Below are 115343 nucleotides of genomic sequence, written 5' to 3' on the forward strand. Positions count from 1 at the left end.
CTATGAATCAGCGATTACCTCGGATGGGAATCCTGAATGTCGATCCGCTCTAGGCGTCGGTCTCCATGACGATCCAGTCGAGATAATCCGGGTCGCCGCCGGTCACCGGCAGCACCAGCACGCCGGGCGTCTCATAGGGATGGCGGGCGCGCACCGCCTGCGCCACCGCCTCGGCGAGGTCGGTTCGGGTCTTGAACAGCATCACCACCTCCTCGGCCCGCTCGATCTCGCCATGCCAGCGATAGAAGGAGATAATGCCCGGCAGGATGTTCACCGCCGCCGCCAGCCCGTCGGCGACGATGGCCCGCCCGGCAGCCTCGGCCTCGACGAGACCGGGCCATGTCGTATAGACCATCACCGTGCCGATCAGCGGCTCCATCTGTCATCCCTGCGTATCGGGCTGTCCCGCATGAACGAAGCCGCCCGCCCAGCCCCTTCTTCCGCTGCGGATGCTCCCGAAGCGGCAGCATATGGCCGAATCGCCTTTGTCGCGAGCGATGCGGCGGATGCGGTGCGCGCGCGCAGCGAGCTCACCGCGATCTACGGCCATGTCGCGCCCGAGGATGCCGACATCGTGGTGGCCCTCGGCGGCGACGGCTTCATGCTGCAGACGCTGCACCGCTTCCGCGATACCGGCATCCCGATCTACGGCATGAATCGCGGCTCGGTCGGCTTCCTGATGAACAGCTTCAAGCAGGACGACCTGCCGGCGCGCATCGCCGCCGCCCAGCGGGTGGTCATCCACCCGCTGCTGATGGAGGCCACCGACGTCAATGGCCGCGTCCACCGCGCCCCGGCGATCAACGAGGTATCGCTGATCCGCCAGTCCTATCAGGCGTCCAAGCTGCGCATCTCCATCGACGGCACCATGCGCATGGAGGAACTGGTCTGCGACGGCGTGCTGGTCGCCACCCCGGCCGGCTCCACCGCCTACAACCTCTCCGCCCAGGGGCCGATCCTGCCGATCGGCACGCCGCTGCTGGCGCTCACCCCGATCTCCGCCTTCCGCCCGCGGCGCTGGCGCGGCGCGCTGGTGCCGGACCGCGCCCGCATCGACATCGCGGTGCTGGAATCCGACAAGCGCCCGGTCAACGCCACCGCCGATCATTATCAGGTGCTGAACGTGGTGGCGGTGCGCGCCCGGCTCGACCGCTCCTCGACGCTGACCATGCTGGTCGACCGCGATCATTCGATCGAGGAGCGCATCCTGCGCGAGCAGTTCGAGGTCTGAGGCCGCGCCTCACGCCGCCAGCGTCGTCCCGAGCTCGTCGACCGGTTCCTCGTCGCGCCAGCGTTCCAGCAGCGCCACCACCGGGTTGCGGGCGGCGGTCTCGCCGAGCCGCGCATATTGGTACAGCGCTTCCTCGACGATGCGCCGCTGCAGCCCGGCGGCGACGTCCTCGTCGTCGAGATAGGGCTCCTTCTGCAACAGGTGCAGCGCGCTGCGAAAAGCGGTGAAGGCGCCGTAGGGCAGGCCGAGGCGGTCATAGAGGATGCGGAACGCGTCGCCGGAGCGATCGGCGGCCAGCGCCGCCACCCGGTCGATGGGGAGGCCGGTCAGCAACGCCACCATTTCCAGGAACAGCCGCATGCGGCCGGAAAGCAGCGCCTTCAGCACCGCGGCCGGCGTCAGCTCTCCCCGCTGCTGCAATTGCCCGGCAAGCGCGCGCAGGTCCGGCGCGGCACGCCCGACCATGGCGACGACCGCCCGTTCGTGCGCCTCGCCCGTCGTCTCAAGCGCGGCTTGCTGCTCCGGCCCGGCTTCCTGCTCCGCCACCTCGCCCGCAGCATTGCGGCGGCCGCGCTCCACCACGAACACCGACAGCGCGTTGGCCACCGCGCGGATCAGCGCCTGATGCACGCCCGCCGGCAGGTCGCGCCGGGCCAGCAGCATCTCGCGCAACGCCGCCGCATGGCCGTGGCGGGCGACGATGCGGCCGAGCGCGAAGCCGGGCAGGTCGGCCGCCGGATTGCCGACCAGCGCCAGGCACGCCTCCTCGCCGGCGATCTCGGCAAGCGCGGCGGCGACCGGGGCGGTGACCGGAGTGCGCGCGGCGATGGCGGCGCGGCGGACCTCGCTGCCGGCCTCGGCCATCTCGATCAGCTCGCATGCGTTCAGCACCGGCGAGCCGGCGAGCATCCGGAGCCCCGGTTCGCCGTCGAGTTCAGCGAGCCGCAAGGCGAGGTCGTCGGGAAGCCGGGGGTGGCGGCAGAGCGCCTCGGCAAGCGCCAGCCGCGCCGGCGGATAGGGATCCTGCGCGAGCACCGGCAGCGCCGCCTCGAAGCCGAGCGCGTCCACGCCGTCGAGTTCGCCGCGGGCATAGGCGCCGGCCAGCATCCCGAGGCCGCGACCGCGCTCCTCGTCGGAGACCGACTTCGCCCAGAGGAGATATTGATGCACGATCATGCCCACCTCCATCCGCCTGCCGGAGGGGGATTGGAGCACACCGGCATTAAGAATTCGTTGACCATGAATGGCAGGCGCCGGTTAACCCTGTCCGGCGCAGCCGGGCTGTCGCGGAGTCCGCAGTCGCGGAGTCCGGTCGCTGGAGCCCCCAGTCGCCGGAACGCTCAGTCGCCGGAGCCCTCGGGCGCCGCGGCCTGCTCGCCCACCAGCACGTCCACCCGCGTGTCCGAGCCGGATTCGACGTTGAAGGTCTTGGTGAAGGTCTTGCCGTCATAGCGCACCAGCGCGGTGTATTCGCCCTCCGCCAGCACGAAGGCCGGCGTCGGCACCGACGAATCCTTGATCGAGTCGCCGCCCGGCGTCAGCACCGACCATTGCGTGCCCGAGAGCGGCGCCCCGCCGGCCTGCGCCACCAGCTGCAGGGTGATCTCGGCAGCGCGGTGATGCAGCGTGGCGTCGGTCACCTTGCCGGGCTGCACCGCAATGTCGGCCTGCAACACCGCATTGCCCTCGCCATAGGTGGAAACCACGTAATACTCGCCGGCCGGCAGCACCACGAGGCTGCCCGGCTCGGCGCCGCGATAGAACGGGCGGCTGGCGGCGCGCCCTTGCAGGAAGCTGCCCTCGAAGATGTCGTAGCTGACCTTGGAGGCCGGGATCGGCTTGTCGCCGACATCGCTCTGCAGCATCACCCCGCCGGCGGGAATGGTGATCTGCTCGCGGCGGGAATCCTCGCCGACCACGATGCGGCGGGCGACGCTGGCAAGGCCGTAGGAGACATGCACCACATAGCCGCCGGGCGAGAGGAAGAACACCGGCGCCGGCTCGGCCGCCTCGGCGACCAGCGGATAGGCGCCCGAGGCTTCCGGCCGGTCGTCGAACACCCGCCAGACCACTCCGCGCGGGATCTGCGGCAGGTTGGCGCCGAAGCGGGCGCTCATGCCGATCGCCGCCTTGCCGGCCGGCGGCTGCGGCAGGATGGTGTGCGGGTCGCCCGCCGTGCCGGCCGCCGCTGCCGGCGCGGGCCCCTTGGCGGGGGCGGCGGGCGCCGGCGTCTGCGGCGCCAGCCGCCGCGGCGCGCCGACGCCCGGCGCCTGGTTGCCGATGAACGGCATCGACTGCGCCAGCGAGCCGGAGGAAAACACCGAGGCATCGCCGCCGCCGCTGCCCGCCCCATCGCTGTCCGCCATCGCCGCGAAGGCGGAGGGCGAGGCCAGGCACAGCGCCGTCAGCAGCGCCGCCAGCAGCGCGCCCGGCCGCATGCCGGCGCGGCGCGAAAAGGTGGGGTAGCGGGCGAAGCGGGAGGGGGTCGCGAACATGGCCTCTTGGTGCCCGCGAACAAGGGCAAATTCAAGTCCCGCGCATCGCCGCCTGCCAATGGCGCTGCGGCGCGCGGCAAATTGAAAACGCTGACGCTGCGTCGCGCCCGCCCCGCCCCTTGGCCCGGCCTCCCGTCGCGTGCTAGGCGCAGGAGCGACAGGGGAACATCGCCATGACGACTACCTCCACGACGACCTCCACGACGGCCTCCATCACCGCTCCCGACGCATTGCGGCTGCTCAAGCTGCGCAAGAGCCCGAAAATCTTCGACATCGTCGCCCCCGGCCCGAAGCCGGCGGAGATCGACGAGATGCTCACCATCGCCTCGCGGGTGCCGGATCACGGCAAGCTGGCACCGTGGCGCTTCGTCGTCTTCGAGGGCGAGGGACGCGAGCGGGCGGGCGAGCTCATCGCCGCCGTGTTCCGGCAGGACGTTCCCGAGGCCGATGCCGACCGGGTGGCCATCGAGCACAGCCGGCTCTCGCGGGCGCCGCTGGTCATCGCCGTGGTGTCGAAGGCCACCCCGCATGTGAAGATCCCGGAATGGGAGCAATTGCTGTCCGGCGCCGCCGCCTGCACGCTGCTGGTGCTGGCGGCCAACGCGCTCGGCTATGTCGCGACCTGGCTCACCGAATGGTACGCCTATGATGCCCGCGTGCGCACCGCGCTCGGCCTGTCGGCGGAGGAGCGCATCGTCGGCTTCGTGCATATCGGCACGCTGGCCCGTCCGCAGGAGGACCGTCCCCGCCCGGCGCTCGCCGACATCGCCACCCGCTTCTGAGAGGCCGCGATGTTCTACGCACCGACCGGGCGCGACCACGCCCTGCTGCCGCACAATCCGCTGAAGGCCATCGTCGCCCCGCGCCCGATCGGCTGGATTTCCAGCCTGTCGCCGGCCGGTGTCGCCAATCTCGCCCCGTATTCCTTCTTCAACCTGGTGAGCGAGAGCCCGGACATCGTCATGTTCTCCTCCTCCGGGGTGAAGGACACGGTGCGCAACATCCTCGACACCGGCGAGTTCGTCTGCAACCTCGCCACCCACCCGCTGTTGGCGCAGGTGAACCTCACCTCGGCGGTGCTGCCGCGCGAGGAGAGCGAGTTCGATCTCGCCGGCCTCGCCCGCGCGCCCTCGCACCTCGTAAAGCCGCCGCGGGTCGCCGCCAGCCCCTGCGCGCTGGAATGCGTGCTGGTCGAGGCCCGCGAGCTGGTCGGCCGCTCCGGTGCCGCCACCGGCCACTGGCTGGTGTTCGGCGAGATCGTCGGCATCCACATCGACGAGGCCTTCGTCGAAGACGGCATCCTGCGCATCGAGAAGCTCAATTCCCTCGCCCGCTGCGGCTATTTCGACTACGCCGCCGTCGAGGAGGTCCACACGCTGCCGCGTCCGGGCGGCCAGTCGTTCACGAGCGCCTGAGCACGGGCGAAAGTCGATCACGTCCACCTGAAGTCGTGAATATTTATGGCAAACGATTCGTTAAGGTGAATGTCGCAACGTGTCGTCGCAACGTGTCTTGGACAGGCCGCTGCGATTCGGGATTTTACGGGGAACGAAGCGCCGGCCATCCAGGCGCTTCGTGCGGGAGACAAGCGGACCATGCCGTCCATAGATCGTCGCGTTCTACTTTCCGGCCTGTCCATGGCCGGGCTTTCCTTGGCGCTCGCCGGGTGCAAGAGCACCCAGACCGCGTCCGCCCCCGAGCCGGCGCTGCCGGCGATGTCCTTCGCCCCCACGCCCAGCTATGGCGCGGCGCAGGACCGCTTCCCGGTGGCCGCCTTCGATACGTCGAGCATCAACCCGGTCTATCTGCGCCGGCAGGTGCCCTATGACGGCAAGCAGGCGCCCGGCACCATCGTCATCGATCCCAAGAATCACTTCCTCTATCTGGTGCAGCCCGGCGGCACGGCGATCCGCTACGGCGTCGGCGTCGGCAAGGAAGGCTTCGGCTGGTCGGGCACCGCCACCATCAATTCCAAGCAGGAATGGCCGGACTGGTACCCGCCGGCGGAGATGATCGCCCGCCGCCCGGACATCAAGCCGCAGCTCACCAAGCTGCAGAGCGGCATCGGCGTGCCCGGCGGCCTCGCCAACCCGCTCGGCGCGCGGGCGATGTATCTGTGGCAGAACAACAAGGACACGCTCTACCGCATCCACGGCACGCTGGAGCCGAAGACCATCGGCACCAACGTCTCCTCCGGCTGCATCCGCATGATCAACCAGGACGCCATGGACCTCTACAACCGCGTGCCGGTCGGCACCAAGGTGGTGGTGCTGGGCTCCGGCGCGCAGGTCTGAGATCGACCCTCCCGCCGCCTGAAGCAAGGCGGCGGCTCCCTCTCCCCGACGGGGAGAGGGTCGGGGTGACGCGCACGACCCTCGCGGTCGCGCGCCCCGGCTAAGCTTTTCCCCCGGCTAAGCCTGCCGCTCCTGCGCTTGTCGTGCCTGCGCTTGCCGCGGCACCGCTCCTCCCCGTCCGCTCCGCGAGCCGCCTCTCCGCCGAAGCCGAGACCTGCCTCGCCTTCCGCCGCGCCCACAACCCGGCAACAGCCGGCTTCGGCCACGCAGAGGATGGGGCTTTTGCCGCCGCCCCGCCGGTGACCGCGTTTTCAGCGCTCCTCCCTCCGCATTACGCTTGCTGCCTGCCGGCCCCAATGCGACCTTGCCCTTTGCGAATCCGTCGCGACCGGGGAAAGACGCGCCATGGCCGGCCGGATCATCACCATCGCCCAGCAGAAGGGCGGCTCGGGCAAGACCACGCTCGCCGCCCACCTTGCGGTGGCGCTGGCGCTTGACGGCGTGCGCGTCGCCCTGCTCGACTGCGATCCGCAGGGCAGCCTCGGCGAATGGTTCGAGCGGCGCGAGAGCAGCCTTGGCGAAGCCGGCACCGGCCTCGATTTCCGCACCGCTTCCGGCTGGGGCGCCCGGCGCGAGGCCCGCAGCCTCGCCCGCGACTACGACTTCGTCGTCATCGACACCCCGCCGAAATCCGACATCGAATCCCGCCCGGCCATCGAGGCGGCCAGCCTGGTCGCCGTGCCGGTGCAGCCAACCCCGGTCGATCTGTGGGCGACGCAGGCGACGCTGGAAATGATCGCCAAGGAAGGCACGCCGTCCCTCCTCGTCATCAACCGCGTTCTGCCCCGCGTCGCGCTGACGCAGGAGATCGCCGAAGCCATCCAAGCGCTCGGCCATCCGGCGGCGGAGAGCCGGCTCGGCAACCGTGTCGCCTTCGCCGCCTCCATGGGCGCGGGCCGCACCATTCAGGAGACGGCGCCGGGCTCCAAGGGCGCGGCGGAGGTGCAGGCGCTCGCCGCCGAGATCCATCGGTTCATCGGCCCGTGACCTATCGTCATACCACGTCGCCCCGCCGGCTGCCGTGAAAATGCCCGCGGGCGGTTGACGCGCGCCGCTCCAGCCGGCAATCAGAACCATGTGTGCGCGCGGCAAGTCTCTGTTCACCCTATTCTTCTAGCTTGCCGGGAAATGGAGATGGGCCCCGTACGGGCCGCCCCGTGATCCCGCCCGGGTTCGCGGCCAGCTACGACGGGTTAAGAGGGTGGCGTTGCAGGGGAACCGGACCGCAGGACAGAAGAGGTTTCGGCTGGCGGTCATGCTGGTCGCTTTCGTTGCGCCGCAGGCCCTGCTCGCCGCATCGCCGGCACTCGCCCAATCGACGCAAACGCCGTCTTCGTCGCCCGCTTCCGGCACCGCCGCCCAGCCGGCGACCCAGCCGACCAACGAGGCGCCGCAATCCGGCCTGCTTGGGCCGATCCTCGATCTGTTCAACCCCTCGCGCGTCGCCGCCCGCGAGCCGCCGACCATCGACGCCACGCCCTATAATCTCAGCTTCGAGGTGAAATCGACCGACCGCGACGTGCGCAGCGCCGTCGAGGACGCCTCCAATCTGGAGCGGCTGAAGGCCCGCCCGCCGGCCGGCGCCGCCGGGCTGATCCGCCGCGCCCTGTCGGACGGGCCGGCGATCAACGCCGCGCTTTATTCCATCGGCTATTACGGCAGCAACATCCGCATCACCGTGGCCGGCAATTCCCCCGACGCGCCGAATATCTTCGACATCGTCGAGACGTCGCGCAAGCGCGGCCCGGTGCCGGTGGTGGTCACGGTCGATCCCGGCCCGCTGTTCCATTTCGGCCGCATCGCCATTCTCGACGCCAACACGCGGCGCCCGCTGCCCGACGCGCCGAGCCTCGCCAGCCTGGGGCTGCAGCCGGGCGAGCCGGCGCTCGCCACCACGGTGGTGCGCAGCGAGACGGTGCTGACCAATCACTGGCGCGATGCCGGCCATCCCTTCGCCCGCGTGGTCGACAAGGACGTGGTCGCCGACCACGCCGTGCGCCAGCTCGACGTCAGCTTCTATGTCGAGCCCGGCCCGCGCGCCACTTTCGGCCGCTTCAGCGTCAACGGCGCCGATTTCCTCACGCCGCGCTTCATCGAGGACCGCATCGACATCGCCCCCGGCACCCCCTATTCGCCGGATGTGCTGAACCGGCTGCGCCGGCGGCTGCTGGAATATGAATCCATCGCCAGCGTGCGGATCATCGAGGCCGACCATCTCGATCCCGACGGCTCGCTGCCGATCACCATCGAGGTATCGCCCCGCAAGCCGCATTATATCGGCTTCTCGGCGAGCTATTCCTCCACCGACGGCTCGGCGATCAACGGCTATTGGGGGGCGCGCAACCTGTTCGGCGGCGGCGAAACCCTGCGCCTCGACGCCCAGGTCTCCTGGTTCGGCCAGAAGTCCGACGCGGTGCCGGACGCCGATCCGTTCGGCTACAAGGTCGCAGCCACCTTCATGAAGCCGGGCATCATCACCGCCCGCGACGATCTCCTCGCCTCGGCGGCGGTGCTGCGCGAGGTCACTAACGCCTATGTGCGCGAGGCCGGCACCTTCCTCGCCGGCATCCGCCACCGCTTCAACGACGAGGCCTCGCTGCAGATCAGCATCGATCTCGAACAGTCGCGGGTGGAGGACACCACCGGCATCAACGATTATTTCATCGCCGGCGTGCCGTTCGAGTTCAACTACGACAACACCGACAACCGGCTCGACCCGTCCAAGGGCATCCGCTTCACCGGCATTGCCGAGCCCTTCGCCCAGCTCGGCGATGCCAATGGCGTGCCGACGCTGCTCAATGCCCGCTTCTCGACCTATTACGCGCTCGACGAGGCCAAGAAATACATCCTCGCCGGTCGCGTCGCCGCTGGCAGCATGCTCGGTGCCGATCTGTACGACATCCCGCCGCAGCGGCGTTTCTATGTCGGCGGCGGCGGCTCGCTGCGCGGCTATGACTACCAGTCCGCCTCGCCGCGCAACGAGGACGGCATCATCATCGGCGGCCGTTCCTATTTCGAGGCCTCCTTCGAGGCGCGCATCCGGGTCACCGACAGCATCGGCGTGGTGCCGTTCTTCGACATGGGTTCGGCCTTCGCCAGCGAAGCGCCGGATTTCGATGAGATGAAGTATTCGGCCGGCATCGGCCTTCGCTACTACACCGCGATCGGTCCGTTGCGGTTCGACGTCGCCTTCCCGCTCAATCCGGGGCCGGACGACGGCAGCTACGGCATCTATGTCAGCTTGGGGCAGGCCTTCTGATGGTGGCGCGGTTTCTCGGCTTTCTCATCTATGCCCTGATCGGGCTGGTGCTGCTGGTGCTGGTCGCCTTCGGGGCGATCCAGACCCCGCCGGGCAAGGCCGTGCTGGCCCGCCTCGCCTCCTCGCTCGCCTCCACCCCTGGCATCGCCGTCAGCATCGAGGGCATAAGCGGCTTCATCCCCTCCGACATCGGGGTGGAGCGCATCATCCTGTCCGACGAGGAAGGCCCGTTCGCCAGCATTTCCGGCGCCCGGCTCTCCTGGAGCCCGCTGGCGCTGTTCAACCGCTCCGTCGACGTCTCGGCGCTGGAAGCCGCCAAGGTGGAGGTGCTGCGCCGCCCGCTGCCGCCGGCGGAACAGCCCGTGCCGCCGCCCTCCTCCTCGTCCGGCATCCCGCTGCTGCCGGTGCGGCTCGAACGCCTCGCCATCGACGAGATCATCCTCGCCGCGCCGGTGCTCGGCCACGCCGCCACGCTCGGCCTCACCGCCTCGGCGGATCTCTCGGCGGCGACCCGCGCGGTGTCGCTGAAGTTCGAGATCGATCGCCGCGACGCCCCCGGCCGCATCGCCGGCACCGCCGCCTATGCGCCGGAGAGCGGGCAGCTCGACCTCGACCTCTCCGCCGACGAGCCCAGCGGCGGCCTCATCGCCCGCGCCGCCGGCATGGACGGCCTGCCGGAACTCACCGCCTCGCTCAAGGGCAGCGGCACGCTCGACCAGTGGGACGGCCACCTTGCGCTGCAGGCCGGCACTCTGGCGCACGCGTCCGGCGCCGCCGGCATCCGCGCCGTCACCGAGGGCCATCGCTTCACCGCCGCCATCGATGCCGATATCGCCCGGCTGCTTCCCGCCGACATCGCGCCGCTGTTCGAAGGCCGTACCGAGCTCGCCGCCGCCGCCACCCTCGATACCGCCAACCGCCTTGCCATCGAGAGTTCCAGCGTGCGGGCGGCCGGCTTCGGCGCCGCGATGAAGGGCAGCTTCGATCTCGACAGCCGCATCGCCGATCTCAGCTTCCAGGCCCGCGTGCCCGACAATGCCCGCTTCGCGGCGCTGGCGCCGGGGATGAGCTGGCAGTCCGGCACCCTCGAAGGCACGGTGAAGGGCAATATCGCCGCCCCGGCGGTCGACGCCCATGTGGTGGCAGCGGGTCTCGCCGGCGCCGGCTACGGCACCGGCACCCTGACCCTCGACGCCACCACCCGGCCCGACACGGAAGGCAACCTCGCGCTCACCGCCGAGGGCGAGGCGCAGGGCCTCACCGCCACCGAGCCGCAAGTGGCCGCCGCGCTCGGCCCCACCGCCCGCTTCCAGGCCACCGGCCTGGTCCCGGCCGGCGACACGGCACTTTCGCGCCTCACCGGCCTCACCATACACCTCACCGGCCTCACCGCCCGCTTCACCGGCCAGGCCGACCGGGCGGCGATCGACGGCAATTTCAATGTCGAGCGCCTCGACCTCGCCACCCTCACCCCGCTGATCGAGCGGCCGCTGTCGGGCGAGGCGCAGTTCGACATCGGCATCAAGGCGAGCGACAACCTGTCCCGCCTGTCGCTGACCATCAACGGCCGCTCGCAGAACGTCGTCACCGGCGTTCCCGCCGCCGACGGCTTCTTCGGCCGGGTGACGACCCTTACCGGGTCGCTGGAGCGTTCCGGCGAAACAGCTATTTCGATCAACAACTTGCGGATGAATGCCGAGGGCCTCGCCTTTGCGATGGACGGCCATCTCGACACCTCCGCCGCCGATCTGCGCGCGAGCCTGAACCTTGCCGACCTCTCCCGCCTCGACCCCCGCGTCACCGGCGCGGTGGAAGCGCGCGGCGCCTTTTCCGGCTCGCTGGACGAGCTGAAGGCCACCGCGCAGGTGTCGATCCCGTCCGGCACGGCGATGGGCAAGCCAATTCAAGGACTTACGCTGGATTTCACCGGCAACGACATCACCGGCAACCCGAACGCCACCTTCCGCCTGAACGGCACGGTCGCCGGGCAGCCGGCGACCGGCAGCGGCGCCTTCGCCAGCGCGCCCGATGATCGGTTCGAGATACAAAACCTTGATATCGCTATCGGATCAGCGCGAGCCACCGGCGGCGTCACCATCACCGACGCCAGCCTCGCCACCGGCCGCCTGACCCTCGCCGCCCCCAACCTCGCCGACATCTCGCCGCTGGTGCTCACCGAGCTGGCCGGCAGCCTCAACGCCGACATCACCCTCGATATAAGCGAGGGTCGTCAACGGGTTGCGGTGAAGGGCAATGCCGAGCGCGTCGCTGCCGCCGGCCAGTCCGTCGCCATGGCCCGCATCGACGCCACAGTGATCGACCCCATCGGCGTGCCCTCCCTCGACGGCAGCGTCGAGATCCGCGGCGCCAATGTTTCCGGTCAAGTGATTGAAAACGCTACGATACGCGGCAAGGGCGGCACGGACGGCACCGACCTCACCGTCGACGCGACGGTGCAGAACACCGCCCTGCGCGCCGCCGGCCGGCTGGCCCGGCAGGGCGATGGCGCCCGGCTGCGGCTCGATCGCCTCTCCGCCACCCGCGGCAGCACCACCATCGCCACCACCGCGCCGGCCAACATCGCCTATGCCGGTGGCACCGTGACCATTGATCGCCTCGCCCTGAATGCCGGCGGCGGCAGCGTCACCGTGGCCGGCAGCGCTGGCGAACGCCTTGATCTGACAGCGGATTTACGGGCGATCCCGCTCTCCCTCGACGAGCTTGCCGCCCCGGGGCTGAACCTTTCCGGCACGCTGGCCGGCAATGCCCGCATCACCGGCACGGCGGCGGCGCCGACCGGCAACTACCAGCTCACCGTCACCCGGCTGTCGACGCCGGACGTCGCCCGCAGCGGTGCCGGACCGTTCGACATCACCGCGCGCGGCGATCTCGGCAGCGGCCGCGCCACCATCCGCTCGGAGATAAGGGGCCGGTATCTTCAGGCACTTACCATCAACGGCTCGGTGCCGCTCGGCGCCGGCGCGCTCGATCTCGCCATTCGCGGCGGGGTCGATCTCGGCATCCTCAACCCGATGCTGGCGACCACCGGCGCCCAGGTGGTCGGCAACGCGGCGATCAACGCCACGGTCACCGGCACCGCGAGCGCGCCCAATGCCGGCGGCACCATCCGCATCACCGGCGGGCGCTATATCGACAGCCTCAACGGCATCAACCTCGACCGCATCGAGGCGGTGCTCACCGGCAACCAGCGCAGCGTCACCCTCACCTCCTTCTCCGCCCGCACCACCAATGGCGGCAGCCTCGCCGGCCGCGGCACCATCGGCCTCGACCCCGCCGCCGGCTTCCCGGGGCGGATCGAGATCGACATGGTCAACGCCCAGCTGGTGAACAGCGAGCTGATGCGACTCGTCACCGAGGGGCGGATCGCGGTGGAAGGCGCTTTCCTCAACAATCCGCGCGTCACCGGCCGCATGGTGGTGCGCGCCCTCGACGTCAACATTCCCGACCGGCTGCCGGGCGGCGTCCAGAGCCTCAATGTCCGCCATGTCAATGCCGGCAAGCGCTCGGTGCCCGGCGCCGCCCGCGCCGCGCGGCGCGAGGCCCGCCCGGCGGATGCCGGCATCCCGCTAGACCTCACCATTTCGGCGCCGAACAACGTGTTCGTGCGCGGCATGGGGATCGAGGCCGAGCTCGGCGGCGACATCCAACTGCGCGGCACCTCGTCGGCGCCGGTGGCAATGGGTGGCTTCGAGATGCGGCGCGGCAATTTCGATTTCGTCGGCCGCCGCCTCTCCTTCACCCGCGGCCGGGTGACCTTCACCGGCACCACCGATCCCGAGCTGGATTTCGTGGCGGAGACCACGGCGAGCGACGTCACCGCCCGCATCATCGTCACCGGGCCGGCCTCGGCGCCGGAGATCGACTTCACCTCCACTCCCACCCTGCCGCAGGACGAGGTGCTGTCGCGGCTGCTGTTCGGCCGCTCGGTCGGCCAGCTGTCTTCCGGGCAGGCGCTGCAGATCGCCCAGACCGTCGCCCAGTTCTCCGGCGGCTCGGGCGTGCTCAACGATGTGCGCCGCTCACTCGGGGTCGACAGCCTCGTGGTCGGCACCGACGACGCCGGCACCGGCGGGCAGGTCGGCGTCGGCCGGCGGCTCAACGACAACATCTATCTCGGCGTGCGGCAGGGCACGAGCGCCAACTCCAGCAAGGTGACGGTCGATGTCGACGTCACCAAGAACATCCGCCTGCAGGGCGCCACCTCGGCCGGCGGCGCGGCGGAAGTCGGCATCGGCGCCCAGTGGGACTACTGAGCGCCGGCCATCTTGGCGGTCAGGCGGCGCGGTAGCGTTCCGCCGGGCTGGCAAGCGACAGTTCGGGATGCAGCGCCGACCGTGCGGCTTCGAACGCCTTCCATTTGTCGAGATCGCGCAGCGAGGGGATGGTCACCAGCTCGCCGAGTTCGAGCCCCTTCAGCGCCGCCGCCACGAGGTCGTCGACCGGCATCACCATGTCGGCCGGCAGCCGCGCGGGATCGATGCCGGCACGGTCGAAGAATTCGGTACGCGTATAGCCGGGCAACACCGCCTGCACCCGCACCGGCCCGTCCTTCAGTTCGCCGTTCAGCGACTGGGTAAACGACAGCACATAGGCCTTGGTCGCGGCATAAGCGCCGGCGAACGCCTCCGACGCCAGCGCCACCACCGAGGCGACGTTCACCAGCGTGCCGTTGCCCCGCGCGGTGAACGCGTTGACCGCGGCGAAGGACAGCCGGGTGAGCGCCGTCACGTTCAGCTGCACCATCGCCATGGTGGCGGCGAGGTCGCCGCCCGTCACGCCGCTGCCGGTGCCGATGCCGGCATTGTTGACCACCAGCGTGATCGTCGGATCGGCCTCGATCCGGGCCGCGACGCGCTCGACATCGCCGGCCACGCCGAGATCGGCCGGCAGGACATCGACCTTGCGGCCGGTCTCGGCGCGAAGCTCGGCGGCAAGCGCCTCCAGCCGCGCCGCATCGCGGGCAACGAGAACGAGGTCGTGGCCGCGGCGTGCAAGCTGCTGCGCGTAGCTCTTGCCGATGCCGGACGAGGAGCCGGTGACGAGAGCGGTGCCGGATGGGATGGGGGACGACATGATAGCCTCACGGAAAATGGCGGCGCACCGCCGGGTTCGGATTTACAGTATGATCGACATGAATAATCCGCAAGCTGTCCCGCCACCCGCTTTTCGCCATCGCACGATCCATCCGGCCGGCCGCCGCGTAGAAGCTCCCGCCTGTTCCGTGCCAATGGCCTGCACATGACCCACACCACCTCCGCCCCCACCCTCGTCTGGTTCCGCGACGATCTGCGCCTCGCCGACAATCCGGCGCTCGCCGCCGCGCTGGCGCAGGAGCGGCCGCTGATCCTCCTCTATGTGCTGGACGAGGCGACGCCCGGCCTGCGCTCCCTTGGCGGCGCGGCCCGCTGGTGGCTAGGCCGCTCGCTGGCAGCCCTCGCCGCCGATATCGAACGGGCCGGCGGAAGCCTGCTGCTGCGGCGTGGGCCGGCCGACGAGGTGCTGCGCGATCTCGTCCGGGAGGCCGGCGTCGTATCGGTGCACTGGAACCGGCGCTACGACGCCGGCGCCATCGCCCTCGACCGCCGCATCAAGGCCGAGCTGACGCGGGCCGGCGTCGAGGTGACCAGCCATTCGGCTACGCTGCTGCACGAGCCCTGGACGCTGCGTACCAAATCCGGCGGGCCGTATCGCGTCTTCACCCCGTTCTACCGTGCCGCCGCGCCGCTCGGCCCGCGCAGGATCGTCCCCAGGCCAGAGGCCCTGCCGCCCGGCCCGGACCTGCCCGGCGACACGCTCGCGGCATGGCACCTCGAACCCGCCCAGCCGGACTGGGCCGGCGGCCTGCGCGCGAGCTGGCAACCGGGCGAGGCGGGCGCGCACGAGGTGCTGCGCGGCTTTCTCGATCACGGCATCCACGGCTATGCCGAGCGGCGCGACCGGCCGGACAGCGAGCACACCTCGCGGCTGTCACCCTTCCTGCGCTTCGGCAATCTCTCGCCGGTGCAGGCGCTGGCCGCCCTCCACCATGCCGCCGAAGCCGGCGAGGCGCTGGGCCGCGACGTCGAGAAGTTCCGCAGCGAACTCTATTGGCGGGAGTTCTCCTACCATTTGCTGTTCCACAACCCCGACCTCGCGACCACCAACGTCAACCACCGCTTCGACAGCTTCGCATGGCGCGACGACGGCGCCTTCGAGCGCGCCTGGCGGCGCGGCCGCACCGGCTACCCGATCGTCGACGCCGGCATGCGCCAGCTGTGGCAGACCGGCTGGATGCACAACCGGGTGCGGATGATCGCCGCCTCCTTCCTCATCAAGCACGGCCTCGTCGACTGGCGGCGTGGCGAGGCCTGGTTCTGGGACACGCTGGTCGATGCCGATCCGGCCAATAATCCCGCCAGCTGGCAATGGGTCGCCGGCTCCGGCGCCGATGCCGCCCCCTATTTCCGCATCTTCAATCCGATGTTGCAGGGCGAGAAATTCGATCCCGACGGCGCCTATGTCCGCCGCTTCGTGCCGGAGCTGGCGGAGCTGCCGGCGGATGTCATCCACCAGCCATGGCGGGCGAAGCCGGAGGTGCTGGCCCGTGCCGGCGTCGAGCTCGGCACCGGCTATCCGCGCCCGATCGTGGAACACGGCGCCGCGCGCGAGCGGGCGCTCGCCGCTTATCATCGCAGCGGCGAGGAATGACGGCGACAAAGGTTGCCGAGCCGGTTTCCGGCTACTATTTTCTGTGCCCCTTGAACCGACATATGAAATCAGCACCATGGATATCCGCAACGGTCTCGTCGAGGCGATCGGCAACACGCCGCTCATCAAACTCAAGCGCGCCTCGGAAGAGACCGGCTGCACCATTCTCGGCAAGGCGGAATTCCTCAATCCCGGCCAGTCGGTGAAGGACCGCGCGGCGCTGTTCATCATCCAGGATGCGGTGAACAAGGGCCAGCTCAAGCCCGGCGGCGTCATCGTCGAGGGCACCGCCGGCAATACCGGCATCGGCCTCGCCTTGGTCGGCAACGCGCTCGGCTTCCGCTCGGTGATCGTCATTCCCGAGACCCAGAGCCAGGAAAAGAAGGACATGCTGCGGCTTGCCGGCGCCACGCTGGTCGAGGTGCCCGCCGTGGCCTACGCCAATCCGAACAATTACGTGAAGGTCTCCGGCCGCCTCGCCGAGGCGCTGGCCAAGACCGAGCCGAACGGCGCCGTCTGGGCCAACCAGTTCGACAACGTCGCCAACCGGCAGGCGCATATCGAGACCACCGGCCCGGAGATCTGGGCGCAGACCGACGGCAAGGTCGACGGCTTCGTCAGCGCGGTCGGCACCGGCGGCACGCTGGCCGGCTGCGCCATCGCGCTGAAGCAGCGCAATCCCAACATCAAGGTCGCCCTCGCCGATCCCTTCGGCGCCGCGCTCTACAGCTACTACACCACCGGCGAGCTGAAATCCGAAGGCTCCTCGATCACCGAGGGTATCGGCCAGGGCCGCATCACCGCCAATCTGGAAGACGCCCCCATCGACATCGCCTACCAGATCCCCGACGCCGAGGCGGTGCAGATCGTGTTCGATCTCCTGGAGTTCGAGGGCCTGTGCCTTGGCGGCTCGTCGGGCATCAACATCGCCGGCGCCATCCGCCTCGCCAGGGAGCTCGGTCCCGGCCACACCATCGCGACCCTGCTGTGCGATTTCGGCACCCGCTACCAGTCGAAGCTGTTCAACCCGGTCTTCCTGCGCGAGAAGGGCCTGCCGGTCCCCGGCTGGCTTGAGCGCACGATCAATGTCCCGAACGTGATGCAGTGATGGCAACCGAGCTTCTGTTCCGCGACGACGCCTATCTGGTCGAGACTCCGGCGACGGTGGTCGGCGTGACGCCTGAAGGCGGGGTCGTGCTCGATCGTTCGGTATTCTATGCCACCGCCGGCGGCCAGCCGGGCGATACCGGCTGGCTGGTCGGTGCCGATGGCACCGAGGCCGCGATCACCGGCGCCGTGTGGTCGGCGGACAAGCAGGACATCGTCCATCTTCTGGCGCCCGATGCGGTCCGCCCGGCGCCGGGCGACACGCTGGTCGCCCGCCTCGACTGGGCGCCGCGCTATAACCGCATGCGCATGCACACGGCGCTGCACCTGCTCTCCGTCGCCCTGCCCTATCCGGTGACCGGCGGCTCGATCGGCGAGCAGGAGAGCCGGCTCGACTTCGACATTCCCGATGCCGGCCTCGACAAGGACGCCATCACCGCCCGCGTCAACGAACTGATCGCCAGCGACGCCGCCGTCACCGAAAGCTGGATCACCGACGCCGAGCTCGACGCCAATCCGGGTCTGGTGAAAACCCTGTCGGTCAAGCCGCCGCGGGGCTCGGGCCGGGTGCGGCTGGTGCGGATCGGCGAGATCGACCTCCAGCCCTGCGGCGGCACTCATGTGCGCCGGCTCGGCGAGATCGGCCCGGTCGTCGTCAGCAAGATCGAGAAGAAGGGCCAGCAGAACCGCCGCGTCCGGCTCGCCCTCGCCTGAGCGCGGTTGCAGCGCTCGCCCTATAGCGACCACACAGGGATCACGCCCATGACCACCGCCTCGGCCGTCCCGTCCGGCAGCCGCTTCGTCACCACCCAGTGGCTGGCCGAGCATCTCAACGCCCCCGATGTCGTCGTCGTCGATGCCTCCTGGCATCTGCCGACCGCCGGGCGCGCCGCGCGTGCCGAATATCTCGACGCGCATGTTCCCGGCGCGGTGTTCTTCGACATCGATGCCGTCGCCGACCGGTCGAGCGGCCTGCCGCATATGCTGCCTACGGAACAGGCATTCAGCGAGGCGGTCGGCGCGCTGGGCATCGGCGACGGCATGACCATCGTGGTCTATGACAGCCTCGGCCTGTTCTCGGCGGCGCGCGGCTGGTGGACCTTCTTCGTGTTCGGCGCCGCCAACGTCTTCGTGCTCGAGGGCGGGCTGCCGCAATGGCGCGACGAGCGCCGCCCGCTCGAAAGCGGCGAAGTGCAGCGCCCACCGGCCCGCTTCACCGCCCGCCTCGACCGCCGCCGCGTTGCTGGCGTCGAGGATATGGCGCAGGCGAGCGAAGCCGGCGGGGCGCAGATCCTCGATGCCCGTCCCGGCGACCGCTTCCGCGGCGAGGCGCCGGATCCGCGGCCGGGCGTGCGCGCCGGGCACATACCGGGCGCCCTCAACCTGCCGTCCTCGAGCGTGGTGGCGAATGGCCGGCTGCGCGATGCCGAGGACCTGCGCGCCGTCGTCGCCGCGGCGGGCGTCGATACCGGCAAGCCGGTGATCACCAGCTGCGGCTCCGGCGTCACCGCCGCCATCCTCTGGATGGCGCTGGACAGTCTCGGCACCCCGCCGGTGGCGCTCTATGACGGCTCGTGGGCCGAGTGGGGCTCCTCGGAACGGCTGATCGCCATCGGCCCGGCCTGACCGCCGGCAACCCAGCCTTCCGGCGAACCGAGAGAGCCCTTACCTCGGAGCCCTCGCGTCCACACTCTCGCCTCTGAGCCCTCGCGTCCGAGCCATCACCGCCCCATCCCGAGCCCGCCCTTTCCTGCCCTCTCCCCATTGGGGAGAGGTGGCCCGCGAAGCGGGTCGGTGAGGGGCGAGCCCGCTCCGGCCCTGGCGAGCGCCACACCAGCCGACCGTCGCCACCAGCGACCACCAACGAAAACGGCCGCCTCTTCTCAGGCGGCCGTTCGCATTCCATTCGCATTCCGGCCCCCATGCGGGGATCGCAGCCCCCTCAGTGCAGGATCTGGCTGAGGAACAGCTTGGTGCGCTCGTGCTGCGGGTTGGAGAAGAATGCGTTCGGCTCGTTCGACTCGATGATCTGCCCGGCATCCATGAAGATCACCCGGTTCGCCACCTGCCGCGCGAAGCCCATTTCGTGGGTCACGCACAGCATGGTCATGCCCTCTTCGGCGAGGCTGACCATGGTCTCCAGCACTTCCTTCACCATTTCCGGGTCGAGCGCCGAGGTCGGCTCGTCGAACAGCATGATCTTCGGCTTCATGCACAAGGCGCGGGCGATCGCCACGCGCTGCTGCTGGCCACCGGAGAGCTGGCCGGGAAACTTGCCGGCCTGCTCGGGGATCTTCACCTTCTTCAGGAAGTGCATCGCCAGTTCCTCGGCGTCCTTCTTGGGCATCTTGCGCACCCAGATCGGCGCCAGCGTGCAGTTCTCCAGAATGGTGAGATGCGGGAACAGGTTGAAGTGCTGGAAGCACATGCCGACCTCGCGGCGGATCTCGTCGATGCGCTTGAGGTCGTTGGTGAGCTCGACGCCGTCGACGACGATCGAGCCCTGCTGGTGCTCCTCCAGCCGGTTGATGCAGCGGATCATGGTCGACTTGCCGGAGCCCGACGGCCCGCAAATGACGATGCGCTCGCCGCGCTTCACCTTGAGGTTGATGTCCTTCAGCACATGGAACTCGCCGTACCATTTGTGGACGCCGACGAGCTCCACCGCGACTTCCCGTCCCGGCGGGGTGTGTACCGCGGGGAGCTCGTCGCTGGGAACGATGGAATGGGCTTCGGTCATGGCGATCTCCGTCGTTCAGTGTCTGTGGGAGGTGTTCAGCCGGCGCTCCACGAACAGCGAGTAGCGCGACATGCCGAAACAGAAGATGAAGTAGACGATGCCGGCGAAGGCGAAGCCGGTATAGAGCGTGACCGGCGTCGCCCAGTTCGGGTCGGTGAAGGCGGCGCGCAGCTGGCCGAGGAAGTCGAAGATCGACACGATCAGCACCAGCGTCGTGTCCTTGAACAGGCTGATGAAGCTGTTGACGATGCCGGGGATCACCAGCGTCAGTGCCTGCGGCAGGATGATCAGCCGCATCATCTGGCTCCAGGTCAGGCCCATCGCCATCGCGCCCTCATATTGGCCCTTGGGGATCGCCTGCAGGCCGCCGCGCACCACCTCGGCGATGTAGGCGGCGGTGAACAGCGCGACGCCGACCAGCGCGCGCAGCAGCCCGTCCGGGTTCACCCCCACCGGCAGGAACAGCGGCAGCATGTAGGTGGCGAAGAACAGCACGGTGATCAACGGCACGCCGCGCCAGAACTCGATGAAGATCACGCTGAGCAGCCGCACGATCGGCATTTTGGAGCGCCGCCCGAGCGCCAGCGCGATGCCCAGCGGCATCGAGGCGACGATGCCGGTCACCGCGATCACCAGCGTCACCAGCAACCCGCCCCATTGCCGGGTCTCCACCCGCTCGAGGCCGAAATCGACGTCCCAGAGCAAGGTGATGGCGCCGAGCCCGGCGAAGACATAGGCGGTCATCGTCGCCGCGCCGCGGCCGCTGCCGGTGGCCAGCCGGCCGATGAGGTAGGCCACCGCGACGCAGAGCGCCGTGGTGATCAGGAAGTCCAGCCAGAAGCCGAGGCGCAGCCCCGCCACGCTGGCATCGCCGGCAACCATCTGCATCAGGCCGAAATGCCCGAGCAGGAAATTCGAGGCGCCGATATTGCCGCCGGTGAGCAGGATGAAGGCGAGGATCGGATAGGCGACGAAGAACAGGAAGGAGTTCAGCCGCTTGTGCGGCCAGGAAAGCACCAGCAGCGGCACCAGCAGCGCGACGCCGAGGAAGAACACGAGGTCGACGCGCCAGCGCTCGCCGGAGGGGTAGAATCCATAGATCAGCTGGGCGAACTTCGCCTTGATGAACGGCCAGCAGGCGCCGACCTGGGCGCCGAGGCAGGCCTCGCGGTTGTCGCCGGTCCACACCGCGTCGATCAGCAGGAAGCGCAGCAGCGGCGGCAGGATCCACGCCACCAGCAGGATGCCGAGGATGGTCAGCACCCCGTTGGAGATGGAGGAGAACAGGTTCTGCCGCACCCAGCCGATCACGCCGACATTGCGCCGGGGCGGCGGCAGCGGCGTCTGCATCTGCGCGCGGATGAAGGTGCCGTCGTCGAAGGTCAGGCTCATCGCGTGCTCCTCACCGTTCCACGAGCGCGACGCGCTTGTTGTAGGTATTCATGATCACCGAGGTGATGATCGAGATGACCAGGTAGACGCCCATGGTGATGGCGATGATCTCGATCGCCTGGCCGGTCTGGTTCAGCGTGGTGCCGGCGAACACCGCGACGAGGTCGGGATAGCCGACCGCCACCGCCAGCGAGGAATTCTTGGTCAGGTTGAGGTACTGGCTGGTCAGCGGCGGGATGATCACCCGCATCGCCTGCGGGATCACCACCAGCCGCATGGTGTAGCCCGAGCGCAGGCCGAGCGAGTTCGCCGCCTCGGTCTGGCCGTGGCTCACCGAGGTGATGCCGGCGCGGACATTCTCGGCGATGAAGGCGGCGGTATAGGTGGCGAGGCCGACCGTCAGCGCCACGAATTCCGGGATGACGCGCATGCCGCCGACGAAGTTGAAGCCCTTGAGTTCCGGTTTCTCGAAGGTGATCGGGAAGCCGGTGACGATCATGGCGATCAGCGGCAGCCCGACGATCAGCCCGAGGCCGATCCACAGCATCGGGAACGGCCGGCCGGTCTCCTCGCGGCGCTGGCGCCCCCAGGCGCCGAGGAGCACCGTCGCCAGCACGGCGAAGCCGAAGGTCCACAGGACCAGGCCGGTGCCGTCGCCGAACAGCGGGCGCGGCACGACGATGCCGCGATTGGAGATGAAGGCCTCGCCGAAGATCGAGATGCTCTGGCGCGGGTTCGGCATGGCGCTGAGCACGGCGAGATACCAGAACAGGATCTGGAACAGCGGCGGCAGGTTACGCAGAAGCTCGACATAGCAGCTGCAGATCAGGCGGATGACGAAGTTCTTCGACAGCCGGCCGATACCGACGAGGAAGCCGATGATGGTGGCGAAGAAGATGCCGATCACCGCCACCAGCAGGGTGTTCAGAATGCCGACCAGAAAGGCGCGGCCATAGGTCGATGTCTCGGAGTAGCTGACCAGCGTCTGGCTGATGCCGAAGCCGGCGGTATTCTCCATGAAGCCGAAGCCGGTGGCGATTTTCTGCGCCGCGAGATTTTCCCGCGCATTGTCGATGAACATCCAGCCCAGGACGATCACCAGAACCAATGCCACGACCTGAAGGACGATACTTCGTACCTTCGGATCGTTCATTAACGACGTACGACCTTGCCTGGCCGCCGGCTCGACCCAATCCGCCATAAATCCCCTCGCCTCGTGGAGGCCCCATTTCATGAAAGCGGCGGGACCCGATCTCGAGCCGGGTTATGTTTCCCGCACTTCCGTCGCAGAGCGTCCCCCGGCTGTGCCGGGGGACGCCTAGTCGATCAGCGGATCGGCGGGGCGTATTGCAGGCCGCCCTTGGTCCACAGGGCGTTGGTGCCGCGCGCCAGCTTCAGCGGGGTGTCCGGGCCGACATTGCGGTCGTACATCTCGCCGTAATTGCCGACGAGCTTGACGATCTGGAAGGCCCAGTCATTGCCGAGGCCGAGGCCCTCGCCGAACTTGCCCTCGGTGCCGACCAGACGCTTGATCTCGGGATTGGTCGACTTCAGCATCTCATCGACGTTCTTGGAGGTGATGCCCAGTTCCTCGGCGTTCACCTGCGCGAACAGCGCCCACTTGACGATGTCGAACCACTGGTCGTCGCCGTGGCTGACCACCGGGCCGAGCGGCTCCTTGGAGATGATCTCGGGCAGGACGATGTGGTCGTCCGGGTTCGTCAGCTTGAGGCGTTCGGCGGCGAGGCCGGAGCGGTCGGTGGTGTAGACGTCGCAGCGGCCGGAATCATACGCCTTGATGGTTTCGTCGGCAGTGGCGAAGGCGATGACCTCGTACTGCATGTTGTTGGCGCGGAAGAAGTCGGCGACGTTCTGCTCGGTGGTGGTGCCGGTCTGGGTACAGACCGAGGCGCCGGAAAGCTCGAGCGCCGAGTTCACCTTCTTGTCCTTGCGGATCATGAAGCCCTGGCCGTCGTAATAGGTCACGCCGGTGAAGTTGAGGCCCAGCGAGGTATCGCGCGAGATCGTCCAGGTGGTGTTGCGCGACAGGACGTCGATGTCGCCGGACTGCAGGGCGGTGAAGCGATCCTTGGCCGAAAGGGGGGTGAACTTCACCTTCGTCGTGTCGCCGAACACCGCCGCCGCCACGGCGCGGCAGAAGTCGACGTCGAGGCCGGTCCAGTTGCCCTTGTCGTCCGGGTTGGAGAAGCCCGGCAGGCCCTGGCTGACGCCGCACTGGATGAAGCCCTTGGCCTTCACCTGATCGAGCTTCGCGGCCTGGGCACCGACCGCGGCGAGGCCGAAGGCGCCGGCAAGGGCGAAAGTGGAGAGGAGGCGTTTCATAATGTCAGCCCTGTTCATCGGTTTTTGATCGGGCGCACATCTGGGTCGCAGATGATGCGGATGGAGAGCGAAGCAAGTCGCATGCCGCTCGACACCTGGACATGCCGCAAGGGCGTGCGCCGTTCGTCTAGACGCACGGCTGCTCGCATGACGTGTCGTGCGACCGTAAGGTCATCAGAACGATGTATTCTGATGCGGTCAAGCGCTTGACGCGGACCCGACGCTTCCTCTCAATGACGCCCCCGACCGAAGAGAGCCGTCGCAGTCCATGTCGAAGCAGCCCCAGGGCACCAACCGGCCCGCCTACGCGCCCGATACGACCCTCGTAAACGCCGGCCGCGATCCACAGAGATTTGACGGCTTTGTGAATGTACCGGTGGTACGCGGCTCGACCGTGCTGTCGCCGACGGTGCACGATCTCGAGCATCACACCGGGCGGTACACCTATGGCCGGCGCGGAAATCCGTCCGTCGAGGCGCTCGAGGCGGCGCTGGCCGAACTCGAGGGCGGGGCGGGCGTGGTGCTGACGCCGTCCGGCCTGTCGGCGGTGAGCATCGCCCTGCTGTCGGTGCTGGAGGCGGGCGATCACCTGCTGATGGTCGATACCGCCTATCAGCCGACCCGGCGGATCTGCAACGAGGTACTGCGCCGGCTCAATATCGAGACGACCTTCTACGATCCGCTGGTCGGTGGCGGCATCGCCGCGCTGTTCCGGCCGAACACCAGGGCGGTGTTCATGGAATCGCCCGGCTCGCAGTCCTTCGAGATGCAGGACGTTCCGGCGATCGTCGCCGCTGCCGCCAAAGCGGGCATCGTCACGCTGATCGACAACACCTGGGCGACGCCGCTGTATTTCCGGCCGCACGAGGTCGGGGTGGATATCTCCATCCAGGCCGGCACCAAATATCTCGGCGGCCATTCCGATCTCAATCTCGGCACCATCTCGGCGAATGAACGCTGCTACAGGCGGCTGCGCACCACCCATGGCGATCTCGGCATCACCGTGGCGCCGGAGGACGCCTTCCTCGCCGCGCGCGGCCTGCGCACCCTGTCGGTGCGGCTCGCCCGCCACCAGCAATCGGCGCTGACGGTCGCCCGTTGGCTGGCCGGGCGGCCGGAGGTGCAGCGGGTGCTGCATCCCGCGCTGCCGGACGATCCCGGCCACGCCATCTGGTCCCGCGACTTCACCGGTGCCTCAGGCTTGTTCAGCGTGGTGCTCAATCCGGCAACCAAGCCGAGCGTCGACGCCTTCCTGGATTCGCTGGCGCTGTTCGGCCTCGGCTACAGCTGGGGCGGCTTCGAAAGCCTCGCCATCCCGTTCGACTGCTCGACCTACCGCAGCGCCACGCATTGGGCGCCGGGCGGGCCGACGGTGCGGCTGCATATCGGCCTCGAAGACCCCGCCGACCTGATCGCCGATCTCGAACAGGGCCTGCGGCACCTGGCGCCGGCCGAAGCCTCCGATCTAGGAAAGTGACGCTTCGGCGACCGGCGCGGCCACCAGCCCGCCGGCTTGCTCGATGAAGCGCGCCACCTCCTCGACGCCCTGCCCGGCCCGCACATTGGCGAACACATAGGGCCGCCGCCCGCGCATGCGCGCCGAATCCCGGTCCATCACCTCCAGCGAGGCGCCGACATGAGGCGCGAGGTCGATCTTGTTGATCACCAGCAGGTCGGAGCGGGTGATGCCCGGCCCGCCCTTGCGCGGGATCTTCTCGCCGGCCGACACGTCGATCACGTAGATGGTGAGGTCGGCGAGCTCGGGCGAGAAGGTGGCGGCGAGGTTGTCGCCGCCGGATTCGATCAGGATCAGGTCGAGATGCGGGAAGTGGCCGCGCATCTCGGCAATGGCGGCGAGATTGGCGGAAGCGTCCTCGCGGATGGCGGTATGCGGGCAGCCGCCGGTCTCCACGCCCATGATCCGCTCAGCCGGCAGCGCGCCGGCGCGGGTGAGGATCTCGGCATCCTCCTTGGTGTAGATGTCGTTGGTGATGGCGCACAGATCGTAGCGGTCGCGGAACACGCGGCACAGCGCCTCCATCAACGCCGTCTTGCCCGATCCGACCGGGCCGCCAATGCCGACCCGCAGCGGGCCGTTGCCCTCGCTCATGAATGCGCTCCTCTCGATTCGATAGTCCGAATGCCGATTCCCGCGGCGAAAGCCTGCCGGCCGCCGCCGGATCGGCGCTAGCTGCGGAACAGGCGTGTGTACTGGGTTTCGTGGCGCATCGAGGCGATGTCGGAGCGCAAGGCCGCGCCGCCGAGCGCATCGAGATCGACATGCGGCGCCGCGACGACGATGTCGCGGATCGTCGCCGCGCAGCCGGCGAGCGCGCGGTTGCCGTCGGTCTGGCCGAGCGGCACCAGCCGCACCGCGGCGGAAACCAGATTGGCCGCCACCGCCGTCAGGAAGGCGGTCAGCGTCGCCGGCAGCGGCAGGCCGTGGATCGCCGCCGCCGCACCGACCGCCACCGGATAGGCGAGACGTCCGCCCCATGCGCCCGACAGCCGCTCGAAACCGGGCGACGGCCAGGCGACCCGCGTCGCGGCGAGGAAGGCGTCGCCCTGGTTGAGCGTCTCCATCTGCCGCTCGCGCGAGGGCGCGAAGGCGCTGGCAAGCTCGGCCACCTCGGCGAACGCCGCGGCGTCGCCGGCGCCCGCCGCCCGCCAGGCCTGGGCCAGCAGGGCGGCGTCGGTGAACGGGCCGCCATGGCGCAGCAGGTCGTCGACCCAGCCGGCAAGGCCGGCGGCATCGCGGATGTCGCCGGCCTCGACCGCCCATTCGAGGCCGTGCGAATAGGCAAAGGCGCCGACCGGATAGGCCGGCGAGAGCCAGACGAACAGGGCGATGAGGTCGGGCGCGGCGGCCGGCGCGATGCCGGCGGCGACCGCGGCGTCAACCATGTGTGTGGCCATGGCCCTTGTGGTGACCGTGCGCGTGGGAATGATCGTGAGGCTCGTGATCGTGATCGTGATCGTGATGGTCGTGGCCGCAGCCGCAGGCCTCGCCATGGGCGTGGTCGTGGGCGTGGGCCGGCGCGGGGTCGTGAGGCGCGGGGTCCGCCGCGCTCGCCGGCGCGCTGCCGATATGGATCACGTCGTGCTGGTGGTGATGCGCATGGTCGCCGTGATCATGGCCGCAGCCGCAGGCCTCGCCGTGAGCGTGGTCGTGATGCGCGTGGTCGTGATGCGCGTGGTCGTGATGCGCGTGGTCGTGATGTCCATGATCGTGGTGCGCATGGTCATGGGGAGCGTGATCGTGCCCGTGATCGTGACCCTCGTGATCGTGGCCGTGATGCCCGTGCGCCTCGGCGGCCTCATAGGCGCCGCCCTCCGGCTCGAACGACGCCTCGACGACGGCGACCGTGGCGCCGAGCCCGCGCGCCATCTCCTCCAGCACCGGATCGCGGGCGATGCGGATGCGGTCGGCGAGCAGCTGCGCCGCCACGTGGCGGTTGCCGAGGTGCCAGGCCAGCCGCGCCAGATGGTGCGCGTCCTTCGCCACGATCTCCGCCACCGGCTCTTCGGCGGCGACCACCGCCACCATGCGCCCGTCTTCCAGCGCGATGCCGTCGCCGTCCTTCATCCGGGTGGCTTCGGCGAGATCGAGCAGGAACACCACGTCGCCCTCCCCGCGCATGGCGATGCGGCGACGGTGCCGCCCGTCATGCGGCAGCACCACCTTGTCGGCGGCGATGGACGCATCCCAGCTGCCGGCGGGAACAAGCGTGCGAGCGCGGATCATGGTCGTCTCCTTCAGAGCTGCCCAGCCCCCGAGGTTTAGAACAGGAAGTAGCGCTGCGCCATCGGCAGTTCGGTGGCCGGCGCGCAGGTCAGCAATTCGCCGTCCGCCCGCACCTCATAGGTCTCGGGATCGATCTCCAGATGCGGGGTGGCGTGGTTGTGGATCATCGAGGCCTTGGAGATGCCGCCGCGCACATTCTCGACGCCGACCACCTTCTTCTCCAGCCCCAGCCGCGCGCCCACCCCGAGTTCCACCGCAGCCTTGGAGACGAAGGTGAGCGAGGTCGCGGTGCGCGCCTTGCCATAGGCGCCCCACATCTGGCGGTAATGCACCGGCTGCGGCGTCGGGATCGAGGCGTTGGGATCGCCCATCTGCGCCGCCACGATCGCCCCGCCCTTGATCACCATGTCCGGCTTGGTGCCGAAAAAGGCCGGCGACCAGATCACCAGGTCGGCGAGCTTGCCCGGCTCCACCGAGCCGATATGGCGGGAGACGCCATGGGCGATGGCGGGGTTGATGGTGTATTTCGCCACATAGCGCTTGGCGCGGGCATTGTCGTGGCGCTCGGTATCGCCCGGCAGCGGGCCGCGCTGCAGCTTCATCTTGTGCGCGGTCTGCCAGGTGCGGGTGACCACCTCCCCGAGCCGGCCCATCGCCTGGCTGTCGGAGCTCATCATCGAGATGGCGCCGAGATCGTGCAGGATATCCTCGGCGGCGATGGTTTCCTTGCGGATGCGGCTTTCGGCGAAGGCGAGGTCCTCGGCGATCTCGGGATCGAGATGGTGGCACACCATCAGCATGTCGAGATGCTCGTCGAGCGTGTTCACCGTGAACGGCCGGGTCGGGTTGGTGGAGGACGGCAGCACATTGGGCAGGCCCACCACCTTCATGATGTCCGGCGCATGGCCGCCGCCGGCACCCTCGGTATGGAAGGCATGGATGGTGCGGCCCTTGAAGGCGGCGATGGTGTCCTCGACGAAGCCGCTCTCGTTCAGCGTGTCGGAGTGGAGCATCACCTGCACGTCGTAGTCGTCGGCGACCGAGAGGCAGTTGTCGATGGCGGCCGGGGTGGTGCCCCAGTCCTCGTGCAGCTTCATAGCGCAGGCGCCGGCCTCGATCATCTCGACCAGGGCGCCGGGCAGCGAGGCATTGCCCTTGCCGGACAGAGCGAGGTTTACCGGGAAACTGTCGAAGGCGCGCAGCATCATCTCGATGTGCCAGGCGCCGGGGGTGCAGGTGGTGGCGTTGGTGCCGGCCGCCGGGCCGGTGCCGCCGCCAAGCATGGTCGTCACGCCACTCATAAGCGCATGCTCGATCTGCTGCGGGCAGATGAAATGGATATGGCTGTCGAAGCCGCCGGCGGTGACGATCTTGCCCTCGCCGGCGATCACCTCGGTGCCCGGCCCGATGACGATGTCGACGCCGGGCTGGATGTCCGGGTTGCCGGCCTTGCCGATGGCGTGGACCTTGCCGTCGCGCAGGCCGATATCCGCCTTCACGATCCCCCAATGGTCGAGGATCACCGCATTGGTGATGACGGTGTCGACCGAGCCTTGCGCGCGCGTCATCTGCGCCTGGCCCATGCCGTCGCGGATGGTCTTGCCGCCGCCGAACTTCACTTCCTCGCCATAGACGGTGAAGTCCTTCTCCACCTCGATGATCAGCGCGGTGTCGGCGAGGCGGATGCGGTCGCCGGTGGTCGGGCCGAACAGCTCGGAATAGAAGGCGCGGGAAATCTTGAGGGCCATGGACTGGATCCGATCAGGGTATGGGACGGACGAGACGGGCGGAGCGCGGTCAGAGACGCCCCATCACCGCCTGTCGGAAGCCGTAGACCTCCTTCTTGCCGGCAAGCTCGACCAGCGTCACCTCGCGCGACTGGCCGGGCTCGAAGCGCACCGCGGTGCCGCTGGCAATGGCGAGCCGCTTGCCGCGCGCCAGCTCGCGGTCGAAGGCCAGCGCCGGGTTGGTCTCGAAGAAATGGTAATGGCTGCCGACCTGGATCGGCCGGTCGCCGGTATTGGCGACGGTGAGCGTCACCGTCTCGCGGCCGGCGAGCAGCTCGATCTCGCCCTCCTCGTACAGGATCTCGCCCGGCACCGGGCCGGCGAACAGCCGGCGGATCGGCTCATGCACGGTGACCAGCTTGGTGCCGTCCGGGAAGGTCGCCTCCACCTGCACGTCATGGATCATGTCGGCGACGCCCGGCATCACCTGCTCGGCGGTGAGCACGGTGGCGCCGAGCGTCATCAGCTCGGCCACCGTCTTGCCGTCGCGCGCGCCCTCGATGACGACATCGGTGATCAGCGCCACCGCCTCGGGATGGTTGAGCTTCACGCCCCGTTCCAGCCGCCGGCGGGCCACCATCGCCGCCATGGAGACGAGCAGCTTGTCCTTTTCGCGCGGGCTCAGGTTCATCGGTCTACTCCGGAAAGATACGGGCGAGAGAAGGTCGGGCACGAGAGAGTCGGGCAACAGCGGAATGCATCAGAAATGCCAGATGCGCGGCGGGTCGCAAACACCCAGGGGGGCGATCAGGCGGCGAATGGTGGCGTCCAGCCCCAGCCCGTCGCGCGCCAGCAGCCGCACCGAGGCCATGCCGTCCCAGGCGCTGACGCCGATCTCGACATCCGTCCGCGCCGCGTGGACCGCGTCGGCGACCTCGCGCAGGGCGTCAAGCCGGGCCATGGCGTCGGGCGCCACCAGCAGCACGGTGGCGAAGGCGGCCCATCCGTGGGCGCAGGCCGCCCGCGCCAGCACGCCGCCGGCGGCATCGCCGAGGCTCAGCCCGTCGGCATAGACCAGCCGGCCGCCGCGGCGGATCCGCCACGAATCGGTCAGCCGGCCATAGGTGAAGCGCTCGCCGTGCGCGGTACGGCCGAGCACCACCGATTCCATCAGCAGCAGCCGCGCGCCCTCCGCCACCTCGGCGTGGATGGTCCGGGCGACGCGGGCGCCGTCGAACAGGATGGTCGCCTGCGGCAGCCAGTCGAGCGAGGCGCCGGCCTGCACCGCGAGGTCGACCGACAGGCGCGACAGCCCGCCATCCGAGCGGTAGCACTTCTCCGCCGCCTGCGAGGTGAGCACCAGCCGCGCGCCCTCGCCCGCCCGCATCGATGCCGCGAAATGGTCGCCGCCGGCGACGCCGCCGCCGGTATTGAGGATGATACCTTCCAGCGAGCGGCCGCGCCGCGCCGCCGCCGGGAAGCGGATGCGGCTCGGGCCTTGCTCCTCGATGCGGTCGGGAATGGTGCGCCCGTCGGCGAAGCGGGCATGGAGCAGCAGGCGGCCGCGTGAACGCAGCTCGCCGGGGATGGTCTCCCCGGCGGCAGCCTCACACGGCAATGCGGTTACGTACATCCGGATCCTCGAGGGCGGCGCCATCGCCCGACATCACCACCGCCCCGCGTTCCATCACGATGAAATGGTCCGCGAGCTCCTTGGCGAAGTCGAAATACTGTTCGACCAGCACGATGGCCATATCGCCCTTGCTCCGCAAGTAGCGGATGGCATTACCGATGTCCTTGATGATCGAGGGCTGGATGCCCTCGGTCGGCTCGTCGAGCACCAGCACCTTGGGCCGCATCACCAGCGCCCGGCCGATGGCGAGCTGCTGCTGCTGGCCGCCGGAGAGGTCGCCGCCGCGCCGGCGCAGCATCGAATCCAGCACCGGGAACAGCGAGAACACGTCGTCGGGGATGAAGCGCTCGGGGCGCTTCAGCGGCGCGAAGCCGGTCTGCAGGTTTTCCGCCACGGTGAGCAGCGGGAAGATCTCGCGGCCCTGCGGCACGAAGGCGATGCCGCGCCGCGCCCGGTCGGCCGGCTTCACCGCGGTGATGTCGTCGCCCTCGAAGCGGATGGCGCCCCTTGCCACCGGCTGCTGGCCGACGATGGCGCGCATCAGGCTGGTCTTGCCGACGCCGTTGCGGCCGAGCACGCAGGTCACCTTGCCGGGCTCCGCCTTCAGCGAAACCCCGCGCAGCGCCTGCGCGGCACCGTAGAACAGGTCGATATCCTGGACTTCCAGCATGAACTCAGCGCCCCAGATAGACTTCGATGACGCGCTCATTGGCGCTGACCTGATCGAGCGTGCCTTCGGCGAGCACCGATCCTTCGTGCAGGCACATCACCCGCACGCCGAGATCGCGCACGAAGGTCATGTCGTGCTCCACCACCACCACCGAATGGCCGTTGGCGTTGATCTCGCGCAGCAGTTCGGCGGTCTGCGCCGTCTCGGCATCGGTCATGCCGGCGACCGGCTCGTCGACCAGCAGCAGCTTCGGGTCCTGCGCCAGCAGCATGCCGATCTCCAGCCACTGCTTCTGGCCGTGCGACAGCGCGCCGCCGAGGCGGTCGCGATGCTCGTTCAGCTTGATGGTCTGGAAGATCTCGTCGATCTTCTCGCGCTCGGCCGCGGTCTCGCGCTTGAAGATGTTGGCCAGCGCGCCACGCTGCCCCTTCAGCGCCAGGCGCAGATTGTCGATCACCGTGTGCATCTCGAACACGGTCGGCTTCTGGAACTTGCGGCCGATGCCGAGCGTGGCGATCTGCGTCTCGTCCAGCTTAGTCAGGTCGGTGGTGCCGCCGGCGAAGAACACGTCGCCCTTGTCGGGGCGGGTCTTGCCGGTGATCACGTCCATCATCGTGGTCTTGCCGGCGCCGTTCGGGCCGATGATGGCCCGCATCTCGCCGGGATCGACGGTGAAGGACAGCGCGTTCAGCGCCCGGAAGCCGTCAAAGGTCACCGTGACGCCGTCGAGATAGAGCAGCGCCTCGGTCAGGTCCTTCTTGGCGATGGCCAAAACCGGGTCGTTCGTTTCCGGGACGTCGGGTTCAAGCGTGTCGGCTGCGCTCATGTCGGTCCCCTCACTCGGCCGGCTTGGGTTCGGGCAACGCCTTGTCGGGCGGTGCCAGGTCAGCGGGTGCCAGGTCAGCGGGTTCCAGGTCGGCCGGCGCGGGCGAACGGCGGCTGCGCCAGTCATAGAAGGTGCCGACAATGCCCTTGGGCAGGAACAGCGTCACCGCCACGAACAGGCCGCCGAGCATGAACAGCCAGTAGGGCGCCAGCATGCCGGAGGTGAAATAGGTCTTGGCGTAGTTGACCAGCACCGCGCCGAGCGCCGCGCCGATCAGCGTGCCGCGTCCGCCCACCGCCACCCAGACGATGATCTCGATCGAGTTGGCCGGGGAGAACTCGCTGGGGTTGATGATGCCGACCTGCGGCACGTAGAGCGCCCCGGCGACGCCGGCCAGCATGGCCGAGACCACGAAGGCGACGACCTTGTAGTTCTCCGCCCGATAGCCGGTGAAGCGCACCCGCGTCTCGGCGTCGCGAATGGCGATCAGCACCTTGCCGAAATGCGAGCGCACCAGAAAGCGGCACAGCACATAGCCGAGCGCCAGCGCCACCGCCGAGAGCACGAACAGGGTGAGCCGGGTGCCGTCGGCCTGGATGTTGAAGCCGAGAATGTCCTTGAAATCGGTGAGGCCGTTATTGCCGCCGAAGCCCATGTCGTTGCGGAAGAAGGCCAGCAGCAGCGCGAAGGTCATCGCCTGGGTGATGATCGACAGGTAGACGCCGGTGACGCGCGAGCGGAAGGCGAACCAGCCGAACACCAGCGCCAGGATGCCCGGCGCCAGCACCACCATCAGCGCCGCGAACGGGAACATGTCGAAGCCGTACCAGAACCACGGCAGTTCCTTCCAGTTCAGGAACACCATGAAGTCGGGCAGCACCGGGTCGCCATAGACGCCGCGCGGGCCGATCTGGCGCATCAGGTACATGCCCATCGCGTAGCCGCCGAGCGCGAAGAAGGCGCCCTGGCCGAGCGAGAGGATGCCGACATAGCCCCAGATCAGGTCGACCGAGAGCGCGAGCAGCGCGTAGGTCAGGTATTTGCCGAGCAGCGAGACGACATAGGTCGGCACGTGCAGCGCCGAATCCGGCGCAGTCAAAAGGTTCAGCAGCGGCACCAGCACGGCGGCGCCGAGCACGACGGCGAGGAAGACGAGGCCGCTCTTGCCGAGCAGCGCCGGCGGGGTTGTGGTGGCGGTGCTCATGTTTCGATCGCCCGGCCCTTGAGAGCGAAGAGGCCGCGCGGCCGCTTCTGGATGAACAGGATGACGATGACCAGCAGCGCGATCTTGCCCAGCACCGCGCCGGCATAGGGCTCCAGCATCTTGTTGGCGATGCCGAGCGACATGGCGCCGACCAGCGTGCCCCACAGATTGCCCACCCCGCCGAACACCACGACGAGGAAGCTGTCGATGATGTAGCTCTGGCCGAGATTGGGCGAGACGTTGTCGATCTGGCTGAGCGCCACCCCGGCAATGCCGGCGATGCCGGAGCCGAGGCCGAAGGTCATGGCGTCGACCCAGTTGGTGCGGATGCCCATGGAGGCGGCCATGCGGCGGTTCTGCGTCACCGCCCGCATCTCCAGCCCGATACGGGTCAGCCGCAGCGTCGCCAGCAGCGCCACGAACACCAGCATGGCGAAGATGATGATCCACAGCCGGCCATAGGTGATGGAGAGCTGGCCGAGCTCGAAGGCGCCGGACATCCAGCTCGGCGCGCCGACCTCGCGGTTGGTCGGGCCGAACATGGTGCGGATCGCCTGCTGCAGGATCAGCGAGATGCCCCAGGTGGCGAGCAGGGTTTCCAGCGCCCGTCCGTACAGGAAGCGGATCACCGTGCGTTCGATCAGGATGCCGATCAGGCCGGTAAAGACGAAGGCGATCGGGATGGCGATGAGCAGCGAGGCGTCGAACAGCGCCGGGTTGTAGGTGCGGATCAGTTCCTGCACCACGAAGGTGGTGTAGGCGCCGAGCATCACCATCTCGCCATGCGCCATGTTGATGACGCCCATCACCCCGAAGGTGATGGCGAGGCCGATGGCGGCGAGCAGCAGCACCGAGCCGAGCGAGACGCCGTACCAGACATTCTGGCCGACCGACCAGATGGCGAGATTGTACTCGATGCCGTCGATGGCGGCATTGGCCGCCGCCTTCACCGCCGGCGCGGCATCGGCCGGCACGCTGCGCAGCACGGCGAGCGCGTCCTGGTTGCCCTCCTCGCCCACGGTCTCGATGGCGGCGATACGATCGGCGTCGGAGACGCCGGCCTTGCCGATCAGGATCGAGGCGCGGGCGAGCGTCAGCGCCGATTTCACCTTGGCGTCGGCTTCCTTGGCCAGCGCGGCATCGAGCGCCGGCAGCGCCGCCTCGTCGCGGGCACGCATCACCGCGCCGGCCGCCTCCAGCCGCTTGGCCGGGTCCGGGCTGACCAGCGCCAGCGCCCCGCTGGCCGCCTCGACGGCGCGGCGGATGCGGTTGTTGACACGCACAGCCTTCAGCCCCGGCGGCGCCTCGGCGACCGGCTGCCCGCCGGCGGCGTCGACATAGCCGCCCGCCGCGGTGCGGATCAGCACCTGCTTGGTCGCCGGGCTGTAGAACAGCCGGCCGTCGGCCAGCGCCGCGACGATCCCGGCCGCCGCGGGACTGCCGCTGACGGCGAGCGCGTTGAGCGCCGTTTCGGTGTCGTCATATTTGTCGGTGGTGAACTGTGCCAGCGGGGCGCTGATGTCGGGCGCCGCTCCCTGGGCGAAGGCGGCCCGCGGCAGCATCAGGGTGCCGGCGAGGAGGCCAAGGGCGAGGAGCAGCACGCAGCCGAGACGGCTGAGGAGGCCAGGGAAAATCATCGTCATCCGTCGGTGCGAGTGCGGATGGAGCCGGAAGCGTTCCGGCGGCGGGTCGCCCGGCGGCGAGCGGGCACGCCGCCCGCCGCCGGGTCGATCGGGAAGGTGGATCAGGTCAGCCGCCGCGGGCGGAATCCGGCCTGACCGTACACCTCATCGGCCTCGCCTCACTGGGCGCCGCACTTGCCGGTCTTGACGTTGAAGTTGCCGCAGTTCATCGGCGCGCGCCAATCGGCGATTAGGTCCTTGGAGCCTTCCAGATAGGGGGACCATTCCTCGGCGACGATCAGGCCCGGGGTCTGCTCGACGATGTCGAACTGGCCGTCGTCCTTGATTTCGCCGATCAGCACCGGCTTGGTGATGTGGTGGTTCGGCATCATGGTGGAGAAGCCGCCCGACAGGTTCGGCACCGAGACGCCGATCAGCGCCGGGATGACCGCGTCCGGATCGGTGGTGCCGGCCTTCTCGACCGCCTTGACCCACATGTTGAAGCCGATGACGGTGGCTTCCATCGGGTCGTTGGTCACGCGCTTGTCGTTCTTGATGTAGCCGCGCCACTTCTTGATGAAGTCGGCGTTCTCCGGCACGTCGACCGACTGGAAGTAGTTCCAGGCGGCGAGATGGCCGACCAGCGGCTTGGTGTCGATGCCGGCGAGCTCTTCTTCGCCCACCGAGAAGGCCACGACCGGAATGTCGGTCGCCTTGATGCCCTGGTTGCCGAGTTCCTTGTAGAACGGCACGTTGGCGTCGCCATTGATGGTGGAGACCACGGCGGTCTTCTTGCCCGCCGAGCCGAACTTCTTGATGTCGGCGACGATGGTCTGCCAGTCGGAGTGACCGAACGGCGTGTAGTTGATCATGATGTCCTCGGCGGCGACGCCCTTGGACTTCAGATAGGCCTCGAGGATCTTGTTGGTGGTGCGCGGATAGACGTAGTCGGTGCCGGCGAGCACCCAGCGCTTCACACCTTCATTCTCGGCGAGATAGTCGACGGCGGGGATCGCCTGCTGGTTCGGGGCGGCGCCGGTGTAGAACACGTTGCGCTCGCTCTCCTCGCCCTCGTACTGGACGGGGTAGAACAGGATGCCGTTGAGTTCCTTGAACACCGGCAGCACCGACTTGCGCGACACCGAGGTCCAGCAGCCAAACACCACCGCCACCTTCTCCTTGGCCAGCAGCTCACGCGCCTTCTCGGCGAAGAGCGGCCAGTTGGAGGCGGGATCGACGACGACCGGCGTCAGCTTTTTGCCGAGAACGCCGCCCGCGGCGTTCTGCTGGTCGATCATGAACAGCACGGTATCCTTCAGCGTGGTCTCCGAAATGGCCATGGTGCCGGACAGAGAGTGGAGGACGCCGACCTTGATCGTTTCCTGGGCTGCGGCAGGTACGGCAACACCGGCGATCGCCAGCGCAGCCGCGCCGGCCACCGCGCGGCCAGCCATCCGGCGCGCATTGGAGAACAGATTAGACATATTCGTTCCCTTCTGGAGTTCACACGCAGGACCCCCGTCCGCGTGCCAGACAGACAGGGTTGCAACGCCCGTGCCAAAACCCGTTTTGGGAAATGCAATACGTCGAATGACGCAGCTGGAAGCGATACTCGCCAATTAGATCAAAAATTGAGCAAATGCTGCCTGCCTATGCGCCCTGTATGCGAAGGACCGGAACGCGCACAAACGGTCGGCAGGTCAAGCGGCAATGCGGGTGGCGCGGTTCAGGCACTGGATTCAGGCCGCCTGGCGCAGCCGCTCCAGCCGTCCCAGCGCCTCGTCGAGGGTGGCATCGGTCTTGGCGAAGCAGAAGCGCACCACGCTCCGCACCGCCTCGCGCGCATAGAAGGCCGAGACCGGGATGGCGGCGACGCCGTGGCGCTCCACCATGTCGCGGCAGAACGCCTCGTCGTCGAGCCGTGGGTCGAGGGCGGCGAGGTCGACATTGAGGAAATAAGTGCCGGCGCTGGGCAGCGGCGTCAGGCCGAGCCCGGCGAGACCGTCCGCCAGCCGGTCGCGCGAGCGTTGCAGCCCGGCGCGCATGCCCTGGAACCAGGCCGGGTCCTTGCCCAGCCCATAGGCGACGGCATGCTGCAACGCCGGCGGGGTGGTGAAGGTGAGAAACTGGTGTGCCTTGGACAGTCCCTTCATCAGCTCCGGTGCCGCGCAGACCATGCCGACCTTCCAGCCGGTCATGCCGAAGATCTTGCCGGCGGAGGCGATCTTCACGCTGCGCTCGCGCAAGCCCGGCAGCGACAGCACGGAGATGTGGCGCCGGCCGTCGAACACCACATGCTCCCACACCTCGTCGGCTATGAGCACCGCACCCGAGCGCCGGCAGAACGCGGCCAGCAGTTCCAGTTCCTCGCTCTCGAAGACGCGGCCGGTGGGGTTGTGCGGGTTGTTGAACAGCACGACGCGGGTCTTGGGCGTGAAGGCGCTGGCCAGCACCTCCTCGGTCAGCCGCCAGTGCGGCGGCGTGAGCCGGGCGAGGCGGGGCACGCCGCCGGCCCGCTGCACCAGCGGCAGATAGGCGTCATAGAGCGGCTGGAACAGAACCACCTCGTCGCCCGGCTCGATCAGCGCCAGCAGCGCGCCGGCCAGCGCCTCGGTGGCGCCGGAGGTCACCATGATCTCCGTTGCCGGATCGAGCTCCAACCCCTGCCAGTGGAGGTAATGCGTCGCCGCCGCCTGTCGCAACTCCGGCACACCCATCATCGGCGGATACTGGTTCCAGCCGTCGAGCACCGCTTCCGCCGCCTTCTCGCGCACGTCGCGCGGGCCGGGATCGTCCGGGAAGCCCTGGCCGAGATTGACCGCGTCATGCTGGCGCGCCAGCTGCGACATGGTCTCGAAGACGGTGGTGGGAAGGCCGGCAAAGATCGAGTTCATCTACAGAACGTCCACGTAAAACCTGGCGATCTGACATCGCGCCACTGTCTTATCGGACTGTCGCCGGCAAAAGGAAAGAGCCGCCCTGGTTCCAGCCGCACTCAGGCGGCCGCCTCACGCCCCGACCAGCACCGCGTGATTATCATAGCGCGGCCCGCCGGAGCGGCGCGCGACCACCCCCACCCCCTCTTCGTCGGCGGCGATGAGGATCACCTCGCCGAGGCCGGAGGTGGCGAGGAAGCGCCCGCCCTCATGGGTGGCGGCAAGGCCGCAGCCATCGACCAGCGGCACGCCGCCGAGGAACCGCCCCTCGCGCGTCCATATCGCCACGCGGTTGCCGCGCGGGCTGGCGGCGGCGACATAGCGGCCCGAGCGGTCGACCGCGATCGAGCCGACATAGGTGCGGAAGCCCCGCCATTCCTCGTCCGGCGCATCGAAGGCGCGCAGCCGTCCATCCGGTTCCACCGCATAGACCAGCGGCCGGGCGATGGAATCGTTCAGCAGGTCCTGCGCGGCGACCACCACCAGCCCGTCCTCCGCCCGCGCCAGATGACGCAGCGAAAGCGAGACGAGATCGCCGTCCAGCGTGCCGACGGCGCGGGTCTGCCCGCTGGACGGATCGAGGATGGCGACGCCGGCATGCGCCACCTCGGCGCCGAACGCTTCCGGCGTATGCGGCTCGATGCCTCCATTGGCGATCACCAGCCCGCCGAGTCCCGGCAGCATATCGTGCGGCCCGATGCCGGCGGACGCCCATTCCGCCACCACGGAAAAACCGTCCGCCACCTCGCGCAGCGAGACCACCCCCTGCCCGCTCGCCCGCTCGATCTCCACCGCGTAGAAGCGCCGGCCGGCCTCGACGAAGCGGCCATGGCCGGAGAACACCCGTCCCTCTCCCGGCTCGAAGCTGGCGAGCACCGTGCCGGCGCGGCGGTCGAACAGCACCGCCGTGGTGCCGGGGCGGCGCGCCACCGCCACGGCGGTACGCCCGTCCGGGCTTGGCTCCACCCAATGCAGGCGCTGCGCGCCCTTGCCGACCGCCGTGGCGTCGAAGCCGGCGGAGAGCACCACCGGGGCGAAGCCGCCCTCGACGCCGGCGGTCGCCAGCCATTCGGCATCGAGCAGGTGATCCTGCGCATGGGCCGCGCCGAACAGGAAGCGGGGCATGGCCGCAAGGCCGCTGAGGCCGGCGAGCAGGGAGCGGCGGGTGGCGGGCATGATGGCCTCCTCAGTCGCCGTCGAGGGCATTGAAGCCGAGCGCGACACCCAGCCCGGCGGCGAGCGGGCTGGCTATGCTCGCCTGCGCCGCCTTGAAGGTCGCGGCGGCCTCCTGAAGCGCCTTGCGCCCCGGGGCGGTCTGGGTAGCCTCGCCGATATCGTCCGGCAGCCTGGCGGCGGCAGCGTCGGCGGCATCGAGCGCCTTGTCGAGCGCGGCGCGGCCCTTGGAATCGAGCGCGACGCCCAATTCCCGGCCGAGCGAATCGGCGCTGGCGATCATCGCCACGATGGTCGCCTTGGAGCGGCCGCTGCGCCGGCGGTCGGCGGTAAGCGGCTTGGCATCGTCCGGCGTCTTGCCGAGAACGGCGAGCAGGCGCTGGTCGACAACCCGCTGATAGGCGCCGGCGAGGTCGGTGACGATCTGGCTCATCAGCGCCGACGGATCGGGAAAGAACACCGGGTCCGAGGTGCCGGCGACCAATTGGGCGAGCAGGCCGTCCTTGCGGTCGCCCCAGCCCTGGCGGACCTCGGTGGCGATGGTCTCGATATTGGTGGCGATCGCCAGCCCGATGGCGCAGCGGCGCCCGGCTTCCGGCCCCGCCAACAGCACCGCCGCAGCCCCATCGTCATAGAGGAGGCGCTCCAGCGCCGGGAGACCCTGCGCGGCGGCGCTGAGCCGCCCGAAGCGTTCCGGCTTGAGCCGCTCGTCGGTCGGGTCGCCGATCAGTTCCGCCACCGAACGGCCGACAGCATTGCGCCGCTCGGGAAACAGGTTCATCCGGTCGGGGCGCAGGGACAGCATCACCGGTCCGAAGGTGATGAACTCCACTGCCGCCCAGGCGTCCGAGACCGCGCCGAAGCGCTGCTGCAGCACCGCGATCCCGGCCTCGCTCGGCGCAGCGCAAAAGCTGGTCCACGCTTCGCGATTGGCGCGGGCGCCCGCGACCAGCGCGTCATAGCGCGGCAGCAGCCAGGCTTCGACCACTTCCGGCGCCGAGAGGGCGGCGGCATCGGCCCGGCCGACGAAGATGGTCGTCAGCAGCGAGGCCGCCGCCGCAGCGGCGGCAGGCACGCCTTGCGCCACATGCCCCATTTGCGAGGCGAAGGCGAGGACCAGGGCGAGGGGTGAACGGCGCATGAGGAAATCCCCGGTTCGCGGAAGGCGGTCACAAACGAGAAACGTAGTCGATCAGACGCTGGCGGTCGCGGGCGCCGAGCGCGTCGAAACGCGTGCGGGCCCACGCCGCCTCGCCATCATGCCAGCGCACGGCGGTGGCGACATCGGCGGCGCGGCCGTCATGCAGCAGGCCGGCGCGCTTCTCGAGCGCCCGCGACAGACCGGCAAGCGGCGCGGTGCGCCACTCGGCAGCAGCGGCGCCGGGCACGCCGGCCGGATCGGCCAGCCCTTCGCCCATGTCGTGCAGCAGCACGTCGGTGAACAGCCTCGCCGTACCGCCATCCGCGGTCGGCAGCGCCGGGCGGTGGCAGGCGGCGCAGCCGGTCGCGGCGAAGACGCGAGCGCCGGTGGCATCCGGCTCCGCCTCCGGCACCTTCAGGCCACGCAGATAGGCGACGATACGTTCGACGATGGCGGCGGAAATCTCCGGCTCGCCCTCGGCGTCGGGGCCGTGCGGCGCGCTGCGGCAGGCGGTCTGCGCTTCCGTGCAATCCCCCCAGGGCTCCATCCGCAGCGGCGTCGACAGGCCGAGATCGAGCGCGAAGGCTTCCGCCGTCTGGCCGGCCAGCGTCGGATGGCTGGCCTTCCAGCCGAAGCGTCCGATGCGCGAGCCGCCTTCCGGCGCATCGAAGCGGCGGGCTCGGCCACGCACGCCGTCGCCGTCGCGGTCATCGGGATCTTCCAGCGCCAGGACCGCCGCGTCCGGCACCTGTTCGAGCCGCCCGCGCCCACGCAGTTCCGGCGCCGCCCGCAGCGAGACATGCGTCGCCGGATCGAGGGGCCCATAGCCGAGTGCCCGCGGCTGCGGCACCGGCCGGCCGTTCTGCGTCGCCATGCGGAAGCTTCCCTCGGCCGGCACGCCCGGCAGCGTCATCGTCTCCAGCCGATGGCCGTAGACCGGATCGCCGGAGCCATCGGCGCGAAACAGCGACAGCACCAGCCCGAGCCCCTCGGGCACGCCCTGCGCGTCGATGCGGGTCGCGCCCGGCCCGGCGCCCGGATGGCAGGCCGAGCAGGAGCGGGCGTCGAAGAGCGGGCCGAGCCCGTCATTGGCGCGGGTGGAACTCGGCGCCGGCACCCAGGGCCGCTCGAACAGCGCCTTGCCGATAGCGCGGTCGAGGCCCGCCTCCTGCGCAATTGCCGGCACCACGCCGAGCATCAGCAGCGCTCCGGCGGCGGCAACCGCCCATGCCGTCATCTCAGACCACGCGGAACCAGCCCATCATGCCGGTCTCCATATGTTCGAGGATGTGGCAGTGGAACACCCAGTCGCCCGGCGCGGCGACGAAGGCGATCTCCACCGCCTCCCCCGGCTGGGTCAGCACGGTGTCGGCGAAATGCTTCGGCAGCCGCCCCTTGCTGGAGCCGAGCACCGCGAAGGCATGGCCATGCAGATGCACCGGATGCGGGTAGCGCGTCTCGTTCTTGATTTCGATCCGGTAGCTCTTCCCCGCCTCCATCCGCGCCAGCGGCGGCGGCAGATGACGCGCCTCGCCGGTCGGCCAGGATTGCTGGGCGATCGACCAGTAGGTCGTCGAGCCGACGCAGAGGCTGTCGATCAGCGCCTTCGCCAACGGATCGTCGGGCAACAGGCCGGTGTCCTTCACCGCCGCATCGGTCGCCTGCTGCAGTGTGAAGGAGTGGAACTCGGCGGTCTTGAGATCGGGCAGCGGCAGCTTCGGCGGTGGCAAGGCGAGCGGGCCCTTGCGCCGAGGCCGGCGCGCCTGCCCCGCCGCGACGAGCGTCGCGAAGGTGAAGATGTCGGAGGCGCGATAGTCGCCGATGGTCACCGGGCCGCCATGTGCCGGCATGCGCACCTGCACGTCGATGCGCTGCGCCGGCCCCATGCGCCAGATGCCGTCCGGCAGCGAGTCCATCGGCACCGGCGGCAGCGCGTGGCCGTCGATCGCGATCAGCCAGGCCTCCGCGCCCTCGACGCCGATATCCATGATGCGGGTGGAATCGACGTTGAGGATGCGCAGCCGCACGTCGCCGCCGGCCGGCGCGGCAAGATCGAGATGCGCGCGGCCGTTCACCGTGCGGGTGGCGCCGAAGGTGCCGGCCTTGGCGGCGCCATCCGGCTCGGACATCGGCAGGAACCCGCCCTGGTCGTCGAGCCGCCAGTCCTTCAGGCACAGCACGTGCTCGGCGTCGAAGGCCGGATCGCGGGGATCCTCGACGAGCAGCACCCCGACGAGACCGCGCCCGGACTGGCCGGTCTCGTCGCAATGCGGATGGAAGAAGAAGGTACCGGGATCGTCGAGCGGGATGCGGTAGGTGAAGCTGCCGCCCGGCTGGACCACCGGCTGGGTCAGCGTCGGCACGCCGTCATATTCGTTCGGCATGCGGATGCCGTGGAAATGCACGGTCGAGGCCTCGGGAAGGCGGTTCTCGAAACGTGCCTCCAGCCGCGTGCCGCGCGGTACGCGCACCAGCCGGAACGGATCGCCGTCATAGGCATAGATGCGGGTCGCCGGCTTGTCGGGGCCGAGCAGCCGCAGCTCCATCTCGCCGGCAGCAAGGGAAAGGCGCTGCGTCGGCTCGAACGCCGCCGGCACGCGGGCGAGCCCGGTGCGTGCCGGCATCAGCGTTCCGCCGACGCCAAAGGCCGCACCTGCGGCCAGCAGGGCGCGGCGCGAGATGGCCGCGCCCGCTGTCATTGCCGTTTCCTCACTCGCCGACCTTGGAGGGATCGTCGAGGCTGTCGGAACCTTCCACCTTGATCTTCAGCTTCAGCGCCGCGACCACGCCCTCGATGGCGCGGGTCTGGGCGACGAGCGAATCGACGCCCTTCTGCACCAGCGCGTTGCCCTCGGTGTTGCCCTCGCCGATCATCTGGTCATAGGCCTGCTTGCCGCTGTCGGCCTCGTCCTTGATCGCCTTCAACGCGGCGAGCGCGGCGTCGATCTTGCCCTCGGCCTCCTCGGCCGGCTTCGGGGCCAGCGCCGTGGCATAGGCAGCGACCGACGGTCCCTCGACGACGCTGCCGTCGACGCGGGTGTACTTGCCGCGATAGATCGAGGCGATGCCAAGTTCGTCATAATAATGCGAGTTGTGGGTGTTGTCGGAGAAGCAGTCATGCTCCTCCTCCGGGTCGTGCAGGATGAGGCCGAGCTTCATGCGCTCGCCGGCAAGCTCGCCATAGGAGAGCGAGCCGAGACCGGTGAGGATGGTGCCGAGCGCGGCCTTGTCCTTCTGCTTCAGCACCACGGCGCGGGCCTTGCCCTTGGCGCCCCACGCCTTGGTCATGTCGGTGAGATCGGTGACCAGCAGGTCGGTGGCGGCCTTGAGATAGGCGGCGCGCCGGTCGCAATGGCCGTTGGTGCAGTTCTTGGTGTCGTAGTCGCTGGCGGGACGGTTGCCGGCGCCGGGCCCGGTGCCGTTCAGGTCCTGGCCCCACAGCAGGAACTCGATGGCGTGGTAGCCGATGGCGACGTTGGATTCGACGCCGCCGGCCTCCTGCAGGCTGTCGAGCAGCTTGGCGTTGATCCTGGTGGCGTCGATGGTCTTCTTGCCGACGCGGATCTTGGTGTTGGCGATCACATTCGCCGTGTAGAGCGGGTTCTCGTCGGAGGTGGTGCCGTAGCCCTTGTCGACATAGTCGATCAGCCCCTCGTCGAGCGGCCAGGCGTTCACGCGGCCCTCCCAGTCATCGACCATCGCATTGCCGAAGCGGAAACCCTCGGTCTGCTGATAGGGCACGCGGGCGGCCTTCCACGCCGTGCGGGCCTTGTCGAGATTGGCCTGGGTCGGCTCGGCGATGAAGGCATCGACCGCCACCTGCAGCGCCTTGGCGGTGGTGAGCGCGTCACCATACATCGCCTCGGCGATATTGGCGTAGGTGACGACGACGTCGCGCACCTTCGGCGCCGACTGGGCGTCGACCGGACCGGCAGCGACCAGCGCCCCGAAGGCCACTGCCGCCATCAGCACCGTGGTGAGCTTCTTCGGCGCGGCGAATTTCGTGAGACTGGCTCGCATTCGGATTTCCTCCCGCCGCCACAGGGCGGCCCCTGTCCATGGACGCGAGTCCTACGCCACCGCACCAAGCAATCGCAAGATGTCAAAGCCACTTTAGAACTATTATACTCTATGGCTACCTTAGGTCAGCGGTAAAATTTCTTGAAACGACATTGAATACTACCCCGAGCCAGAATCATTTACCCTCGACAAAACCGGCCAGCGCTTCAGCGAGGTCGTCCTCGACCACCTCGGCCAGCGGCCGCAATATCTTCGCCGCCTCGGTCCGGCGACCGGGACGCATGATCAGGATGACGGTCTCGGCACCGCCGCAGGCGGGGTCGCCGCACGCGATCTCGCTGATGGAGATCGTGGTGTCGTCATCGGCACCCAGCACCCTCCGCGCCTTTGCCGCGAGTTCCCGCGCCGCGTCCGGCGCCGCCTCGGCGGAGCGTCCGCTCCGGAAAAACAGCCGCGCCATGCATCCCTCCCGTCACGCCGCGCCGCCCACCAGGGCAACCGCGCCATCGATCAAACAGGTAGGCCCGCCCTCGCCGCGCTGCAAGCGACAGCACGGTTACTGGAACAGGTCAAAGTAATAAATCTGCTATCTAGTTTAGAACTATAATAATCGCGGAAGATAATCATTGCATAGACCGGAACCTCCGAGTATTAAAATCGTCAAGTCCTCAACGGCACCGTGACCGTCGAACGAGGACCTTGGATCGAACCGTTCGCGAGGCCGTTTTCCCGGCTGGTCTCGTGAGCTGCGCGGGACGGTGGCACGCGCTCCCTCAGCTGCCGTCCCGCGCCATTCCTTCGCTCCCTTGCCTGTCGGACGCATCCCAATCGCGCTCCCCATTGCCCTGCCACGCCGCCGGTGTAGGCAGCCCCAGCCGGCTCGCCATGCCGGTCGCCGCCCGCCAGCCGGTGGCGAAACAGCCCTGCAGCAGATAGCCGCCGGTCGGGGCCTCCCAGTCCAGCATTTCGCCGGCGGCGAACACCCCCGGCCGCGCCCGCAGCATCAGTTCGTCGGTCAGTGCCCGCCGGGTGATGCCGCCGGCGGAGGAGATCGCCCGCTCGATGCCGGCAAGGGCCGAGATTCGTAGTGGCACCGCCTTGGCCAGCGCGGCGATACCGGCCGGATCGGCGGGAAACTGCGGCGCGGCCTCGCGCATCAGCCCCAACGCCACGGCAGGCAGCCCCGCCTTGCGCAGCCGGTTGGACAGCGACTCGCCCTTGCGTCCCTGCGCGATGCGCTGCGCCAGCACCTCGGCGGCGAGATCCGGCCGCAGGTCGAGGGTCAGCACCGCCTCGCCGGCCGCCAATGCGTCGCGCAGCCGGTCGGTGAGCGCATAGATGCCGCCGCCTTCCAGCCCCTGCTCGGTGATGACCGCCTCGCCGCGCAGCCGCCGCCCGCCGGCGGCCAGACCGATGCGCTTCAGCGGCTCGCCGGCGAAGCGCTGGCGGAACATCTCGCTCCACGCCACCACCACCCCGGCATTGGCCGGCCGCAGCGGCCGCAGTTCCGCTCCCGTCTCCGCCAGCAGCGGCACCCAGCCGCCATCAGTGCCGAGCCGCGGCCAGCTCGCTCCGCCGAGCGCCAGCAGCGTGGCATCGGCGGCCTGCGCGATCTCGCCCTCCGGGGTCGAGAAGCGCAGACGCCCGGCCTCGTCCCAACCCAGCCAGAGCTGGCGCGGCGCGAAGGTCACGCCCAGCCCGTCCAGCCGCCGCAGCCAGGCGCGCAGCAGCGGCGAGGCCTTGAAGCTTTTCGGGAACACCCGGCCGCTGGAGCCGACGAAGCTCGGCTCGCCCAGGCCCTCCACCCAGCCACGCAGGCGGGCCGGCGGGAAGGCGTCGATCATCGGAGCGAGCCACTCCGTCGCCGCGCCATAGCGGGCGAGAAAGCGCTCGCGCGGCTCGGAATGGGTGAGGTTGAGCCCGCCGCGACCGGCCATCAGGAATTTGCGCGCCGGCGCCGCCATCCGGTCATGGACCGTCACCTGCGCCCCCGCCTCGCCGAGCACTTCGGCGGCGAGGAGGCCGGCCGGGCCGGCACCGATGATCGATACGACGGGACGGGCGGTGAAAGACGAGTCGTTTCCGGTCATTGGCACCATCGGCTGAGGCTTTGAATCAAGGCGGGGCGGGCGGCGGAAGGCAGGCGGCGTTCATCGAGTCGCATCAAGAGCTTGGCGGAAACGGCTCCGAGTGCGATTCCGCCGCCCCTCCCCGCGCAACGGCAGAGTCCCGGCCGCGAAGGAACCGATTCCGCCGCGCCCGGCAGCCCCTTGCCCCGTCACGTCTTTTGCGGATCGGCGACATCGGAGATGCGCAGGCTCGGCTGCGCCCTCCCCTGCCAGCTGTCGACCTCCAGCATGCCGGTGACGTGGCGGGTCTGCCCTCGGCTGCCCAGCAGCGCCTCGCCGAGCGGTGTCGACGCCGCGCGAAAGGCGACGCCCGAGAGCACCGCGCCGTCGGCGGCGCGCAGCCGCACGCGCACCTGATCGGCGCTGCCGGCCTCGGCATAAACGATGCGGTGCGCGGGAAAGGCGAAGACCGGCGACGGATTGCCGGCGCCATAGGGGCCGGCACGCTCGACCAGCTCGATCAGTTCGGGCGTCGCCGCGCCGGCGGACAAGGCACCATCGATCACCGTCTCGTCGACATGGCGGGCGCGCTCCACCGGGCTCGCCAGTTCTTCTTCCAGATAGGCGCGCAACGCCCCGAGCTGTTCGCGCTCCACCGTGAGCCCCGCCGCCATGGCATGGCCGCCGCCCTTCACCAGCAGCCCGCGCTCCACCGCCCCGCGCACGGCGCGGCCGACATCGACGCCGGGAATGGAGCGTGCCGAACCGGCACCATGCGCGCCGGTGAAGGCGATCGCGAAGGCCGGCCGGCCGAACTTCTCCTTCAGCCGCGCCGCCACCAGCCCGACCACGCCGGGGTGCCAGCCCTGCCCGCTCGCCAGGATCACCGGGCTCGCTCCCTCGCGGCCGAGCGCGGCCTCCGCCTCGGCCTCGGCCTGGGCGACGATGGTCTTCTCCACCACTTGCCGCTCGGCGTTCAGCCGGTCGAGCTCGGCGGCGAGCGCGCCGGCCTCGATCGGGTCGTGGCTCAGCAGCAGCCTTGTCCCGAGCGCCGCGTCGCCGATCCGCCCGCCGGCATTGATGCGCGGCCCCAGCAGGAAGCCGAGGTGCCAGGCCTTGGGCGGGCCGGAGAGCCGCGCCGCATCCATCAGCGCCGTCAGTCCCGGCCGGTCGCGCCGGCGCAGCACGGCCAGACCCTTGGTGACGAAGGCGCGGTTGAGGCCGGTCAGCGGCACCACATCCGCCACCGTGCCCAATGCCACAAGGTCCAGCATGGCGAGCAGGTCCGGCGCCGGCCGCTCGGTACTCCACCAGCCGCGCCTGCGCAATTCGCGCACCAGCCCGACGACGGTGACGAAGACCAGGCCGACGGCGCAAAGATGGCCGAGGCCGGAAAGGTCGTCGACGCGGTTGGGATTCACCAGCGCCGCCACCGGCGGTAGCGTCTCCCCGGCCTGATGGTGGTCCACCACCACCACGTCGAGGCCGATCTCGGCGGCACGGGCGAAGGGCTCGAAGCTCATGGTGCCGCAGTCGACGGTGACCAGCAGGCTTGCCCCGGCGGCGCGCAACGCCTCGATGGCCGGGATGTTCGGTCCGTAGCCCTCGAAGATGCGGTCGGGAATATGGAAAGCCGGGTCGAGCCCGCCGGCGCGCAGCACTTCCACCAGCAGCGCGGTGGCGGTGGCGCCGTCGACATCATAGTCGCCGAACACCGCCACCTTCTCGCCGCCCGTCACCGCGTCGGCAAGCCGCGCCACCGCCGGCGGCATGTCGGTCAGCGTGTCGGGATCGGGCAGCAGATGCTTGACCGTCGGGTCGAGATAGGCCGGCACCTCGTCGAGGCCGACGCCGCGGCCGGCGAGCACGCGGGCGAGCAATTCCGGCACGCCGTGACGCTGGGCGATGGCAAGCGCGAGGGAAGCACCGCGCGCATCGAGCCGATCGCGCCAGAAGCGGTCGGTCGCCGAGCGGGCGACGCCGAGAAAGGCGCGGGCCGGCGGCGGAGCGATGGGAAGGTCGAGACTCATGGCTGCATAGAGCCCCAACGACGTCGCCGCGTCGAGGGGCCTGCCTCAGGGCCGGAAGGTCAGCCGCACGAAATCGCGGAACAGCAGGACTTGCCGCGGCAGGATGGACGGGTCGCGCAGTGCCCGTCCCATCACCAGCCCGCCTTCGATCAGCGTCGACATCATGTCGGCGAGGGCATCGAGATCGACCGGTTCCGCCGGCGGATAGGCCGCGACGATCCGGGCGAAGCGCTCGCGGAACCGCACCCGCCAGGACAGCACGCTCTGGGCGTTGAGCTCGTGGATGGTGCGGTCGAACAGCTGGTCCTGGTAGCAGAGCGTCGCGGCGATACAGCCCGGATGCGCCTCCGGCAGCGCCGCCATCATTTCCGCGAACAGGCGCAGCGCCACCAGGAAGCCATGCAGCGGATCGTCGTTGAGTTCGTCGGCACGACGGAACAGGTCGTCGAGCAATTCGCGCTCGCGCACGATGTGCCGTTCCAGCAGCGCCCGCGCCAGGTCGTTCTTGTCCTTGAAATGATAGAAGAAGCCGCTCTTGGTGATGCCGACGCCGGCGACCAGTTCCTCGATCGAGGTGGCGACGAATCCCTTGGCCAGCACCTGCTGCTCGGCGAGGTCGAGCAGGCGCTTGCGCGTGTCGATGCTGCGCCGTCGCGGCAGCAGCTCGGACTGGGACTGGGACATGACGTTACTGTACCATAGGTAAAGCTCGTCGCACGCGCCCGGTGGGAAAGCGGCCGACCCGCAGGCGCGTCGTCGTCATAAATGGCCGTTCCGTCACGTAAAATCGCGACGCGCCCCGTACTGGACCATGCGAACGCTAGGCGCGGCAGCCAAATCCGGCACAATCCGCCGCGAAACCGGGGACGCCTCAGTGCACCCGCCACTCGCCGGGAGGATCAAAATGCCCAAGTATCGCCACGCCCTGCCACTGCTGTCCGACGACATCTTCATCATGGATGCCGGCATGGAGACCACCTTCATCTTTCACGAAGGCATCGACCTGCCCTGTTTCGCCTCCTTCGACCTGATGAAGGATGAGAACGGACGCGATCGGCTGCGGGCCTATTACACGCGCTTCGCCGAACTCGCCTGCGCGCGAGGGGTCGGCTTCGTACTCGACGCGCCGACCTGGCGGGCCAATGCCGATTGGGGCGCCAGGCTCGGCTTCGATGCCGCCGCCCTCGCCGATGTGAACCGCCGGGCCATCGACCTGCTGGTCGAGCTGCGGCAGCGCTACGAAACCCCCGCCTCGCGAATGGTGGTGAGCGGCGTGGTCGGCCCGCGCGGCGACGGCTACCAGACCGGCACCATCATGACCGCCGAGCAGGCGGCGCACTACCACGCCGCTCAGATCGAGACCTTCGCCGACAGCGAGGCCGACATGGTGGGCGCCTACACGCTCAACTATGTCGAGGAGGCAGTCGGCATCGCGCTGGCCGCCAAGGCGGTGAACCTGCCCTCGGTGATCTCCTTCACGCTGGAGACCGACGGGCGGCTTCCCTCCGGCCAGAACCTTCGCGAGGCGGTGGAGCAGGTGGATGCCGAGAGCGGCGCCGCGCCGGCCTACTTCATGATCAACTGCGCCCACCCGACCCATTTCGAGAACCTGATCGCTACGGGTGGCGACTGGCTCGACCGGGTGCGCGGGGTGCGGGCCAATGCGTCTTCCCGCAGCCATGCCGAACTCGATGCGGCGCCCGACCTCGATGCCGGCGACCCGGTGCAGTTGGGCCACCAATATCGCAGCCTGCGGGACCGGATGCGCCATCTCACGGTGCTCGGCGGCTGCTGCGGCACCGATTACCGGCACATCGAGCAGATCTGCCTCGCCTGCCTGCCGGCGCAGCAGGCGGCCTGAGCGGCGGGAGGCGGCGTCACCGACGCGTCATCGGGACGTTACGTCACCGACACGCTCCGGCGTCACAGGAGGGGGCATCGCGGCGCCCGCGCCGCACGTTCCTTCAGGAGACCCGCCATGACCCGCACCTCGTTCCGTGCGTCCCTGCTCGCCGGTGCCGCCCTGGCACTGGTCGCGCTGGCGCCGGCCGCGCACGCCGACCAGGCTTTCCCCGCCACGCTCGCCGGCCATGCCGTGCTGCCGGCGGAGAGCTTTGTCGAGGTGCCCGCCGACGCCCCGGCCGACCTCAAGACCTCCGGCAAATACACCACCGGCAAGCGGGTCGAGGCGATCGGCACGGTGGAAGGCAAGTCGGCCGGCCGCCCCACCGGCGTGTCGGTGCCGTTCAAGGGCCAGCCGCTTCAGGGCCATTCCGGCATCAAGGTGATGGCGGATGGCAGCTTCTGGATCATCACCGACAACGGCATGGGCGCGAAGGCCAACAGCCCGGATTCGGCGCTCTACCTCAACCGCTACAAGATCGACTGGCAGACCGGCCGGTTCGAGCGCCTCGAGACCGTCTTCCTCACCGATCCGGACAAGAAGGTGCCGTTCCGCATCGTCCATGAGGGCACCGAGAAGCGCTACCTCACCGGCGCCGACTTCGACCCCGAAAGCTTCCAGATCATCGGCGACGACTTCTGGATCGGCGAGGAATTCGGCCCCTACCTGATCCGGGCCGACAAGAGCGGCAAGGTGCTCGGCGTCTTCGAGACCGTCGCCGGCGAAACCCCGGTGCGCTCGCCCGACCATTACGCCGTCACCTCGGCCGGCGCGCCGAACGCCACGGCCGAGTTCAACGCCCGCCGCTCCAAGGGCTATGAGGGCATGGCCGCCTCCAAGGATGGCAAGTTCCTCTACGCGCTGCTCGAAGGCCCGCTGTGGGACGCGGCGAAGAAGGATTGGCAGAAGACCGCCGAGGGCAAGGAATTCCTGCCGATCCTCGAATTCGACGTCGCCGGGCAGAAGTGGACCGGCCGCATCTGGCAGTACCCGCTGGAGCAGAACGGCAACGCCATCGGCGACTTCAACATGATCGACGGCACCACTGGCCTGATCATCGAGCGCGACAATGGCGAAGGCACCGGCGACAAGGCCTGCGCCGCCGGCACCAAGGGGCCGGACTGCTTCCACGACCTCGCCAAGTTCAAGCGCATCTACAAGATCGAGCTCACCGACGCCAATGCCGGCGGCCTGGTGCGCAAGATCGGCCATATCGACCTGATGGCCATCGCCGACCCGGACAAGAAGTCGCGCAAGCCGCTCACCGACGGCAAGCTCGCCTTCCCGTTCTTCACCATCGAGGACGTGGACGTCGTCGATGCCACCCACATCGTGGTCGGCAACGACAACAACCTGCCGTTCTCCTCCTCGCGCGACCCGAAGAAGGCCGACGACAACGAGCTGATCCTGCTCGAGGTCGGCGAGTTCCTGAAGGCGAAGTGAGATAGATGCCGCGATCGTCCGGCCGGGTCTCCCGGCCGGACAGCCTATTCGGCGGCGTCGGGCAGCGTCGGCGTCGGCTTGCGCAGGATGAGGGCGACGCCGACCACCATGATCAGCGCGCCGATCATCTTCACCGGCGAGGGATCGTCGCCGATCAGCACGATGCCGAACAGCACGGTGAGCAGCGGGTTGAGCATCGAATACGGCACCACCGCATTGATCGAATGCCGCTGCAGCAGCCAGTACCAGATGCCGTAGCCGATGATCGAGGAGCCGACGGCGCTGTAGACCACCGAGAACCAGCCGTTCCAGCCGGCGGTCGCGACCATGCCCCAGTGGTCGGCTTCCAATATCCACGACGCCAGCAGCAATTGCGGCACCGAGAACAGCGACGACCAGCCCATCATCGCCATCGGGCGGATGCCCTCCACCTGCTTGACGATGAGATTGGTCACCGCCCAGCCGGTGGCGCTGATCAATAGCAGCACCAGCGCAGAGGCCGGCGGCAGGGTCGGGCCGATCGCCAGCACCAATATGCCGGCCACCGAGATCGCGAGGCCGGCGGAGCGCGTCAGCCCCAGCGGCTCGCGCAGCAGCAAGCAGGCCAGCACCGTCGCGATCGGGGCCCCCAGTTGCAGCACCACCGCGCTGGTGCCGGCCTCGGCATGTTCCAGCGCCGTGAACAACAGGCCGAAATGGATGGTGCCGAAGGTGAAGGACACCAGCAGCACGCCGGGCAATTGCCGGCGCGTGATGCGGGTGAACGGCACCAGAAGCAGCGAGACCAGGGTAAAGCGCAACGCCGTCGTCAGCAGCGGCGGGATCTCCGCCACCCCGAGCTTGATGACGATCATGTTGAACGCCCACAGGCAGACGACGGTGAGGGCGAGCAGCTTGTCGCGGAACGGCATTGCAGACCAATGGCGAGAAAACGCGGATGCGGCCCGGCACCGGAACGCAAGCTGCCGGACGATTCGGTGTGCACCGGTCCGGCGGGATGGGACATACCCCCCGCCCGCGACGAAGCAAAGACCCGGCGGGCCATGCCTGCCCTGCGGGCCGGACATGGCCGCGGCGGTGACAACTGTAGGAGAGGGTTGCGGGGGATAGCGCCAAGGCCGGCATCAGGCGAAACCGGCATGGCCGCGGCGCCCTGCCGCTTTGCCTGCGCCGGGCACCGCATTATGGTGCGCGCCATGCTTGATCTCTCCCTCCTCGGCCGCCTCCAGTTCCAGCACGCCGCCCCGACCAAGCCGCCGCTGCCGCCCGGCCGGCACGATCTCGGCCTGTTCGATGAACGCGATTATGTGCTGATCGTGCCGGAAGGCATCGATCCGGCGCGGCCGACGCCGTTCATGTCGCTGTTCCACGGCGGCGGCGGCAGTGCCGAGAAGATCCTGCCGATCATGCGCCACCATGCCGAGGCGCGCGGCTTCCTGCTGCTGGTGCCGCAATCGCTGTTCCCCACCTGGGACATCGTCATCGCCGGCAATGGCCCCGACCGTGAGCGGCTGGACATCGGCTTTGCCGAAGTGGCGTCGCGCTTCACCCTGGATCCGGGGCATTTCGCCTTTGCCGGCCATTCCGATGGCGGCAGCTACTCGCTATCCACCGGCCTGTCGAACGGCCATCTGGTCAGCCACATCCTCGCCTTCTCCGCCGGCTTCATGACGGTGCTGGCGCAGGAGGGCGAGCCGAAGGTGTTCATCGCCCACGGCCAGAACGACACCCAGACGCCGATCCGCACCGCCGGCCGCTCGCATGCCGCCAAGCTGCGGGCGGCCGGCTACGAGCTCACCTATGTCGAGCATGACGGGCCGCATGCCTCGCAGCCGCCGATGGTGCAGCTCGGCGTCGACTATTTCCTCGACGCCATCGAGCGTCCGGCCTGAACGACAAAACGCGCCCGCTTTGGAAGCGGGCGCGCAAGTTCTCCGAGTACGCACGGTGTGGGAAAGGGCCGCTGAAGCGCGCCCCTTCGGGAGCGGCATGCGATCGCCGCGCAGACGGCGCCCGCATGCCGATAGCGAGAGGCGTCAGCTCGCCTTCTTGAACTTCGCGGCCTCTTCCGAACCGCCGGTGGCATTGCCCTTGGAGTAGGAATGCGCGCCGACGCCGGCGAGATTGCCGCCCTGCACGATCAGATATTCGTCGCGGATCGCACGACCCTCGAAGAAGCACTCCAGGATCTCGCGCGTGCCGGCCGCATAGCGGCTCTGGGCGGTGAGCGAGGTGCCGGACATATGCGGGGTCATGCCGTTCCACGCCATGGTGCGCCAGGGATGGTCGGCCGGCGCCGGCTGCGGGAACCACACATCGCCGGCATAGCCGGCGAGCTGGCCGTTCTCCAGCGCACGGGCGATGGCGTCGCGGTCGCACAGCTTGCCGCGGGCGGTGTTGACGATATAGGCGCCGCGCTTGAACAGCTTCAGCGTCTCGTCATTGACCATGTGCTCGGTCTCGGGATGCAGCGGGCAGTTCAGCGTCACCACGTCGCAATGCGGGTACATGTCCTTCGGCGAGTCGTGCCAGGTGAGGTTCAGTTCCTTCTCGACCGATTCCGGCAGGCGGTGGCGGTCGGTGTAGTGCAGCTTCACGTCGAACGGCGCCAGGCGGCGCAGTACGGCGAGGCCGATGCGGCCGGCGGCGACGGTGCCGACGCTCATGGCTTCGAGATCGTAGGAATGCGCCACGCAGTCGGCGATGTTCCAGCCGCCCTTGCGGGCCCAGTCATGCGCGGGAAGGTAGTTGCGCACCAGGCCGAGGATCATCATCACCACATGCTCGGCGACGCTGATCGAGTTGCAGTAGGTGACCTCGGCCACGGTGATGTTGCGGTCGATGGCCGATTGCAGGTCGACATGGTCGGAACCGATGCCGGCGGTCAGCGCCAGCTTCAGGTTCTTCGCCTTGGCGATGCGCTCGGGCGTGAGGTAGGCCGGCCAGAACGGCTGGGAGATCACGATGTCGGCATCGACGAGCTCCTTCTCGAACACCGAGTCCGGGCCGTCCTTGTCGGAGGTCACCACCAGCGTGTGGCCGTTGGATTCGAGATATTTGCGCAGGCCGAGCTCACCGGAGACCGAGCCGAGCATGGTGCCGGGGACGAAGTCGATCGCCTTCGGCGTCGGCAGGGTCTGGCCGCCCGGATAATGGTCGATCTTCGGCAGGCCGTCGCGCGCATAGGTCTTGGGGTAGCCGTCGATCGGATCGTCGTACAGAACACACAGAACCTTGGCCATGTCGGTATCTCCTCCTGTTGGTCCCCGCGGACCGTTGGGGTGAGCGGAGGCGTTCCCGCTGCATGCGCAGCCGGCCGAAAGGTATCGGTGCCTGTCCTGATCCGAACCGCCCGCCCTGTTCCGGGGTCGATGCCCGGCAAGGTGGAGCCTTCGGGTCTCCTCCGCGCCGACGCGGGCCGGGAACTCGCTGCCCCGCTTCGTCGTCGACCCCGTCAGAGTGCGCGGTTGGAGGTAGCGCTTCAAATCGAAAGGGGTGAACAATTGATAGATATTGCAAATCAATGATCTGCGTTTACGCGAAATTTTCTAATCAAACTTTCCCATGCCGCCGGAGCGGGCCAGCTTGAGCAGCGCCGCCGCCACCGGCGGCAGCGGGTCGCGGTCGGAGACGACGAGGCCGACCGGCTGCACGTGCTCGGGCTCGACCAGCGGCACTGCCACGAGACCGCCCCCCTCGCCCAGCCCGGCGAAGCTGGCCGACGGCACGATGCTGCCCCACGGCCCGCGCCGGACGAAGGCCCAGATGCCCATGAAGGAGTTGGTCTCGATCTCCGGCTGCGAGGCGAGGCCGAGTTCGGCCAGCACCTGGTCGATGATGCGGCGGTTCTGCATGTCGGGGGTGAGCAGGCACAGCGGCTCCGCCGCCGCCTGCGCCCAGCTGATCGAGCGCCGCCGGGCAACCTTCTCGGTAGCGCGGGTCACGTAAACATAGCGCTCGGCATAGAGGTCGAGCCGCCGCACCCGGCTCAGCGGCTCATTCTCGAGATAGGTGATCCCCGCATCGAGCTCCAGTTCGTCGAGCCCGCGCTGGATCTGCGCCGAACTCAGCGAGAACATTTGCACCTTCACCCCGGGATGCCGGGTGCGGAACGGCGCCAGCAGCGCCGGCGCCGCCGCGGTGACGGAGGGGATCGCCCCCACCCGCAGCGTGCCGGAAAGCCGGCCGACCGCGTCCGCCTTCTCCTGACGCAGGCTGTCATAATCGGCGACGATCTGCCGGGCCCAGCCCAGCACCCGTTCGCCCTCGGCGGTAAAGCCGAGAAAGCGATGGCCACGCACCACCAGCGGCAGCCCGAGTTCTTCCTCCAGCTTGCGCAGGCCGGCCGACAGCGTCGGTTGCGAGACGTTGCAGGCTTCCGCGGCGCGGGCGAAATGCTTCTCGCGCGCCAACGCCACCAGATAGTGCATCTGCCGGACGAACATGGCGGCGCTCCTTGCGGCTCCCGATGGTCGGGCCACTCATCGATAGAAAAGCGCTCTCGATTCGAGAAGATCAATATGATCTTCCCTATCGCCTCATATCTCGGCTGCCGCTTCAATCGGCGGCGTGAGCCGCCTTCGCATAGGCTCGCATGCGGCGGGCGAAAGGCTTCGGCCGCTCGGCGAACAGGCACGCCTGCAGGCGCATGGCGCGGCGAACCAGCTTCTTCTGCTGCGCCTGCGCGCCCTCCACCACCTCGGCGCGCCAGCCAGTCTCGGCCGGCCCCTCGGCCAGCACCGCCTCGACCAGCACGGCGAGATCGTGGTGATGGCCCAGCTTGTCGCGCAGGTCCTGCAGTTCCTTCACCCAGATCTCGCCGAGAGCCGGCCAGCACGGCGCGATCACCTCCATCTGGTAGCGATGGGCGATCACTGCCTTGCGCAACTCGTGCAGCTCGACGTCGTCGGAAATGTCGATCGATCGGCCGCGCCGGCGTGCCCGCTGATAGTCGGTGGCGATGGCAGCGATCACGGTTTCGGGACCTGAAGCCCCGCCCATCGCCGCGACGGCGCTGCCGCATCGCGCGACAAGAGCACTCATGCCGGCGTGGACGTTAGGCGGGATCGGCTCCGCCGCCTCACCGCCGCCGTCCGCCAGCACCGCGCCGGCGGCCCGGTGAGCCTCCGGGGTCAGCCGTCCCTTCTCGACCAGCCGGTCGAGCGTCTCGCGCATCACCACTCTGTCGCGGGCACCGGACAGCGTGCGCGCCGCCGTGCCGATCTCCTCGCGCAGGGCACGGGCGTCCCGGCGACCGGCGCCGCGCACCAGCCGCAGCAATCCCCGCAACTGCTTGAACGCCTTGCGCACGTCATGCACCGCCTCGGCGGGATCCTCGCGTTCCAGCGCGCTGCGAGCCGCGGCGACCGCCGCCATCAGCGCGGCGCCCAGCAGGCCGGAAGCCGGGGCGGCTGCGGGCCCCTTCGGCGGCACGGCATCTTTGTCCAGATGGGCGCGCATGGAAATTTCCTATTTCCTTCAAGCTATTATGCGAGCAATCCACCGAAAAGGCGACAGTTGGACGACAAATATTCGCCTGCCCCCTTTCAATTACGGGTGGGGATTGCTAGATACCCGCCATCGCCGACGGCAACTGCCGCACCGGCCTCTGACGCGGGGTGGAGCAGCCCGGTAGCTCGTCAGGCTCATAACCTGAAGGCCGCAGGTTCAAATCCTGCCCCCGCAACCAAACTATGATAGCAATATCAGGATATTGAAAAAGCCGCCTTCGGGCGGCTTTTTCTTTGTCCATTCATCTGTCGCCACCGGGTTGCCACGGCGAGGAGGTAACGCAGGGTATTGCGGAGAAGCATCCTGCCGCCCTCAGTTCCGCGCAGCCAGCTTCCGCCAGACCTTGGATTCGGCGAAATCGCGGATCAGGCCGCCCAGCTCGGGCTCGTCGACCAGAAGAGCGGCGCCTTCTGCCTGGAACCAGCGTTGAACGCGCTCGTGTCGTTCCGGCCAATCGACGAGCTGGCGCGTCACCGCCAACGGAAACACCTGTACCTTCACCAGCACGAACTCCTGTTGTAGTCGCTTCCAGTAGCGATACCGGCCAATGGGCTTGCGACCAATCTCGCCGATGACGCCAGCTTCTTGCCGCGCCTCCACCTGCGCCGATTTCCAATCCTTATGGTTGTTGATCGGCCAGCCCTTGGGGATGATCGCACGGTGCGTGTCGCGTGACGTGAGTAGCAGGATTTCGATCTGCCCGAGCGGCGTCACTCGAAACGGCAGCGCAGCGATCTGTTCCAGAATGCGGCCGCTGGCCGCCAGCCTCGTGAGCTTGTTTTTTTTCTTCGCCATGAGGCGATGTTAGCGGATTGGCCGCGGCGCGCGACTTTTCTTGCGACATTCAACAGGACGCTCCGCTACACCTTCGCGCCGCGGCGTGAGGGTCAGCGGTCGAATGGCGGACTACCTTCGATTTCCTCAAAGACGCCAGGCACGCAGGCAATGGCCGCATGCAACGGTGTGGCCTGATGAGCTTCAAGTGCCTCTGCCATCATGTCGAGGGCGTCCGGCAGGCTGCCCAGTTCGCTCACCCGATCGGCCTCATCAACCGCCAGGCGCTGATGCCATCGCCACCGTGAGGCACCCCCTCGAATCCGCCGGCGCCCGGTTCCTCGACACCGGCGATGTGGCGGCGGGTAACGGGGCAATACCGAGGAGCAGGCAATCCGGCGCTACGGGCGAGTGTTGGCGCGGTCTCCGGCTTCACGCGTCACCGCCCTGACGTCCGATGGCGTCACGCCATAGCGCTCCTTGAAACGGCGATAGAATGTAGATGGCTCAACCAGTCCCAGCCCAAAGGCGATGTCGGCAATCGTCTGGGCTGCGAAACGGGGGTCACTGAGGCGGTCATGGATGAGCGTCAGGCGCCGATCGGCGACGTAGTCCGACAGGCTGCTGCCGGCCTCGGCGAACAGCCGACGGATGTACCGTGGACTCACGCCGATATGGCGCCCGACCACCTCCGCCGAGAGGCGGGCGTTGTTCACGTTCTCCTCGATATATTGCTTGATCGCCCGCAAACGGGCGGCCCGCATGCCGCGTCCGGCGACGATCTCCTCCACCTCCCGCGTGGTGCCGAGCGCCGCCGCCAGCAGATCGGCGATGTGTTGCGAGACCAGTGGCGCCAACCGCGGCGTGACCGGCGTATGGCTCACCGCGTGGAGATAATCGAACAGCAACCGCGTTTCCGGTGCGTCGGGACGAAGCGCGTCAGGCCCGACATCGCCGATATGCCGGACCAGCGGTTCCAGCAGGCGCCGCGAGAGTTGAACGCAGACCGTCCACTCGCCATCACGCGCCTCGGCGCGCCACCGAGTATCCAGGGGCATGATGCAGGGCGCGCCGGGGGCGGTCTCGAGGGTACGTCGGCCCCGACTGTCGAAGCGCCAGCCACTGCTAATCCAGGAGACGGCCAGGTCGTCATTTCCATCGGCCATCAGCGCCTGCGTTCGCTCCCACGCCATCGGCGCCACCGCCCCGCGGGTGACGCTCATGCCGGGCAATAGCGTAGTGACAGAGTTGAAGCGCATCTCGTTACCGTCAATCGGCACGAGATCCAGCCGCATGCAAATACGACCGTAGTAGTCGCGGATCAATTCCTGCCGGTCATGCTCCTCCAGAGCATCCGTCGACAATTCGATCCGTTCGCCGCTGGCTGCCATGGCAGGAACCCTGGAAGCAATTCCACCAACCCAGTTTATGGCATGGAACCTGTTGCTTGATAAAGCGACGAGTTCCGCTCACGCGATATCTCTGTTCCGCTGACATGACACGCGATCCCGGCCTTCAAGGCATTCTCGCTGCCGCGAGTACCCATGACCATCAGTCAATTACTATAAAATTTGGAGGAAAATATGCGTAAAATTCATATCTTGACGTTCGGTGTCGCCAGTCTGTGCCTGTCGATACTTCTCCCGTCGCAATCGTTCGCCGCTTACACCTGCATGAATCCCGCCATTTGCCGTGCGGTTTGCGGCGCACCGACCTGCGGTCAGATCACCGCACGTGATGCCGATATGCGCGCTCTCGACGCCCCCGCCGCGAAGCTTGCTGCATCGCCAGGCAAGCCCGCCGCCGGCAAGACCTACACCTGCATGAATCCCGCGATCTGCAGGGCCGTTTGCGGCAGCCCCACCTGCGGCACACCATAAGATCGCAGGGCGGCCCGCTACGATGCGAAGGCGCCGCAGCGGGTTTGCCCTCCGAGACTGTAACGCCCTGGCAGATGTGGCGGGGGCTGGCGCTGTGGTCACTGCCGGGCGATAGGCGAACGCATTTGCGTGGTGAGGGGGAGGAGACCGAGGCGCCTACACCCTGAAACGATCGAAGTCGGACGGGATTCATCCAGAGACGGCTGGGCCAACCGTCCGAGGATGCGGTCGCCGCGAAACCTCTGTGAGGTTACCCATGGGATCGACAGCCGCTTGCGCCAAGTGACGCAAAAGCCACATGCAGCATTTAAGGCGAAGCCATCTGTCAATTTTAGAGGCTATCTATTGTCGGACAATCCGTGGACAGACACTCTTGCTTTGGAAGAAATATGAAGAGAAAACCTGCCAACACAACCGGAGCGCGAAGAGATGGCCACTTATCAGACTGCATATTTGTACGTACTAGATGAGAATGGCAACAGCAATACCGGAAAAATAGATGAGATTGTAAACAATAGTGAAGCAAATTCCACAGAATCCGTGGATAACAGCATCGTATCCGTTGGGGAGACATTCTCGGTCGTATTTACGAATACGACTACAGGATCCACTTATGATGGAACCTATACTTATCTCGGGCACGCCACGCCGTTCTCCGGCTTCGTCGCGTCGGACAGCGATGGCGTGTACTACCTGTTCTCAAACGACCCAAGCATCCCCGTCGGGACGACACTGAATGGCTTCACAGCCGAGGCGATTCCGGTCTGCTTCCTCGCCGGCACTATGATTGCCACGCCCTCTGGCGAGGTGGCCATCGAAACCCTGCATGCCGGCGACCTGGTGCTCACCGCAGACGGCTCCACAAAGCCGGTCCGCTGGCTCGCCAGGCAGACCGTTTCCACCATTTTCGCTGACCCGATGAAGGTCTGCCCCATTCGTATCACCGCCGGGGCGTTAGGCGGCGATCTACCGGCCCGCGATCTGTGCGTGTCGAACGACCATGCGCTGCTGATCGACGGCATGCTGGTACAGGCGGGGGCGCTGGTGAACGGCACAACCATCATGCGCCACGCCGACATGCCGCAGACGTTCGTCTACTACCATGTCGAACTCGAGGATCATTCCCTGATCTTGGTCGAAGGCGTCCCGGCGGAAACCTACGTCGACAACGTCACCCGGCGGCGGTTCGACAATTGGCAGGAGGCGCCCGAGGCCTCAATCGCCGAGCTGGACATGCCTCGCGTGAAATCGGCCAGGCAGTTGCCGGCATCGATCCGGGCCCGACTGGCGGAACGCGAGGCGGCATGAACGAAACGGGGCGGCGGCAGCCGCCCCTGCGACCCGGAATGCGTGGACACCCCGTTGCGTTGACCATGATCACGAATGGAGGGAATTCGCCATGCGCGCGGCGCAGGCTACCGCCGGCCCGGAACCGAGCGAGGTATATCTTTCGGCCCGACGGATCGATGCGTAGGCCGATGCCCACAACTCACCGCCCAAGAGAAAGAAATCCTTGTCGGCCGGGTCGTAACGGCACCTTCGTGAAAGACACCCTTCTCGGCCCGGCGCCCCCCCGCCCTTGGCAGTCCCGCGCATATGTTCCGTTCGCGGGCCTGAAGGCGGGTCGATCCGCGCCGATCAAGCCATATCTCGGTTTGCGCCGGTCATCCTTTGGTTGCATCAGTTTAGACTTACGCTAATTTGCGATCGGAAGCCCTATCGCGTCGTATATGCTGAACTGGTGTAGCACCCCGCAGAGCCTGCGTTTGGCCAAGTCGACTGGTTGTTTTGTTGGCGGCATCGCAAGCATCCATGCGGGACGACTGGATGTTACGAGGCATCAATGTCATTTTCCCTGAAGATCAACGGCACGAGCCATGAGGTCGATGTCGACGACGACACGCCTCTGCTCTGGGTAATACGCGATGTGCTCGGCATGACCGGCACGAAATTCGGCTGTGGCGCCGCCCTGTGCGGCGCCTGCACCGTGCATCTCGATGGCGCGCCGGTCCGGTCCTGCGTCACCACCGTCGACAGCGTCGGTGAATCCGCCATCACCACCATCGAGGCGATCGGCGCCGCGCCGGCGGGACGCCATGTCCAGCAGGCCTGGCTCGACCTCGACGTGGTCCAGTGCGGCTATTGCCAGTCCGGCCAGATCATGTCGGCGGCGGCGCTGATCGCCGACACCAAGGCGCCGACCGATGACGACATCGACAACGCCATGTCCGGCAATATCTGCCGCTGCGGCACCTATGCCCGCATCCGCGAGGCGGTGAAGCTCGCCGCGGCGTCGCTTGCCAGCGAAACCAAGTGAGGCGACCATGCTGAACGCTTTCGCTCCCGCCCGCACATCTTCCGAGGCGCCGGAATTCGCCGAGACGCCGGCCGCCGGCCTGTCGCGCCGCAGCTTTCTCGTCGCCGGGCTTGCCGCCGGCGGCGGTCTCCTCCTCTCGATCGGCCTGCCGAAATTCGCCGGCGAGGCGCTGGCGGCCGACGGTCCGTTCGCGCCGGACGCCTTCATCCGCATCGGCAGCGATGGCGCCGTCACCCTCGTCATGCCGCAGGTCGAGATGGGTCAGGGCACCTACACCTCGCTGCCGATGCTGATCGCCGAGGAACTGCAGATCGACCTGTCCCAGGTGCGGCTGGAACATGCGCCGCCGGACGACAAGCTCTACGGCAACCCGGCGATCGGCTTCCAGGTCACCGGCGGCTCCACCTCGATCCGCGGCTTCTATGAGCCGCTGCGCAAGGCGGGAGCCAGCGCGCGCACCATGCTGGTGGCGGCGGCGGCGCAGATGTGGGGGGTCGATCCGGCCGCCTGCGATGCCGCGCACGGCGTCGTCCTGCATCCCGCCTCCGGTCGGCAGGCGAGCTATGGTTCGCTCGCCGAGAAGGCGGCGGCGATGCCGGTGCCGAAGGATGTCGCGCTGAAGCCGGTGGACAAGTTCACCCTGATCGGCACCCCGGCCAAGCGCCTCGACGCCGCCGGCAAGGTCGACGGCACCGCCGCCTATGGCATCGACGTCAAGCTGCCGGGACTGAAGGTCGCCACCGTCGCCGCCTGTCCCGTATTCGGCGGCAAATTGAAGAGCGTCGACGACACCGATGCGCGGGCAGTGAAGGGCGTGCGGCAGGTCGTCAAGCTCGACGACGCCGTCGCCGTGGTCGCCGATCATATGGGCGCGGCCAAGAAGGGTCTCGCGGCGCTGAAGATCGAGTGGGACGAGGGGCCGAACGCCACGCTCTCCACCGAGGAGATCGTGCGGCAGATGGAAGCGCTGGCCGCCACCGGGCCGGGGGTCGACGACAAGAAGGTCGGCGATGTCGAGGCCGCCGAGCGCGCCGCCGCCCGGACCGTGAAGGCGACGTACCAGATGCCGTTCCTCGCCCATACCACCATGGAGCCGCTGAACTGCACCGTGCATGTCCGCCCCGATGCCTGCGAGGTGTGGGTCGGCTCGCAGGTGCTGAGCCGGGCGCAGGCGACCGCTGCCGAGGTCACCGGCCTGCCGCGCGAGAAGGTGACGGTGCATAACCACCTGCTCGGCGGCGGCTTCGGCCGGCGCCTCGAGGTCGACAGCGTCACCCAGGCGGTGAAGATCGCCAAACAGGTCGATGGGCCGGTCAAGGTGGTGTGGACGCGCGAGGAGGACATCCAGCACGACATCTACCGCCCCTATTATTACGACCAGTTCGCCGCCGGCCTCGACGCGCAGGGCAAGGTGACGAGCTTCCGCCACCGCGTGGTCGGCTCTTCCATCGTGGCGCGCTGGCTGCCGCAGGCCTTCACCAACGGCCTCGATTTCGACGCGGTGGACGGCGCCGCCGGCCCCTATGGCTTCGCCAATCTGCATGTCGACTATGTGCGGCACATGCTGCCGCAAGGCCTGGAAACCGGCTGGTGGCGCGGCGTAGGCGTCACCCACAACGCCTTCGTGGTCGAGGGCTTCGTGGACGAGCTCGCCGTCGAGGCCAAGGCCGATCCGGTGGCGTTCCGCCGCGAGCTGCTGGCCAATGATGCACGGGCGCGCGGCGTGCTCGATCTGGCGGCGCAGAAGGCCGGCTGGAGCGGTGCCCTGCCGGCGCGCAGCGGACGCGGCGTGTCGCTGCTGCTCGGCTTCGGCACCTATATGGCGCAGGTCGCCGAGGTGGAGATCGGCAAGGACGGCGCGGTGAAGGTGTCGCGCATCGTCTGCGCGGTGGATTGCGGCGTGGTGATCAACCCGGACACGGTGAAGGCGCAGGTGCAGGGCGGCATCGTCTACGGCCTGTCGGCGGCGCTCTACGGCCAGATCACGCTGAAGGACGGGCGCGTCGAGCAGAGTAATTTCGACAGCTACCAGGCGCTGCGCATCGAGGAGATGCCGGCGATCGAGGTGCATATCGTCGAGAGCCGCGAGGCCCCGGGCGGTATCGGCGAGCCCTCGACCTCGGGGGTCGCCCCCGCGGTGGTCAATGCGGTGTTCGCCGCCACCGGGCAGCGCCTGCGGCAGCTGCCGATCGACCCGGATCGGCTGAAAGGCGCGTAACCGCGTCCGCGATGGAGAGGGCGCGGCCGGCCTGCTCTATCGTGGCGGAAACGGGCGGGAACGAGAGCCATGGACCAGCGGGTCGGCACCGACATCAGCGCGGGCACCGTGCGGCCTGCCGACTGCCTTCGGTGAGGCGGTCGTCACGGTGCTGTTCGCGCCGAAGCGGATCTTCGCCCGTGACAACGCGACGGAAGCAGCCGCCGACCCAGCGCAGCTTCATAGGCCATGCCGGCGCACGCCACGGTGTTGGCGAGCCTTGCCATCGCCTCTTAACTTCCCGCCCCGCAACGCTGGGGGTAGCGATCACCACCGCCATTCGCTCCGGCGCTGATCACCGGTCGATTGCTGCCAGCCTCCATCCCTGCCCCAGCCCCGTGCCCCTGCCCCTGCCCCCGCCGCGCCAGCCGCCACATCGCTCCGCCCCTGATCGATGCACGCCATCCCTGCGCTGTCCGCCCCCTTGTCGGGGTGGCGGATGCGCCTTGCCGGTTTGCCCGGCGCCGGTAATTCACCCCGCTCGCCGGGCAGTTGGCAGATGGGAAACGCCTTCCCATATGCGCGGAGCACGGTTCCCCAGGGAGCCGCTTGGAGGCCTTCATGCGAAATTCAGATCCGCGGCTGTGGATGTGGTCCGAGGCGCTCGCCATGGTGTCGCGAGCCGAGCGCCTGCGCGGGCAGATGTTCCAGCCGGCTCCCGCACCGCAGCGCGGCCGGGCGGTCCATTGGGAGCCGCCGGTCGATCTCATCGAGACCGAGCACGAGCTCCTGGTCTTCGCGGCGCTGCCGGGCGTCGATCCCGACCGCATCCAGGTGACGATCACCGCCGGCACGCTGGTGTTGTCCGGCGACCGGGTGCTGCCGCCTGAGCTGCGCACCGCCACCATTCATCGCCTCGAACTGCCGCAAGGCCGCTTCGAGCGGCAAATCTCGCTGCCGCCCGGCCGCTATGAGGTTGCCCGACCCCGCATGGTCAATGGCTGCCTCGTCGTCGCGCTGCGCAAGCTGGCCTGAGGGGATTTCACATGACACATCCCGCTTTTCTGAATGCCCGTCCCGTCCATGCCGCCGATGCCGGCGGCGCTGCCGGCCAGGACACCCCCGGCGCGCCAGCCGGCGAGCAGCCGTTGATCCTGCTGCCGGTGCGCGGCTTCGTGCTCTTCCCCGGCGTCGTGCTGCCGCTCGCCGTCACCCGCCCGGCCTCGGTCGCCGCCGCCCAGCAGGCGGTGCGCGAGGGCCGTCCGGTCGGCATCGTCATGCAGCGCGACGCCGCGCTGGAGGAGCCCGGCCCGCACGACCTGCACCGCACCGGCGTGGTCGCCAACATCCTGCGCTTCGTCACCGCGCCGGATGGCACGCACCACATCGTCGTGCAGGGCGAGCAGCGCTTCCGCATCGACCGTTTCGTGCGCGAGAAGCCCTTCATCACCGCGCAGGTGCAGCGGGTCGAGGAGGCGGCGGAGCACACGCCGCAGATGGAGGCGCGGTTCGTCCATCTGCAGGGCCAGGCCATCGAGGCGCTGGAGCTGCTGCCGCAGACCCCGGCCGAGCTGGTGGCGGCGGTGCGCGGCACCAGTGAGCCGGGCGCGCTGGCGGACATGGTCGCCGCCTATCTCGACATCGGCCCCGACGAGAAGCAGGAGCTGCTGGAGACCACCGACATCGCCACCCGCGTCGACCGGGTGGTGCGGCTGCTCGCCCAGCGCATCGAGGTGCTGCGCCTGTCGCAGGAGATCGGCCGCCAGACCCGGGCGTCGCTGGACGAGCGCCAGCGCGAGGTGCTGCTGCGCGAGCAGATGGCGGCGATCCAGAAGCAGCTCGGCGAGGACAACGGCAACGCGCAGGAGATCGCCGATCTCGAAAAGGCGATCACCGATGCCGGCATGCCGGAGGATGTGGATCAGATGGCCCGCAAGGAGCTGGGCCGGCTGCGCCGCATGCAGGACGCCAGCGCCGAATACGGCATGATCCGCACCTATCTCGACTGGCTGATCGCGCTGCCGTGGAAGCTGCCGGAGGAAAAGGCGATCGACATCGCCGAGGCGCGCAAGATCCTCGACGAGGACCATTTCGGCCTCGACAAGATCAAGCGCCGCATCGTCGAATATCTCGCCGTGCGCAAGCTGGCGCCGAACGGCAAGGCGCCGATCCTGTGCTTCGCCGGCCCTCCGGGCGTCGGCAAGACCTCGCTCGGCCAGTCGATCGCCCGCGCCATGGGGCGGAAGTTCATCCGCGTCTCGCTCGGCGGCGTGCATGACGAGGCGGAGATCCGCGGCCACCGGCGCACCTATGTCGGCGCGCTGCCCGGCAACATCATCCAGGGCATCCGCAAGGCCGGCACCCGCGACTGCGTGATGATGCTGGACGAGATCGACAAGATGGGCTCCGGCATCCAGGGCGATCCGTCGGCCGCCATGCTGGAGGTGCTGGATCCCGAGCAGAACGGCACCTTCCGCGACAATTATCTCGGCATGCCGTTCGACCTGTCGCGCGTGGTGTTCATCGCCACCGCCAACATGCTCGACACCATTCCGGGGCCGCTGCGCGACCGCATGGAGATCATCACCCTGTCCGGCTATACCGATCAGGAGAAGCTGCAGATCGCCCGGCGCTATCTGGTCCGCCGCCAGCTGGAGGCGAACGGCGTGGGGGCGGGGCAGGTCGAGATCGACGATGCGGCGCTCGGCGGCATGATCCGCGCCTATACGCGCGAGGCTGGCGTGCGCAATCTCGAGCGCGAGGTCGGCCGCGCCATCCGCCGCGTCGCCGTCGGCATCGCCGAGGGCAGCGTGTCGAAGGCGCATATCGGCGTGGCGGACCTGCCGGAACTGCTCGGCCCGCCGATCTTCGAGGACGAGGTGGCGCTGCGCGTCAGCGTGCCCGGCGTGGCCACCGGCCTCGCCTGGACGCCGGTCGGCGGCGACATCCTGTTCATCGAGGCGACGAAGATACCCGGCCGCGGCGGACTGATCCTCACCGGCCAGCTCGGCGACGTGATGAAGGAGAGCGCTCAGGCGGCGATGAGCCTGGTCAAGAGCCGCGCCGCCGAGTTCGGCATCGACCCGGCGGTGTTCGCGTCCAACGACGTGCATGTCCACGTCCCGGCGGGGGCGACCCCGAAGGACTGGCCGAGCGCCGGCGTGGCGATGTTCACCGCGCTGGTCTCGCTGCTGTCGAACCGCACGGTGCGCAAGGACACGGCGATGACCGGCGAGATCTCGCTGCGCGGGCTGGTGCTGCCGGTCGGCGGCATCAAGGAGAAGGTGGTCGCCGCCGCGCGCGCCGGCCTCACCCGCGTCATGCTGCCGGCCCGCAACCGGCGCGACTATGAGGACATTCCTCAGGATGTGCGCGACCGGCTGGAATTCGTCTGGCTGGAGCGGGTGGACGACGCCATCGCCAATGCGCTGGAGCCGGCCGAGGCCGCGACGGCGCGCGCGGAAGTGGCGGCCTGAGCCAGCCTCCGACCAACGAGACCCGGCGCCGGTCCCATCGGGCCGCGCGCCGGGTTCATGACGGTAGCGGCCAGGCAGCGACGTCCCCGATCGGGGCACGCAGACCATCACGCTGGTCTGGTGCAGCGGGCGTCGCGAGGAGGCGGCGCGGCGCATCGGGCTGCGTCTCCGGCGAAAGGGGCGGTTGAGACCGCTCCGGGCACCCGCGACGGCGCGACGCGTCAGTGATTTATCGCAATAATGGCGATCCTGCCCTCGTCACCAATGCCCGAGAACCAGATTTCGCCATTGCCGATCATCACTCCCCGCCAATTGGCGAACAGCGTCGGGTAGCTCTGGGCGGCGACGGCCTGCTTGATCTTGGCGGTGACGATCTTGTCGTAGCTGGCGACGAAATGCGCCGCGTCCCGGATGGTCGCGGCCTTGCCGTCGATCCGGGTCTTGAAAGGGTAGTCGACCATACCAGCCACCCCGGCACGGTCATCGGCGGCGACCGCCTGCTTCAGCGCGTGGAGGAAATCCTGATAGGGCTGGTGGCTGCCGAACAGCGTGTCGAGCGTGCCGTCCATCTCGGCGGCGGTCTGGGCGCTGGCCGGCGCCGCAGCGCCCACAAGGCACGCAGCCATCAGCACCGCGATGGCGCCGTATCGCCGGCGGCGCCCGACATTCGCCCTTGAGGCAGGAAACCGTGCGGCACCGGCCGTGCGGAAGATCGAAAACCCAGCCATCTCCCGGCCCACTCCATTCACCCGTTCCGGGGACGGGATCACGCCCGGCCATTTTCAAGGCCCGTGCGCCGACAGGCCCGAATACCGCCGGACTTTGCTCGACTGCCTCCGTTTTGACAACCGCGCCCCTCGCCACCCGCCCCCTCCTCCAGCCGCCAGCAACCGGGAACGCAACCCTGCCCTTGCCCGCCAGGCCCTTGCCCGCCAGGCCCTTGCTCCCCGGGCCCTTGCCGGCCGAAGCTGCGAAGCGGACGGCGGCCGTTCGGGTGGCCAGGAGAGCGGATCGGGAAAGATGAATTCGGCGGAACTCATTCATGTCCTCTATCTCATCGCCATCGTCGCCGAGGCGATGACCGCGGCGCTTGCCGCCGGCCGCCGGCAGATGGACTGGTTCGGGGTGGCGCTGCTCGGCTGCGTCACCGCGCTCGGGGGCGGCTCGGTCCGCGATGTGCTGCTCGGCCGCCACCCGCTGTCGTGGATCGAGAACCCCTCTTATCTGTTGATCACCAGCGGCGCGGCGCTGGCGACCATCCTCATCGCCCGCCACATGCGCCATCTGCGCCGGCTGTTCCTGTTCCTCGACGCGGTGGGGCTGGTGGTGTTCACCATCATCGGCTGCAACATCGCCAGCGGCCTCGATATGCCGCTCATCATCGTCATCGCCTCCGGCATGATCACCGGCTGCGTCGGCGGCGTGCTGCGCGACATTCTGTGCGCCGACGTGCCGCTGCTGTTCCGCGCCGAGCTCTATGCAACCGTGTCCATCGTCACCGGCGCGCTCTATGTCGGCGGGCAATGGTGGGGGCTGCCGCACCAGCCGGTGATGATGGCGGCGATGCTGACCGGCCTCGCCCTGCGGCTTCTCGCCCTGCGTTTCGGCTGGAGCATGCCGAAATTCACCTATACCGAATCGCTGCACTGAAGCCGCCGGGCGAGCCGCCGCCGGTCAGCCCGCCACCGCCTCGCGGGCCAGGAAGAACCGATTTTCCGGGCGCGGCAGGCCGAGATGCTCGCGCAGCGTCGTGCCCTCATAGTCGCGGCGGTAGATGCCGCGCCGCTGCAGTTCCGGCACCACCTTGTCGACGAAGTCGTCCAGCCCGGCCGGCAGGAACGGGAAGGTCACGTTGAAGCCGTCGGAACCCTCGGTCTCCAGCCATTCCTCCATCTCGTCGGCGATGCTCCGCGGCGTGCCGACGAAGGCGAGGCCGGAATAGCCGCCGAGCCGCTGCGCCAGCTGGCGCACGGTGAGGTTCTCGCGGCGGGCCAGCTCGATCACCCGCTCGCGGGCGCTGCGGCTGGCATTGGTCTCCGGCACCTCGGGCAGCGGCCCGTCCGGGTCGAAGCCCGAGGCGTCATGGCCGAGCGCGATGGAGAGCGAGGCGATGGCGCTGTCGTAATGCACCAGGCCGTCGAGCTTCGCCCGCTTGGCGCGGGCCTCCTCGACGCTGTCGCCCACCACCACGAAGGCGCCCGGCAGGATCTTGAGATGGTCGCGCGGCCGCCCGAGCCGGTCGAGCCGGCCCTTCACATCGGCATAGAAGGCGCGGCCCGCCGCGAGATCGGGAGCCGCGGCGAAGATCGCCTCCGCGGTCTCGGCGGCGAGCTGGCGCCCCGGTTCGGAGGCGCCCGCCTGCACGATCACCGGCCAGCCCTGCACCGGCCGGGCGATGTTGAGCGGCCCGCGCACCGAGAAATAGGGCCCCTTGTGGTTCAGCACATGCAGGCGCGACGGATCGAAGAACAGCCCGCTCGCCGGGTCGCGCGGAAAGGCGTCGTCGGCGAAGCTGTCCCACAGGCCGGTGACGGTGTCGTAGAACTCGCGGGCGCGGACATAGCGCTCGTCATGCTCCATGTGGTCGTCGCGGCCGAAATTCAGCGCCGCATCGGGGTTGGAGGTGGTGACCACGTTCCAGCCGGCGCGGCCGCCGCTGATATGGTCGAGCGAGGCGAAGCGCCGGGCGATGTGGTAGGGCTCCTCGAAGGTGGTCGAGGCGGTCGCCACCAGCCCGATCCGCGACGTCACCATCGCCAGCGCCGAGAGCAGGGTGAACGGCTCGAAGGAGGTCACGGTCTGGCTGCGCTTCAGCGCCTCCACCGGCATGTTCAGCACTGCGAGGTGGTCGGCCATGAAGAAGGCGTCGAACTTGCCCTCCTCCAGCTTCTGCGCCAGCCGGACGATATGGCCGAGGTTGAAATTGGCGTCCGGCCAGGCGCCGGGATAGCGCCAGGCGCCTGTGTGGAGGCTCACCGGCCGCATGAAGGCGCCGAGATGAAGCTGCTTGCGTGTGCTCATGCCATGTATTCCCCGATGCCGGTGCGCGCGGCGCGAGCCTTATAGCTATGGGGCAAAGTCGCAGCCGCAAGCGGTAGCAGGAGGACTTATCGGTATCGCCTTGCCGGAGGGGCACGCGGGCGAGGCCCCGGCAGGCGGGCGCGAGGCGCCGCCGCCGGAGGCAAAGGCCCTATGCCCCTGCGTCAGCTCTCGCTGCGCTGGGGCAGCACCGGCCGCCGCCGGCGCGGCGCCGGCTTCGCGACCTTGTGAAGGATGACCGACGTCACCACCAGGAACACCACCGTCATGGCGCCCATCACCGCCAGCCATTCCATGCTGCCGAAGCTGCCCAGGCTCGACGCCGCGTGCCCGGCAAGCCAGCCCGGCGACAGCATCAGCCCGGCCCAGGCGAAGGCGGAGGTCACATTGGCCAGCTGAAACTGCCGGTGCTTCATCGCCATCATGCCGGCGACGAGCGGAATGGTCGAGCGGACGGGGCCGAGGAAACGGCCGAAGAACACCGAGGCGAAACCATAGCGCCGGAAGAACAGCCGCGCCCGCGCCACGCTCGGCCGATATTGGGCGAGCGGCCATTTATAGACGAGGCCCCGGCCGACGCGGCGCCCCAGCATATAGGAGACGGCATCGCCGAGGATGGCGCCGATGATCGAGCCGGCCAGGATCGGCAATGGCTCGACGATCCCCGAGCCCATCAGCCCGCCGATCACCATCATCAGCGCGGTGGCGGGAATGAACAGGCCGACGATGACCAGGGATTCGCCAAAGGCGACGATGCCCGCGACGAGAAGGGCGTAGGATTGATGCGTCTCGATGAGAACGCCGATCTGCCCGATGAATTGTTCCATGCAAACTCTTTGTGCTCGATCCGTGCGTCAAACGTTTGACACCGCGCCCGCCGCCAACGGATCGGCTCCACTTGCCCCGCCAGGCGGGCGCGACCATAGCAGCCGCCACGCCGCGCGCGAGCAACCGGGCGATCAAAACGCAGCTAGCTTCTCCTTACGCAGCGGCGTTCACCACGCCGGCAGCCACGGAATGCGAGTGAATGTGGCGGCATCGCCTGCCTTCCCGCATGGCCACGATATTGATGAGCCTGTCTCACTATCACATGGAAATAATAGCGGATTATTTCACCTGAACGAGCCAGGTACCGTCTCTCCATCAACACGGCGCCGCGCTGCGGAGCCCCAGACAGATGGAGATCGTCATGCGTACATGGTTCATCACCGGCGCCTCGCGCGGCTTCGGCGCCCTCATCGCCGGTGAGGCGCTCGCCGCCGGCGACAACGTCGTCGCCACCGCCCGCGATCCGCGCACCGTCATCGACACGCTCGGCGAGCATCCCCGCCTGCTCGCCGTCGCCCTCGACGTGAACGACGAAGCGCAGGCCTTCGCCGCCGCCGGCGAGGCGGTGAAGCGCTTCGGCCGCATCGACACGCTGGTCAACAATGCCGGCTTCGGCCTGCTCGGCGCGGTGGAGGAATCCAGCGCCGCCGAGGTGGAGCGGGTGTTCCGCACCAATGTGTTCGGCCTGCTCAACGTCACCCGCGCCGTGCTGCCGCATATGCGCCGCCAGCGCGCCGGGCATGTCATCAACATCTCCTCGCTCGGCGGCTACGGCGCCTATCATGGCTGGGGCGTCTATGGCGCCACCAAATTCGCGGTGGAAGGCCTGTCGGAGGCGCTGGCGCAGGAACTCGCCCCGCTCGGCATCGCGGTGACGGTGGTGGAGCCCGGCTTCTTCCGCACCGACTTCCTCGACGAGCGCTCGCTGGTGAAAACCCGCGCCGAGATCGCCGACTATCACGAGACCGTCGGCGTCATGCGCAGCTTCGCCGCCAGCGCCAACCACGCCCAGCCCGGAGACCCGGCCAAGCTCGCCAAGGCCTTCATGACTCTGGCCAATGCCGAGAAGAAGCCGCTGCGCCTGCCGCTCGGCAGCGACGCGGTGGCCCGGATCGAGGACAAGCACGCCTTTGTCGAGGGCGAACTCGCCCAATGGCGCGCCCTCGCCGTCTCCACCGACCATGACGACCAGGCCGTTGCCTGAACAAGCCGGGACCGCGCGGCAGGACCCGCCTGCCGCGCGGCGCTCAATCTTGGCGCGAAGACCCCGCCCCGCGCGAATAATCGATGAAGCTGCGCAGCGTCGCCGGCATCTGCCGTCGGCTCGGGTAATACAGATAGAAGCCGGGATAATGCGGGCACCAGTCCTCCAGCACCCGGACGAGCGTCCCGCTGGCGAGATGAGGGCGCACCTGCGCCTCGAACAGATAGGCCATGCCGGCGCCGTCGAGTGCCGCCTCCAGCATCAGGTCCTGTTCGCTCAGGGTCAGCGGGCCATCCACCTCGACCGCGACCTCCTCGCCGCCGCGCTCGAATTCCCACGCATAGAGGCCGCCGCCGGGGAAGCGGAAGCGGATGCACGGCTTGTCCCGCAATTCGCGCGGATCCTGCGGCGTGCCGTGGCGGGCGAAATAGCCGGGCGAGCCGACCACCGCAAAGGCATGGCGCGGTCCGATCGGCACGGTGAGCATGTCGGCGGCGATGTTCTCGCCGAAGCGGATGCCGGCATCGAAGCCATCAGCCACGATATCGACCAGGGCGTCGCTGACCGCCAGCTCGACCCGGATATCGGGATAGGCGGCCATGAACCGCGTCAGCAGCGGCATCAGCACCAGCCGCGCGCAGAGCCGCGGCGCGTTGAGGCGCAGCGTGCCGAACGGCCGGTCGCGAAAGAGGTTCAACTCGTCGATGGCGTCATGGATGTCGCGGAAGGCGGGGTTCACCCGGCCGAACAGGCGTCCGCCCGCCTCGGTCAGCGCCACGCTGCGGGTGGTGCGGTTGAACAGCCGCACCCCGAGCCGCTCCTCGAGGAGGCGCATCGAATGGCTGAGGGCGGAGGGTGTCACCCCCAGTTCGGCCGCCGCGCGGCGAAAACTGCCCTGCCGCGCGATGGCGAGGAAGACACCGAGATCGGCCGGATCGATAGTGGCCATTGCTGAGATTATCTCGCCAATCGAGCTTTTTACATCAGCGAGATTGCACAATGTGACGGCGCGAAGCCAGCAGGCTTTTCGTCCCCGCGCGTCCAGTCTTTCGAGCAGGCTGGCCTGATCGTACACCGCACCGGTCCGCCGCGCGGCTACCGGTCGCGGCAGGGAAACTCCTGCGCATGCACGGTGACCCCGCCCTCGCCGGCGAGGATCACCGCATAGGCCGGCGGCTCGAAGCTCACCCGGTGCGGTCCGGTAAAGGCAAGCGCCGACTGGTGGTTGGTGCTGCGCACGGTGGCGAAGGGGATGCCGTCGCAATGGCCGCTGGTCAGCCGATGCACATGGCCGGCGAAGAGGTGACGCACATTGCCGTGCCGGCGCAACACCGCCAACAGCCGGCCGGCATCGGCAAGTCGTGAACTGTCCAGCGAGGGAATGCCAATTTCCACCGGCGGATGATGCAGGAAAATCAAAGCGTTGCGCGCTCCTGCAAGCGCCGCGTCGAGCCAGCCGAGCCGCGCGTCGCAGAGCCGTCCTTCGACATGGCAGGGCTCATGGGTATCGAGCAGCAGCACCCGCCACCCGTCGAGGTCGACGGCGGACTGCACGAAACCTCCCTCCCCGAGCCCGTCAGGGAAGGCGCCGGCAAAGGCGGCGCGGTCGTCATGGTTGCCCATCATCAGCCGATACGGCGCCTTCAGCACGACGAGACGCTCGGCCAGCGCCGCATAGGCTGCCGGCTCGCCATTGTCGGTGAGGTCGCCGGAGAACACCACGAGATCGGCATCCCCATGGTGGCGGTTGAGGTCGGCAATGCAGTCCTCCAGCCGCGCCAGCGGGTCGGAACCGTGCAGCGTCCCGCCCGGCAGGACGAGATGCAGATCACTTACCTGAATGATCTTGCACGCGTTTTTCACGCCGTCCTCTCCAGCCGCGTGGCCTCGATCAGTGCCAGCACCTCGTCGCGCAGCTGCGGCGCGCAGCCGATCACCGGGCCGCCGGCGATCAGGTCGCCGGCTTCGAAATCATTGGTCCAGCCCCCGGCCTCGCGGATCAGGCACAGGCCGGCAAGGCAGTCCCAGGCATTGATATGCGGCTCGTAATAGGCGGCGAGACGCCCGCAGGCGACATGCGCCAACCCCAAAGCCCCGGAACCGTGGCGCACGAACATGCCGCCTGCCGCCAGCAACCGCTCGATGAAACCGGTCACCGCACGCGGCGGCACCCGACCATTGGCGCCGACGCTCACCAGCCCGTGGCGCAGATCATTGCCTGCATCGACGCGGATCGTCTCGCCGTTCAGCGTCGCCCCCCGTCCGGCGATGGCACGGAACAATTCGCCCGCCGTAGGATCGAATATGAAGCCGGCCACCGTCTTCCCGTCGCGCATCAGTGCCAGCGAGATGCACCAGTTACGGATGCCGTGCAGGAAGCAGCTGGTGCCGTCGATTGGATCGAGAACCCAGACATATCCTGAGGTCGACGGCGTGAAACCATATTCCTCGCCAAGGAAGCCGTCGTCGGGAAACGCCGCGCCTACCCGCTGGCGCACCCGTTGCTCCACCTCGCGGTCGGCTATGCTCACCACGTCCTGCCCACCGGTCTTGGCCTCGACGGCGAGGCTGGCGACCTTCGCAAAATAGCCGAGCGCCAGAGCCCCGGCCTCATCGACGAGAACGCCCGCGACATCGAGGCGAACGGCAAGGGAATCAGGCTGCGTCACGAAGGCACTCCGTTGTGTGTCGGGGTAGTGAAAGGGGCGAGCGTACTCGCCCGCTCGACGAATACCGCCTGCAGCCGCGCCGTCGAAGGCGCCGCGGCGGGGTCGGTGAGCCGGCGATCGAGATGGGCAATCGTGCGGGCGGCGATCTCCGCCGGATCCTGCCGGAAGGTGCTGAGGCAGTAGGCGTCCCAGCTTGCTTCGGGAATGTCGTCGAAGCCGATCACCGCCACGTCTTCCGGCACACGCAGGCCGAAGCGACCACGCACAGCGTCCATAAGCCCGCACGCAACAAGATCATTGACGCAGAATATCGCCTGCGGCCGTTCCGATCCTGCGAACAGCTGTCCGGCCACCGCCTGCCCGCCGGCATAGTCGGTATCGGCTCCGCGCGCGGAAGCGACCTGCGCGCCCTGACGCCGGGCTTCGTCGACGAAGGCCCGCTCGCGCTCGACGATACTCGGCGTTCCCGAGGCCGAGCCGGCCAGCCCCAGCCGCGTCAGGCCCCGTGCCACGAACAGTCGCGCCGCCGCACGCGCCGCGCCGTCATTGTCGATCCGCACATGATCGCAGCCAGGCTCGGAGCGGCCGATGGAGATCAGGGGCTGTCCGTTGCGGCGGGCCAGTTCGACGAAGGAAGCCGGCGGCGAGCCGGACAGGATGATCGTCGCTTCGGCGCGGTAGCCGAACAGCGCCGCCTGCGCCGCCTCCAACTCCGCCGGCGACGAGCCGGTATTGATGAGGAACGGCACATTGCCGCGCCGGATGAGCGCCGCTGTCAGCGTGGAGACGAGATGGGCGCGGAAGCCGACCTCCGGCTTTGTGGCCACCAGCCCAACCAGCCGGCTGCGATTGGCGAGCAACCCGCGCGCCAGGTCGTTGACCTGATAGCCGAGCTCGGCCGCCGCCCGCATCACCTTCTCGCGCGTCTCCGGCGCGACACTGGCCCCCGGCGTGAAGGCACGCGACACCGCCGAGCGCGAGACACCGGCCCGCTCCGCCACCTGCTGCGCGCTGACAAAGCCGCGCGCGCCGTCTTCGAGAAGGGGCATGGTCAGCGGCCGACCTTCGACAGCACGTCGGATTTGAGGAAGCGTTCCACCACCAGCATGAAGCCGATGGAGGGGATGAGCAGCAGCAGCGCGGTGATCGACGCCACCTGGTAGTTGCCGCCCGCCCCGGCAGTGTAGAGCAGCAGCGGCAGCATGTTCACGTCGGGCGCGCCGACGAAGTAGCTGCCGGTGAACTCATCAAGCGACTCCAGAAACACGAAGATCGCGCTGGCGAGCAGCCCCGGCGCCGCCAGCGGCAGCGTCACGTCGAGAAAGGCCCGCAGCGCCCCGGCGCCAATGGAGCGCGCCGCCTCCTCCAGTTCCGCATCGATGGCGGAGAAGGCGGCAGTGGCGATCCACACCGCATAAACGAGGCCGTGAGTGACATGCACCAGCACCACGCCCGGAATCGTGCCGTTGAGGCCCAGCTGGTAGAACAGCCGCGCGACATTCACATAGACCGTCAGATTGGGGAACGCCTGCGGGATGAGGAAGGCGATGAGGATCGCCGCCCGGAACGGCAGCCTGAGCCGCGCCAGCGCATAGCCGGCGGGAATGGCGAGCGCCAGCGCCACCACCACGGTCAGCCCCGCCACGATGAGGCTGTTGGCCAGAGAATCCATCGCATTGCCGCGTGCCGCGAACACCCGGCCCCAATAGCTGAAACCGTAGTCGAGCGGCAGGGCATGCGGGAAATACCAGCGCTCCGCCACCGTCCACAGCACCAGATTGGCCAGCGGCCCGAAGATGACAAAGGCGATGAGCCCGAGCACCATACCGCGTGGGATCCACCAAAGATCAAGGCTCAGGACGGGACGCCCCGCCGGGGTGGCCGCGATGCCGGCACGTGCCATCACGCCTTCTCCCTCACGCTGTGACGGAGATATACCCACGCTACCCCGGCGCTGGCGATCAGCGAGACCACCCCGAGCGCGTTGGCGACGCCATAATCGCCATAGGCATTGATGCGAAAGGCGATGTCGGCGGTGATCATGGTGGGCGACTGGGCGTTGATCATCAGCGGCACCGACAGCACCGACATCATGGTGACGAAGGAGAGCACCAGCGCCACCATCAGCGTGCCCGCCACTTGCGGCACCAATATTTCCGCAAGGATACGCAGCCGCGACGCCCCGAGATTGCGCGCCGCCTCGAGGGTGCCGCGATCGACCGAGGCCATCGCTCCGGCGACCAGCAGGGCGACGAAGGGGGTTTGCTTCCACACGAAGGCGATGACGATGCCGCGCCAGTCCAGCAGGCTCGTCGCCTCCAGGGGAGTGATCAACCCGCACCGATCAGCACATTGTTCATCAGCCCGTTCTTGGCCAGAAAGGTGCGCAGCACCTGACCGACAACGATGAAGGGGATGAACATCGGCCAGCGGTAAAGCCAGCGCAGCAAGGCAACCGCGCGCGGATTCTCGCCGAGCGTCAGATAGCCGCCAATGGCGATGGCAAGCCCACCGATGATCGCCGTCGACAGGCCGACGATCATCAGCGTGAACAGGATATCCGAGGTGTAGAGCTCGAAGGTCTTGACGAAGTTGCCGAAACCGAACTCGCCCCCGACCTCGAAGGCGCCGGCCACCGAAACGGCCAGCGGCACCACGAACAGCAGGAGGATCACCGCAAGGGCGGGCAGGACCAAGATCAGTCCCAGGAGGGGCGTCGGCATGTCGGATGTCCGGGGAGAAAAGGGAGCACCCTCGCCGGGCGCTCCCATCCACTAAGCCAGACGTGCTCAGTTGGTGGCCTGGCGCTCATAAGCCTCGAGGATCGCGCTGTTATAGGGCGCGATCGGGAACGGCTTGCCACTCTTGGCGAGGTCTTCCGGCGTCACGTCGGTGAACAGCTTGTTCCAGGTAGCCTTGTCGAGCTCCGGCTGCACATATTGCGCATCGATGCCGGGATACCAGTTGAAGCGCTTCACGATACCCTCGGCCTGCACCTTCGGGCTGGTGGCGAGCTCGACGAACTTCTCGGCCAGTTCCTTGTTCGGGCTCTTGGCCGGGATGACATAATGCATCGGCTGGCCGGGCATGCCGGGCGCCGGCAGCACCAGCTTGAAGTCCGGCGGCAGCTGGCCATTGGCCTGCCAGGAATAGAACATGTCGACCCATACCGGGCCCATGGCGATCTCGCCGCGCGACAGCAGATCGAGCGTGCCGGCATTGCCGGGGGTAAGCGTCGCATTCTTGGTGAAATCACGCAGCGAGGAGAAGGCGGCATCCCACTTCTTGGTCTCGGCCTCTTCGAAGGGGCCGTTCATCAGCTTCTGCGCGTCGCCATCGCCGAAGGCATAGATCCAGCCCATCACGAAGCTGACGCCCGAGGCGCCGCCCTTGATGCCGTTATAGCCGAACTGCTTGGGGTGGGCCTTCGCCCATTCGGCGAGCTCGGCGTAGCTCTTGGGTGGGTTCGGCACCAGCGCCGGGTTGTAGGCGATGGCGGTCTGGCTGTTGAACATCGGCATGACGAAACCGGTCACCTTGGTGCCCAGCGCCATGTCGGCATTGGCGCGGCTCACCAGCTTGCCGGTGGAGATCTTGTCGCGATAGGCCTCGAGATAGTCACCCTTGATCATCGGGCCGACGAACTTCTCGTGCACCACCGCGACATCGGTATCCCAGCTGGCGACGCCCGCCTGCTTCTGTGCCTCGAAGCGCTCGACAACTTTCTGCGAACCGGCATCGCCCGGCCCGGTGCCGACCACGCGCACCGTGTTGCCGGGATACTGTGCCTCGAACAGCGGTGCGAGATACTGGTTCACATAGTCGACCATGTTCTGATCGCCGGCGGTGATGACAGTGAGCTCGGCAGCGAAGGCGGGCGCGACGGGAAGGCCGAGCGCCAGCGTCGTCGAAACGAACGCGGTCTTGAGGAAGCTCTGCATGGATCGGGCTCCTTTTGGGGATCGGGACGCGTGTCAGGTTGCTTGGAGAAGCCGCTCCGTCGGCTCGTGGGCGACGTGCGGAGGAAGGGGGAGCCCCCGTTCGGGGGCCGGAAGGTTGAAGAGGAACAGCTTGTCGCCGGGGATGCGCAGCCGCACCGGCGCGCCGACCTCGAAGGACCGGGCTGCATCGGCGAACAAGGACTCGTCGCCAACCCGCACCGAGTGTCGCCAAGCGCCGCCGAGATAGCTCGCCGTCTCGATATGGCCGCTGAACTCCAGCTCGCCCGCGACCGGCGCCGGCGCATCGATTGCCACCAGTTCCGCCGCCTCGGCCCGGAAGCGTGCCTCCATCGGCCCGCTCTGCAGTTTCCGCCCGCCGAGCGGCAATGCGGCACCGGCGTCATGTGGACCGGCCGTGATCCACAGCGTGCCGCCGGCGATGCGCCCATAAAGGGTCAACGCGTTTTCCGCCCCCATAAAGGCGGCAACGAAGGCGCTGGCCGGCCGGTTGTAGACCTCTTCCGGCGTGCCCTGTTGGGCGATGCGGCCGGCATCCATGATGACGACGCGATCTGCCATCGCCATCGCCTCCTCGCGGTCATGGGTGACGATGATCGCGGTGATGCCGAGCCGCTTCTGCAAGGCGCCGATCTCGTGGCGCACCTTCAGCCTTATGCGGGCGTCGAGATTGGAGAGCGGCTCGTCGAGCAGCAGGATCTGCGGATCGATCGCCAGCGCCCGTCCGAGAGCCACGCGCTGGCGCTGGCCGCCGGAGAGCGCCGCCGGCTTGCGGGCTCCCAGCCCTTCCAGGCCCAGCAGCGCCTCGATTTCCGCCACTCGCCGATCGATCACGGCGCGCGAAAGCCGCTTCAGCTTCAGCCCGTAGCCGATATTCTTCGCCACGCTCATATGCGGCCACAGCGCATAGGACTGGAAGACCAGCGCCATGCCGCGCCGGTCGGCCGGCAGCCGCGTCACGTCGCGCCCGGCGACCGCGACCATTCCTTCGGAGGGCGCGACGAACCCGGCGATGCTGCGCAGCAACGTGGTCTTTCCGCAGCCGGAGGCGCCGAGCAGCGCCACGAACTCGCCCTTGCGGATGGTGAGCTCAAGCCCATCCAGCACCCGCGTCGCGCCATAGCCGACGGAAAGATTACTGACCTCGAGGAAGGCGTCGTCGTTCATTCCAGCCCCTTGCACAGCTGTGCAACGCAGGGCGCAAAACAGCGACGCCCGCGGACCGGAACTAGCCTCTCATCATTGCAGTCGGATGACGGCCGCTCCGTTCACGAGCGCCGCTCCAGATGGTGGACGGTCGCAAGCCTAGCAGCGAGCCGTCGACCGGTCGGTAAAAGGAGATAATTGCGAGAGCGGCCATCACCGACCGTCACATGGTTCGGCCGCCCGGAAGGCCACCGAATAGACGGAGGGCCCGCACGTGACGCCCTATCAAATCGACACGAGGGCAATCGCCACGAATAACCGAGGATCGGGCACGGGAACACGCGCCGCCGCTACGCCAGAGCCTCGCGTGAAGCCGGTCCGCACGGCAGGCCATTGCCCGCCGTGCGGACCGCTGCGTCAGACATCCACCTTGGTCAGATCGACAACAGTCGCGCCGGGGGCGTTCTTCTTGATCGATTCGATGGCGCTCAACGCCGACGCCTTGGCCTTGTAGCCCTCTGACGAAAACATGCTTTCGCCGTTAGACGCCTTGAACCGGAACCGGAATTCGCCGGACTTATCCTTGTAGACCTCGAACTTGTACATTTCCCCGCCTCGTCATTTTAGACGTTAGGCAGTCATGTCAGCACGAATTGGTGCGCTTGGGTAGCGGTGGAGATCAGTCGTCCACCTTGAGCGCGGCGATGAAGGCTTCCTGCGGAATCTCGACGCGACCGAACTGGCGCATCTTCTTCTTGCCTTCCTTCTGCTTCTCCAGAAGCTTGCGCTTACGGGTGATATCACCGCCATAGCATTTGGCGGTCACGTCCTTGCGCAGGGCGCGAATGGTCTCGCGGGCGATGATCTTGGCGCCGATAGCGGCCTGGATCGGAATCTGGAACAGATGCTGCGGAATCAAATCCTTCAGCTTCTCGCACATCGCGCGGCCACGATATTCGGCGCGCGAGCGATGCACCAGCATGGACAACGCATCCACCGGCTCGGCATTGACGAGGATCGACATCTTCACGAGATCGCCCTCGCGATAATCGGTGATGTGGTAATCGAACGAGGCATAGCCCTTCGAGATCGACTTCAGCCGATCGTAGAAATCGAACACCACCTCGTTGAGCGGCAAGTCATAGGTGACCATGGCGCGCGCGCCGACATAAGTGAGCTCAATCTGGTTGCCGCGCCGATCCTGGCAGAGCTTGAGCACCGCACCGAGATATTCATCCGGCGTGAGGATCGTGGCGCGGATCCACGGCTCGCGGATCTGTTTGATCTTCACCACGTCCGGCATGTCGGCCGGGTTGTGCAGGTCGAGCACCGTGCCGTCGTTCATCTCGATCTCGTAGATGACCGAAGGGGCGGTGGCGATGAGATCGAGGTTGAACTCGCGCTCCAGCCGCTCCTGGATGATCTCCAGATGCAGCAGCCCGAGGAAGCCGCAGCGGAAGCCGAAGCCGAGCGCGGCCGAAGTCTCCATCTCGAAAGAGAAGGACGCATCATTGAGCCGCAGCTTGCCCATCGCCGCGCGCAGATCCTCGAAGTCGGCGGCATCGACCGGGAACAGGCCGCAGAACACCACCGGCTGCGCCGGCTTGAAGCCCGGCAGCGCCTCGGCGGTGGGGCGCTTCTCCTCGGTGACGGTATCGCCGACGCGGGTATCGGCGACCTCCTTGATCGACCCGGTAAGGAAGCCGATCTCGCCGGGACCGAGCTCGGCCATCGCCGTCAGCTTGGGCGTGAACACGCCGACACGATCGACGTCATAGGCGGCGCCGGTGCGCATCATCTTGATGCGCATGCCCTTCTTCATCACGCCGTCGACGATGCGCACCAGCACCACGACACCGAGATAGACGTCGTACCAGCTGTCGACCAGCAGCGCTTTCAGCGGCGCTTCGCGGTCGCCCTTGGGCGGCGGCAGGCGGGTGACAATGGCTTCCAGCACGTCGGGAATGCCGAGGCCGGTCTTGGCGGAGATCAGCACGGAATCGGAGGCATCGAGGCCGATGACGTCCTCGATCTGTGCCTTAACCTTGTCCGGCTCGGCGGCGGGCAGGTCCACCTTGTTGAGGACCGGGACGATCTCGTGATTGTTGTCGATGGCCTGATAGACGTTCGCCAGCGTCTGCGCCTCGACGCCTTGCGAGGCATCGACCACCAGTAGCGAGCCCTCGACGGCGGCAAGCGAGCGGTTCACCTCATAGGCGAAGTCGACATGGCCGGGGGTGTCGATGAGGTTCAGGATGTAATCCTTGCCATCCTTCGCCCTGTAGGACAGCCGCACCGTCTGTGCCTTGATGGTGATGCCGCGCTCGCGCTCGATATCCATGTTGTCGAGCACCTGATCGGACATCTCACGCTCGGACAGCCCGCCCGTGATCTGGATCAGGCGGTCGGCGAGAGTCGACTTCCCATGATCGATGTGGGCGACGATGGAGAAGTTGCGAATGTTGGCGACGGGCTCGGTGCTCATGGCGCGCGGGATAGCACTGGCGGTGCGCGGTCACAAGCACGGCAACGCCTTGCCCGCGGGCATATGATCGACCACATTCGCCGCACCTGTTCCATGGAGCCGTTATGCCTGAGCTCAAGATCGCCGTCGTCCCCGTCACTCCCTATCAGCAGAACTGCTCCATCGTCTGGGATGAAAAGACCAAACGCGGCGCGGTGATCGATCCCGGCGGCGATCTTCCACGCATTCTCGCGGCGCTGGAAGAACTCGAAGTGACGCCGGAAAAGATCGTGCTCACCCATGGCCATATCGATCACGCCGCCGGCGCGGCCGATCTCGCCGAGCAACTGAAGGTCCCGGTGGAAGGCCCGCATATCGGCGACAAATTCCTGCTCGACGACCTGCCAAGTGCCGGGGAGCGCACCGGCATTCCCGGCAAGGCGGTGACGCCCGACCGCTGGCTGGAGGAAGGCGACAGCGTCGACATTGGCGGCCTTCTGTTCGAGGTGCTGCATGTGCCAGGGCATACACCGGGTCATGTCGTGCTGGTGAACCGCGACAATGCCTTCGCCCTTGTCGGCGACACATTGTTCCAACGTTCCGTGGGCCGAACCGATTTTCCCTATGGCGACCACGACCAGCTGATTTCCGGCATCAAGACTAAGCTGCTGCCACTGGGAGATTCTGTCACCATCCTGCCCGGCCATGGCAGCGCCTCGACCATCGGTACGGAAAAGCGGACCAACTCCTTCATCCGGTGATTTTCGTCAGGTTGAAGCGAACGTTACTCGCGCGGCAGCGCAGCACGACCGATCATGCCGGGAAGCCTCACGCTGGGGAGCTTTCCACATGCCGTCATCCTCGTGCCTGCGCCGCATCCAATCCGGCCTGATCGCACTCGCCTTGTCATGTGTCGCCGTCCCCGCCCTCGCCCAGGCGGATCGGTGCCCGAAACTGGTGGCGGAGGCGCCGGCCCGCATCATTCCTGCGGCGTTCCGTCTTCCCGCAGCCCCGCAGGAAGCTTTGTTCCGGCTCGCCGCCGGAGCTTCCGACGAGGTGACGCTGAACTATATCGGCCACTCCACCTTCCTGATCGAGACGGCTGGCGGCGTCACGGTTGCCACCGACTATAACGACTATGTTCATCCCGACGTCGTTCCCCGTGTCGCCACCATGAACCGGGCGCACTCGACGCACTACTCGCTCAACCCGGATCCCGGCATTGAATATGTATTGAAAGGCTGGAGCGACACGCCCGGCCAGCCGGCGCGCTACGATCTCGACGTCGGCGACCTCTGGGTCGGCAATCTGGCCACCAATACCCGCGACTGGGAGGGTGGCACGACCCGCAACGGCAATTCGATCTTCGTTTTCCGCGCCGCGGATCTATGCATCGCCCATCTCGGCCATCTGCACCACACGCTCACCGAGGACGATATTGCCGCGCTCGGCCGCATCGATGTCGTGCTGGCTCCGGTCGATGGCAGCTACACGCTGGATGTCGACGGCATGGTCGAGGTGCTGCGGTCGCTGGAATCGCCGCTGGTCATCCCCATGCACTACTTCAACGAGACGACGCTGAACGCTTTCCTCAATCGCCTCGGCGCACGTGAATTCGTCGTCGAACGCAATGCCAGCTCGACCTTGTCGGTTTCACGCGAGAGCCTGCCAGGCAAGCCGACGGTCATCGTGCTGCCCCAGCGCTGAACGCCCTCATCTCGCGGCGCCTGCGCTGCGAGAGCCAGGCCGTCGCAGCGTCGGCCGCCATTGGACGGCCGAACAGATATCCCTGCCCGCATTCACAGCCGAGTTCCCGCACGGCCGTCGCCTGCTCCTCGGTCTCGATGCCCTCGGCGAGGACCCGCATGCCGAGATCGCGGCCGAGCGCGGCAACGGCGCGCACGAGCGCGCGGTCCTCGACCGAATCCACCATCTCGACGATGAACGACCGATCGAGCTTGATGGTGTCGACCGGCAACCGGCGCAGATGCATGAGGGAAGCGTGACCGGTGCCGAAATCGTCGAGCGCGATGGAGAAGCCCTGGCGGCGAAGTTCCACCAGCGCCTCGACGACGGCCTCGCCGCGCACCCCGAAGGTGACGGTTTCCGACACCTCGAACTCGATCTGCGCGGGATCGATGCCGGCGGCGAGGATGGCGCTCGCCAACCCGGCTATGTTGGCCCCCAGCTGGAAATTGTTGCGCGAGAGATTGATGGCGATGCGGCCGGGATCGATCCCGGCTTCCTGCCAGAGCTGAATCTGTCGGCAGACCTGCTGGATGACGAAATCGCCGATGGGCACCATGAGGCCGATGCTTTCGGCCTGCTGGAGAAAATCGCCAGGCAGTAGCAGACCGCGCGTCGGATGGCGCCACCTCAACAACGCCTCGAAGCCGAGGGGCCGCCGGTCCGCGACCGTCACCAGCGGCTGATAATACACCTCGAAGGCGCCGGAGGTCAGCGAGGCTCGCAGATCCTCGATGCACTTGTAGCGCTCGTCGGCCGCCCGGCGCATGCTGACGTCGAAGAGCTGGATACGATGGCCTTCGTCCGCCTTGGCGGCATAGAGCGCCAGATCGGCATTGCGCTGCAGGGCATCGGGATTGCTGCCGTCGCGCGGCCACAGCGCGATGCCGAAGCTGGCGCTGACGGTCAGCCGGGTGGCGGTGAACGGCTCTTCGATGGCCGCCATCAATGCCCGCCGGATGTCATCGGCGCGAGCGGTCAATGCCTCCGGCGCGGAGAGACCCGGCAGGATCACCGCGAACTCATCGCCGCCGAGCCGTGCGCAGACATCGTGCGCGCCCGCGCAGGCCGACAGCCGCTTGCCGACCTCGAGCAGCACCGTGTCGCCGACCGCGTGCCCGTAGCTGTCGTTGATGTCCTTGAAGCCGTTGAGATCGATGACAAGGAGGCCGCCGACCGCACCGGGGACGGCCATCGCGCGATCGAGCCGGTCGGCGAAGCGACGTCGGTTGGCAAGGCCGGTCACCACATCATAGCCAGCATAGAATTCGGCGCGGCTGGTAGCCTCAACTCGATCGGTGACATCCCGCTGATTGACCAGCACCGAGAGGCAGCCGGTCACCGGATCCGTAGTGGTCCGGGCATCGATACCGTGCCAGCGCCGGCCCTTCGCCGTGTCGACGACGAAGTCGCCGGACACCGTTCGCCCCATGAAGGCATCCGGCCGATCCGGGTCCTGCGCGATGACACGCTGCCACATATGCGCGCCTTCTGCCGGGTCGGCGAACAACGAGACGAAACGGCATCGTTCAGCCGGGAAGCTCGCTTCGGCGGACGGGTTTCGGTAGGTGACCCATCCCTCCTCGTCGAACAGCAGCACGTTCACCAGCGTGTGGCGCAGCGCCTCACCCGCGCGCAATTCGTCGGTGGAACGCGCATAGTGCTCGACCTCCATCAACAGGCCGACATTGCCATTGTCGAGCCGCACGCCGCTCATCAGCGCATCGACGGTGAACGGCCGGGGCTTGGGATAGAAAGTCCACCGATCAGCAACGATCTCGCCGGCGGAAATCCGTTCGATCAGCCGGCCGAGGCGCTGGCGCATGGCGTCGGAATGTGGCGTGAAGTCGCGCGCATAGAACTCGCCTTCCTGCCCCGGCTCGACGCCCCACAGTTGCAGCGCCGCACTGTTGGCGAAATGCTTGCGCATGCGGCCGGCATCGAGGATCCACACCGGCCGCTGAAGCATTTCCAGCCCTTCCGTCCGACAGAGCGGAAGGCTTTGCGCAAACAGACTACCGGTACCCACCATTCATGCCGCCGCCGATACGGCTTGCCTTGCCGCGTATCCACGGCGCAACGTACGAGCAATTAGTTACCGCAGCAATGTCGCCATCGCGCTCCAGCCCCAGCAAGTTGGGGGCATTCCGGCTTCAGCCGTCATAGGGCGTATACGACCGCAATAACCTCTCTTAGGCGGGGGCGTAGGAAGCTGGGTCGACCACACCCGGGCGCCCCGGCAGATCGAGCACGCTGGCGCGAGGCGTGCCTTCGGCGATGACCCGCCCCCGCCGCACCACGAACAGCCGCGCCGCCTTCAGCCGGATCGCCTCGATCGGATCGGCGGCCTGCAGCACCACCAGATCGGCGTTGCAGCCGGGCGCGATGCCGTAGCCCTCCAGCCCCATGATGCGGGCGGGGTTCGTGGTCACCGCTTCGAGGCACCAGGTCATCGCCTCGCGAGACGTCATCTGGCCGACATGCAGCGCCATGTGGGCAACCTCCAGCATGTCGCCGGAACCGAGCGAGTACCAGGGATCCATCACGCAATCATGGCCGAAGGCGACATTGACCCCGGCGGCGCGCAGCTCCGGCACCCGCGTCATGCCACGCCGCTTCGGATAGCTGTCGTGCCGCCCTTGCAGGGTGATGTTGATCAACGGATTGGCAATGGCATGCACGCCCGCCTCGGCGATCAGCGGAAGGAGCTTCGAGACGTAATAATTGTCCATGCTGTGCATGGAGGAGAGATGCGAACCAGCCACGCGGCCCTGCAACCCCAGCCGCTGCGTCTCGTAGCTCAGCGCCTCGATATGACGGGAAAGCGGGTCGTCGGTCTCGTCGCAATGGATATCGACGCGCAGCCCGCGCTCGGCGGCGATCTCGCACAATGCCTTCAGCGAGGCGGCGCCGTCGGCCATGGTGCGCTCGAAATGCGGGATGCCGCCGACGACATCGACGCCCATGTCGAGAGCGCGAACGAGGTTCCGGGCGGCGCCCGGCGAACGATAATAACCGTCCTGCGGGAAGGCGACGAGTTGCAGGTCGATATAATCCTTTACCTTCTCCCGCACATCGAGCAACGCCTCGACCGCCAGCAGCCGATCGTCACAGACATCGACATGCGAGCGGATGGCGAGGAGTCCCTGGCTGACCGCAAGGTCGCAATAGCGCAATGCCCGTTCGATCACCGCGTCATGGGTCAGCAGCGGCTTCAATTCGCCCCACAGCGCGATGCCTTCGAGCAGCGTGCCGGACTCGTTCATCCGTGGCAGGCCAAGCGAGAGCGTCGCGTCCATGTGAAAGTGCACATCGACGAAAGGCGGGCTCACCAGCCTGCCCCCGGCGTCGATCACCCGGCCGGCTTCCGCCTCGATGCCGGCTTCGACGGCGACGATACGCCCGCCCTCGCAGGCAATATCCAGACCCGAACGCCCATCCGGCAGGCGGGCGTTCCTAACGAGAAGATCGACGCTCATCGTTGTCCCTTGAAATACGGCTTCATCAAAGCGCGCGGATAGTCGGCACGCCGCGCCACCAGCACAAGCGCGGCAATTGAGAAAAGATAGGGTAGCATCAGGAAGATCTGGCTCGGCACCGCACCGCCGGTGATGGTTTGCAGGCGCAGCTGATAGGCATCCAGCGCCCCGAACAGCAGAGCCCCGACCAGCGCCTTGCCCGGTCGCCAGGAGGCAAAGACGGTGAGCGCGATACACACCCAGCCGCGCCCGTTGATCATGCCGAAATAAAAGGCATTGAAGGCCGAAAGCGTAAGGAAGGCGCCGCCCAGCGCCATCAGCGCCGAGCCGGCCATCACCGCGCCGATGCGCAGTCCGACGACGGAAAGGCCCTGCGCCTCCACCGCCTCGGGATTGTCGCCCACCGCCCGGATGGCGAGACCGAGCGGGGTACACGCCAGCACCAGTGCCAGGACGGCGACGCTGGCGAAAGCGAGCACGGTGAAGGCGGTTTGCTGGCCAAGGATCGGACCGACGAACGGCAGGTCGCGCAGCATGGGCAGATCAAGCGGCGAAAAAGGCTCGATGCGCGGCGGCGTCGCGACATTGGGAAAGGCGACCCGGTAGCCGAAATAGGCCACCGAGGTCGCCAGCAAGGTCACGCCAATGCCGGTGACGTGCTGGGAGAGGCCGAGAGGCACGGTGAGCACGCCGTGGATCAGCCCGAACAACGCCCCGACCAGCGCCGCCACCAGCACGCCGCCCCAGAGCGGCAGGCCGAGATAGACGGCCAGCCAGCCAGACATCGCACCGGCGACGAAAATACCCTCGATCCCCAGATTGAGGACGCCCGCGCGCTCGCAGAGCAATGCCCCCAACACGCCGAAGATCAACGGCGTGGCGATGCGGATGGTCGCGGCCCAGAAATTGGCCTGGGTCAGAATCTCCAGCGCGGCCCACATCAGGCGGTCTCCCGGCGCACGAAGACGATGCGAAAACGGGCCAAAAGCCCGCCGATGAGCACGCTGAGCAGCGACAGCGCGACCACCAGATCGGCGAGATAGTTGGAGACGCCGATGGCCCGGCTCATCGAATCCGCACCGACGAACACACCGGCGATAAAGATTGCCGCCGGGATGACGCCCAGAGGCGAGAGGTTCGCCAGCGTCGCCACCACGATGCCGGCATAGCCGAAGCCGGGCGAGAGGTCGGCGGTCAGGTACCCTTTAAGCCCCGCGACTTCGCTTGCCCCGGCCAGCCCCGCCAGCCCACCGGACAGAAGCCCCACCAGCGCCATGGCCTTGCCCACCGGGAGGCCGGCATAGCGGGCGGCGCGGGCGTTCTCGCCCACGGCGCGGATGCGGAAGCCCCAGACGGTACGGGTGATCAGTACATGCAAGGCGACGGCGCAGATGACTGCCAGCACCAATCCCCAGTGCAGGCGCAGGCCGGACACCAATTTGGGGAGGGTCGCCTCGTCCAGCACCGGCGCCGACTGCGGCCAGCCCAGCGCCATCTCGTCCTTCATCGGTCCTTCGAGCATCATCTGCACGAACAGCAGCATGACGAAGTTGAGCAGGAGAGTGACCACGACCTCGTCGGCGCCGAAGCGCATCTTGAAGAACACCGGCACCAGCAGCAGCGCCGCGCCGGCAAGGGCCGCGCCGACCAAGACCACCGGCACCAGCAGCGCCGGCGGCAGCTCCAGCAAGCCGGCGCCGAGCGCCACGGTGGCCAGCGCCCCGGCATAAAGCTGTCCCTCGGCGCCGATGTTCCACAGCCTGGCGCGGAAGGCGATGGCGGCGGCGAGGCCGGTGAAAATGAGCGGTGTCGCGCGCGTCAGCGTCTCGGCGAAGGCAAAACCGCTGCCCGCCGCCCCCTCGACCATCAGGCGGAAGGCGGACAGCACCGGTGCGCCGGACAGGGCCAGCGGCACCGCGGTGAGCAGCAGCGCAGCGATGCCCGCCCCCACCGAGACGGCAAGGGTGAGCCAGACCGGCGTGCGCTCGCGCGGAACGAAGCGGATCATGCGTCCTCCTCCGCCGTATGGCCGGCCATCATCAGGCCGACGATGCGCACGTCGAGGCCTGCCACCTCCATGGCCGGCGACAGATGGCCGGCATGGATCACCGCAATGCGGTCCGATAGCGCAAACAATTCATCAAGGTCTTCGGAAATCAATAGAATTCCCGCTCCTCGCCCCCGCGCCGCCAGCAATCGGCGGTGCACGTCGGTGGTGGCGCCGATGTCGAGGCCGCGCGTCGGCTGATGTGCGAGGATGAGGCGCGGCGCGCGCTCCAGCACGCGGGCCAGCACCACCTTCTGCATGTTGCCGCCGGAAAGCGCCCGGATTGGCGCGTCGGGGCCGGGGCAGCGTATGTCGTAGTCCCGGATCGCCTGCGCGGCGCGGGCGCGGATCGCCGTGCGGCGCAGCAGCCCGTGCCGCTGGTTCTCCGACGATCCGACCGTTTCCAGCACATGGTTCTCGGCGACGCTGAGCGCGCCGATGGTGCCGTCGCGATGACGGTCCTCCGGAATACGACCGACCCCGGCTTTGATCCGCGTCATCGGGTCGGTACGGGTCGCGGGATATCCGGCAATCTCGCAAATGCCGCTCCGGGCCGCCTTCAGCCCGGCTACCAATGCGGCGAGCGAACCCTGCCCGTTTCCAGAAACTCCTGCGATTCCAATGATTTCTCCGCCGCGCAGCTCCAGATCGGCCGTCTCCAGCCGATCCCGCTCGCCGGGCGCACCGACAGCGACACCGACGAGGCGCAGCACCGGCGCACCGAGGGTCGACGGCGTACGCTCGCGGGCAGGAATCTCGCGTCCGACCATAAGCTCGGCCAGCATCGCCCGGTCGGCACCCGCAGCCGGGCGATCGGCGACCTTGGCGCCGCCGCGCAGCACCACCACCCGCTCGCAAAGCGCCAGCACCTCGTGCAGCTTGTGGCTGATGAAAATGACCGCAAGCCCTTTTCCTGCAAGGGTTTTTACCGTAGCGGACAGGCTGTCCGCCTCCTGGGGGGTGAGCACCGCGGTCGGCTCGTCGAGGATGAGCACCCGCACGTCGCGATAAAGCGCCTTCAGGATCTCGATGCGCTGCTGCTCGCCGACCGACAGCCGTCCGACCGGCACGTCGAGATCGGCTTCCAGCCCGGACTCCTTCATTAGCCGCGCGACCTTCGCCCGTGCGGCTGCCGTGCCGAAGCCGAGGCGCCACAGCGGCACGGTGCCGAGCACGATATTCTCGAAGCCGGTAAGATTTTCGGCCAGCGTAAAGTGTTGATGCACCATGCCAATTCCGGCATCGAGCGCCGCCTCCGCCGAGCCGCCGGGCAGCGGCGCCAGCCGGCCGGCGGCGTCGGCGATGTGCACCGTGCCCTCGTCGGCGACGTAATGGCCGAACAGGATGCTCATCAGCGTCGTCTTGCCGGCGCCGTTCTCGCCGAGCAGCGCCACGATTTCCCCGGCCCGGACGTCGAGGTCGATGGCATAGTTCGCTACCAGATTACCGAAACGCTTGGTGACGCCGGCCAGCGACAGCACCAGCGGGCGAGTCTCGTGCGGTGTACGATCCGGTTGATCGGGTGCAGTCGGCGCGATCATGGAGAGCCTTTCTCAACCTTCGACCTTTGAGGAAGCGGCCGCGGAAGCGGACCGGCCATTCCCTCACCCCCATTCCTCTCCATCGAACTCGGCGGTTGCCGAGTTTGGGGCCGGGAGATGGGAGCTTCGACGGTGCCTCCCCTTCTTTCCCTATCCCCGCTGGGGGAGAGGTTGCCCGCGCCGCGGGTCGGTGAGGGGAGACACCATTTGGAGGCGCCGAAGACCCCTCACCCCACCCCTCTCCGTCAAAACCGAATGCTTTCGGTTTTGACCATCCGGATGCCGAACTCGACAACAGCCGAGTTCGGGGCCGGGAGAGGGAGCCGCCAGATCCGATCCCCACCGCCTTTTCCTCTCTCCGGTAGAGAAAGGTGGTCCGCGGAGTGGGGCGCCAAGGACCACACGATTGCGGAGCCGAAGAGCCCTCACTCCACCCTCCCCCCGACGGGGAGAGGGTGCCGCCAGATCCGGCGTCCGTCACCCTTTCCTCTTCCCATAGGGAGAGGTCGCCCGCGGCGCGAGGAGGGCGGCTCCCTCCTCATCCGGCCGCAGGCCTCACAAGGTCGACCTCACGGAGGCGACACCCGACAAGATCAGCGCCTCACATCGTCGACTTGGGTTCGGCGTCGTTGACGTTGACCCGGAACATGCCGTCCTTGATCTCCTTCTCGCGCACCAGCACCAGCTCGATCACCTCCGGCGGCACCTGCTTGGGGTCGAGGGTGGCGAGGCTGGCGCCGCCATGCGCCATATAGGAGAACGGGCCGTAATCCTCGGCGGCGAAGGTGCCGTCCATCACCGCCTTGACGGCGCGATCGATGGTCGGCTCCATGTGCCACAACGCCGAGGCGATCACGGTGCCGGGATACTGGGCGGAGGTGTCGATCACATTGCCGATCGCCTTCACCCCGCGCTCCTTGGCGGCATCGGAGACGCCAAAGCGCTCGGCGTAGAGAATGTCGGCGCCCTTGTCGATCTGGGCGAACGCGGCCTCCTTGGCCTTGGGCGGATCGTACCAGGAGTTGATGAAGGTCACGAGGAACTTCACGTTCGGGTTCACCGACAGCGCGCCCTCCATGAAGGCCTGCATCAGCCGGTTCACTTCCGGTATGGCATAGCCGCCGACCAGGCCGATGATGTTCGATTTGGTGGTCTTGCCCGCCACCATGCCGGTAAGGAAGGATGGCTCGTGGATGAAGTTGTCGAACACCGAGAGGTTCGGCTTGGTGGGGCCGAAGGAGGAGCCCATCAGATAGGCGGTGCCGGGATAATCCGCCGCCACCTTGCGGGCCGGACGCTCCACCGCGAAGATCTCGCCCAGCACCAGATCAGCGCCCTCCTGCGAATATTGCCGCATCACCCGCTCATAGTCGGTATTGGCGACGTTCTCGGAGAATTTGTAGGTGATGTCGCCGCGCGCCTCGGCGGCCTTCAGCGCCTTGTGGATGCGCGAGACCCACTGCTGCTCCACCGGCACGGTATAGATCGCCGCTACCTTGATCGGCTTCGCCTTCGCCGCCACCGCGACGCCGCTGAAGCCGCCGAGCACCAGCGCCCCGGCGCCGAGGGCCAGCAGCTGGCGGCGATCGACGATCCCCGACGAAAAAAGTGGCACGGTTTCGGTTGATTTACGCACCATGTTAACTTCTCCCCGAGCACGGAGCGCGCCTCGCATGCCGCGCCCCTTAACCGACAGTCTATGCGAGCGGCATGCCAATTTCGAACTGTTTGGTCCGAAATTCACCGCTTCCGCCGCTCGTCCTCCCAGCAGGCCAGAAGATAGGTGCGAATGAAAGGCGGCATTGCCTCGCCGACATCGTCCGGTCCGCGCGCGACGACGACGTCCTCCAGCTCGGGGCGCTCCTCGGTGGCCAGGAAGGCACGGATGCGGGCGACGAGTTCGTCGGCGCCCAGCGGGCTGAACAGCTCCCGCATCAGGGCGATGCGCGAGCCGGCGAACACCCCGGTCCAGCCCGGCGCGATCTCGACCTCATCAGGTGCCAGCCCGGTCTCTTCGCCGAGTTCCCGCAGGACGCTGCCGGCGAGATCGACCGTCCCGTCGGGCCGCAGATCGCTGAGATCAGGTGTGCCGGCGGCGAAATAGATGCGCCCGGCATTGGCGGTCCACGACGCCATGCGCCCGAGCAGGAAGGCACCATCCGCCGCGCGCAGCGCCGCCATGGAGAAGGCGTTGCAAACGCGCTCGTCGGCTTTTTCCTCGCCCGGACAATCGTGCCGCAGCCACCACAGCAGCGAGGCGAAATCGGCTTCGCGATAGCGGCCGGTGAGCACGCCATCCGCCAGATGATGACGGGCCAGCACCAGGATGCGCCCGTTCCACAGCGAGGGGTTCCGCTGCAACTGCGCGGCGAAGAAGGCATCTACCTCCGCCCGCCGGCTCTCGGCATAGTCCCAGGCGCCGGGTTCAATCCGCATGTCCAGGCGCTCGAGCGGCATCACCTGCATCGGATGCTCCGCACGCTCATGCGGCAGCTCCGGCCGGGTGGGAGCGTGTCGTCGCGCGGGGGAGTGGCCGGCACGTACCGCCCCACATGGAGATCGCGCCTTCGCTCCCTCTACCCGAGGAAGAGAGAGTTGGGGCGCGGAAGCTCCCTGGCTCCCCAGCCGCGTCTCCCCTCACCGACCCGCTTCGCGGGCCACCTCTCCCCAACGGGGAGAGGGAAAGAGAAATGTCGCGCCGGACGGCCGGGCCCAAGGCAAGACCCGAGGGCGCGCCACCTCCGCAGCCAAGCCGGATGCTTCCGGCTTGGTGCGCCTCAGACATGCAGGACACCTTCGGCCACCACCACGGCCCCGCCACCGATGGTGACGCGGGTCAACGCTCCACCGGCCACGTCCAGCCCCAGCCGCACCAGGCTCGACCGGCCCATCTCGACGCCCTGGAGGATGTCATAGGCGGTGAAGCCTTCCGCCGGCGTCTCGCCCTGCATCAGCACCGCCGCCAGCGAAGCCGCCGCCGAGCCGGTGGCCGGGTCCTCGTCGATGCCCATATTGGCGGCGAACATGCGGGCGCGGAAATCGCCCTCCCCCTCGTCGTCGCGGCAGAACACATAGACGGAATCGGCGGTGCCGCCGAAGGCGCCGATCAGCCGCCCGGCGCTGGGGCTGATGCGGGCGAGCGCCGAGCGCGACGCCAGCGGGATGCAGACGAAGGGCACGCCCGCCGAGGCGATCACCGGGCGATAGGCGTCGAAGCCGATATCCGATGTATCGAGACCCAGCGCCTGCGCGCAGGCTTCCACGCTCGGCGCCTCCTCGTCGAGGATCTCCGGAAGCCGGGGCACGGTGAAGGTGGCGGCGCCGGAGCGCGGGTTGCGCAAGCTCACATGGCACGGCACCAGGCCGGCGCCCTCCTCCAGCACGAAATCCGCCGACAGCTCCACCTCGTCGCGCAGCGCGAGCAGGACGGCGGCGCCCACGGTGGGATGCCCGGCGAAGGGCAACTCGTGATTGGTGGTGAAGATGCGCAGCCTTGCGCGATGATCCGCATCGATCGGCGGCAGCACGAAGACCGTCTCCGACAGATTGAACTCGCGGGCGATCGCCTGCATCTGGTTGCCGTCGAGGCCCTCGGAATCGAGGACGACGGCGAGCGGATTGCCCGCAAGGGCGCGGTCGGTGAAGACATCGAGCACGACGTAGCGGCGGGCCATGGCCTTACAGCTTCTCCGGGGTGAAAACGCGCGAAGGGGTGACGAACTCGTCCTGGGCGGCGACGGTGAGAATCTCCCGCGAGCCGGCCGCTGCCGTACGGGCAAGCAAACCATAGGCCGAGGACGACGCCTTGCCGAGCGCCTCCGCCGTGGAGTGGCTGCTCTTCCAATGCACGAAGAACAAGGCCGCGATGGCGTCGCCGGCGCCGTTGACCGAAATGCCGAGCTTGGGCGTGCGCACGCGATAGCAGCCGTCCGGCCCCGAGGCGAGCATGTCGATCGAATCGGCGGGGGTGTCCGCCGTATGCAGGCTGGTGACCATGATGACGCGCGGGCCGGTGGCATGCACCGCCTCGCAGGCGCGCCGCGCGTCCTCCAGCGTCGAGGTGGTGCGCCCGGACAGGAAATCGAGCTCGAATTGATTCGGCGTGATGATATCGGCGGCCGGCACGGCGCGGTCGCGCATGAATTCCGGGATGCCCGGCCGGACATACATGCCGGTGTCGATGTCGCCCATCACCGGGTCGCAGCAATAATGCGCGGCGCTGTTGGCGGCCTTGACCCGGCCGACGGCGTCGAGAATGGCGTCGCCGATCTGCGCGGTGCCCATATAGCCCGACAGCACGCCATCGCAGCGCGGCAGCGCGCCGAGATGATCGATGCCGGCGACGAGATCCTGGATGTGCTCGGCGCCGAACACCTCACCGCGCCAGGAACCGTAACCGGTGTGATTGGAGAACTGCACCGTCTGCAGCCCCCACACCTCATGGCCGAGCCTTTGCATCGGGAACATGGCCGATGCGTTGCCCACATGCCCGTAGGCAACCCATGATTGAATGGAAAGGATATTCATCTGCACGCGCCCCGGCCTAGCGAAGAACGATCCGCGCATAACGCTGCCGATGCAAGGGCACAAACGAAATTAGATGTGCGGATCCATAATGTTGGCGTGCGGAGTGTCGCATGCGATACGCTTTTGGCCGACAATATCCGGTGCCTCGTCCGGTGCTTCGCCGCGGGCAGCACCCCAACCCCGTCCCCAGCCGAGAGATCGTTCCAGAAATCATGACCGTGATGCTTTCCGCCTGCGCCCTCGCCGCCGCCATCCGCTCCGGGGACCTTGCCCCCGCCGAGGTTGCGGCCCGTTGCGCCGCGGCGATCGCCGAACGGGAGGAGGAGATTCGCGCCTTCACCGCCCTCGATCTCGACGCGATGCAGGAGCAGGCGCGGCGCCCCGACCTTGCCGGCTTGCCCCTTGCCGGGTTGCCGGTCGGGGTGAAGGACGTGTTCGACACCGTCGACTTCCCGACCGCCTACGGATCGCGGGCCTATTGCCGCCACCGCCCGGCCGCCGATGCCCCGGTGGTGCGGATGATCGCCCGCGCCGGCGGCCTCGTCGCCGGCAAGACCTCCACCACCGAATTCGCCTTCACCGCCCCGACGACCACGCGCAACCCGCACCGCACCGCCCATACGCCGGGCGGTTCCTCCTCCGGCTCGGCGGCGGCGGTGGCGGCGGGCATGGTGCCGCTGGCCATCGGCTCGCAGACCGCCGGCTCGGTGATCCGGCCGGCCTCCTATTGCGGCGTCACCGGCTACAAGCCGTCCTTCAAGCTGATCCCGATGCTCGGCAGCAAGACGTTTTCCTGGTCGCTCGACACCATCGGCCTGTTCGCCGCCGGCGTGGCCGATGTCGCCTTCGGTGCCAGCGCCATCACCGGCCGGCCGCTGGCGATCGACCCGGCCGCCCGGCCGCCGCGCCTCGCCATCGTCCGCACCTCGCGCGCCGGCTCGGCGAGCCCCGACGCCGATGCGGCGCTCCATGCGGCGATGCGCGCCGCCGAGCGGGCGCGGGCCAGCATACGGGAGGTCACGCTGCCGCCCGAGGTGGAGACCGCCGACGACGCCCACGCCATCGTCCAGGCCTATGAGGCGGCGCTCGCCCTCGCCGACGAGTGGGACCGGCATCGCGACCTGCTGTCGCCGCAGCTGGTCGCCTATCTTGAGCAGGCGACGACGGTGACGCCGGAGGCCTATGATGCGGCGCGGCGCACCACCCGGCTGGCGCGCCACGCCTTCACCGATCTGGTGGAAGGCTTCGACGCCGTGCTGACCTATTCGGCGCCGGGCGAGGCGCCGGTCGGGCTGGCCTCCACCGGCTCCTCGATCTTCAACCGGCTATGGACGCTGCTGGGGGCGCCCTGCATCAACGTTGCCGGCTCCACCGGCGCCAGCGGCTTGCCGATCGGCGTGCAGATCGTCGGCCGGTTCGGCCGCGACCGCGCCGCGCTCACCGCCGCCGCCTTCGTCGAGAAGGCGATCCGCGCCGCGTGAGCGCTCATTCGCCGCCGGCCAGCCCCTCGACGCTCTTCCAGAGCTGGTCCTTCAACCCGACCAAGGGCGGCGGGGCGATGATGGTGGCCGGCCCGGACGCCGGGACGCCGTCGGCGACCAGCCGGCCGAAGCGGACCTCGCCATCGGTGTAATAGGGATCGCCGCCGCCATTGCGGCCGAACACCACCGGGCCGAGGCCGGTGACCTGGTAGATGGCGGTGAGCCTATGGGCGCGGTCGAGATCGGCGATCAGCAGATCGCGCACCGCATCGACATCCGGCCCGATATGATGGGTGACGGCGCCGGTGTAGTGGCTCAGCCCGACGCCGCGATCATAGGTCGCCGAGCCGAGCCAGACCGGGCGGCGCTCGGCGCCGACGTCCAGCACCTTCCAGAACCGCACATGATCGCGGCGGTCGGCGCTGCGGCCGACCTCCTTCTCGAAGGCGAGGTCCTCCGGGCGGCCGTCATAATAGAGCGGGCTGACCGGAGCCTTCAGGTCTGGCCGGTCGAGCAGCACCGAGCCGATGATGGCGAGGCTGGATTTCAGCGTCACCGGATCGGCGGCGCGCCATCCGGCGGCGTACATGGCGCGGATGACGTCCTCGCGCGAGCCGACGAGGCCGACATCGATGGGATCGCCGGGGATGCCCTGCTTCGTCTGCGTCACCATCGGCAGGTGCTTGATGCCGGGCTGGTTCTGGTGATGCGTCCACAGGCGCGGCAGCATCACATAGGCCAGCGCCGCCCAGACGAGGAAGGCCAGCAGGGCCCAATGCCAGATGGGCCGGAGATCGTGCTTCACGGATGGCGGCATGCAGGCGCCCTCAGAGGATGGAGACGATCGCCCGCCATGCGGGAGAGGCGGGCAGCGTATCGCGCTTCGCACCGGTCGTGCGAGACGTGAGAGAGCCACGGGATGGCGGTCATTGCCGTGGGACGGGACAAGGCATCGGATGCCCGGAGCAAACCCGAACATGGCGGTGCCCGACGGCGTTTGCGGGCGCAATCTGCGGCGCATGTGGTGGTCATCCGGTCCGCAGAACGACCTTCCCCCTCTCCCCCGGGGAGAGGGGTGGGGTGAGGCGCCTTCTTTACTTCCCCATGTTGTCCCCCCTCACCGACCGGCTGCGCCGGCCACCTCTCCCCAATGGGGAGAGGGAAAGAACAAGGGACGGCGTGGGCACCGGGTTCGTCCAGCGGACCCGCCCGTCTCCCTCTCCCGATGGGGCGAGGAAAGGAAAGCGCGAGGGCGGCAAAGGGCGCGCCCTACTCCGCCGCCACCGGCTTGTAGGCGGCGGTGTCGTAGTTCAGCACCGGCGCCAGCCAGCGCTCGGTCTCCTCGACGCTCATGCCCTTGCGCGCCGCATAGTCCTCGACCTGATCGCGCTCGATGCGGCCGACACCGAAATAGGAGGCGTCGCGATGGGCGAAATACAGCCCCGACACCGCCGCGCCGGGCCACATGGCGAAGCTCTCGGTGAGCTCGACGCCGATGCTCTCGGTGGCGGCGAGCAGCTGGAACAGCGTCGCCTTCTCGGTGTGGTCGGGCTGGGCGGGATAGCCCGGCGCCGGGCGGATGCCGCGATAGGCCTCCTTGATCAGCGCCTCATTGTCGAGCGCCTCGTCCGCCGCATAGGCCCAGAACTCGCGGCGCACCCGCTCGTGCATCCGCTCGGCGAAGGCCTCGGCGAGACGGTCGGCCAGCGCCTTCAAGAGGATCGAGGAATAATCGTCATTGGCCTTCTTGAACGCCTCGGAACGCTCGTGCTCGCCGAAGCCGGTCGATACGCAGAAGCCGCCGACATAATCCGCCACGCCGCTGCCCTGCGGGGCGACGAAATCGGCCAGCGCCAGATTGTGCCGCCCCTCGCGCTTGCCCATCTGCTGGCGCAGCGTGTGCAGCGTGGCGAGCGGCGCGGCGCGGGTGTCGTCGGCATAGAGCGCGATGTCGTCGCCGACCGCGTTGGCCGGCCAGAAGCCGATCACGGCGCGGGCGGTGAGCCACTTCTCCGCGACGATGCGGTCCAGCATCTTCCGCGCGTCGTCGTACAGCGCCCGGGCGGCGATGCCGACCCTGGGATCGTCGAGGATGGCGGGGAAGTGGCCGGTGAGTTCCCACGACTGGAAGAACGGCGTCCAATCGATATAGGGCACCAGCTCGGCGAGATCGTAGCTCTCGAACACCCTTGTCCCGAGGAAGGTCGGCACTGAGGGTACATAGCCGGCAAAGTCCAGCACCGGCCGGTTGGCCCGCGCATCCTCCAGCTTCACCCGCACCTTGTTGCGGTCGCTCCTGGCATGGGCCTCGGCGAGCTTGGCATATTCGGCGCGTATGTTCGCGACATAATCCGGCTTGGTGTTGTCGTTGAGCAGCGCCGAGACCACGCCCACCGCGCGGCTGGCATCGGTGACATAGACCGCCTGCCCGCGCTCATATTGCGGGGCGATCTTCACCGCGGTGTGGACGCGCGAGGTGGTGGCGCCGCCGATCAGCAGCGGCAGGCTGAAGCCCTCGCGCTCCATCTCGGAGGCGACATGCACCATCTCGTCGAGCGAGGGGGTGATGAGGCCGGACAGGCCGATGACGTCGACCTTCTCCGCCCGCGCCACTTCGAGGATCTTCGCCGTGGGTACCATCACGCCGAGGTCGATCACCTCGTAATTGTTGCACTGGAGCACGACGCCGACGATGTTCTTGCCGATGTCGTGCACATCGCCCTTCACCGTCGCCATCAGGATCTTGCCGGCCGAGGACTCCCCGGTGGTGCCGTTGTCGATCTTCTCCTGCTCCATGAAGGGCATGAGATAGGCCACCGCCTGCTTCATGACGCGGGCCGACTTCACCACCTGCGGCAGGAACATCTTGCCGGCGCCGAACAGATCGCCGACCACGTTCATGCCGGCCATCAGCGGGCCTTCGATGACGTGCAGCGGCCGGGCGACGCTCATGCGCGCCTCCTCGGTATCCACCTCCACGAACTCGGTGATGCCGTTGACCAAAGCGTGTTCCAGCCGCTTCTCCACCGGCCAGGTCCGCCAGGTGAGATCGGCCTCCTTCTTCTCGCGGCCGCCGCCCTTGAAGCGCTCGGCAAGGGCCAGCAGCCGCTCGGTGGCATCGTCGCGGCGATTGAGCACCACGTCCTCGCAGGCCTCGCGCAGTTCCGGCTCGATCTCGGAATACGGCGCGAGCTGGCCGGCATTGACGATGCCCATGTCCATCCCCGCCGCGATGGCGTGATAGAGGAACACCGCGTGCATCGCCTCGCGCACCAGCTCGTTGCCGCGGAACGAGAAGGACAGGTTGGAGACGCCACCGGACACATGGGCGTGCGGCAGGTTCGAGCGGATCCAGCGGGTGGCCTCGATGAAGGCGACGCCGTAGCCGGCATGCTCCTCGATGCCGGTGGCTACGGCGAAGATGTTCGGATCGAAGATGATGTCCTCGGGCGGGAAGCCGACCTCCTCGGTGAGGATCTTGTAGGCACGGGCGCAGATCGAGGTCTTGCGCTCGAAGGTGTCGGCCTGGCCCTGCTCGTCGAAGGCCATCACCACCACCGCGGCGCCATAGGCGCGCACGAGGCGGGCGTGATGGCGGAAGGCATCCTCGCCCTCCTTCATCGAGATGGAGTTCACGATGCCCTTGCCCTGAATGCATTTCAGGCCGGCCTCGATGACGCTCCACTTGGAGCTGTCGACCATGATCGGCACGCGGGCGATGTCCGGCTCGGCGGCGAGCAGGTTGAGGAAGGTCACCATCGCCTTCTCGCTGTCGAGCAGGCCCTCATCCATGTTGACGTCGAGGATCTGGGCGCCGTTCTCCACCTGGTCGCGCGCCACCGCCAGCGCGGCGGCGTAGTCGCCATTGGTGATCAGCTTGCGGAAGCGCGCCGAGCCGGTGACGTTGGTGCGCTCGCCGATGTTCACGAAGGTGGCGACGGGTGCGGTCATGACCGATGCTCTGTCTGCTGGATGACGGAAAGGCGGAGGGTGGGCCGACGCGAGGAAAGCCGGCGCGGCGCGGTGTTCATACCCGCATCTCGAAGGGCTCGAGGCCGGACAGGCGCAGGCGCGGCGCGACCTCGGGGATCGCGCGCGGCGCGTGCGGCGCGACCGCCTTGGCCAGGGCGCCGATATGGTCCGGCGTGGTGCCGCAGCAACCGCCGACGATGTTGACCAGGCCGGAGGCGGCGAACTCGCCGACCAGCTTCGCCATCGCCTCCGGGCTCTCGTCATAGAGGCCGAACTCGTTGGGCAGGCCGGCATTCGGATAGGCGCAGACGAAGGTGTCGGCGATGCGCGAGAGCTCGTCGATATGAGCGCGCATCTCCTTGGCGCCGAGCGCGCAGTTCAGACCGATGGAGAAAGGCTGGGCGTGGCGCAGCGAGTTCCAGAACGCCTCCGGGGTCTGGCCGGAAAGCGTACGGCCCGAGAGATCGGTGATGGTGCCGGAGATCATCACCGGCACGCGGATCCGGCGCGCCTCGAACAGCCGCTCGATGGCGAACACCGCGGCCTTGGCGTTCAGCGTGTCGAAGATGGTCTCGATCAGCAGGAGATCGGCGCCGCCGTCGAGCAGCGCGCCGGCCTGCTCGCCATAGGCGGTGGCGAGTTCATCGAAGGAGGTGGCGCGGAAGCCGGGATCGTTGACGTCCGGCGAGATCGAGGCGGTGCGGTTGGTCGGCCCGATGGCGCCGGCGACGAAGCGGCGGCGACCGTCCTTCGCCTCGGCCAGCCTGGCGGCTTCCTTGGCCAGCCGGGCGCCCTCGAAGTTCAGCTCGTAGACCAGGCTCTCCATGCCGTAATCGGCCATGGCGATGGTGGTGCCGGAGAAGGTGTTGGTCTCGACCATATCCGCCCCCGCCAGGAAATAGGCGAGGTGGATGTCGCGCACCGCTTCCGGCCGGGTGAGGTTCAACAGGTCGTTATTGCCCTTGAGGTCGCGGTTCCAGGTCTTGAAGCGCTCGCCGCGATAGCCGGCCTCGTCGAGCTTCAATTGCTGGATCATCGTGCCCATGGCGCCGTCGAGCACGAGGATGCGCTCGGCGGCGGCCGCGCGAAGGGCGTCGAAGGTGTCGGTCGGCTGAACGGTCATGGGGCGGCTCCTTACTCCCTCTCCCCGTCGGGGAGAGGGGTGGGGTGAGGGGTGCTCGCGCGCAAAGTTTCCATAATGCGCGCGAGAACGCCCTCGATATTTTCGTTCACTTCGTTATTCCAGAAGCGGATGACGAGATAGCCATGGACTTCGATGATCCGGGTCCGTTCGGCATCTGTCTCAGTGGAATGCTGGCCGCCATCGAGTTCGACAGCCAGTTTTGCGTCCGGGCAAAGAAAATCGACGACATAGCAACCCACCGGAACCTGGCGGCGGAATTTCCATCCGCCGAGCTGGCGGTTGCGCAGATATGCCCAAAGTCGCTGTTCCGCGTCGGTCTGATCCCGTCGCAACCGGCGCGCTCTCCATACCCTGCCATCCATCCCCCTCACCCGCCGCTGCGCGGCGACCTCTCCCCCTCGGGGAGAGGTTAAGTCCGCGTTCGATTACGCACCGCCTACCGACTATCCCCTCTCCTCGTCCGGGAAAGGGCCGGGGTGAAAGGCCTCGCTGCCGCCCTCACGCCGCCGCCTGGCCCTTGCCGTGCCCTTCCTTGCCCTGCCCTTCCGCGCCGGCCTGCGGCGGTCGCACGCCGAGCAAATGGCAGATGGCGTAGACGAGGTCGGCGCGGTTCAGCGTGTAGAAATGGAACTCGGTCACGCCGCGGTCGACGAGATCGAACACCTGCTCGGCGGCCACCGCGGCGGCGATCAGCTTGCGGGTCTCGGGGTCGTCGTCGAGCCCCTCGAAGCGGCCGGCGAGCCAGGACGGCATGTAGGTGCCGGTCTTCTCCGAGAAATTCCTCGCCTGCTTGAAATTGCTCACCGGCAGGATGCCCGGCACGACGGGGACCTCGATCCCCCGCGCCCGCACCTTGTCGAGATAGCGGAAATACAGGTCGTTATCGAAGAAGCACTGGGTGATCGCCCGCGTCGCGCCGGCATCGACCTTGGCGGCGAGGATGTCGAGATCGGCGTCGAAGGACGGGCTTTCCGGATGCTTCTCCGGGTAAGCCGAGACGGAGACTTCGAAATTGGCTATGCGGCGCAGGCCGGTGACGAGATCGGCCGAGGTCTTGTAGCCCTCGGCATGCGGCACATAGGCCTGCCCTACCCCGCCCGGCGGATCGCCGCGCAGCGCCACGATGTGGCGCACGCCGGCATCCCAATAGCCGCGCACCACCTCATCCACCTCGCCCTTGGAGGCGGCGACGCAGGTGAGATGCGCCGCCGGGGCAAGGCGGGTCTCCTTGACGATGCGCTCGACGGTGGCATGGGTGCGCTCGCGGGTGGAGCCGCCGGCGCCATAGGTCACCGAGACGAATTTCGGCGCCAGCGGCGCAAGACGGGTGATGGAGTTCCACAGCGTGGCTTCCATTTCCGGCGTCTTGGGCGGGAAGAACTCGAACGACACCGCAATCGGCCGTCCGCCGGAGCGGCGGCTGCGGCGCTCGACATCCGACGACATCAGGCGACCTCCTTATGAGATTTTTCAACAGGCTCCCCGACCGGCTGCCCGGCGCGCGGATCGCGGGCTAACCAGAGAGAAACCGTAAGCTTTCCATCGGCTTGCGGGGCAAGCGGGCGATGCGACAGCGGCACCAGCCCGGCCCCGGCCAGCCAATGCTCGACCACTTCCGGCGCGAAGCCGAGGCGGCGATGCGCGTGCGCCTCGCGCAGGAATTCGAGATCGTGCGGGGCAAAATCGACCACCAGCAGGCGCCCGCCGGGCTTGAGCACCCGCGCCGCTTCCTTCAGCGCGCGCGGGGCGTCCTCGAGGAAATGCAGCACCTGGTGCACCACCACCACGTCGAAGGCGTCGCGTGGCAGGGCGAGGCTGTAGATATCCCCCTGCCGTACCGTGCAATTGCGCGCGCCGACGCGTTCCAGATTGGCGCGGGCGACGGTGAGCATATCCGCCGACAGATCGATGCCCACCCCGCGCTCGATGCGGGGGGCGAACAGCTCGAGAATGCGGCCGGTGCCGGTGCCGAGATCGAGAAGCGACGATATTTCAATGCCTTGCAGCGCATCGAGAATGGCGTCCTCGACCTGCTCGTCGGGAGCGTGCAGCCGCCGCAGCGCATCCCATTCATGGGCATGGGCGCGAAAATAGGCCTGGGCATGGGCGGCGCGGGCGGCGCGCACCGCCTCCAGCCGCTCATGATCGCGCAGCAGGATGTCGTCGTCCGGCGTCATCAGGGCGAGCAGCGCATCGGTGAGCGCGGCGGCGGGGGTATCGGTGGCGCGGCGATAGAAAACCCAGCTCGCCTCGCGAAAGCGCTCCACCAGCCCCGCCTCTGCCAACAGCTTGAGATGCCTGGAGATTCGCGGCTGCGACTGGCCGAGGATTTCGGTAAGCTCGGAGACGGTCAGCTCGCCCTCGCCCAACAGAGCGAGCAGCCGCAGGCGCGTATCCTCGCCGGCCGCCTTGAGGCCGTCGAGCAAAGACGCGAAGCTGAGCGGCGAAGCCGGCATGAGACCCTCGTTTAGATATAAAGATATCTTTATGTCTTTTCTCAAGGCGATGCAAGCCGCGCGATCTGAGCGGTGCGATGCTGGCGGTGCGATGCTGGCCCATACGTGCCCGGTGCGGGTGCAGTGAGGTGTATGATGCGTAGGATTTCCACCACCGGGGCGGCCGATCCGGCCGATTCACCCGAATTCGGGGTGCGGCCCGGCGAGGCGACCTTTCCGCTGCCGGCCTCCCCGGACGCCGGGGTGTACTTCATCGGCCGGCTGCGCACCCCGTGGACCCACCGCCGGGACTGCCCGAAGAACGGTCGCGAGTCGGAGGCGGTGTGCACCGTCGAGCTCGACCCGGCCCTCGCCCCGGCGCTGGAGGGGCTGGAAGGCACCACGCATCTCTGGCTGCTCTACTGGATGGACTGCGCGCCGCGCGACCTCGTCGTGCAGGTGCCGCGCAGCTATGGCAAAGGGCGCGGCACCTTTGCGCTGAGGAGCCCCGCCCGGCCCAACCCGATCGCAATGAGCGCGGTGCGCCTCATCGGCATCGACGGCAACCGGCTTGCGGTGGTGGGGCTCGATTGCCTCGACGGCACGCCGCTGCTCGACATCAAGCCCTATTTCGCCTCGACGGATTCGCATCCCGAGGCGGTGGTGGGCTGGCATCGCGATCGCGGCGCCGGGTAACCGCGCCTTTCCGATGAGGTGCCCGCGGACGGCAACAACTTTTCAACGATTTCGAAACCATAATCCTCCGTCGACGTTATGGGATGAGACAGCGATACTGTTGCTCATATGCATCGTCCATGCGCTTCGTGCATAGCTGGGGACGGCAAGGCCATTGATGACTTAGTCTTGTCTTGAACCCGCCTTGTTCCTGCGTCATGTCCTCGTCGCAAAGGTTGTGGCATTCACTCCAGCAGGCTTGATGATGGTCGTTCGCCTAGGTTTTGCTCCCGCGGTCGCTCTGGCCCTTCTGACGTCGGTCGGTTCGGCCGGCGCCCAGTCCTATCCCGTCGATGCCGTGCAATCGGCGGAGCCGGTGCCGGGCACCGTCGAGGTGCCGGCGGCCATCGATCCGTATGGCACGTCCGGCACCGCGTCGCAGGGCGGCGTCGCCCCGATCATGGCTCCCGCCGCTCCGGCCACTGCCGGCGCGCAGCAGCCGGCCCCGATCTCCGGCTATGCCAATGGCGGCAATTCGGCGACCGGCTACCCGACCGGCGCCTATTCCGGCCAGCAGCCCGCCGGCTATCCCGCACAGAGCGCGCCGGGTATGCAGGCCGCGGCTCCGGCGCAGGCCGGCTACCCGGCCGGCGCCTATTCCGGCCAGCAGCCGGCCGGCTATCCGGCGCCGAGCTATTCCTCGCAGGCCGCCGCGCCCTATGGTGCGCCGCAGTCGGCCCCGGCCCACGCCGCCGCCCCGGCCTATTCGAACCAGCAGCCGTCCTATTCGGCGCCGCAGCAGCAGGTGACGGGCGCCAACGGCGCCTCGGTGGCCATGCTGCCGCCGGAAGACCAGCCGGAAGAGGGGCCGCCGAAGGAACTGCCGGCAAACCTCAAGCGGCAGGTGGTCGACTACGCGACCACGCAGGCGCCGGGCACCATCGTTATCGATACCCCGAACACCTATCTCTATTACGTGCTGCCCGGCGGCAAGGCCGAGCGCTACGGCATCGGCGTCGGCCGCGACGGCTTCACCTGGGCCGGTACCGAGAAGATCTCCCGCAAGGCGGAATGGGCCGACTGGCGCCCGCCGGCGGAGATGATCGAGCGCCAGCCCTACCTGCCGCGCTTCATGGCCGGCGGCCCCGGCAACCCGCTCGGCGCCCGCACCATGTATCTCGGCGGCACCATCTACCGCATCCACGGCACCAACCAGCCCTCCACCATCGGCCAGTTCATGTCCTCGGGCTGCATCCGCATGCTGAACGAGGATGTCGAGAACCTGTACGACCGGGTGAAGGTCGGCACCAAAGTGGTGGTGCTGCCCGGCAACGCGGCCAAGACCGCCGACAGCAGCGCCGCGATGCAGCCGACGCCGGTGAGCACGATCGGCCCGAACGCCGTGCCGAACGTGGCGGTGCGCTGACCCCATCGAGCCAGGCGCCGCGGCGCCTCGGATGACATGAAAATGGCCCGGACGAGGATCGTCCGGGCCATTTTCGTTTGAGCGCAACGTAGCGGGTGCCGGGCGGCCTCATCCGGCGTGCGCGCCCCCCCTTCGCGACATCACATCGCGCAACCGGGTTGGTCTCGACGTCCCTCGCGTCACGGCATCGTCGGTACCGGCAGGACGACGGCGAGCGTTGCATTAGCGTCGCCACGCCTCGTCCGGCTAAAGCGGGTAGATGGCCGGCAACCTTGCTCCGGTCGTGGCTCGACGATCTGGAGCCGGAAAGGCAAGCCGGCGGGCGCCGATGGATGGCATCCGGCCGGGTGACATGCCTGAGGCTGGCCTCAGCCACCGCCCACCGGCCCCGCAGCCTCCGGCTTACCGCCCCCACAGGCGCTGGGCCGGCACGCGCACCTCGATGGCGCTGCCGGCGACGAGGTCGCCGGGGCGCTCCACCCAGGCGACCAGGCCGCGCCGCCCCCGCGCCGCGTTGACGAAAGCGAGGTCGAGGCCGGTCCGTCCGAGATGATGCCGCGCCACCGCCGCCCCGGCATGGCGGCAGGGCGCGTTCTCGCCCTCCACCGCCAGGCAGGCGCCGCCGGGAAAATGCAGCCGGGTGCCCGGCGGCAGCGCGGTGAGGTCCGGCAGCCCTTCCACCACCAGATTGGCGCCGAGCCAGGACGGCTCCACCGTCGGCAGTTCCAGCCGGTGGGCGATGAGCGCGAGTTCGTCCGGCGCCACCAGCGTCAGCTGCCGCGTGTTGCGGATCGGGGTGCCGCGCGGATACCACGGCACCCGCGAATCGGCCTTGCGGGTGACGCCGCGATGGCGATCACCGACGAGGCCCTCGAAATCCACCGCCGCCCGCTCCACCGGGCGGGTGACGAAATCCTCGCCATCGCCGATCAGCAGGAGCGACAGCCGGGCGCCGAGCTTGCGGGCGGCAACGGCGCCATCATCGAACAGCGGCAGGGTTTCGTTCATGCACGCGACTCGCCTTGGTGACGGCGGGATTTTAACCTCGCCGCACGACGAAGGAAAAATGCGGACTGCGCGTCGCCGCCTCGCGCTCTAAGATACCTCCGTTTACCAGCCGCGCACCGGAACCCCGAACCGGGGTGGCGCGTTTGCGATCCGCCGGCGCGGCGCCAGCATGAAGGACGAGATTCCCATGTCCACTCCGACCGATTCCTTCCCCTCGACGCCGGCACGCTCGCTCGCGGGCCATCTGCACGAATTGCGGGCCAAATGGGGGTGGTTCGTCGCCCTCGGCATCGTCCTGATCATCGCCGGGGCTATCGCCCTCGGCAGTTCCTACGGCCTGGTGGTCGGCACACTGGTCTCGGTCTACTACATCGGCGCGATGATGGTGGTCGCCGGCATCGCCCAGATCTTCCACGCCTTCGCGGTTAAGGGCTGGGGCGGGTTCTTCTTCTGGCTGCTCGACGGCCTGCTCTATCTGGTGGCCGGCGTCATCGCCTTCACCAATCCCGACCTCGCCGCCGCGGTGCTGACCCTGCTGCTCGGCATCTCGCTGATCGTCGGCGGCCTGTTCCGGCTGGTGGCGGCGTTCAAGCTGCGGCCGGCGGCCGGCTGGGGCTGGATCCTGTTCTCCGCCGTCATCGCCATCATCCTCGGCATCGAGATCACCGTGCAGTGGCCGATCAATTCCATGTGGATTCTCGGCCTGTTCCTCGGCGTCGATCTCATTTTCAACGGCTTCACGGTATTGATGCTCGGGCTTGGACTGAAGAAGACGTGAGCGAGGTTTCGTGAGGCAGAGCGCCACCGCCCGACGTGTCGCGCAGGACCCACCGGCCGGCGGGTCCACGGGGACGGCCTATCGTCCCGGTGCGCCGGCCGGATCCTCGAAGCCGCCAGCCGCCAGCGAGCCGGGCACCGCCCCGGCCCCGCCGGCGGCGAGCGGGCGCGATTTGCGGCTCGACCTGTTCCGCGGGCTCGCTCTGTGGTTCATCTTCCTGAACCACATTCCCAACAATGTGGTGAACTGGATCACCAACCGGAATTTCGGCTTTTCCGACGCCACCGAGATCTTCGTCTTCATCTCCGGCTACACCGCCGCCATGGTCTATGGCCGCGAGATCGACCGCTCCGGCACGCTGGTGACCTCGGCGCGCATCCTGCGGCGGGCCTGGCAGCTCTACATCGCCTTCATCTTCCTGTTCGTGATCTATCTCGCCGAAATCTCCTATGTCGTCGGCTCGTTCTCCAACCCGCTCTACGCGGAGGAGATGGGGGCGCTGCAGTTCCTCTCCGAGCCGGACGTGGCGCTGGTGCAGGCGCTGCTGCTGAAGTTCCGCCCGGCCAATATGGACGTGCTGCCGCTCTATATCGTGCTGCTCGCCGGCTTTCCGCCGGTGCTGTGGGCGCTGAAGCGCTGGCCGGACGCCACGCTCGCCGTCTCGGCGCTGGTCTATGCCGTGGCGCTCAATCTCGGCATCAACCTGCCCGGCTATCCCGACGACCGCATGTGGTTCTTCAACCCGTTCTGCTGGCAGCTGATGTTCGTGTTCGGCGGCTGGTGCGGGCTCGGGGGCAGCGACCGGCTGGCCGGGCTGATCCTGAACCGGCTGGTCGTGGCGGCGGCGGTGATCTATCTCCTCGTCTCGCTCGCGGTGGTGGTGAGCTGGTGGTGGCGCCCGCTGGAAGGGCTGGTGCCGGAGGCGATCGGCGTCTTCATCTACCCGATCAGCAAGACCGACCTGTCGCCGCTGCGCTTCCTGCACTTCCTCGCCCTGGCGGTGGTGGTGGTGAAGCTGGTGCCGGTGGATGCGCGCTGGCTGCGATGGAGGTTGCTGCGGCCGATGATCCTGTGCGGGCAGAACTCGCTGGAAGTGTTCTGCTTCGGCGTCTTCCTTTCTTTCGCCGCACATTTCGTGTTGAACGAAATCAACGGCTCGCTGGCCATGCAGTTCCTCATGAGCGCGGCGGGCATTGTCCTTATGGTGGCTCTCTCCGTGCTGTTGTCATGGTATGCTCGCGTGGAGCGCGAGATTGCCGCGCGGAAGTATGGGTAGACGGCGCGGATCGACGTGAAACGCACGACGCTGGGACTGATACTGGCTTGCATGGCGTTGCTGGCGGGCGGCACTGCCTCCCCGGCGCGGGCCGAGCCCGTCTGCGCCGCGCCCTCCGAATTGACCCGCGCCGGCTTCGGCCTGCCGCGGCTGGCCAAATCGCTCGAGGACAAGACCCCGACCACCATATTGGTGCTCAACTCCTCGACGGTGAGCGAGAAGAAGCTGGCCAAGACCAGCAGCGACAAGACTTCCGGCGACAAGACCGGCGCCGCCAAGGACGCGGTGCCGCGGCGCTTCCCGAGCTATATCGAGGAGATCCTGCGCGCCCGCTATCCCGATGGCGGCATCGTGGTGGCGACGCAGACCCAGCCGCGCGCCACCGCGCAGGCGATCCTCACCGTGCTGCCCGACCTGTTGCGCGTCAACAAGCCATCGCTGCTGATCTGGCAGACCGGCACCTATGACGCCATTCTCGGCGTCGATACCGGCGCCTTCGGCGATGCGGTGGGCGACGGCATCCGCCTCGCCCACGAGGCCAAGACCGACGTGATCTTGGTCGGTCCGCAATACAGCCCGCGCACCACCTTCGCCTTCGATGTCGCGCCCTATACCAATACATTGCGCTGGAGCGCGCGCGGCAATGGCGTGCCGTTCTTCGACCGCTACGACATCATGCGCTACTGGCAGGACGAGGGCATTTTCGATCTCGATGCCGACCGCCCCTCCACCACCCTGTTCGACGATGTGCATGGTTGCATCGGCCGGCTGCTGGTCGGCATGATCGCCGACGGCGTCGACAAGAAAACCCTCGGCTCCCGCTAACCTCGCAACCCCGGCACCCGCAAAGATGCTCCTGACCCGCCTCGCGCTTCTGGGCCTTGTCGCCGCCGCCTCCGCCGCCCCGCTCGCCATCGCGCCGGCCGGCGCCGCGCAAATGCTGGCGCCGAGCTGCCCGGCCGGCAATGCGGCGCTGACACGCCTGAGCCAGCCGCTGCCGCGTTTCGCCAAGGCGCTGCGCGAGGGCGGGCCGGTGAAGATCGTCGCCATCGGCTCCTCCTCCACCGCCGGGGCCGGTGCGAGCTCGCGCGCCGCCAGCTATCCGAGCCGGCTGGAAGCGGCGCTGCGCCAGCGCTTTCCGGGGATCGACGTCACCGTGGTCAACCGCGGCATCAACGGCCAGGACGCGCCGGAAATGCTGGCCCGCTTCAACGCGGATGTGGCGGAGGAAAAGCCGACGCTGGTGCTGTGGCAGGCCGGGGTGAACGCGCTGTTCCGCGCCAACGGGCTCGCCACCGCCGAGACGCTGATGCGCGAGGCGATCACCCGCACCCGGGCGCTGGGGGCCGACATCGTCATCATCGACCCGCAATATTCACCCAAGGTGATCGGCGATGCCGAGGCGCTCGACATGCTGCGGCTGCAGCAGCGCGTCGCCGACGAGGAAGGGGTGGGCGTGTTCCACCGCTTCGCGCTGATGCGCGAGTGGCACGAGGCGAAGGGGCTGGCCTTCGACGCCTTCACCTTCAAGGACGGCTTCCACATGAACGATTTCGGCTATGAGTGCTTCGCCAAGGGGCTTGGCGGCTCGCTCGCGGCCAATGTCGACAGCCAGCTGCGCTCGGCCGATGTCAGCGTGAACCCGGCCTCGCTGGCCAAGCCGGTCAAGGCGGGCACCGCCATTCCCGGCGCGGCGGCGACGACCGGGAAGACCACGGCTCCGGCGGCCGGGACCGCGCCGGAAGGGCTGCCGGAGAGCACGCTGACGCCGTGATGGCGCGGGGCGGACGGCTGCCTGGTGGCGCCGTCTTTTCTCGACGCCTCGATAAAACGAACCGGACTGTCGGCCGCCTCGATCATCCCGACCTACGGTAGAAGCCGCGATTGCGAGCGGCCTGTTGCCGAACATCGCTCCGTGGCCGAATCCGGCCATAGCTTTCCATCGTCGTGAACTCGGGACCGCCTTCCGCGCTCCATTTTCTCCCGACATGCCGTTTCAGTGGCGATTACGGTGGAATTCCCCCCACGCAGGAATGAGCGAATTTTCAGTGTCCGTTATCAGCCACATCACATTGGGCACCAACGACAAGCATCGTTCGGCGGAATTCTATGACGCCGTGCTGGGAGCGATCGGTTTTTCCAGATTGCCCAAGCCGCCGGAAAAGCCCCTGGCCTATGAACGCGATGGCCAGATGCCGACCATCTACATCTACACGCCGCAGGACGGCCGCCCGGCAACATGGGGAAATGGAACCCACATTGCCTTCATCGCCGACACGAAGGCACAGGTTCGCTCCTTCCATGAACAAGCCCTGAAACTGGGAGGAAAGAACGAGGGAGAACCCGGGCCGCGGCCGCACTATGGCCCGAACTATTACGCGGCCTATGTGCGCGATCCCGATGGGAACAAGCTGCAGGCGGTTTGCTATGCGGCGGAATGAGCGCTGAAGCTCCGGCACTATCTCGTCGAGCAGGTGATTCCACCCGATCGGAAAGGGCTCCGCTCACACCACCAGCGCGAGGGCGAAGCCGTCATAGCCCTTGGAGCCGACCGTCTGGATGGCGGTGGCGACGAGGCGCGGCTCGGCGGCGACTTTCTCCATGAAGCGGCGAATGCCCAGAACCGATTCGTCGGTGCTGGCCGGATCGGCAGCACGGCCCTCGCGCACCACATTGTCGGCGACGATCACCGTGCCGGGATGCGACAGGGCCAGAGCGGCGTCGAGATAATGCGGGTTATTCGGCTTGTCGGCGTCGATGAAGACGAGGTCGAACGGCGCCTCGCCCGCCGCGATCATCGCCGCCAGCGTCGCACGGGCGGGACCGACACGCACCTCCACCCGGTCCGCCAGCCCGGCACGGGCGATATTGGCCCGGGCCACCTCGGCATGGTGCGGATCGAACTCCAGCGTGACGAGACGACCCTCCGCCGGCAGGGCGCGGGCCAGCCAGATGGTGGAATAGCCGCCGAGCGTGCCGATCTCCAGAATGCGCCGGGCGCCGCGCATCAGCGCCAGCAGCATCAGCAACTTGCCCTGATTCGGCGCGACGTTGATCGCCCGCAGGCCGGCGGCCTCGCTCGCCTCCAGCGTCGCCGCCAGGGCCTCGTCCGGCGGCAGCAGCGTCTGCTCGATCCACGCGTCGACGCGCGACCAGGCTGGCTGGCTCACTCGTCGTCCCCGCGATCGGAGAAGGCGCCGCCGAAGCGCTTTATCACCGCCTCGCGGGCGGCGAGCACCTTCTTATCGTAATCGATCGCCATCGGCTCGGTGAGCACGCTCTCCAGCCCGGCCAGCAGCGCCCACAAGGCCGGCACCTCTGCCTCGTCCTCGACGAATTCGGCCAGCGCGTCGCCGTCGCCGTCATCGACGGTGCGAGAGAGGAACTCGAACAGCACCACCGCCACCGAGCGGTCGACGTGCAGGACGATCTCCTCGGAGGATTTGTCGGTCGGGCCGGTGGACGGCTTGGCGGCCATGTGATGCTCTCCACGTTTCACTTCATTCCTCTCATTTTCCAGCGCCCCGCGCCACACGCATTCGCGAGAACCTGCTATCGCGGGCGAACTTGCTTTCGCGGGAACTTGCCTTCATGTGGCGGCCATGCTGGTTCAGCCGGCAAACATGAGGAGACCGGCGGTGAGCGCGGAAACAGACCTCCACACGGTGCGCGACTTTCTGCGCTACGCGATCAGCCGCTTCAACGCCGCCGGGCTGAGCTACGGCCACGGCACGACGCGGGCGCTCGACGAGGCGGCCTTCATCATCCTGGAGGCGCTGCACCTGCCGGTGGACGAGCTGGAGCCGTGGCTCGACGCCCGCCTGACCGGCGGCGAGCGCGCCCGTCTCGCGCGGCTGATCGACGAGCGCTGCCGCACCCGCACGCCGGCGGCCTACCTGCTCGGCCGCACCTATATTCGCGGGGTGCCGTTCAGGAGCGACACGCGGGCGATCGTGCCGCGCTCCTTCATCGGCGAGCTGATGGCCGGCCATTTGTTCGGCGGCGAGGGCTTCTCGCTGGTGCCGGAGCCGGAGGCGGTCGGGCGGGTGCTCGATCTGTGCACCGGCTCGGGCTGCCTCGCCATTCTCGCGGCGATGCTGTTCGAGAACGCCGAGGTGGATGCGGTCGACCTGTCGCCGGACGCGCTGGCGCTGGCGGCGGAGAATGTGGCGCTGCACCAGATGGAAGGCCGGGTGCGCCTGCACCAGGGCGACCTGTTCGCGCCGCTCGGCGGCCAGCGCTACGACCTCATCATCACCAACCCGCCCTATGTCGATGCCGAGGCCTGCGCGGCGCTGCCGGCGGAATACCGCCACGAGCCGATGCTCGCCTTCGATGGCGGGCCGGACGGGCTCGACATCGTGCGGCGCATCCTCAAGGAGGCGCCCCGCCACCTCGCCCGCGACGGCGGGCTGATCTGCGAGATCGGCACCGGCCGGGAAATCCTCGAAGCCGAATATCCCGATCTGCCGTTCCTCTGGCTCGATACCGAGGACAGCGAGGGCGAGGTGTTCTGGCTGTCGGTGGGGGATTTCGCCGCCGCGCGATGAGCAGCCGCGCAAGGTGGGGACAA

At 68.0% G+C, this 115343-nt stretch carries 98 protein-coding genes, 1 tRNA gene and 2 pseudogenes; 35 read left to right on the top strand and 66 right to left on the bottom strand.

What is annotated here, in order from left to right:
* Nucleotides 1–49: 49 nt before the first annotated feature.
* Nucleotides 50–379, bottom strand: coding sequence for a divalent-cation tolerance protein CutA (gene cutA, locus KHC24_RS16315; protein WP_246547066.1), 330 nt, complete (start codon nt 377–379; stop codon nt 50–52).
* A gap of 30 nt (nt 380–409) precedes the next feature.
* Between cutA and KHC24_RS16320 the strand changes: the two genes are divergently transcribed.
* Entirely contained in the window at nt 410–1231 is an 822-nt protein-coding gene (locus tag KHC24_RS16320; protein WP_213364388.1) for an NAD kinase, read from the top strand.
* 9 nt (nt 1232–1240) lie between these two features.
* Here the strand turns inward: KHC24_RS16320 and KHC24_RS16325 are convergent, their stop codons facing one another.
* Both KHC24_RS16325 and KHC24_RS16330 read right to left on the bottom strand, forming a co-directional pair.
* A complete protein-coding gene (locus KHC24_RS16325) occupies nt 1241–2407 on the bottom strand; it encodes a DUF2336 domain-containing protein (protein WP_213364389.1) in 1167 nt (388 codons plus the stop codon).
* Nucleotides 2408–2571: 164 nt separating this feature from the next.
* Nucleotides 2572–3726, bottom strand: a complete 1155-nt coding sequence (locus tag KHC24_RS16330) for a hypothetical protein (RefSeq protein WP_213364390.1) — start codon at nt 3724–3726, stop codon at nt 2572–2574.
* Between the two features lie 173 nt (nt 3727–3899).
* Between KHC24_RS16330 and KHC24_RS16335 the strand changes: the two genes are divergently transcribed.
* From KHC24_RS16335 to KHC24_RS16360, 6 genes are all read left to right on the top strand, one after another.
* The gene (locus KHC24_RS16335) at nt 3900–4508 is read left to right on the top strand and encodes a nitroreductase family protein (RefSeq protein ID WP_213364391.1); all 609 of its coding nucleotides are present in this window, start codon (nt 3900–3902) and stop codon (nt 4506–4508) included.
* 9 nt (nt 4509–4517) lie between these two features.
* On the top strand, nt 4518–5141 hold the full coding sequence (locus tag KHC24_RS16340; RefSeq protein ID WP_213364392.1) for a flavin reductase family protein: 624 nt from the start codon (nt 4518–4520) through the stop codon (nt 5139–5141).
* A 180-nt stretch (nt 5142–5321) separates the two neighbouring features.
* Nucleotides 5322–6020: a L,D-transpeptidase gene (locus tag KHC24_RS16345; protein WP_213364393.1), complete on the top strand. Its 699-nt coding sequence runs from the start codon at nt 5322–5324 to the stop codon at nt 6018–6020.
* 405 nt (nt 6021–6425) lie between these two features.
* Entirely contained in the window at nt 6426–7067 is a 642-nt protein-coding gene (parA, locus tag KHC24_RS16350; RefSeq protein WP_213364394.1) for a ParA family partition ATPase, read from the top strand.
* Nucleotides 7068–7335: 268 nt separating this feature from the next.
* Nucleotides 7336–9339, top strand: coding sequence for an autotransporter assembly complex protein TamA (locus KHC24_RS16355; RefSeq protein WP_213364395.1), 2004 nt, complete (start codon nt 7336–7338; stop codon nt 9337–9339).
* Entirely contained in the window at nt 9339–13613 is a 4275-nt protein-coding gene (locus KHC24_RS16360; protein ID WP_213364396.1) for a translocation/assembly module TamB domain-containing protein, read from the top strand. The genes KHC24_RS16355 and KHC24_RS16360 overlap by 1 nt, the downstream gene beginning before the upstream one ends.
* A 19-nt stretch (nt 13614–13632) precedes the next feature.
* On the opposite strand, the gene KHC24_RS16365 is transcribed toward KHC24_RS16360, so the two are convergent.
* Nucleotides 13633–14433 carry an SDR family NAD(P)-dependent oxidoreductase gene (locus tag KHC24_RS16365; protein ID WP_213364397.1) on the bottom strand — a complete coding sequence of 267 codons (801 nt, stop codon included), beginning with the start codon at nt 14431–14433 and terminating at the stop codon, nt 13633–13635.
* A gap of 165 nt (nt 14434–14598) precedes the next feature.
* On the opposite strand from KHC24_RS16365, the gene KHC24_RS16370 reads away from it, so the two are divergent.
* The 4 genes from KHC24_RS16370 to sseA all read left to right on the top strand — a co-directional run bounded on the left by KHC24_RS16370 (nt 14599) and on the right by sseA (nt 18780).
* Nucleotides 14599–16047 (top strand): cryptochrome/photolyase family protein, encoded by a 1449-nt coding sequence (locus KHC24_RS16370; RefSeq protein WP_213364398.1) that lies wholly within the window; start codon nt 14599–14601, stop codon nt 16045–16047.
* A 76-nt stretch (nt 16048–16123) separates the two neighbouring features.
* The gene (locus KHC24_RS16375; RefSeq protein WP_213364399.1) at nt 16124–17155 is read left to right on the top strand and encodes a cysteine synthase A; all 1032 of its coding nucleotides are present in this window, start codon (nt 16124–16126) and stop codon (nt 17153–17155) included.
* Nucleotides 17155–17868 carry an alanyl-tRNA editing protein gene (locus KHC24_RS16380; RefSeq protein ID WP_213364400.1) on the top strand — a complete coding sequence of 238 codons (714 nt, stop codon included), beginning with the start codon at nt 17155–17157 and terminating at the stop codon, nt 17866–17868. The genes KHC24_RS16375 and KHC24_RS16380 overlap by 1 nt, the downstream gene beginning before the upstream one ends.
* Nucleotides 17869–17916: 48 nt before the next feature.
* On the top strand, nt 17917–18780 hold the full coding sequence (sseA, locus tag KHC24_RS16385) for a 3-mercaptopyruvate sulfurtransferase (protein ID WP_213364401.1): 864 nt from the start codon (nt 17917–17919) through the stop codon (nt 18778–18780).
* 316 nt (nt 18781–19096) lie between these two features.
* On the opposite strand, the gene KHC24_RS16390 is transcribed toward sseA, so the two are convergent.
* The 4 genes from KHC24_RS16390 to KHC24_RS16405 all read right to left on the bottom strand — a co-directional run bounded on the left by KHC24_RS16390 (nt 19097) and on the right by KHC24_RS16405 (nt 23629).
* The gene (locus tag KHC24_RS16390) at nt 19097–19894 is read right to left on the bottom strand and encodes an amino acid ABC transporter ATP-binding protein (RefSeq protein ID WP_246547068.1); all 798 of its coding nucleotides are present in this window, start codon (nt 19892–19894) and stop codon (nt 19097–19099) included.
* 15 nt (nt 19895–19909) lie between these two features.
* A complete protein-coding gene (locus KHC24_RS16395) occupies nt 19910–21286 on the bottom strand; it encodes an amino acid ABC transporter permease (protein WP_213364402.1) in 1377 nt (458 codons plus the stop codon).
* Nucleotides 21287–21296: 10 nt separating this feature from the next.
* On the bottom strand, nt 21297–22439 hold the full coding sequence (locus KHC24_RS16400) for an amino acid ABC transporter permease (RefSeq protein WP_246547070.1): 1143 nt from the start codon (nt 22437–22439) through the stop codon (nt 21297–21299).
* A 173-nt stretch (nt 22440–22612) separates the two neighbouring features.
* Nucleotides 22613–23629, bottom strand: coding sequence for an amino acid ABC transporter substrate-binding protein (locus KHC24_RS16405; protein WP_213364404.1), 1017 nt, complete (start codon nt 23627–23629; stop codon nt 22613–22615).
* A gap of 268 nt (nt 23630–23897) precedes the next feature.
* On the opposite strand from KHC24_RS16405, the gene metC reads away from it, so the two are divergent.
* A complete protein-coding gene (gene metC, locus KHC24_RS16410; protein WP_213364405.1) occupies nt 23898–25106 on the top strand; it encodes a cystathionine beta-lyase in 1209 nt (402 codons plus the stop codon).
* On the opposite strand, the gene ureG is transcribed toward metC, so the two are convergent.
* The 21 genes from ureG to KHC24_RS16515 form a co-directional block, all read right to left on the bottom strand.
* Nucleotides 25095–25739 carry an urease accessory protein UreG gene (ureG, locus tag KHC24_RS16415; protein WP_213364406.1) on the bottom strand — a complete coding sequence of 215 codons (645 nt, stop codon included), beginning with the start codon at nt 25737–25739 and terminating at the stop codon, nt 25095–25097. The genes metC and ureG overlap by 12 nt on opposite strands.
* 77 nt (nt 25740–25816) lie before the next feature.
* Nucleotides 25817–26533, bottom strand: a complete 717-nt coding sequence (locus KHC24_RS16420; protein WP_246547074.1) for an urease accessory protein UreF — start codon at nt 26531–26533, stop codon at nt 25817–25819.
* Nucleotides 26526–27374, bottom strand: coding sequence for an urease accessory protein UreE (locus KHC24_RS25125; RefSeq protein ID WP_213364408.1), 849 nt, complete (start codon nt 27372–27374; stop codon nt 26526–26528). Before KHC24_RS25125 ends, KHC24_RS16420 begins: the two co-directional genes overlap by 8 nt.
* A gap of 35 nt (nt 27375–27409) precedes the next feature.
* Nucleotides 27410–29122, bottom strand: coding sequence for an urease subunit alpha (gene ureC, locus KHC24_RS16430; RefSeq protein ID WP_213364409.1), 1713 nt, complete (start codon nt 29120–29122; stop codon nt 27410–27412).
* 49 nt (nt 29123–29171) lie between these two features.
* Complete coding sequence (locus KHC24_RS16435) at nt 29172–29792, bottom strand: urease subunit gamma (protein WP_213364410.1); 621 nt, start codon at nt 29790–29792, stop codon at nt 29172–29174.
* Nucleotides 29793–29861: 69 nt separating this feature from the next.
* Nucleotides 29862–30734, bottom strand: coding sequence for an urease accessory protein UreD (locus KHC24_RS16440; protein ID WP_213364411.1), 873 nt, complete (start codon nt 30732–30734; stop codon nt 29862–29864).
* Nucleotides 30709–31404, bottom strand: a complete 696-nt coding sequence (gene urtE, locus KHC24_RS16445) for an urea ABC transporter ATP-binding subunit UrtE (protein WP_213364412.1) — start codon at nt 31402–31404, stop codon at nt 30709–30711. Before urtE ends, KHC24_RS16440 begins: the two co-directional genes overlap by 26 nt.
* Nucleotides 31405–31408: 4 nt before the next feature.
* Nucleotides 31409–32230, bottom strand: coding sequence for an urea ABC transporter ATP-binding protein UrtD (urtD, locus tag KHC24_RS16450; protein WP_246547077.1), 822 nt, complete (start codon nt 32228–32230; stop codon nt 31409–31411).
* A gap of 10 nt (nt 32231–32240) precedes the next feature.
* The gene (gene urtC / locus KHC24_RS16455; protein WP_213364413.1) at nt 32241–33434 is read right to left on the bottom strand and encodes an urea ABC transporter permease subunit UrtC; all 1194 of its coding nucleotides are present in this window, start codon (nt 33432–33434) and stop codon (nt 32241–32243) included.
* Nucleotides 33431–35071, bottom strand: a complete 1641-nt coding sequence (gene urtB, locus KHC24_RS16460) for an urea ABC transporter permease subunit UrtB (RefSeq protein WP_213365156.1) — start codon at nt 35069–35071, stop codon at nt 33431–33433. Before urtB ends, urtC begins: the two co-directional genes overlap by 4 nt.
* Before the next feature lie 164 nt (nt 35072–35235).
* Nucleotides 35236–36540, bottom strand: a complete 1305-nt coding sequence (gene urtA / locus KHC24_RS16465; protein ID WP_213364414.1) for an urea ABC transporter substrate-binding protein — start codon at nt 36538–36540, stop codon at nt 35236–35238.
* A 255-nt stretch (nt 36541–36795) separates the two neighbouring features.
* Nucleotides 36796–37950, bottom strand: coding sequence for an aminotransferase (locus KHC24_RS16470; RefSeq protein ID WP_213364415.1), 1155 nt, complete (start codon nt 37948–37950; stop codon nt 36796–36798).
* A 114-nt stretch (nt 37951–38064) separates the two neighbouring features.
* Entirely contained in the window at nt 38065–39168 is a 1104-nt protein-coding gene (locus KHC24_RS16475; RefSeq protein WP_246547079.1) for a DUF1513 domain-containing protein, read from the bottom strand.
* A gap of 10 nt (nt 39169–39178) precedes the next feature.
* Nucleotides 39179–40306: an imelysin family protein gene (locus KHC24_RS16480; protein ID WP_213364417.1), complete on the bottom strand. Its 1128-nt coding sequence runs from the start codon at nt 40304–40306 to the stop codon at nt 39179–39181.
* Between the two features lie 28 nt (nt 40307–40334).
* A complete protein-coding gene (locus tag KHC24_RS16485) occupies nt 40335–41543 on the bottom strand; it encodes a di-heme oxidoredictase family protein (protein ID WP_213364418.1) in 1209 nt (402 codons plus the stop codon).
* A gap of 1 nt (nt 41544) precedes the next feature.
* Nucleotides 41545–43005, bottom strand: a complete 1461-nt coding sequence (locus tag KHC24_RS16490) for a multicopper oxidase family protein (protein WP_213364419.1) — start codon at nt 43003–43005, stop codon at nt 41545–41547.
* Nucleotides 43006–43015: 10 nt separating this feature from the next.
* Nucleotides 43016–44326: an imelysin family protein gene (locus KHC24_RS16495; protein WP_213364420.1), complete on the bottom strand. Its 1311-nt coding sequence runs from the start codon at nt 44324–44326 to the stop codon at nt 43016–43018.
* Nucleotides 44327–44501: 175 nt separating this feature from the next.
* The gene (locus KHC24_RS16500) at nt 44502–44786 is read right to left on the bottom strand and encodes a hypothetical protein (protein ID WP_213364421.1); all 285 of its coding nucleotides are present in this window, start codon (nt 44784–44786) and stop codon (nt 44502–44504) included.
* A gap of 313 nt (nt 44787–45099) precedes the next feature.
* Complete coding sequence (locus KHC24_RS16505; protein WP_373878578.1) at nt 45100–46425, bottom strand: TIGR03862 family flavoprotein; 1326 nt, start codon at nt 46423–46425, stop codon at nt 45100–45102.
* Nucleotides 46426–46604: 179 nt separating this feature from the next.
* On the bottom strand, nt 46605–48425 hold the full coding sequence (gene recJ / locus KHC24_RS16510) for a single-stranded-DNA-specific exonuclease RecJ (protein ID WP_213364423.1): 1821 nt from the start codon (nt 48423–48425) through the stop codon (nt 46605–46607).
* A gap of 45 nt (nt 48426–48470) precedes the next feature.
* Nucleotides 48471–49109, bottom strand: a complete 639-nt coding sequence (locus KHC24_RS16515) for a TetR/AcrR family transcriptional regulator (protein ID WP_213364424.1) — start codon at nt 49107–49109, stop codon at nt 48471–48473.
* Nucleotides 49110–49329: 220 nt separating this feature from the next.
* Between KHC24_RS16515 and KHC24_RS16520 the strand changes: the two genes are divergently transcribed.
* Nucleotides 49330–50286: a homocysteine S-methyltransferase family protein gene (locus tag KHC24_RS16520; protein ID WP_213364425.1), complete on the top strand. Its 957-nt coding sequence runs from the start codon at nt 49330–49332 to the stop codon at nt 50284–50286.
* A 117-nt stretch (nt 50287–50403) separates the two neighbouring features.
* Nucleotides 50404–51771 carry an esterase-like activity of phytase family protein gene (locus KHC24_RS16525; protein ID WP_213364426.1) on the top strand — a complete coding sequence of 456 codons (1368 nt, stop codon included), beginning with the start codon at nt 50404–50406 and terminating at the stop codon, nt 51769–51771.
* 44 nt (nt 51772–51815) lie between these two features.
* Here the strand turns inward: KHC24_RS16525 and KHC24_RS16530 are convergent, their stop codons facing one another.
* Nucleotides 51816–52682 carry a DMT family transporter gene (locus KHC24_RS16530; protein WP_213364427.1) on the bottom strand — a complete coding sequence of 289 codons (867 nt, stop codon included), beginning with the start codon at nt 52680–52682 and terminating at the stop codon, nt 51816–51818.
* Between the two features lie 285 nt (nt 52683–52967).
* On the opposite strand from KHC24_RS16530, the gene KHC24_RS16535 reads away from it, so the two are divergent.
* Nucleotides 52968–53663: an alpha/beta hydrolase gene (locus KHC24_RS16535; protein ID WP_246547081.1), complete on the top strand. Its 696-nt coding sequence runs from the start codon at nt 52968–52970 to the stop codon at nt 53661–53663.
* 144 nt (nt 53664–53807) lie between these two features.
* Here KHC24_RS16535 and KHC24_RS16540 read toward each other — a convergent pair whose 3' ends face one another.
* The 3 genes from KHC24_RS16540 to KHC24_RS16550 all read right to left on the bottom strand — a co-directional run bounded on the left by KHC24_RS16540 (nt 53808) and on the right by KHC24_RS16550 (nt 57231).
* Nucleotides 53808–55013, bottom strand: coding sequence for an NAD-dependent formate dehydrogenase (locus tag KHC24_RS16540; protein WP_213364428.1), 1206 nt, complete (start codon nt 55011–55013; stop codon nt 53808–53810).
* A 306-nt stretch (nt 55014–55319) separates the two neighbouring features.
* Complete coding sequence (locus tag KHC24_RS16545; protein ID WP_213364429.1) at nt 55320–56216, bottom strand: LysR family transcriptional regulator; 897 nt, start codon at nt 56214–56216, stop codon at nt 55320–55322.
* Between the two features lie 112 nt (nt 56217–56328).
* Entirely contained in the window at nt 56329–57231 is a 903-nt protein-coding gene (locus KHC24_RS16550) for a CHAD domain-containing protein (RefSeq protein ID WP_213364430.1), read from the bottom strand.
* A gap of 152 nt (nt 57232–57383) precedes the next feature.
* Between KHC24_RS16550 and KHC24_RS16555 the strand changes: the two genes are divergently transcribed.
* Nucleotides 57384–57460: transfer RNA gene (locus tag KHC24_RS16555), tRNA-Met, on the top strand.
* Between the two features lie 134 nt (nt 57461–57594).
* Here the strand turns inward: KHC24_RS16555 and KHC24_RS16560 are convergent.
* From KHC24_RS16560 to KHC24_RS16570, 3 genes are all read right to left on the bottom strand, one after another.
* A complete protein-coding gene (locus KHC24_RS16560; protein WP_213364431.1) occupies nt 57595–58077 on the bottom strand; it encodes an NUDIX hydrolase in 483 nt (160 codons plus the stop codon).
* A 92-nt stretch (nt 58078–58169) separates the two neighbouring features.
* Nucleotides 58170–58316 carry a hypothetical protein gene (locus KHC24_RS16565; protein ID WP_213364432.1) on the bottom strand — a complete coding sequence of 49 codons (147 nt, stop codon included), beginning with the start codon at nt 58314–58316 and terminating at the stop codon, nt 58170–58172.
* Between the two features lie 141 nt (nt 58317–58457).
* Entirely contained in the window at nt 58458–59447 is a 990-nt protein-coding gene (locus KHC24_RS16570) for an AraC family transcriptional regulator (RefSeq protein ID WP_213364433.1), read from the bottom strand.
* 192 nt (nt 59448–59639) lie between these two features.
* On the opposite strand from KHC24_RS16570, the gene KHC24_RS16575 reads away from it, so the two are divergent.
* From KHC24_RS16575 to lon, 6 genes are all read left to right on the top strand, one after another.
* A complete protein-coding gene (locus KHC24_RS16575; RefSeq protein ID WP_213364434.1) occupies nt 59640–59936 on the top strand; it encodes a hypothetical protein in 297 nt (98 codons plus the stop codon).
* A 429-nt stretch (nt 59937–60365) separates the two neighbouring features.
* A complete protein-coding gene (locus KHC24_RS16580; protein WP_213364435.1) occupies nt 60366–61244 on the top strand; it encodes a Hint domain-containing protein in 879 nt (292 codons plus the stop codon).
* 535 nt (nt 61245–61779) lie between these two features.
* The gene (locus tag KHC24_RS16585) at nt 61780–62253 is read left to right on the top strand and encodes a (2Fe-2S)-binding protein (protein ID WP_213364436.1); all 474 of its coding nucleotides are present in this window, start codon (nt 61780–61782) and stop codon (nt 62251–62253) included.
* Nucleotides 62254–62260: 7 nt separating this feature from the next.
* A complete protein-coding gene (locus tag KHC24_RS16590) occupies nt 62261–64471 on the top strand; it encodes a xanthine dehydrogenase family protein molybdopterin-binding subunit (protein ID WP_213364437.1) in 2211 nt (736 codons plus the stop codon).
* A gap of 600 nt (nt 64472–65071) precedes the next feature.
* The gene (locus tag KHC24_RS16595; RefSeq protein WP_213364438.1) at nt 65072–65485 is read left to right on the top strand and encodes an Hsp20/alpha crystallin family protein; all 414 of its coding nucleotides are present in this window, start codon (nt 65072–65074) and stop codon (nt 65483–65485) included.
* A gap of 11 nt (nt 65486–65496) precedes the next feature.
* Nucleotides 65497–67926, top strand: a complete 2430-nt coding sequence (lon, locus tag KHC24_RS16600) for an endopeptidase La (RefSeq protein WP_213364439.1) — start codon at nt 65497–65499, stop codon at nt 67924–67926.
* Between the two features lie 221 nt (nt 67927–68147).
* On the opposite strand, the gene KHC24_RS16605 is transcribed toward lon, so the two are convergent.
* On the bottom strand, nt 68148–68552 hold the full coding sequence (locus tag KHC24_RS16605) for a hypothetical protein (protein WP_213364440.1): 405 nt from the start codon (nt 68550–68552) through the stop codon (nt 68148–68150).
* 394 nt (nt 68553–68946) lie between these two features.
* On the opposite strand from KHC24_RS16605, the gene KHC24_RS16610 reads away from it, so the two are divergent.
* Nucleotides 68947–69576 (top strand): trimeric intracellular cation channel family protein, encoded by a 630-nt coding sequence (locus KHC24_RS16610; protein WP_213364441.1) that lies wholly within the window; start codon nt 68947–68949, stop codon nt 69574–69576.
* Nucleotides 69577–69600: 24 nt separating this feature from the next.
* Here the strand turns inward: KHC24_RS16610 and KHC24_RS16615 are convergent, their stop codons facing one another.
* Together KHC24_RS16615 and KHC24_RS16620 are read right to left on the bottom strand one after the other, a co-directional pair.
* Complete coding sequence (locus KHC24_RS16615) at nt 69601–70947, bottom strand: LLM class flavin-dependent oxidoreductase (protein WP_213364442.1); 1347 nt, start codon at nt 70945–70947, stop codon at nt 69601–69603.
* Nucleotides 70948–71129: 182 nt separating this feature from the next.
* The gene (locus KHC24_RS16620) at nt 71130–71792 is read right to left on the bottom strand and encodes a DedA family protein (RefSeq protein ID WP_213364443.1); all 663 of its coding nucleotides are present in this window, start codon (nt 71790–71792) and stop codon (nt 71130–71132) included.
* Between the two features lie 362 nt (nt 71793–72154).
* On the opposite strand from KHC24_RS16620, the gene KHC24_RS16625 reads away from it, so the two are divergent.
* Nucleotides 72155–72997, top strand: coding sequence for an oxidoreductase (locus tag KHC24_RS16625; RefSeq protein ID WP_213364444.1), 843 nt, complete (start codon nt 72155–72157; stop codon nt 72995–72997).
* Between the two features lie 43 nt (nt 72998–73040).
* On the opposite strand, the gene KHC24_RS16630 is transcribed toward KHC24_RS16625, so the two are convergent.
* From KHC24_RS16630 to lepA, 10 genes and pseudogenes are all read right to left on the bottom strand, one after another.
* Nucleotides 73041–73946 carry a LysR family transcriptional regulator gene (locus KHC24_RS16630; protein WP_213364445.1) on the bottom strand — a complete coding sequence of 302 codons (906 nt, stop codon included), beginning with the start codon at nt 73944–73946 and terminating at the stop codon, nt 73041–73043.
* Between the two features lie 146 nt (nt 73947–74092).
* Nucleotides 74093–74860, bottom strand: a complete 768-nt coding sequence (locus KHC24_RS16635) for a phosphodiesterase (protein WP_213364446.1) — start codon at nt 74858–74860, stop codon at nt 74093–74095.
* On the bottom strand, nt 74857–75666 hold the full coding sequence (locus tag KHC24_RS16640) for an inositol monophosphatase family protein (protein ID WP_213364447.1): 810 nt from the start codon (nt 75664–75666) through the stop codon (nt 74857–74859). Before KHC24_RS16640 ends, KHC24_RS16635 begins: the two co-directional genes overlap by 4 nt.
* Nucleotides 75663–76715 (bottom strand): LacI family DNA-binding transcriptional regulator, encoded by a 1053-nt coding sequence (locus KHC24_RS16645; protein WP_213364448.1) that lies wholly within the window; start codon nt 76713–76715, stop codon nt 75663–75665. The genes KHC24_RS16640 and KHC24_RS16645 overlap by 4 nt, the downstream gene beginning before the upstream one ends.
* Nucleotides 76716–76717: 2 nt before the next feature.
* On the bottom strand, nt 76718–77569 hold the full coding sequence (locus tag KHC24_RS16650; protein ID WP_213364449.1) for an ABC transporter permease: 852 nt from the start codon (nt 77567–77569) through the stop codon (nt 76718–76720).
* A pseudogene (locus KHC24_RS16655) lies at nt 77569–78389 on the bottom strand (ABC transporter permease). The gene KHC24_RS16650 and the pseudogene KHC24_RS16655 overlap by 1 nt, the downstream one beginning before the upstream one ends.
* Before the next feature lie 66 nt (nt 78390–78455).
* Nucleotides 78456–79607 carry an ABC transporter substrate-binding protein gene (locus KHC24_RS16660; RefSeq protein WP_213364450.1) on the bottom strand — a complete coding sequence of 384 codons (1152 nt, stop codon included), beginning with the start codon at nt 79605–79607 and terminating at the stop codon, nt 78456–78458.
* A 33-nt stretch (nt 79608–79640) separates the two neighbouring features.
* A complete protein-coding gene (locus tag KHC24_RS16665; protein ID WP_213364451.1) occupies nt 79641–80792 on the bottom strand; it encodes an ABC transporter ATP-binding protein in 1152 nt (383 codons plus the stop codon).
* Between the two features lie 396 nt (nt 80793–81188).
* Nucleotides 81189–81377 (bottom strand): YegP family protein, encoded by a 189-nt coding sequence (locus KHC24_RS16670; RefSeq protein WP_213364452.1) that lies wholly within the window; start codon nt 81375–81377, stop codon nt 81189–81191.
* A gap of 73 nt (nt 81378–81450) precedes the next feature.
* Nucleotides 81451–83256 carry a translation elongation factor 4 gene (gene lepA, locus KHC24_RS16675; protein WP_213364453.1) on the bottom strand — a complete coding sequence of 602 codons (1806 nt, stop codon included), beginning with the start codon at nt 83254–83256 and terminating at the stop codon, nt 81451–81453.
* Between the two features lie 104 nt (nt 83257–83360).
* Between lepA and KHC24_RS16680 the strand changes: the two genes are divergently transcribed.
* A complete protein-coding gene (locus tag KHC24_RS16680) occupies nt 83361–83996 on the top strand; it encodes an MBL fold metallo-hydrolase (RefSeq protein WP_213364454.1) in 636 nt (211 codons plus the stop codon).
* A gap of 88 nt (nt 83997–84084) precedes the next feature.
* Entirely contained in the window at nt 84085–84942 is an 858-nt protein-coding gene (locus tag KHC24_RS16685; RefSeq protein WP_213364455.1) for an MBL fold metallo-hydrolase, read from the top strand.
* Here the strand turns inward: KHC24_RS16685 and KHC24_RS16690 are convergent.
* The 9 genes from KHC24_RS16690 to pdxY form a co-directional block, all read right to left on the bottom strand.
* The gene (locus KHC24_RS16690) at nt 84920–86950 is read right to left on the bottom strand and encodes a putative bifunctional diguanylate cyclase/phosphodiesterase (RefSeq protein WP_213364456.1); all 2031 of its coding nucleotides are present in this window, start codon (nt 86948–86950) and stop codon (nt 84920–84922) included. The two genes, KHC24_RS16685 and KHC24_RS16690, sit on opposite strands and share 23 nt — an antisense overlap.
* Nucleotides 86951–87173: 223 nt before the next feature.
* Nucleotides 87174–88460 carry an amidohydrolase family protein gene (locus KHC24_RS16695; RefSeq protein WP_213364457.1) on the bottom strand — a complete coding sequence of 429 codons (1287 nt, stop codon included), beginning with the start codon at nt 88458–88460 and terminating at the stop codon, nt 87174–87176.
* The gene (locus KHC24_RS16700) at nt 88457–89401 is read right to left on the bottom strand and encodes an ABC transporter permease (protein ID WP_213364458.1); all 945 of its coding nucleotides are present in this window, start codon (nt 89399–89401) and stop codon (nt 88457–88459) included. Before KHC24_RS16700 ends, KHC24_RS16695 begins: the two co-directional genes overlap by 4 nt.
* Nucleotides 89401–90468, bottom strand: coding sequence for an ABC transporter permease (locus KHC24_RS16705; RefSeq protein ID WP_213364459.1), 1068 nt, complete (start codon nt 90466–90468; stop codon nt 89401–89403). The genes KHC24_RS16700 and KHC24_RS16705 overlap by 1 nt, the downstream gene beginning before the upstream one ends.
* Nucleotides 90465–92048, bottom strand: coding sequence for an ABC transporter ATP-binding protein (locus tag KHC24_RS16710; protein WP_213364460.1), 1584 nt, complete (start codon nt 92046–92048; stop codon nt 90465–90467). The genes KHC24_RS16705 and KHC24_RS16710 overlap by 4 nt, the downstream gene beginning before the upstream one ends.
* A gap of 601 nt (nt 92049–92649) precedes the next feature.
* A complete protein-coding gene (locus KHC24_RS16715; RefSeq protein WP_213364461.1) occupies nt 92650–93687 on the bottom strand; it encodes a BMP family protein in 1038 nt (345 codons plus the stop codon).
* Nucleotides 93688–93788: 101 nt separating this feature from the next.
* Nucleotides 93789–94484 (bottom strand): NUDIX hydrolase, encoded by a 696-nt coding sequence (locus tag KHC24_RS16720; RefSeq protein WP_246547083.1) that lies wholly within the window; start codon nt 94482–94484, stop codon nt 93789–93791.
* Between the two features lie 341 nt (nt 94485–94825).
* A complete protein-coding gene (locus KHC24_RS16725; RefSeq protein WP_213364463.1) occupies nt 94826–95722 on the bottom strand; it encodes a PhzF family phenazine biosynthesis protein in 897 nt (298 codons plus the stop codon).
* A 4-nt stretch (nt 95723–95726) separates the two neighbouring features.
* The gene (gene pdxY, locus KHC24_RS16730; protein WP_213364464.1) at nt 95727–96575 is read right to left on the bottom strand and encodes a pyridoxal kinase PdxY; all 849 of its coding nucleotides are present in this window, start codon (nt 96573–96575) and stop codon (nt 95727–95729) included.
* 221 nt (nt 96576–96796) lie between these two features.
* On the opposite strand from pdxY, the gene KHC24_RS16735 reads away from it, so the two are divergent.
* Nucleotides 96797–98056 (top strand): amidase, encoded by a 1260-nt coding sequence (locus KHC24_RS16735; protein WP_213365158.1) that lies wholly within the window; start codon nt 96797–96799, stop codon nt 98054–98056.
* Between the two features lie 4 nt (nt 98057–98060).
* On the opposite strand, the gene KHC24_RS16740 is transcribed toward KHC24_RS16735, so the two are convergent.
* The 5 genes and pseudogenes from KHC24_RS16740 to KHC24_RS16760 form a co-directional block, all read right to left on the bottom strand.
* On the bottom strand, nt 98061–98873 hold the full coding sequence (locus KHC24_RS16740) for an LssY C-terminal domain-containing protein (RefSeq protein ID WP_213364465.1): 813 nt from the start codon (nt 98871–98873) through the stop codon (nt 98061–98063).
* A gap of 452 nt (nt 98874–99325) precedes the next feature.
* Nucleotides 99326–103151 (bottom strand): annotated as a pseudogene (metH, locus tag KHC24_RS16745) (methionine synthase).
* Between the two features lie 11 nt (nt 103152–103162).
* Entirely contained in the window at nt 103163–103534 is a 372-nt protein-coding gene (locus tag KHC24_RS16750) for an endonuclease domain-containing protein (protein ID WP_213364466.1), read from the bottom strand.
* Nucleotides 103535–103670: 136 nt separating this feature from the next.
* Nucleotides 103671–104618 (bottom strand): methylenetetrahydrofolate reductase [NAD(P)H], encoded by a 948-nt coding sequence (gene metF, locus KHC24_RS16755; protein ID WP_213364467.1) that lies wholly within the window; start codon nt 104616–104618, stop codon nt 103671–103673.
* Nucleotides 104618–105628: an ArsR/SmtB family transcription factor gene (locus tag KHC24_RS16760; RefSeq protein ID WP_213364468.1), complete on the bottom strand. Its 1011-nt coding sequence runs from the start codon at nt 105626–105628 to the stop codon at nt 104618–104620. Before KHC24_RS16760 ends, metF begins: the two co-directional genes overlap by 1 nt.
* 135 nt (nt 105629–105763) lie before the next feature.
* On the opposite strand from KHC24_RS16760, the gene tsaA reads away from it, so the two are divergent.
* Together tsaA and KHC24_RS16770 are read left to right on the top strand one after the other, a co-directional pair.
* Complete coding sequence (gene tsaA, locus KHC24_RS16765) at nt 105764–106303, top strand: tRNA (N6-threonylcarbamoyladenosine(37)-N6)-methyltransferase TrmO (RefSeq protein ID WP_213364469.1); 540 nt, start codon at nt 105764–105766, stop codon at nt 106301–106303.
* 241 nt (nt 106304–106544) lie between these two features.
* The gene (locus KHC24_RS16770; RefSeq protein WP_213364470.1) at nt 106545–107708 is read left to right on the top strand and encodes a L,D-transpeptidase family protein; all 1164 of its coding nucleotides are present in this window, start codon (nt 106545–106547) and stop codon (nt 107706–107708) included.
* 402 nt (nt 107709–108110) lie between these two features.
* Here KHC24_RS16770 and KHC24_RS16775 read toward each other — a convergent pair whose 3' ends face one another.
* Entirely contained in the window at nt 108111–108716 is a 606-nt protein-coding gene (locus tag KHC24_RS16775; RefSeq protein WP_213364471.1) for an MOSC domain-containing protein, read from the bottom strand.
* Nucleotides 108717–108903: 187 nt separating this feature from the next.
* Between KHC24_RS16775 and KHC24_RS16780 the strand changes: the two genes are divergently transcribed.
* From KHC24_RS16780 to KHC24_RS16800, 5 genes are all read left to right on the top strand, one after another.
* On the top strand, nt 108904–109494 hold the full coding sequence (locus KHC24_RS16780; protein ID WP_213364472.1) for an HdeD family acid-resistance protein: 591 nt from the start codon (nt 108904–108906) through the stop codon (nt 109492–109494).
* 10 nt (nt 109495–109504) lie between these two features.
* Nucleotides 109505–110770: an OpgC family protein gene (locus tag KHC24_RS16785; RefSeq protein WP_213364473.1), complete on the top strand. Its 1266-nt coding sequence runs from the start codon at nt 109505–109507 to the stop codon at nt 110768–110770.
* A gap of 15 nt (nt 110771–110785) precedes the next feature.
* Nucleotides 110786–111595: an SGNH/GDSL hydrolase family protein gene (locus KHC24_RS16790; RefSeq protein WP_271180596.1), complete on the top strand. Its 810-nt coding sequence runs from the start codon at nt 110786–110788 to the stop codon at nt 111593–111595.
* Nucleotides 111596–111620: 25 nt separating this feature from the next.
* Nucleotides 111621–112544, top strand: coding sequence for an SGNH/GDSL hydrolase family protein (locus KHC24_RS16795; protein WP_213364474.1), 924 nt, complete (start codon nt 111621–111623; stop codon nt 112542–112544).
* Between the two features lie 274 nt (nt 112545–112818).
* Entirely contained in the window at nt 112819–113211 is a 393-nt protein-coding gene (locus KHC24_RS16800; RefSeq protein ID WP_213364475.1) for a VOC family protein, read from the top strand.
* A 63-nt stretch (nt 113212–113274) separates the two neighbouring features.
* On the opposite strand, the gene KHC24_RS16805 is transcribed toward KHC24_RS16800, so the two are convergent.
* Nucleotides 113275–113940: an O-methyltransferase gene (locus tag KHC24_RS16805; protein ID WP_213364476.1), complete on the bottom strand. Its 666-nt coding sequence runs from the start codon at nt 113938–113940 to the stop codon at nt 113275–113277.
* Entirely contained in the window at nt 113937–114248 is a 312-nt protein-coding gene (locus KHC24_RS16810) for a hypothetical protein (protein WP_213364477.1), read from the bottom strand. Before KHC24_RS16810 ends, KHC24_RS16805 begins: the two co-directional genes overlap by 4 nt.
* A gap of 160 nt (nt 114249–114408) precedes the next feature.
* On the opposite strand from KHC24_RS16810, the gene prmB reads away from it, so the two are divergent.
* Nucleotides 114409–115320: a 50S ribosomal protein L3 N(5)-glutamine methyltransferase gene (gene prmB / locus KHC24_RS16815; RefSeq protein WP_373878579.1), complete on the top strand. Its 912-nt coding sequence runs from the start codon at nt 114409–114411 to the stop codon at nt 115318–115320.
* Nucleotides 115321–115343 lie beyond the last annotated feature (23 nt).

The sequence above is a fragment of the Ancylobacter defluvii genome, assembly GCF_018390605.1.
Classification (GTDB): Bacteria; Pseudomonadota; Alphaproteobacteria; order Rhizobiales; family Xanthobacteraceae; genus Ancylobacter; species Ancylobacter defluvii.

Bases quoted from the DNA above. Each gene is read 5' to 3' on its own strand.
- cutA (WP_246547066.1), bottom strand. From the start codon at position 379: ATGGAGCCGCTGATCGGCACGGTGATGGTCTATACGACATGGCCCGGT.
- KHC24_RS16320 (WP_213364388.1), top strand. From the start codon at position 410: ATGAACGAAGCCGCCCGCCCAGCCCCTTCTTCCGCTGCGGATGCTCCC.
- KHC24_RS16325 (WP_213364389.1), bottom strand. From the start codon at position 2,407: ATGATCGTGCATCAATATCTCCTCTGGGCGAAGTCGGTCTCCGACGAG.
- KHC24_RS16330 (WP_213364390.1), bottom strand. From the start codon at position 3,726: ATGTTCGCGACCCCCTCCCGCTTCGCCCGCTACCCCACCTTTTCGCGC.
- KHC24_RS16335 (WP_213364391.1), top strand. From the start codon at position 3,900: ATGACGACTACCTCCACGACGACCTCCACGACGGCCTCCATCACCGCT.
- KHC24_RS16340 (WP_213364392.1), top strand. From the start codon at position 4,518: ATGTTCTACGCACCGACCGGGCGCGACCACGCCCTGCTGCCGCACAAT.
- KHC24_RS16345 (WP_213364393.1), top strand. From the start codon at position 5,322: ATGCCGTCCATAGATCGTCGCGTTCTACTTTCCGGCCTGTCCATGGCC.
- parA (WP_213364394.1), top strand. From the start codon at position 6,426: ATGGCCGGCCGGATCATCACCATCGCCCAGCAGAAGGGCGGCTCGGGC.
- KHC24_RS16355 (WP_213364395.1), top strand. From the start codon at position 7,336: ATGCTGGTCGCTTTCGTTGCGCCGCAGGCCCTGCTCGCCGCATCGCCG.
- KHC24_RS16360 (WP_213364396.1), top strand. From the start codon at position 9,339: ATGGTGGCGCGGTTTCTCGGCTTTCTCATCTATGCCCTGATCGGGCTG.
- KHC24_RS16365 (WP_213364397.1), bottom strand. From the start codon at position 14,433: ATGTCGTCCCCCATCCCATCCGGCACCGCTCTCGTCACCGGCTCCTCG.
- KHC24_RS16370 (WP_213364398.1), top strand. From the start codon at position 14,599: ATGACCCACACCACCTCCGCCCCCACCCTCGTCTGGTTCCGCGACGAT.
- KHC24_RS16375 (WP_213364399.1), top strand. From the start codon at position 16,124: ATGGATATCCGCAACGGTCTCGTCGAGGCGATCGGCAACACGCCGCTC.
- KHC24_RS16380 (WP_213364400.1), top strand. From the start codon at position 17,155: ATGGCAACCGAGCTTCTGTTCCGCGACGACGCCTATCTGGTCGAGACT.
- sseA (WP_213364401.1), top strand. From the start codon at position 17,917: ATGACCACCGCCTCGGCCGTCCCGTCCGGCAGCCGCTTCGTCACCACC.
- KHC24_RS16390 (WP_246547068.1), bottom strand. From the start codon at position 19,894: ATGACCGAAGCCCATTCCATCGTTCCCAGCGACGAGCTCCCCGCGGTA.
- KHC24_RS16395 (WP_213364402.1), bottom strand. From the start codon at position 21,286: ATGAGCCTGACCTTCGACGACGGCACCTTCATCCGCGCGCAGATGCAG.
- KHC24_RS16400 (WP_246547070.1), bottom strand. From the start codon at position 22,439: ATGAACGATCCGAAGGTACGAAGTATCGTCCTTCAGGTCGTGGCATTG.
- KHC24_RS16405 (WP_213364404.1), bottom strand. From the start codon at position 23,629: ATGAAACGCCTCCTCTCCACTTTCGCCCTTGCCGGCGCCTTCGGCCTC.
- metC (WP_213364405.1), top strand. From the start codon at position 23,898: ATGTCGAAGCAGCCCCAGGGCACCAACCGGCCCGCCTACGCGCCCGAT.
- ureG (WP_213364406.1), bottom strand. From the start codon at position 25,739: ATGAGCGAGGGCAACGGCCCGCTGCGGGTCGGCATTGGCGGCCCGGTC.
- KHC24_RS16420 (WP_246547074.1), bottom strand. From the start codon at position 26,533: ATGGTTGACGCCGCGGTCGCCGCCGGCATCGCGCCGGCCGCCGCGCCC.
- KHC24_RS25125 (WP_213364408.1), bottom strand. From the start codon at position 27,374: ATGATCCGCGCTCGCACGCTTGTTCCCGCCGGCAGCTGGGATGCGTCC.
- ureC (WP_213364409.1), bottom strand. From the start codon at position 29,122: ATGGCCCTCAAGATTTCCCGCGCCTTCTATTCCGAGCTGTTCGGCCCG.
- KHC24_RS16435 (WP_213364410.1), bottom strand. From the start codon at position 29,792: ATGAACCTGAGCCCGCGCGAAAAGGACAAGCTGCTCGTCTCCATGGCG.
- KHC24_RS16440 (WP_213364411.1), bottom strand. From the start codon at position 30,734: ATGTACGTAACCGCATTGCCGTGTGAGGCTGCCGCCGGGGAGACCATC.
- urtE (WP_213364412.1), bottom strand. From the start codon at position 31,404: ATGCTGGAAGTCCAGGATATCGACCTGTTCTACGGTGCCGCGCAGGCG.
- urtD (WP_246547077.1), bottom strand. From the start codon at position 32,230: ATGAGCGCAGCCGACACGCTTGAACCCGACGTCCCGGAAACGAACGAC.
- urtC (WP_213364413.1), bottom strand. From the start codon at position 33,434: ATGAGCACCGCCACCACAACCCCGCCGGCGCTGCTCGGCAAGAGCGGC.
- urtB (WP_213365156.1), bottom strand. From the start codon at position 35,071: ATGATTTTCCCTGGCCTCCTCAGCCGTCTCGGCTGCGTGCTGCTCCTC.
- urtA (WP_213364414.1), bottom strand. From the start codon at position 36,540: ATGTCTAATCTGTTCTCCAATGCGCGCCGGATGGCTGGCCGCGCGGTG.
- KHC24_RS16470 (WP_213364415.1), bottom strand. From the start codon at position 37,950: ATGAACTCGATCTTTGCCGGCCTTCCCACCACCGTCTTCGAGACCATG.
- KHC24_RS16475 (WP_246547079.1), bottom strand. From the start codon at position 39,168: ATGCCCGCCACCCGCCGCTCCCTGCTCGCCGGCCTCAGCGGCCTTGCG.
- KHC24_RS16480 (WP_213364417.1), bottom strand. From the start codon at position 40,306: ATGCGCCGTTCACCCCTCGCCCTGGTCCTCGCCTTCGCCTCGCAAATG.
- KHC24_RS16485 (WP_213364418.1), bottom strand. From the start codon at position 41,543: ATGACGGCATGGGCGGTTGCCGCCGCCGGAGCGCTGCTGATGCTCGGC.
- KHC24_RS16490 (WP_213364419.1), bottom strand. From the start codon at position 43,005: ATGACAGCGGGCGCGGCCATCTCGCGCCGCGCCCTGCTGGCCGCAGGT.
- KHC24_RS16495 (WP_213364420.1), bottom strand. From the start codon at position 44,326: ATGCGAGCCAGTCTCACGAAATTCGCCGCGCCGAAGAAGCTCACCACG.
- KHC24_RS16500 (WP_213364421.1), bottom strand. From the start codon at position 44,786: ATGGCGCGGCTGTTTTTCCGGAGCGGACGCTCCGCCGAGGCGGCGCCG.
- KHC24_RS16505 (WP_373878578.1), bottom strand. From the start codon at position 46,425: ATGGTGCCAATGACCGGAAACGACTCGTCTTTCACCGCCCGTCCCGTC.
- recJ (WP_213364423.1), bottom strand. From the start codon at position 48,425: ATGAGTCTCGACCTTCCCATCGCTCCGCCGCCGGCCCGCGCCTTTCTC.
- KHC24_RS16515 (WP_213364424.1), bottom strand. From the start codon at position 49,109: ATGTCCCAGTCCCAGTCCGAGCTGCTGCCGCGACGGCGCAGCATCGAC.
- KHC24_RS16520 (WP_213364425.1), top strand. From the start codon at position 49,330: ATGCCCAAGTATCGCCACGCCCTGCCACTGCTGTCCGACGACATCTTC.
- KHC24_RS16525 (WP_213364426.1), top strand. From the start codon at position 50,404: ATGACCCGCACCTCGTTCCGTGCGTCCCTGCTCGCCGGTGCCGCCCTG.
- KHC24_RS16530 (WP_213364427.1), bottom strand. From the start codon at position 52,682: ATGCCGTTCCGCGACAAGCTGCTCGCCCTCACCGTCGTCTGCCTGTGG.
- KHC24_RS16535 (WP_246547081.1), top strand. From the start codon at position 52,968: ATGCTTGATCTCTCCCTCCTCGGCCGCCTCCAGTTCCAGCACGCCGCC.
- KHC24_RS16540 (WP_213364428.1), bottom strand. From the start codon at position 55,013: ATGGCCAAGGTTCTGTGTGTTCTGTACGACGATCCGATCGACGGCTAC.
- KHC24_RS16545 (WP_213364429.1), bottom strand. From the start codon at position 56,216: ATGTTCGTCCGGCAGATGCACTATCTGGTGGCGTTGGCGCGCGAGAAG.
- KHC24_RS16550 (WP_213364430.1), bottom strand. From the start codon at position 57,231: ATGCGCGCCCATCTGGACAAAGATGCCGTGCCGCCGAAGGGGCCCGCA.
- KHC24_RS16560 (WP_213364431.1), bottom strand. From the start codon at position 58,077: ATGGCGAAGAAAAAAAACAAGCTCACGAGGCTGGCGGCCAGCGGCCGC.
- KHC24_RS16570 (WP_213364433.1), bottom strand. From the start codon at position 59,447: ATGGCAGCCAGCGGCGAACGGATCGAATTGTCGACGGATGCTCTGGAG.
- KHC24_RS16575 (WP_213364434.1), top strand. From the start codon at position 59,640: ATGCGTAAAATTCATATCTTGACGTTCGGTGTCGCCAGTCTGTGCCTG.
- KHC24_RS16580 (WP_213364435.1), top strand. From the start codon at position 60,366: ATGGCCACTTATCAGACTGCATATTTGTACGTACTAGATGAGAATGGC.
- KHC24_RS16585 (WP_213364436.1), top strand. From the start codon at position 61,780: ATGTCATTTTCCCTGAAGATCAACGGCACGAGCCATGAGGTCGATGTC.
- KHC24_RS16590 (WP_213364437.1), top strand. From the start codon at position 62,261: ATGCTGAACGCTTTCGCTCCCGCCCGCACATCTTCCGAGGCGCCGGAA.
- KHC24_RS16595 (WP_213364438.1), top strand. From the start codon at position 65,072: ATGCGAAATTCAGATCCGCGGCTGTGGATGTGGTCCGAGGCGCTCGCC.
- lon (WP_213364439.1), top strand. From the start codon at position 65,497: ATGACACATCCCGCTTTTCTGAATGCCCGTCCCGTCCATGCCGCCGAT.
- KHC24_RS16605 (WP_213364440.1), bottom strand. From the start codon at position 68,552: ATGGCTGCGTGCCTTGTGGGCGCTGCGGCGCCGGCCAGCGCCCAGACC.
- KHC24_RS16610 (WP_213364441.1), top strand. From the start codon at position 68,947: ATGAATTCGGCGGAACTCATTCATGTCCTCTATCTCATCGCCATCGTC.
- KHC24_RS16615 (WP_213364442.1), bottom strand. From the start codon at position 70,947: ATGAGCACACGCAAGCAGCTTCATCTCGGCGCCTTCATGCGGCCGGTG.
- KHC24_RS16620 (WP_213364443.1), bottom strand. From the start codon at position 71,792: ATGGAACAATTCATCGGGCAGATCGGCGTTCTCATCGAGACGCATCAA.
- KHC24_RS16625 (WP_213364444.1), top strand. From the start codon at position 72,155: ATGCGTACATGGTTCATCACCGGCGCCTCGCGCGGCTTCGGCGCCCTC.
- KHC24_RS16630 (WP_213364445.1), bottom strand. From the start codon at position 73,946: ATGGCCACTATCGATCCGGCCGATCTCGGTGTCTTCCTCGCCATCGCG.
- KHC24_RS16645 (WP_213364448.1), bottom strand. From the start codon at position 76,715: ATGCCCCTTCTCGAAGACGGCGCGCGCGGCTTTGTCAGCGCGCAGCAG.
- KHC24_RS16650 (WP_213364449.1), bottom strand. From the start codon at position 77,569: ATGGCACGTGCCGGCATCGCGGCCACCCCGGCGGGGCGTCCCGTCCTG.
- KHC24_RS16660 (WP_213364450.1), bottom strand. From the start codon at position 79,607: ATGCAGAGCTTCCTCAAGACCGCGTTCGTTTCGACGACGCTGGCGCTC.
- KHC24_RS16665 (WP_213364451.1), bottom strand. From the start codon at position 80,792: ATGAACGACGACGCCTTCCTCGAGGTCAGTAATCTTTCCGTCGGCTAT.
- KHC24_RS16670 (WP_213364452.1), bottom strand. From the start codon at position 81,377: ATGTACAAGTTCGAGGTCTACAAGGATAAGTCCGGCGAATTCCGGTTC.
- lepA (WP_213364453.1), bottom strand. From the start codon at position 83,256: ATGAGCACCGAGCCCGTCGCCAACATTCGCAACTTCTCCATCGTCGCC.
- KHC24_RS16680 (WP_213364454.1), top strand. From the start codon at position 83,361: ATGCCTGAGCTCAAGATCGCCGTCGTCCCCGTCACTCCCTATCAGCAG.
- KHC24_RS16685 (WP_213364455.1), top strand. From the start codon at position 84,085: ATGCCGTCATCCTCGTGCCTGCGCCGCATCCAATCCGGCCTGATCGCA.
- KHC24_RS16690 (WP_213364456.1), bottom strand. From the start codon at position 86,950: ATGCTTCAGCGGCCGGTGTGGATCCTCGATGCCGGCCGCATGCGCAAG.
- KHC24_RS16695 (WP_213364457.1), bottom strand. From the start codon at position 88,460: ATGAGCGTCGATCTTCTCGTTAGGAACGCCCGCCTGCCGGATGGGCGT.
- KHC24_RS16700 (WP_213364458.1), bottom strand. From the start codon at position 89,401: ATGTGGGCCGCGCTGGAGATTCTGACCCAGGCCAATTTCTGGGCCGCG.
- KHC24_RS16705 (WP_213364459.1), bottom strand. From the start codon at position 90,468: ATGATCCGCTTCGTTCCGCGCGAGCGCACGCCGGTCTGGCTCACCCTT.
- KHC24_RS16710 (WP_213364460.1), bottom strand. From the start codon at position 92,048: ATGATCGCGCCGACTGCACCCGATCAACCGGATCGTACACCGCACGAG.
- KHC24_RS16715 (WP_213364461.1), bottom strand. From the start codon at position 93,687: ATGGTGCGTAAATCAACCGAAACCGTGCCACTTTTTTCGTCGGGGATC.
- KHC24_RS16720 (WP_246547083.1), bottom strand. From the start codon at position 94,484: ATGCGGATTGAACCCGGCGCCTGGGACTATGCCGAGAGCCGGCGGGCG.
- KHC24_RS16725 (WP_213364463.1), bottom strand. From the start codon at position 95,722: ATGGCCCGCCGCTACGTCGTGCTCGATGTCTTCACCGACCGCGCCCTT.
- pdxY (WP_213364464.1), bottom strand. From the start codon at position 96,575: ATGAATATCCTTTCCATTCAATCATGGGTTGCCTACGGGCATGTGGGC.
- KHC24_RS16735 (WP_213365158.1), top strand. From the start codon at position 96,797: ATGCTTTCCGCCTGCGCCCTCGCCGCCGCCATCCGCTCCGGGGACCTT.
- KHC24_RS16740 (WP_213364465.1), bottom strand. From the start codon at position 98,873: ATGCCGCCATCCGTGAAGCACGATCTCCGGCCCATCTGGCATTGGGCC.
- KHC24_RS16750 (WP_213364466.1), bottom strand. From the start codon at position 103,534: ATGGATGGCAGGGTATGGAGAGCGCGCCGGTTGCGACGGGATCAGACC.
- metF (WP_213364467.1), bottom strand. From the start codon at position 104,618: ATGTCGTCGGATGTCGAGCGCCGCAGCCGCCGCTCCGGCGGACGGCCG.
- KHC24_RS16760 (WP_213364468.1), bottom strand. From the start codon at position 105,628: ATGCCGGCTTCGCCGCTCAGCTTCGCGTCTTTGCTCGACGGCCTCAAG.
- tsaA (WP_213364469.1), top strand. From the start codon at position 105,764: ATGCGTAGGATTTCCACCACCGGGGCGGCCGATCCGGCCGATTCACCC.
- KHC24_RS16770 (WP_213364470.1), top strand. From the start codon at position 106,545: ATGATGGTCGTTCGCCTAGGTTTTGCTCCCGCGGTCGCTCTGGCCCTT.
- KHC24_RS16775 (WP_213364471.1), bottom strand. From the start codon at position 108,716: ATGAACGAAACCCTGCCGCTGTTCGATGATGGCGCCGTTGCCGCCCGC.
- KHC24_RS16780 (WP_213364472.1), top strand. From the start codon at position 108,904: ATGTCCACTCCGACCGATTCCTTCCCCTCGACGCCGGCACGCTCGCTC.
- KHC24_RS16795 (WP_213364474.1), top strand. From the start codon at position 111,621: ATGCTCCTGACCCGCCTCGCGCTTCTGGGCCTTGTCGCCGCCGCCTCC.
- KHC24_RS16810 (WP_213364477.1), bottom strand. From the start codon at position 114,248: ATGGCCGCCAAGCCGTCCACCGGCCCGACCGACAAATCCTCCGAGGAG.